52 protein-coding genes (2 of these 52 running past the window's edge) are annotated in these 115,343 nt (G+C 69.7%); 21 read left to right on the forward strand and 31 right to left on the reverse strand.

Annotated elements, in window-relative coordinates; all coding sequences use genetic code 11:
• The 8 genes in view from BHS09_RS22805 to BHS09_RS22840 are tightly spaced (at most 27 nt apart) and all read left to right on the forward strand, a layout consistent with a single transcriptional unit that may run on beyond the window.
• Positions 1-204: the 3' portion of a GPW/gp25 family protein gene (locus BHS09_RS22805; protein WP_140793188.1), read on the forward strand. 198 nt of this gene lie to the left of the window's left edge; only the last 204 of its 402 coding nucleotides appear in the window; its start codon lies off the left edge, out of view; it ends in the stop codon at positions 202-204.
• A complete protein-coding gene (locus BHS09_RS22810) occupies positions 205-2,547 on the forward strand; it encodes a putative baseplate assembly protein (protein WP_140798983.1) in 2,343 nt (780 codons plus the stop codon).
• Positions 2,547-4,967, forward strand: a complete 2,421-nt coding sequence (locus tag BHS09_RS22815; RefSeq protein ID WP_140798984.1) for a phage tail protein — start codon at positions 2,547-2,549, stop codon at positions 4,965-4,967. Before BHS09_RS22810 ends, BHS09_RS22815 begins: the two co-directional genes overlap by 1 nt.
• Positions 4,968-4,972: 5 nt before the next feature.
• Positions 4,973-5,893 carry a hypothetical protein gene (locus BHS09_RS22820; protein WP_237079777.1) on the forward strand — a complete coding sequence of 307 codons (921 nt, stop codon included), beginning with the start codon at positions 4,973-4,975 and terminating at the stop codon, positions 5,891-5,893.
• Between the two features lie 27 nt (positions 5,894-5,920).
• Positions 5,921-7,774: a hypothetical protein gene (locus tag BHS09_RS22825; RefSeq protein WP_140798986.1), complete on the forward strand. Its 1,854-nt coding sequence runs from the start codon at positions 5,921-5,923 to the stop codon at positions 7,772-7,774.
• Between the two features lie 3 nt (positions 7,775-7,777).
• Positions 7,778-12,292, forward strand: a complete 4,515-nt coding sequence (locus BHS09_RS22830; RefSeq protein ID WP_140798987.1) for a DUF8189 domain-containing protein — start codon at positions 7,778-7,780, stop codon at positions 12,290-12,292.
• 14 nt (positions 12,293-12,306) lie between these two features.
• Positions 12,307-14,073: a hypothetical protein gene (locus tag BHS09_RS22835; RefSeq protein WP_237079778.1), complete on the forward strand. Its 1,767-nt coding sequence runs from the start codon at positions 12,307-12,309 to the stop codon at positions 14,071-14,073.
• Positions 14,070-16,043: an ATP-binding protein gene (locus BHS09_RS22840; protein ID WP_140798990.1), complete on the forward strand. Its 1,974-nt coding sequence runs from the start codon at positions 14,070-14,072 to the stop codon at positions 16,041-16,043. The genes BHS09_RS22835 and BHS09_RS22840 overlap by 4 nt, the downstream gene beginning before the upstream one ends.
• Positions 16,044-16,074: 31 nt before the next feature.
• On the opposite strand, the gene BHS09_RS22845 is transcribed toward BHS09_RS22840, so the two are convergent.
• The 12 genes from BHS09_RS22845 to BHS09_RS22905 form a co-directional block, all read right to left on the reverse strand.
• A complete protein-coding gene (locus BHS09_RS22845) occupies positions 16,075-16,782 on the reverse strand; it encodes a RibD family protein (RefSeq protein WP_140798991.1) in 708 nt (235 codons plus the stop codon).
• A 232-nt stretch (positions 16,783-17,014) separates the two neighbouring features.
• Entirely contained in the window at positions 17,015-18,010 is a 996-nt protein-coding gene (locus BHS09_RS22855) for an aldo/keto reductase (protein WP_140798992.1), read from the reverse strand.
• 34 nt (positions 18,011-18,044) lie between these two features.
• On the reverse strand, positions 18,045-18,785 hold the full coding sequence (locus tag BHS09_RS22860) for an SDR family oxidoreductase (protein ID WP_140793208.1): 741 nt from the start codon (positions 18,783-18,785) through the stop codon (positions 18,045-18,047).
• Between the two features lie 37 nt (positions 18,786-18,822).
• On the reverse strand, positions 18,823-19,422 hold the full coding sequence (locus BHS09_RS22865; protein ID WP_140798993.1) for an efflux RND transporter permease subunit: 600 nt from the start codon (positions 19,420-19,422) through the stop codon (positions 18,823-18,825).
• 166 nt (positions 19,423-19,588) lie between these two features.
• Positions 19,589-20,557 (reverse strand): sulfatase-like hydrolase/transferase, encoded by a 969-nt coding sequence (locus BHS09_RS22870; protein WP_201800539.1) that lies wholly within the window; start codon positions 20,555-20,557, stop codon positions 19,589-19,591.
• Positions 20,558-20,695: 138 nt separating this feature from the next.
• Positions 20,696-21,895: an extracellular solute-binding protein gene (locus tag BHS09_RS22875; RefSeq protein WP_140798994.1), complete on the reverse strand. Its 1,200-nt coding sequence runs from the start codon at positions 21,893-21,895 to the stop codon at positions 20,696-20,698.
• Positions 21,896-22,053: 158 nt separating this feature from the next.
• Positions 22,054-26,601, reverse strand: a complete 4,548-nt coding sequence (locus BHS09_RS22880) for a non-ribosomal peptide synthetase (protein ID WP_140798996.1) — start codon at positions 26,599-26,601, stop codon at positions 22,054-22,056.
• Positions 26,598-33,032 carry a type I polyketide synthase gene (locus tag BHS09_RS22885; protein ID WP_140798997.1) on the reverse strand — a complete coding sequence of 2,145 codons (6,435 nt, stop codon included), beginning with the start codon at positions 33,030-33,032 and terminating at the stop codon, positions 26,598-26,600. The genes BHS09_RS22880 and BHS09_RS22885 overlap by 4 nt, the downstream gene beginning before the upstream one ends.
• Positions 33,029-48,571 (reverse strand): type I polyketide synthase, encoded by a 15,543-nt coding sequence (locus BHS09_RS22890; protein ID WP_140798998.1) that lies wholly within the window; start codon positions 48,569-48,571, stop codon positions 33,029-33,031. The genes BHS09_RS22885 and BHS09_RS22890 overlap by 4 nt, the downstream gene beginning before the upstream one ends.
• A 12-nt stretch (positions 48,572-48,583) precedes the next feature.
• Positions 48,584-54,157, reverse strand: a complete 5,574-nt coding sequence (locus tag BHS09_RS22895) for a type I polyketide synthase (protein ID WP_140798999.1) — start codon at positions 54,155-54,157, stop codon at positions 48,584-48,586.
• A gap of 14 nt (positions 54,158-54,171) precedes the next feature.
• On the reverse strand, positions 54,172-59,760 hold the full coding sequence (locus BHS09_RS22900) for a type I polyketide synthase (protein ID WP_140799000.1): 5,589 nt from the start codon (positions 59,758-59,760) through the stop codon (positions 54,172-54,174).
• Positions 59,757-66,770 (reverse strand): type I polyketide synthase, encoded by a 7,014-nt coding sequence (locus BHS09_RS22905; protein ID WP_140799001.1) that lies wholly within the window; start codon positions 66,768-66,770, stop codon positions 59,757-59,759. Before BHS09_RS22905 ends, BHS09_RS22900 begins: the two co-directional genes overlap by 4 nt.
• Positions 66,771-67,466: 696 nt before the next feature.
• On the opposite strand from BHS09_RS22905, the gene BHS09_RS22910 reads away from it, so the two are divergent.
• Positions 67,467-68,252: a phytanoyl-CoA dioxygenase family protein gene (locus BHS09_RS22910; RefSeq protein ID WP_140793225.1), complete on the forward strand. Its 786-nt coding sequence runs from the start codon at positions 67,467-67,469 to the stop codon at positions 68,250-68,252.
• A gap of 20 nt (positions 68,253-68,272) precedes the next feature.
• Here BHS09_RS22910 and BHS09_RS22915 read toward each other — a convergent pair whose 3' ends face one another.
• Entirely contained in the window at positions 68,273-74,737 is a 6,465-nt protein-coding gene (locus BHS09_RS22915; protein WP_140799003.1) for a MupA/Atu3671 family FMN-dependent luciferase-like monooxygenase, read from the reverse strand.
• A 356-nt stretch (positions 74,738-75,093) separates the two neighbouring features.
• Between BHS09_RS22915 and BHS09_RS22920 the strand changes: the two genes are divergently transcribed.
• The 8 genes from BHS09_RS22920 to BHS09_RS22955 all read left to right on the forward strand — a co-directional run bounded on the left by BHS09_RS22920 (position 75,094) and on the right by BHS09_RS22955 (position 84,086).
• Positions 75,094-76,461: an MFS transporter gene (locus tag BHS09_RS22920; protein ID WP_140799004.1), complete on the forward strand. Its 1,368-nt coding sequence runs from the start codon at positions 75,094-75,096 to the stop codon at positions 76,459-76,461.
• A 172-nt stretch (positions 76,462-76,633) separates the two neighbouring features.
• Positions 76,634-77,851, forward strand: coding sequence for a glycoside hydrolase family 19 protein (locus BHS09_RS22925; protein WP_140799005.1), 1,218 nt, complete (start codon positions 76,634-76,636; stop codon positions 77,849-77,851).
• Positions 77,852-78,548: 697 nt separating this feature from the next.
• Positions 78,549-79,148, forward strand: coding sequence for an RNA polymerase sigma factor (locus BHS09_RS22930; RefSeq protein ID WP_140799006.1), 600 nt, complete (start codon positions 78,549-78,551; stop codon positions 79,146-79,148).
• A gap of 43 nt (positions 79,149-79,191) precedes the next feature.
• Positions 79,192-79,512 carry a hypothetical protein gene (locus BHS09_RS22935; protein ID WP_140799007.1) on the forward strand — a complete coding sequence of 107 codons (321 nt, stop codon included), beginning with the start codon at positions 79,192-79,194 and terminating at the stop codon, positions 79,510-79,512.
• A gap of 23 nt (positions 79,513-79,535) precedes the next feature.
• Positions 79,536-80,237: an ImmA/IrrE family metallo-endopeptidase gene (locus BHS09_RS22940; protein ID WP_237079779.1), complete on the forward strand. Its 702-nt coding sequence runs from the start codon at positions 79,536-79,538 to the stop codon at positions 80,235-80,237.
• A 2-nt stretch (positions 80,238-80,239) separates the two neighbouring features.
• Positions 80,240-81,427: a hypothetical protein gene (locus BHS09_RS22945; protein WP_140793237.1), complete on the forward strand. Its 1,188-nt coding sequence runs from the start codon at positions 80,240-80,242 to the stop codon at positions 81,425-81,427.
• A gap of 12 nt (positions 81,428-81,439) precedes the next feature.
• A complete protein-coding gene (locus BHS09_RS22950) occupies positions 81,440-83,701 on the forward strand; it encodes an ATP-binding protein (protein WP_140799009.1) in 2,262 nt (753 codons plus the stop codon).
• 82 nt (positions 83,702-83,783) lie between these two features.
• Positions 83,784-84,086, forward strand: coding sequence for a hypothetical protein (locus tag BHS09_RS22955; RefSeq protein WP_140799011.1), 303 nt, complete (start codon positions 83,784-83,786; stop codon positions 84,084-84,086).
• Between the two features lie 16 nt (positions 84,087-84,102).
• On the opposite strand, the gene BHS09_RS38750 is transcribed toward BHS09_RS22955, so the two are convergent.
• Positions 84,103-84,255 carry a hypothetical protein gene (locus BHS09_RS38750; protein WP_162520984.1) on the reverse strand — a complete coding sequence of 51 codons (153 nt, stop codon included), beginning with the start codon at positions 84,253-84,255 and terminating at the stop codon, positions 84,103-84,105.
• A 180-nt stretch (positions 84,256-84,435) separates the two neighbouring features.
• Between BHS09_RS38750 and BHS09_RS22960 the strand changes: the two genes are divergently transcribed.
• Positions 84,436-85,425: an endonuclease/exonuclease/phosphatase family protein gene (locus tag BHS09_RS22960; RefSeq protein WP_140793242.1), complete on the forward strand. Its 990-nt coding sequence runs from the start codon at positions 84,436-84,438 to the stop codon at positions 85,423-85,425.
• 7 nt (positions 85,426-85,432) lie between these two features.
• On the opposite strand, the gene BHS09_RS22965 is transcribed toward BHS09_RS22960, so the two are convergent.
• Positions 85,433-85,969, reverse strand: coding sequence for a YceI family protein (locus tag BHS09_RS22965; protein ID WP_140793244.1), 537 nt, complete (start codon positions 85,967-85,969; stop codon positions 85,433-85,435).
• Positions 85,970-86,401: 432 nt separating this feature from the next.
• Between BHS09_RS22965 and BHS09_RS22970 the strand changes: the two genes are divergently transcribed.
• Positions 86,402-87,817 carry a B12-binding domain-containing radical SAM protein gene (locus BHS09_RS22970; RefSeq protein WP_174260577.1) on the forward strand — a complete coding sequence of 472 codons (1,416 nt, stop codon included), beginning with the start codon at positions 86,402-86,404 and terminating at the stop codon, positions 87,815-87,817.
• Here BHS09_RS22970 and BHS09_RS22975 read toward each other — a convergent pair.
• From BHS09_RS22975 to BHS09_RS22985, 3 genes are all read right to left on the reverse strand, one after another.
• Entirely contained in the window at positions 87,810-92,072 is a 4,263-nt protein-coding gene (locus BHS09_RS22975) for an AAA family ATPase (RefSeq protein ID WP_140799013.1), read from the reverse strand. The genes BHS09_RS22970 and BHS09_RS22975 overlap by 8 nt on opposite strands.
• Positions 92,073-92,082: 10 nt before the next feature.
• Positions 92,083-92,478 (reverse strand): hypothetical protein, encoded by a 396-nt coding sequence (locus BHS09_RS22980; RefSeq protein ID WP_140793249.1) that lies wholly within the window; start codon positions 92,476-92,478, stop codon positions 92,083-92,085.
• Positions 92,479-92,567: 89 nt separating this feature from the next.
• The gene (locus BHS09_RS22985; protein WP_140793250.1) at positions 92,568-93,119 is read right to left on the reverse strand and encodes an SLOG cluster 4 domain-containing protein; all 552 of its coding nucleotides are present in this window, start codon (positions 93,117-93,119) and stop codon (positions 92,568-92,570) included.
• Positions 93,120-93,328: 209 nt separating this feature from the next.
• On the opposite strand from BHS09_RS22985, the gene BHS09_RS22990 reads away from it, so the two are divergent.
• Positions 93,329-93,637 (forward strand): hypothetical protein, encoded by a 309-nt coding sequence (locus tag BHS09_RS22990; RefSeq protein ID WP_140793252.1) that lies wholly within the window; start codon positions 93,329-93,331, stop codon positions 93,635-93,637.
• Between the two features lie 191 nt (positions 93,638-93,828).
• Positions 93,829-95,667, forward strand: a complete 1,839-nt coding sequence (locus BHS09_RS22995) for a tetratricopeptide repeat protein (protein WP_237079780.1) — start codon at positions 93,829-93,831, stop codon at positions 95,665-95,667.
• Positions 95,668-95,757: 90 nt separating this feature from the next.
• Here BHS09_RS22995 and BHS09_RS23000 read toward each other — a convergent pair whose 3' ends face one another.
• From BHS09_RS23000 to BHS09_RS23060, 13 genes are all read right to left on the reverse strand, one after another.
• The gene (locus BHS09_RS23000; protein WP_335929614.1) at positions 95,758-96,906 is read right to left on the reverse strand and encodes an NAD(P)/FAD-dependent oxidoreductase; all 1,149 of its coding nucleotides are present in this window, start codon (positions 96,904-96,906) and stop codon (positions 95,758-95,760) included.
• On the reverse strand, positions 96,869-97,249 hold the full coding sequence (locus BHS09_RS23005; protein WP_011554546.1) for a hypothetical protein: 381 nt from the start codon (positions 97,247-97,249) through the stop codon (positions 96,869-96,871). The genes BHS09_RS23000 and BHS09_RS23005 overlap by 38 nt, the downstream gene beginning before the upstream one ends.
• A gap of 12 nt (positions 97,250-97,261) precedes the next feature.
• Positions 97,262-97,663 carry a hypothetical protein gene (locus BHS09_RS23010; RefSeq protein WP_140793257.1) on the reverse strand — a complete coding sequence of 134 codons (402 nt, stop codon included), beginning with the start codon at positions 97,661-97,663 and terminating at the stop codon, positions 97,262-97,264.
• Positions 97,664-97,866: 203 nt separating this feature from the next.
• Positions 97,867-98,328 carry a hypothetical protein gene (locus tag BHS09_RS23015; RefSeq protein ID WP_174258870.1) on the reverse strand — a complete coding sequence of 154 codons (462 nt, stop codon included), beginning with the start codon at positions 98,326-98,328 and terminating at the stop codon, positions 97,867-97,869.
• A gap of 106 nt (positions 98,329-98,434) precedes the next feature.
• A complete protein-coding gene (locus tag BHS09_RS23020; RefSeq protein WP_140799016.1) occupies positions 98,435-100,732 on the reverse strand; it encodes a lantibiotic dehydratase in 2,298 nt (765 codons plus the stop codon).
• On the reverse strand, positions 100,729-102,285 hold the full coding sequence (locus tag BHS09_RS23025) for a hypothetical protein (RefSeq protein ID WP_140799018.1): 1,557 nt from the start codon (positions 102,283-102,285) through the stop codon (positions 100,729-100,731). Before BHS09_RS23025 ends, BHS09_RS23020 begins: the two co-directional genes overlap by 4 nt.
• Entirely contained in the window at positions 102,282-104,609 is a 2,328-nt protein-coding gene (locus BHS09_RS23030; protein ID WP_140799019.1) for a lantibiotic dehydratase, read from the reverse strand. The genes BHS09_RS23025 and BHS09_RS23030 overlap by 4 nt, the downstream gene beginning before the upstream one ends.
• A gap of 52 nt (positions 104,610-104,661) precedes the next feature.
• Positions 104,662-107,808: a serine/threonine-protein kinase gene (locus BHS09_RS23035; RefSeq protein ID WP_140799020.1), complete on the reverse strand. Its 3,147-nt coding sequence runs from the start codon at positions 107,806-107,808 to the stop codon at positions 104,662-104,664.
• A gap of 11 nt (positions 107,809-107,819) precedes the next feature.
• Entirely contained in the window at positions 107,820-108,662 is an 843-nt protein-coding gene (locus BHS09_RS23040; RefSeq protein WP_140793269.1) for a hypothetical protein, read from the reverse strand.
• Positions 108,663-108,665: 3 nt separating this feature from the next.
• A complete protein-coding gene (locus tag BHS09_RS23045; protein ID WP_140799021.1) occupies positions 108,666-111,434 on the reverse strand; it encodes a TonB-dependent receptor plug domain-containing protein in 2,769 nt (922 codons plus the stop codon).
• A gap of 22 nt (positions 111,435-111,456) precedes the next feature.
• Positions 111,457-112,377 carry a PhnD/SsuA/transferrin family substrate-binding protein gene (locus BHS09_RS23050; protein ID WP_140793273.1) on the reverse strand — a complete coding sequence of 307 codons (921 nt, stop codon included), beginning with the start codon at positions 112,375-112,377 and terminating at the stop codon, positions 111,457-111,459.
• On the reverse strand, positions 112,374-114,890 hold the full coding sequence (locus tag BHS09_RS23055) for a tetratricopeptide repeat protein (RefSeq protein ID WP_140799022.1): 2,517 nt from the start codon (positions 114,888-114,890) through the stop codon (positions 112,374-112,376). The genes BHS09_RS23050 and BHS09_RS23055 overlap by 4 nt, the downstream gene beginning before the upstream one ends.
• A 23-nt stretch (positions 114,891-114,913) precedes the next feature.
• Positions 114,914-115,343, reverse strand: partial view of a PP2C family protein-serine/threonine phosphatase gene (locus BHS09_RS23060; protein WP_140799024.1) — the final stretch only. The gene runs 1,346 nt beyond the window's last position; 430 of the gene's 1,776 nt are visible here — the last part of the coding sequence; the start codon falls outside the window, past its right edge — the gene reads right to left on this strand; it ends in the stop codon at positions 114,914-114,916.

Consider the following 115,343-nt stretch of genomic DNA (forward strand, 5'->3'; position numbering starts at 1 on the left):
CCCAACACCGTATCCACCCGCCGGCGCATCCAGGAGTTGGTGCAGCGCGCGCTCACCGAGTGGGAGCCGCGCCTGGAACTCATCCGCGTGGACGTGCTGGAGCTGGCGGACCTGCCCGCCCAGGTCCGCGTGGAAATCGTCTACCGCCTGCGCCGCACGGGTGACGTGCAGCAGCTCGGGCTCGCCATGGACCTCGGAGGCTAGATGCCCATCATTCCTCCCCGACTCGACGACAGGAGCTTTCCGGACCTCGTCGAGGAGCTGCTCTCCCGCATCCCGGGCCATACCCCGGAGTGGACCCATGCCCGCGTGGGCGACCCGGGGCGCACCCTGCTGGAGCTCTTCGCCTGGCTGGCGGACTCCATCCTCTACCGCGCCAACCTGATTCCCGAGCGCCAGCGACTGGCCTTCCTTCGGCTGCTGGGCGCGAGCCTGCGTCCCGCCGAGGCCGCCAGCGGCGTGGTGAGCGTGCACTTCGACACCGAGGTGCTCCAGCCGTCCGTGTCGCTGCGGGCCTTCGCCTCGTTGCGCAAGCCCGTGCCCTTCGAAACGCTGGATGAGCTGACCGTGGTGCACCTCACCGCGGAGGCGTATCGCAAGCGCCCGCTCACGGAGACGGAGCGTCAGCAGCACGCGTCGATGCTGCCCCGGCTCGCGCAGGTCTACGGCCTGGACCCCAAGGCCCAGCACGGCTTCTACGCGACGACGCCCGTGTTCCCCCTCGGCGCCGCTGACCCGCGCGGGTTGGACCTGGTGACGGAGACGGTGGACGGAAGCCTGTGGCTCGCGCTGCTCGCCCCCAAGGCGGAACACGTGGCGGCCCTGCGCGAAGACCTGACGAAGGGGAATGGACAGGGACCTCGCGTCCTGAGCGTGGGCGTCTCCCCCGTCATGGAGGTGCCCGCCCTGTCCGAGCTGCTCGGGGCGCGTGGCCGGCTGCCGCACGTCTGGGAGGTGACGGGCACGCCCGCCGCGGACGGGTTGCCGGTCTACCACCGGATCACCGTCGTGGCGGACTCGACACAGGAGCTGTCCCGCCGGGGCGTCGTACGGCTGCTGTTGCCATCCGACCTTGGCGCGCCGGTCAATGACGTGAGGACGGACTCGCGCGCCGGCCTGGGCGACCGGCCACCCCGCCTGGACGACCCAAGGGTCGCGGCGCGCTTGGTGACCTGGCTGCGCCTGCGTCCCAGCGGAAAGCCGGAGCGCTTCGCGCTGGGCTGGGTGGACATCAACGCGGTCGAAGTGGACCAGCGCGAGACGACCGGCGGACGCCTGATTGGACAGAGCGACGGCAGCGCGGAGCAGGAGTTTCGCCTGCCCTCCGGCTCCGTGGAGCGTGCAACCTTCCAGCTCTTCATCGAAGAGCCAGGGGCGGGATACCGCGAGTGGCGGCTCATCGAAGACCTCGCGCTGGCCCGGCGCGACGAGCCCGTCTACGCCCTGGACTCCGAGGCGGGCGCCGCCCGCTGTGGTGACGGTGTGCGAGGACGCGTGCCTCCTGCGGGTGCCCAGGTGCTGGTGGCCCGGATGCGCAGCGGCGGCGGCGCCGCGGGAAATCTCCCGCCTGGCAGCCTGAAAGACATCAGCGCCTTCCGGGTCGATGGAAGCCCCGCACCGGGGCTGCGGGTGCAGCAGCCGGAGCCCACGTTGGGTGGCCGGGACGCGGAGACGCTGGCGGAGGCCGAGCGCCGCATCCCCGCGCTGCTGCGCCACGTGGACCGGGCCGTGACGGAGGAGGACTACCGGCGGCTCGCGGCGAGCACCCCCGGCGTGCAGTTGGGGCGCGTGGAGGTGCTGCCCCGCTTCGAGCCAAGGCGTCGGCGAGACGGTGTACCCGGCGTCGTCTCCGTCATGGTGTTGCCCACGGCCACGCGGCTCGAGCCGCCCTACCCGCGGGCGGACCGGCCGCTGCTGGAAGCCGTCCATGCCTACCTGGATGCGCGCCGTCCGCTCACCACCGAGCTCTACGTGATTGGCTGCGAGTACGTCCCACTGGGGCTTGGCGTGGGCATCACCGTGCGCGAGGGCTTTGGCAGGGAGACAGTGGTGCAGGCGGTGCGGCAGGCCGTGCGCCGCTTCATCTTCCCGCTGCCGGCGGGAGGCCCCACCGGAGAGGGCTGGCCGCTGGGCCGGGACGTCCAGGACCGGGAGCTCTATGTGGCGGTAGCGCAGGTCCCCGGAGTGGCCAGCATCGCCGGGGTGAGCCTCTTCGCCTGGGGAACGGTGACGCGTGTGCTGAGAGACCCTCGCCGCGCCGGAGCCACGGCCGACGTGGCGCGCTTCACGGTGGAGCCCCCTGCGCCCTCCGTCCGTCAGGCCGAGGGTCCAGTCAACCCGAGCTGGCTCCAGCTCAAGGGCAGCACCGCGACGACGCCGGTGGAGCTGTCCATCGCGGACTGGCAGCTCCCGGAGCTGCTCAAGGTGGCGGTGAATGCCGACGGGGAGGTGCCGACGATGCTCCACGGCATCGGCGATGAGGGAAGTGTTGGCATGGACTCCTCGCAGGCGGGCGTGGCGGTGCCCATGGTCCCCGAGGTCTGCTGATGGACGCCAACCGCCTCCGGTTCTACATGCTGGCGGACGCGCAGGACTGGGCCACTGAGAGCTCGGTCTCCGCGGGAGAGGTGTGCCTCTACGACGCGAAGCGCAGGACGCTCCGGCTGGGAAGTCTGGGGGAGACCCGCACCTTCGATGAAGCGCTCGACCTCGCGGTGCTCGAGCCCAGGCTCGCTCGCGTACCAGGCGCGGTGGACTCCTTCGGCACGTGGGCGTGGTGGGACGACGTGGCCGGGCAGGTGCGCGCGGCGGGCGGAGGCGCTGGCACCACCCTGCGATTCGAGCCCGCTCAGGTCGGGTTGTCCGGCGCGGTGACGGACCTGTCACCTGGAGCTGGCGGCGTCCTCTACCTCGCGGTGGCCCAGCGCGTGGTGGCGCTCCACCTGCGCAAGGTGTGGTCCGCCGTGGTGTTCCCAGCCGAGGGTATCGCCGCGCACCGCATCGCCGCGGACCCGCGGGGTGGCGCCTACGTCCTGAGCGGTCCGCCTTCCTTCGCGCCCAACGCACCTCCCGCCGTGCTCGGCCGGGTGGACGGGCAGCCGCTCCCGGACATCCTGTCCATTCCCTCAGGCGCCGGCTTGTTCCGTCCCACGGAAGAGAACCCGGACCCGCCTCGGACCCGGATGCTGGAGACGCTCGCGTGGCCTGGCGAAGTGCCGGTGGCACTCGCATGTGACACCGAGGGACGGCTGGCGGTGCTGAGCTGGGTCATGGACCCGGCGCTCGCGGGTGTCCCCGCGGACGCGGCATACGCGCGGCTGCGCTTCTACACGGGCCGCTTCTCCACGCCCGTCGCGCTGCCGGGCGTGCTGCGGCCCTTCAGTCTCGCCATCCTTCCGGACGGACGCGCCGTGGTGCTGTCGCTGCTCGACGACGGCAAGGTGGAGGCGGTGGCCTACGCGCTCCCAGCCGGTGCGTCAGAGGCGATTCCCCAGGGAGACTACTTTCCACTGCCCGGCCATGACGGGGGTCCCTTTCTCCAGGGGGCGCAGCCTCCGCACCACGCCGTCACCCCGGGGCTCGCTGACATGGCGCCTGTGCCGCTTCAAGCCCTGTCGCTGCCCCGGTGCGCCGAGCAGGGCCGCGCCACCAACCCGCCGAACCGGCCCTTCGACTCGGGCGACGGGCGCACGGTGTGGCACCGGCTGTACGTGGAGGCGCTGCTGCCCCCACGCACCGGAGTGCGCGTCTGGCTCGCCGCCACCGACGCGCCCCTCGCTCCGCCCAGCGCCTCGCCGCACTGGCACGAGCATCGCCTGGGCCTCGTCCCGGAAGCCCCTGTTCATCCAGACGTCCCGCACGGGAGCTGGGTACCGCTGCCGTCGGAGGTGCCGTTCCAACCGGGGATGCTGCCCGCGCCGCCGGCCCCGGGCGAAAGTGGCCTGTTCACCGTCCTCATCCAGCGCGCCCACACGAAGGTGCGTGCGCTCTCCGGACGGTACCTGTGGGTGCGGGTGGAGCTGTTCGGCGACGGCCGCAGGACGCCCGAAGTGGGAGCGCTGCGCGCGTATGCATCGCGCTTCTCCTACGTGGACAACTACCTGCCGTCCCTCTATCGCGAGGAGCTCTTCGGCGAGGACGCGGACACCGCCGGCCGGGCGACTCCCGCGGACTTCCTGGAGCGTTTCCTCGGCATCGTCGAGGGTGTGCTGACGCCCATCGAGGACCGCATCGCCCATGCGCACGTCCTCACCGACCCGGGGCACGTGCCTGGTGATTCGCTGGAGTGGCTCGCGAGCTGGGTAGGCCTCTCCTTCGACCCCGTCGTGGGCGAAAGCCAGCGGCGCGCGATGCTTCGGTCCGCGCCCGCGCTCGCCCGGCGGCGCGGCTGCGTCGAGGGCCTGCGCCTGGCGCTGGACCTGGTCACGGACGGCGCGGTGAACCGAGGCGCGGTGGTGGTGGTGGAGGACTTCCGGCTTCGGCGCACGCTGGCCACCATCCTCGGCGCGGACCTCGCGGACGCGGAGGACCCGTTGCTGCCGGGCCTGGCCCGGAGCGGGAACTCCTACGTGGGCGACACGCTCTTCCTCGGGGATGAGACGCGCAAGGAGTTCCTGGCCGTCTTCGGAGACGAAACGCTGCGGACCCGGGCGGAAGCGGAGGCGGTGGAGCAGCTCCTGGAGCGGCTGGCACACCGGCTCACGGTGCTGGTGCACCAGGGCACGGACACGCGGACCCTGGGCCTCATCCGGAAGGTGGCGGAGCAGGAGGCCCCCGCGCACGTGCAGGTCTCCGTCATCACCGCGAGCCGTCCGCTGCTCGTCGGAGTCGCGTCGCTGGTGGGCGTGGACACCTACGTCGGGCCCGCCCCCGCCCCCACCTCGGTGCGGGTGGGCCACAGCGTGCTGGGGCTCGCGGACGTCATCGAACGCCCGTCGAGCCTGGACCCCAGATTGGAAGGAGGTTGATGACCATGTCGCCCCCGAATGACGCCTTGCTCGACGCGGAGACGCGAGACCGGCTCCACTACGACACCGGCGTGCTCCTGGACGCGGGAGACTTCACCGCCGAGCAGACCTATCACCGAGGCCGGCTCACCCGGGCCCTGGCGTACCTCCACGGCGTCGGGACGGTGGCCGGACTCAAGGTGAGTCACCACGAGGGCACCGAGCCGGAGCATGAGGAGCTCCGGGTGTCCGCCGGGCTCGCGTTGGACCCCTTCGGCCGGTTGGTGGAAGTGCCCACGGACGCGTGTCTCAAGCTGGACCGCTGGTACTGGCAGGAGCCGCTGGAGATGGCCGACTTCGGCGTCTTCACCCCCGCCGAGTACCGGCTGAGCCCCGATGCCGCGGGCTTTCCGCCCACGGGGGTGGTGGCGGACCTCTTCCTGCGTTTCCTCCAGTGCGAGCGCGGCAAGACGCCTGCCTTCGCGGCGGGGCCCTTCGACGCCATGGACGCCGTGGTCGCCTCGCGCATTCGCGACGGCTACGAGCTGCGACTGGTGCCACGCTCCACGGCGTATCCCCCTCCGGAAGTCCCCAAGAGCCCCTTCCCGGACCCCGTGGACGAGCCAGACCCGGTGCAACGGCGCCTCAAGCTTCGGCAGGCCATCTTCAGCGCCTGGCGAGGCAGCCGCGAACAAGAGCTGGCGAAGCTGTGGAGCGACACCTTCATCCCAGCCTCGCTGCTGACGGACCCGACCCAGCCCGACCTGAAGATGAGGGATCCCGCGTGGGTCTTCCTCGCCCGCGTCGTCATCGGAGCAACGGACGTGGAGGACGTGCGCGGCACGGAGGTGCGGCCCACGCGGCAGGGGAATGTCTACGTCGACAATGACCTGAGGCCCTTCAGCCTCTCTACCGCCGCGCTCGCCCGGTGGATGGGCGTCTTCTAAGCCCGACTCTCTCGAAGGGGGATAACCGTGTTCAACCCAACCAGTGGACCCGCCCGGGAGAAGCTCACCTGGGAGACGGCACAAGCGCTGGAGACCGCCCGGGCAATGGTGCACGACGACCGGCGCGTGCGCTCTTTCTTCTTCGACGGGCGCTTCCTCACCGCGAAGGACCTCACGCGGGAGCAGAACTACTTCCTCACGCGGCAGGCAGACCTCTCACGGGCCAATGGCACCGGGGTGATGCACGGACTGACCGTCACGCCCAGCCAGGACCGAACGACGCTCACCGTCCGCCTGGGCCATGGGCTGACACCCGGCGGCGAATTGGTGGTCGTGCCTCGTGACTTGACGGGCATCCGCCTTGACGACATCCCGGAGATTCAGCGGCTGGACGCGGCCTTCGGACTCGCCCCCGTGCCGCGCGAGCTGGCGCGGAGCCGGTCTGGGTTGTACGTGCTGGTGCTGCGCCCCGTGGAGTACACGGCGAACCCGGTTGCTTCGTACCCCACGTCGCTGGGCGCCGCGCGGACCACGCAGGACGGCGACATCATCGAGGCGGTGGCGCTGACGCTCATCCCCTACCCAGACCCGGTGGGCGGCGGCACCTTCGAGACGCGCCGCGGCCGCGCGGCCCATGAAGTCTTCGCCGGTGCGGGGATGCGGAACCTCCCCGTGGACGCGCTGCCGCTGGCGATGCTGGCACTGGACCGAGGCACCCTCCGCTGGCTGGACACCTTCCTGGTGCGACGTGAGGTGGGCGCCGAACAGCGCAGCGTGGTGGGCTTCGGCGTGGCCTCGCGGGAGCTGCGTGAAGCCCACGCGCTTCAATATCAGCAGCACCTGAAGGAGGTGCTCCAGGCGCGTCGCGCAGCGGGCCAGAGCGAGCGGTTCCTCGCAAGCGAGCACTTCTTCACGCTGCCCGCCGCGGGGACCCTGCCCGCGGCGGCCATTGAGGCGGGCAGCCTCACGGAGTTCTACTTCCCGCCCGAAGTGGACGTCGAGCTGACGGTGGTGGCCGAGGACGAGCTCGGCGCCATCCTCGACGAGTCCCTTCAACTGCCCCCCATCGACCTCACGCAGACGGGCGAGGCCCTGGAGTCGGTGTCCGTCCTGGTGATGGTGCCCGTGGCGCGCCATGGCATGGCGCAGCGGCTGGAGGGCCTCCGCGAGGTGCTGCGCGCGGCGCCGCTCAAGCTGCGGGCGGCGGCGGTGGGACAGGTGGCGCGGCGGCTGCCCGCGCATGCCCTGCTGGACCTCACGCGCCGCTGGCAGGTCCAGCCCGTGCCCGAGGCGCCCGTGACAGACCTGGTGGACGCGGCGTGGAGCGAGCTGCTCTCCGGCTCGCGGACCCTCTGGTATGCCTGCCGTCGCAGCCTGCCGTACCACCACTCCGCGGCGGGCCAGCCGCTGCCCGAGCCGGAGGACCACGACGGCGAGCAGCACTTCGAGGAGCTCGTGAAGAAGCTCCGGCAGGCGGAGCTCTATGACGAGTTCTCCGCCCTGCCCCAGCGCGGCACCGCCATGGCCATTGGACAGCTCGTTCCCGTGCTCAACACGCTCGCCCACGGAACCACGCGATGGCAGTTCGCGGGCCTGGCCTCCGCCACGCTGCGGCTGGAGCGCCTCCAGCACAAGGAGTACATGGCCGCGCTCAACCGCTTCCCTGCCACCGTCAAGCAGGGCCTGGCGAGGCTCGAGGCGGCACCCAGCCTCCTGAACGTGCCGCTGGCCACCCTGGCCGCGTCCTACCGGATGCCGGACATCGGGGCCTACGTGATGACGCTCACCGCCGCGGCCTACGCCACGTTCGTGACGGAGCTGAAGAAGCTGCTGGATGAAGGCGTGTCGCTCGACGAGGCGTTCCTGGCGCTGCGGAGCTGAGAGATGATCACCAAGCCGATTGCGGATCCACTGGCCAACGAACATGTGCTCCGCGTGGAGCCACGCATGGCGCCCTTCGGCGTGGACGCCGAGTGGCGGAGGAGGGCCCACTTCTTCACGGGACGCGCCGTGTCGGCGGACGCGCTCGCGCTGGAACAGGAACATCGCGCGGGGAGGCTCGCGCTCCTGGGCCAGCACCTCACGCCGGGCATCGTCGCCGGGCTGGAGGTGCATCTGGAGCGGGTGGGCACGCAGACCTTCATTCATGTCCGGCCCGGCAACGGCATCGCCGTGACAGGCGAGGACGTCATCGTCCGCCGGCAGCTCCGCGCCCCGCTGGGAAAGATTCCCCTCTTCCCAGGAGACCGGGACCCTTCCACGTTCTCCCTGGAGGCACTCGCCAACGAGGAGCCCCCCGCGGACCCTCCGCCGTTTCCCAAAGCCGCGGTACTGGTGCTGGTCCCCACCACGTCCGTGCTGACGCCACCGGCCTCGCAGACGGGCGCCTGCGAGGTGGACCCGGAGTCCTATGCCTTCGAGGACGCGGTGCGCACGGAAGGCGCGGCGCTGGTGCTCTGGGGCTGGCCCGAGGGCTGGTACATGCCGCAGGACTACTCCCTGCGCTGGCGCAGCCGGCTGGTGTACAGCCTCTTCGAGCGGGAACGCCGTCGCCGGAGTGGACAGCTCGCCCCCTGGGAGCACGCGGGCGTTCCACTTGGACTGATGGGCTTCGGGGAGGGTCCGGACGGTCCCGAGGCGTTGTTCGTCGACCGGCATGCGGTGGCGCGGGCGGGTGGACTGCCACGCGCGCGCACGGCGTTGCTGAAATCCCGCGGCTCGCCCGTGCTGTGGCAGGCGCGCATCCTCCAGTTCAACGACCACCTGGCGGAGCTTCCCCCAGAGCGGCTCGCCCAGGACAAGGCCATCCTCTACTTCCGCCGCCTGCCGCCCGTGGGCGTGCTGCCTCCGGATGCCGTGGACTACCGCGCATGGACGCGGCGCTTCTTCCCCGACCGGTTCGAGTTGGAGGCGGTCCCCATTCCACTGGAACAGCTCGACACGGTGGCGATGGCCAGCGCGGCCCTGGAGCCGTTGGACATCACCCGAGAGGAGCGCGTTCGCATCCTCGTCCCCGTGCCTGGCGCCGTCTATGAGCCGGGGCTGCTGCATGACGCACCGCTGGACCCCGCCTTCCTCGCTGCCATCGAAGAAGGACTTCAGCGCCTGGGCGGATGGCTGAAGCGGCGCATCGTCGTGCGTGCACGGATGAGCACCCTCAAGGACAACCTGTACGGCGCCACCGGCAAGCACTTTCCCCTGGTGGACCCGGAAGCCGACCCGGACGAGGCGCGCTACATCCCCGCCGCCGACCCGACGAACCCCACCGAAGAGGATTACGGAACGTCGGGTGAGACGGTGCCCTCGGCCGAGGCCTACCTCCAGAACCACTTCGAGCCGTCCTGGGGGTTGGCCGTCGATGCGCGCTCCGATTTGCTGCCTCGGCCGCAGGGAGACCCGACGCCCCGGCAGGAGTTCGCCGGACAGCTCACCTCCGCGCCCGTGGTCATCTCCACCGAGGACCGGGCGCATGTGTTGTTCCGGGGACCGTTCTGGACGCTGGGCTACCGGACCTTCGACGGCCGGGCGTGGAGCAAGGTGACGCCCGTGCTTCAGGGCAGGGTCAGGTCACGCTCGGTGCCCGTCGCGGCGATGTGGCCGCGCGGGCGGCTGGACGTCTACTTCCGGGACGACCAGGGCAACCTGCACAACACCTACCTGGACACCCGTGTCAGCAATCAGCCCTGGAGCAGCCCTCGCGTGCTGGCGAGCGACGTCATGGGAGATGCCGCCGCGGTGTCTCCCTCCGAGGGACGCACGGACGTCTTCTACCAGGCCCTCCGAGGGCAGGTCCTCTCACTCTGGTGGATGACCGTCACTGCCTCACGCGTCATCCGGCCGAAGCCCTTTGAGACGCCGCTCGCGTTCAAGGGCGAGCCCATCTCGGCGGTGGTGTCACGGGGCCAGCTCATGGCCTTCCTCCTGGACGCCCAGCGCAACATCCAGCAGGTCACCGTCTCCCCGGACCCCACGCACGGCGCGGTGGTCTGGACCAACCACTCGCTGGGCCGGGAGATTCGCTGGCTCAAGGCCTGCGCCTCACCGGATGACGGCACCGTGGATCTGGTCGCGCTCACGGGCAGCTCCCTGCTGCACCGGCGCTTCAACGGTTTGGTGTGGAGCGAGTGGAAGGACCTGGGCGGCAGCCATTCGCTCACCGCCGCGCTGTCCGCGCCAGGCAAGGGCGTGCTGGATGTCCTGTCCCGAGCGGTCAACGGACGCATCCGGTACGCCCGGTTCGATGGCACCACCTGGACGCCCTGGAAGACGCTCGGCACCGAGGTGGCACGCTCCGCGCCCGCGGCCATCCGCCGCGGCGACCAACTGGATGTGATTGTCAGGGCGCGTGAGAACCTCCTGTGGCATCGGCCGGTGCGCTCGCCCCTCCACACCACCCAGCGAACCCTGGGCCTGCGTGGGCTGATGCGCGACCTGTCCAACCGGATCCAGCGAGTCGACGAGGCCGTGGACGCGGCCTTCCTTCAGGTCCAGTCGGAAATCCATCGCGTCCGCCAGCTCATGCTGGGCAGCACCAACTCCGCCGTGATGACGGCGTCTCCCGTCCTGACCGACGTCGCGCAGGCAGAGACGCGTGTCGCCACATTGACGGACGTGGAGAAGTTCATCGGGGTCCTGAACGCGAAGCGCAAGGTGAGCTGGTCCACGGTCCGCTACCTGGATCAATCCAACCTCCGGGACCGGCTCCTCAAGGTATCGCCCGTCATCGGCACGCTTCACTCGGCGATGGCCATCAAGCGAGAGGTGCTCGGGAAGCTGTTCACGTTGCTCTCCGGCATGGAGTTCAACCTCGAGGCCGTGCAGGTCCCCAACGTGAAGGTTCCCCCGTGGCGGAGGTCGCGCGTGCCACCGGTGACCGGAGAGCCAACGCCCCCCCCGGAGCCGCGCATCGGCATTCCGTTGAGCGAGCTGCGTGCCCTGACCGCGGAGGATTGGAACCTGGTGTTCACCGATTACGTGGCGCCCAAGGTGCCCACGCGGGCGGAAGAGGCCACCTACTTCTCCATGTCCGTGGCCCAGCTCGAAGACGTGCTGGCCGTACTGCGGAACCTCGAGGACCGCGTCATGCAATACCGGGAGGCCCTGGAGGAAGGCGGGCGCCTGGTGAGCGTGCTCCAGGCCCATGAGACACGGGGAGGCGAGCGCCTGTCGGTGATTGGCACTGAAGTCTCCGAGTCCCGCCAGGACGTCATGGTGGCGCGCGCGCTCCTGGCCGAGGAGCAGGCCCGACTGCAACGCATCAACGAACGACGCACCCAGGTGCTGCGCGAGCACGTTCGCTTCCTCGTCTACCACCGGCCGAGAGAGCAGGTCCTGGACCGCGCCACGCCCGTCCGCGCGTTGGACACCGGCATCTACGAGTCGGAGCTGCCCGCGGCGCTCGCGGAGACACGCGCCGCGCCTCCAGAACTCTGGGCCCTCATCCAGCTCCTGCGCGACGCCCCGCTAGACTGGTTCGCGCAGGGACCATTGCTGTTCCAGCGCCTGGACCGGCTGGACCTCGTCCACCGGACACTGGAAGGGGCTCGGCAGCGCGCCACGGTGCGCGTGCCGCCCGCCCTGCCCCAGATCACCCGCGCGCCCAGCCGCTCGGGTGAAGGCGTGAGCCGTGTCTTCACCGCGCAGAGCCAGATTGTCTCCCAGGCCAGGGTCGTCACCGCGACGCTGGAGCTGGCCAGCCTCGTCCACCGCGGCTGGGCGGAGCTGGTGAAGCTGGCGTTGCCCATCACCTCGTTCGGCGACCTGATGGACACCGCGCACGGGCGGCCGGACGTCGCACAAGCCGCGGCCCGCGAGTTGGAGAACACCGCCAAGGTGGCCACGTACCTCTACTTCCTCTTCGGCGAGGTGCCTCCACGCGTCCGGATGGAATGGGCGTCGATGCTCAGCGAGTATGACGCGCCGTGGGACCTGAGGGACCTGGCCCGGCTGCCCCAGTGGAACACGCTGGAAGTCACGAGCCGGCGCCAGCTTCAGGAGTTGGTGGACTGGCTCTTCGCACAGATGAACCCGTCACGCACCGAGGCCGTGGCGCTGATGAACGACCTGGTGCGCTCGGCGCTGCTGCTCGCGAGCCACGCCCCCGTGGGAGAAATCGTCGCCGGGCACCTGCCGAAGCCAGCTCCGGCCAGGGTGGGAACGGTGCTGGACCTGCAAGTGGACCCATCGCGCATCCGAGTGGGCACCCATGTGCTGCTCGCATCCGGCGTTCACACGGTCCAGGCCGTGGTGGAGGACCTGGGCACCGGCATGGCCCGCGCGCGCGTCTTCTCCACGAGCGCGGCCAGCGTGAACCTCGCGGAGAAGACGGTGGCGAAGTTCTCCGAGCCCGAGCAGCGAGGCGGCCTGCTCCCGACGCCGCGACGGACACTGCTCCGGTGACCGCGGAACGGCGAGTGCGCAAGGTGAAGCTCGCGGCGGCCAGCCCCGCGCTCGTCCGACGAGGGGCTGTCCTCCTGGAGGATGCACTGCGCACCGCATCCCTTCCGGATGCGCCCGGGGGCCGAGTGCTGGTCATCCGCCAGCTGTCGCTCGGAACGATTCACGCGGACCGCAGCCCGGCCACGCTCTCGCTCGCCGTGGAGCAACGCGTGCGCGAGCTGGCGCTGCTCGCGGTGCATGCGAGGTCGCAGTCCGCCGCCACCGCGCAGGCGGTCTACTTCCAGGATGAACTGGAACCCTTCGTGATGCTGGCCACCCGGCTTGCCCAAGGGTTGCCCCTGGACGCCTGGTTCTGGCGGTTGGCCGTTCCTGATCTGCACCCGGGGACGTCCCGAGACGAGGCGCTCCGCCTCGCGCTCGCCAGCGCCTTGCGGACGAGGCCTGGCCATGCCGCCGGGGTGACGCTCGTCTCCGAGCTGCACGCGCTCGGCGCACTGGCCCCTCTGTTGGGCGCGCTGCGATGGCAGGATGGACCCGCGCTTGCCCGAGCCTGGTGGGGGCACCTGCCGTCCCGCCCGGCGCCGCGGCTGCCCTTGGACGACGTGGGCTCGACGGAGCAGGTCTCCGAACCGCTCCGGAGTACGCTCGCTCGCTGGGCACGAGCCTGGGGAGCCGGCGACGCCCGTGCCTTGTGGCTGGCCGCGGTGGCGCTCTGCACACGCATGCCATCCCGGGTAGCCGCGCCCGATCTTCCGTCGAGGGCATGGCGGGTGCTGGGGGCGCTCCAGGCTTCCCCTACGGCACACCTGCCCACTCCACGGGAACCGCTCGAACAAGCCCCTCCGAAGCCGGACGCACGCACTGTCCCCGCCGCTACGGGCGTGGTTCCGGGCATCGCCGCGTCGTCACCTCCATCGCCGCGGGCTCTTTCCGGCGCGCCTTCTTCCGACGACGTAACGAAGCCCCTGCAAGCCACACCCGCGTCTCCGGTGGGTGCGACTGCGGCTCCGCGGCGGATGGCGCGTCCCGCGACTGAGGACACCGACGGGGCGCCCGGAGACATCGGAACCACGCCTCAGGACACGCCCCTGCGCTACGTGACGGAGGAAGCGCTCCCCACAGCCGCTGGGGGGCTGCTCTTCCTCGTGCCCATGCTGAACGCACTGGGCCTCGAGGAGTTCCTTGCGGGCCACCCGGCCCTTGCCGACCTTGGAATCCCGGAGCGCTTCCTCCGTCACGTCGCTGAGCGCCTGGGTGTTCCCTCGACGGACCCATTGTTCCGCGTGCTCCAAGAGGCCGCGGCGCCGTTGCCCGAGCCCAACCCCTTCGTCCTCCCCGGGCGCTTCCAGGCAGGCGTCGGCGCGCGAGCACCGTTCCGTCTCGTCCGCGAACCCACCGGGCGCTGCGTTGCCTTCGATGCACGAACCCGGGTACCGCTCGCCTCGACGTCTCACGCGGAAGCGCTGCCCCCACCCTTCGACCGATGCCTCACGACGCCCCTGGCGCATCGACTCCCCTGGGATGACGCCACCCTCATGCTGCGCGCGGCCCTCCTCGCGGTGGGCCGCGTCACGCGACGACTGGCACACATGGGACTGAGAGCGCTCGTCCTCCGTCCCGGACGTCTCGTCGCGACACGCACGCATCTGGACATCGTCTTCGCTTCCTCGCTGGTGGATATCCGCATCCGCCGCCCGGGGCTCGACATCAACCCGGGCTGGGTTCCCTGGCTCGCCCGCGTCATCCAGTACCACTATCAATACGACGAGACCGGAGCATGACGACGTCCTCCCTGCCCCTTCGCACCACGGTCCTCGCGGCGTTGGCCCTCACACAGGAGGACTCAGGGGATGGAGAGGCCATCGAGCTACGCTTCCTGCGACAACACCTGGATGCAACAGGGCGGGACTGGGTCGCTCGCGCTCGGGAGCGCCTCACGCGTCCGGGTTCCGAGGATGCTGGACTCGTCATGCTCGGCGAAGCGCTCGGGCTCTCCCTGGTGGAACTCCTGGCAGTGGTCCTGGTCGCTGCCGTCGAGCAGGACCCGATGGTGGGCCGGGCCGTCGCGTACCTTCAAGCGCCCGTGGGGGCCTCCCGACCAACGCTGGGACTGGTTTCCAGCGCGCTGGCGCCGGCCGCTTCCGGAAGCCAGGAGGCCCTGCTCCTTCTCACCGCCGGAGCGGCACTGGGCAGTGGGCTGCTGACACGCCTCCGGGAGGAGCTGCCACTGTGTGAACAAACGCTGGCCATGCCGCTGCCGCTCTTCCTGGCGCTGTCCGGCCACGACGTCACCTGGCCTGGGGCAACGCTCGGCTCGGCCCGCCACATGGAAGTACCGCTGCCCCCCTCCATCATGGATGGCGTGCACCGGTATGCGCGCTTTCTCGCAGACAAGCCTCGGTCGACCCTCGTGCTGCGCGGCACGTCCCTCTCTGAAACCCGCACCGTGGCGGCCGCGGTCGCAATGTCGCTCGGGCGCGCACCCCTCTTCCTCGGAGCAGAGCAACAGCCGGGATTGGGGCCCTTCCTGCTTCAGCGAGGACTGCTCCCCATCCATGTCCACGAGCTCGGGCCCGGTGAGCGGAAGGTCCTTCCCAACCTGCCGTACTACGGCGGCCCTGTGCTGGCCATCACCGGTCCAGAGGGCACGCTCGACGCTGCGGACCGCGCGGTGTTGCGCTGGTCCGTTCCACGACCTCCCAGCGATGAACGGCGAGCACTGTGGGAGTCCTCATTGGGTGCACCGGAGCTCGCGGAGGAGCTGGCCCGACGGCACCGCCAGGGAGCAGGACGGATTGCCCAACTTGGCCGGCTGGCGCGACAGAAGGCAAAGCTGGATGGGCGGCCGGAGCCCGAGCTTGAGGACGTGCTCGCAGCGGCGTGGGTGGCGGAATCCGAGGGCATGAGCACGCTCGCGGAGCCCTTGATGGACGCCATCCACGACGACGCCATCGTCCTCGTGCCCCAGGTGAAACGAGAACTGGAGCTGCTCCTGGCGCGGTGCCGCGCTCGGGACGATCTGGTCCACGGCCTGGGCCCCTCCGCGACGGTGCGCTATCGCGCGGGTGTCCGGGCACTCTTCATGGGCGCGTCGGGCACGGGCAAGACGCTCGCCGCGGGCTGGTTGGCCACGAAACTCGGACTGCCGCTCTACCGCGTGGACTTGGCCTCAGTGACCAGCAAGTACATTGGTGAGACGGAGAAGAACCTCTCGCAGCTCTTCGCGCGGGCCGAGCATGCCGACCTGGTGCTGCTCTTCGATGAGGCGGACTCGCTCTTCGCCAAGCGCACCGACGTGAAGGACTCGAACGACCGGTTCGCCAACGCACAGACGAACTACCTGCTCCAGCGAATCGAGGCGTTCGACGGCGTGGCCATCCTGACCAGCAACAGCAAGAGCCGGTTCGATTCAGCCTTTACGCGCCGCCTCGATGCCATCATCGACTTCACCCTGCCCGGACCCGCCGAGCGGCGCGCGCTCTGGACCACGCACCTGGGCATGGCGCACGAACTTCCCGCCAAGGAATTGAGCCGACTGGCGGCGACAGCTGACCTGGCCGGAGGGCAGATTCGCAACGTGGTGTTGACGGCCGCGCTCATTGCGCGTGAGGCGGGACGCTCCATCCAACCACCGGACATCATCGAGGCGCTCGTGCATGAGTACCGGAAGCAGGGCCGCGAGCCCCCATCCGAGCTCCGCACCACGCCCCAGGGTACCGCTGGCGGCGCCCGCGACACATGGCGCCGCTAGCGTGGCAGTCCACCCGGCCCCCTTCTGCTCATCACCTCTTCGATGCTGATTTGCGCACCTTGTATTTCAGCCAGAGCATGTCGCCCTTCCGCGGCTCGGCGGAGACCAGCTTCAGATGGCGGACCGGTCCCCTGCCCTCGCCCGCATCGAATAGCGAAGGCGTTCCGATGGAGCCATCCGCGATGGGAGCCATCAGCACGCTCAGCTCGTCAATCAGGTCCGCGACCAGGAAGGAGCCGTTGATCTTGCCGCCGCCCTCCAGGAGCAACCGCTTGATGCCGAAGTCCTTCCGGAGCTTTTCGAGCACCCGCTTCAGGTTCAGCTCCGTCTTTCCGCCAAACAGGTAGGAGACGCCCTTTGATTGGAGGAAGGCCAGGTAGTCGTCAGAGACCTGCTCTGTGAGAATGGTGATGACGTGCTCGTCATCGATGGAGCCCGACTTCCAGGTGAGCTTGCCCGAGGGGTCCAGCGCGATGGCGTAGGACTCCGCGTCGCGCCTCGCGATGAAGTCCGTCCTCGGAATCGGCTGCCCTGCCTTGCGTACTGGAACCTTCGCCTTCCCCGCGTAGGGCTCCATCGAAATCCGGCCAATCATCCAGGCGTCGGCGTCGAACGTCTCCGCCGTCCGCTCGTACTCAGACAGGGCGCGCGACGAGAGCTTCCAGCCCGTCGTGACGATGCGCCCATCGACGGAGGGCACCATGTGGCAAATCACGTACGGGCGCTTCGCTCTGCTCATCTGCTGTCTCCTCGGACTTTGGGCGCGGTCGTCAGGGTGACGTCTTCTGCGTCTGTCCCAGCGGGTGCGTATGCCATGCGGTCCGCGCGCACGGCTCGAACGTGACGCTCGCACCGAATCCACGCGCGGGCGCGGGTGCTTGGAACAAGGGGTCGATTCGCACGTTTCCCGTGAAGCTCTCGGCAGGACCTTTGCTCGACGGCTGGGTGCCGTTTCGTTTGATGTCCATGGCTCAGCGCCCCGTGACTTTCTCCAGCGCCTCCGGATAGCGAGCGCCCTGGACGGTGATTTTCGAAGCCGCGTCGTTGATTTCCTGGAGGTCTTGCGGCGACAGCTCGATGTCGGCCGCGCCGAGGTTCTCCTCGAGCCGACTCTGCTTCGTGGTGCCCGGGATGGGCGCAATCCAGGGCTTCTGGGCGAGCAACCACGCGATGGCAATCTGCGCAGGTGTCGCCTTCTTCTTGGCGCTGACTGTCTGCAGCAGCTCGACCAGCGTCTGATTCGCCTTCCGGGCCTCGGGCGTGAAACGTGGGACGATGTTGCGGAAGTCGTCCTTGGAGAACGAGGTCTTGTCGTCAATCTTCCCGGTCAGGAAGCCCTTGCCGAGCGGACTAAAGGGAACGAAGCCGATGCCGAGTTCCTCCAGCGTCGGCAACACCTCCTCCTCCGGCTTCCGCCACCAGAGTGAGTACTCGCTCTGCAACGCGGTCACCGGCTGAACCGCGTGCGCGCGCCGGATGGTCTGCACACCCGCTTCGGACAGCCCGAAGTGCTTGACCTTGCCTTCGCGAATCAGATCCTTCACCGCGCCCGCGACGTCCTCGATGGGCACTTCCGGGTCCACGCGGTGCTGGTAGAAGAGGTCGATGGCATCGACCTTGAGCCGCCTGAGTGAGGCCTCGGCGACGGCCTTGATGTGCTCGGGCCGGCTGTCGAAGCCGCTCCACCTCGCTTCGCCGGGGACGGCCGGCTTGAAGCCGAACTTGGTGGCGATGACCACCTTTCCTCGGAACGGCGCCAAGGCCTCGCCCACCAGTTCCTCATTCGTGAGGGGGCCATACACTTCGGCGGTGTCGAAGAAGGTGACACCGCGTTCCACCGCGGCGTGGATGAGCTTGATCATCGCCTGCCGGTCCGCGGGCGGGCCGTAGCCGAAGCTCATGCCCATGCAGCCAAGACCGATGGCGGAGACCTCGAGATTCCCTTTCCCAAGCTTGCGCTTTTTCATGATGGGCTCTCCTTGAAAGTTCGCGTGTGAGGACTCACAGCACCTGCTTCGTGGGACGCAGCAGGACCTCGTTGATGTCCACGTCGGCGGGTTGCTCGATGGCGAAGGCGATGGCCCTCGCGACGGAGTCCGCGGGAATCGCTAACTGCTGGTACATCTCCTTCACGCTGGCGGCGGTCTCCGGGTCCGAGCTCCCCATGGGCAGTTCGGACTGCACCGCGCCCGGGGAGATGATGGTCGTGCGGATGGAACCACCCACCTCCTGCCGCAGACCTTCAGAGATGGCGCGCACGGCGAACTTGGTACCAGCGTACACCGCGGCGCCCATGCTGACCTTGTGCCCCGCCACCGAGGAGATGTTGATGAAGTGGCCGCTGTTCTGCCGCTGGAACACCGGGAGCGCCGCGGCGATGCCGTAGAGGACACCCTTGATGTTGGTGTCGACCATCCGGTCCCACTCGTCCACCAGCGTCTTCGCCACCGGCGCGAGCGACATCAGGCCCGCGTTGTTCACCAGGACGTCGATGCGTCCGAACCTGTCGACCGCGGCCTGGATGAACGCCGCGACCTCGGCTCGCTTCGTGACATCCACCGCCCGGGCACTCGCCTGTCCGCCTCCCCGCTCGATGTCCGCCACCACGGCGGCGAGCTTGTCCGTTCGCCGCGCGCCGAGGAATACCTTCGCGCCTCGGGAAGCGAGGTGACGGGCGGTCTCCGCGCCCAGCCCGCTGCTGGCCCCCGTGATGACGACGACCTTCCCTTGAATGCTCGACATCTTCCTTCTCCTGGCTTCGGGACACTGCGTCCCGCGTCTACGAAGAGAAGTACGCACCGCCCTCGCCCCCGACTACACGCCGATGCGGCGATAGGCCTTGAAGGCACGCTGAAGAATCCGACGCGCTGCTCGACCGCCCCGACGCGGCGAGCAGCCGCTGTGACGTCGTGGGAAGGCACGCGTCATGAAGGCCCAAGGCGCCCGGCAATCCCAGGGGCACCGAGAGAATGACGACCAGCGGCAGGGTGAAGCTCTCGTACTGGGCGGAGAGCACGAGGAAGACGAGGAGCAGGCCGAGCCCGAAGAGGACGAGCGGCTGCCCACCACGCTCCTGCTGCTCCAGCAAGAGGCCGGACCTCGCCGTGCTCGTGCCCGGTGGCGACACCTGCGCGGCCCGTTCCTGCATGGCGGCCATGGCCCGCCCGAACGACACCCCAGGCGCCACCTGTCCGCTGAGTTCCGCCGAGCGGGAAAGGATAAGGGGATGCGGTGTGCCTTCGAGCGCAGCCAGGGCCGCGGCGCGCCCGGTGTCGCTGAGTCGTTCACGGAACGTCGGGGGCGAACTGGCAGCGGACGCGCGCGTCAGGCCTTCAGGCTCGCCATGTCGATGACGAAGCGGTAGCGGACGTTTGGCCACCTACCGCAAGCGCTGAACGGACGCGAAGCGCGTCATCCTGCTCTTGCTGGGTCGCGACAACACGGCAGGTCATGGACGGCGAGACCTCAGTCCCGCAGCGGGCCCTTTGTCGGCGCGTTCCGATTCAGGCTCTGGGGCAGCAGCCGCTTCTTCTCGCGCTGCTCCTTCAGGACATTGTCGAGCGCCTCACGGATGTCTTGCGGCAGAGGCTGCGCCGCCACCGCGCTGCACCGGTTCCGGGTCTCCAGCGGGTCCTCCGAGAGGTCGTAGCACTCGTATTCACGGGGATGAACCGCGCCGTGGCGACCTCGTCCGTGTTCCCCGCCGCACCCGCGAAGAAGCGCGGGTTGTCCGAGTAGCAGCTGTACTTCCAGAGCGTGTCTCCCGTGAGTTCGGGAAGACGGGTGACCACCGTCTCGATGTGCTTGGGCTGGATGACGCCCGCGAACTCCTGGCCGGTGAGGTTGTTGGTCATCTGGAGCCCCGACTCGACGTTGTCGTCGGTCATGAAATAGATGGGCTCATGCCGCTCGGACTCCCGTCCCAGCACCAGACCGGACAGGTCCCTGCCCACCAGCGGCTGCGCCTCCGAGTGGTCCCGCGCCAGCTCTCGCCGGGCCGCATCCGCGTCGATTCCGGCGAGTCCCAGCAGCGTCGGCACCAGGTCCACGTGCGACGTCACCAACTCCGTCCTCCGGGGCTCAGGAAACAGCCCTGGTTTGGAGATGACGCACGGCACGTGCAGCGTCTCCTGATAGGCGTTGTACCACTTCTGCATCATGCCGCCGTGAGCCCCGAGCATCTCACCATGGTCGGACGTGAGGACGACGATGGTGTTGTCGAAGAAGGAGGTCTTCTTGAGATGCTCGTAGACTCGCTGGATGTGTTTACTCACCTCCGCCATGAGGAAGTAATAGAACTGCCGGTACGACGCGGTATCGCGCTGCGGCAGGTACATGCGCGGATACGTGTAGACGTAGTCCTTCTGACAGCGCGGCTTGCTTTCGAGTGACTCGCCTGCCGTCGGCGAAGCGGCCACCTCCGGCAGCTTCCCCGCTTGCTGAAGGTTGCTGAACTCGGTGAACCAGGGCAGGCCCGAGAAGACGATGTCGTGCAGATTGACGAAGGAACTCACGACGAGCCACGGCGCCGCGTCACCCTTCGCGGCCTGGTGGTCCAGGTCGCTCAGCAGCCGTCATGTCACGACCTCCTGATGGGGAACGCAAACTGTAACTCAGAAGACCGTGACGCATGACGGCACCAGCACGTCGTTCTACTGCAGCGCGTCCATCAGCGCCGACTGGAGCGTCCTCCGGTTCTGCGGAAAGCCCTGATTGGGATAGGGCCGGGCTCCGCTCAGGAACTGCACATACTTCTGATACATCGGGTCGGAACGCGCGGGCTCCTGCTGATAGAAAGCCTGGGTGGCCTGCAGCAGATAACGCGGCGTCGTGCCCTGCGGCGCGTCCCCGCTGAAGGCGATGAGGCTGCGCACCGCCGGGTCCTTCATGAAGTCGGTGAAGGCGCGGGCGTCCTCGGCACACATCCCCGTGCACTGCGCATTGACCACCAGCGCATCCACGAACACCGCGGGCGCGGAGCCCGTGCCCAGCGGAACGGAGATGACTTCTGGAAGCGCCATGCCCGGGTTGGCCTTCCGGACGAAGAACAGGCGCTCCGTGTAGCCCATGAAGCCGTTGGCCTGCCCCAAGGCGAACGCCTCTTCCGCCTGCGAATTATCCGCATAGGTGCCGTCGAGGCATGGGTTGATGCCTGCCTCCAGCTCACAGCTCTTCACCACGTCCTCGAACGAATCCAGCACCGACGCGTCCAGCGGCAGCGACAGCGCCTGGGACAACACGCCCGTGGGATTCGTGTCGGCCCAGGCGTCCAAGTAGGACGAGGGCAGCGTCCAGCTTCCGCTGTAGTTGGCCGCCAACGGACGCATCCCCGGTGCCACGTCCGTGAGGATCTGAACCAGGGAATCGCCATCCGTGGCCGACAACAGGTGGGGGCTGTTCGAGTAGACGACGTAGCTGCACAGGTAGGTGGGCACCCCGTAGCTCTGGCCAGCGATGGAGACGGCTTGTTCCGCCGCCGGATGCGCGGCCCCGGCCTCCAGGGCGACGGGCTGCACCCACCCCTTCGACACGAGGTCACCCATGATGAGCGTGTCGATCTCCACCACCTGCGCGGCCCCTGCTCCCTGCCCGAGGAGCTGGTTCAGGGTGCCTCCTTCATCCAGGTCATAGAGGTCCAGCTTCGCGTCGAACACGATGTCCACGTCGATGTCCGAATGCTCTCGCTCGAAATCCGTTCCGAGCCGCTGCTTGAGGCTGGCGAAGCCATCCCCCGCCGAGTCCGGGATGTAGGGGAAGAGGACAACCTTCAACGGCCGTGGAGCCTCGGGTTCGGGGTCCGAGCAGGCGCCCAGGGACAGGGCGAGGACGCAGGGCAAAGCTCTCCATTGCATGGCGTGGCTCCGGCGAAATGAGGGGGACCGCCCCGCACGAATGCGGGAGCGGCATTGCTCCTCAGTCTACCGCTTCCGCCCGACGAGGCTTGGGCAGCACGCCTGCGTCTGTCTTTGGAGCCGGTGGGCACCAACCTGTCAGGTCGATGCCCAGGCCTTCACCGCCCCCCGGGCGCAGCCAGGAAGCCGCGCTGCACCAGTGAGGAGAGATACGTCGTAATCAACGTGGCATCCACGGACGGACACGACGTCCCTGTTCCTCCCAGCGCCTTCAGCGTGTGACCACTGTCACAGACCACCATGCGCGGTCCACCCACGCTCCGGTCCTCGGGTGGCACCTGCTGAAGGAACAGAAGCAGGTCTCCCAGCTCACGGTCGGACGGCGCCGCGAGGCCGAGCTCCGCGAGCCACTCGTCATAGGGGAGCACGCGCAGCCCGTAGCCAAAGGCTCGCATGTGGCTCCACATCTCGTCCGCTCGCACGAACTGCGGGTTGACCAGGTGGAAGGTCTGACCAAGGGACTCGGGACGCAGGGAAAGGTCCACGATGGCGCTGCTCACGTAGTCCACCGGCGTCACATCCAGCAGCGCGTCCACGCTGGGCGCACTCCCCAGTTGGACGCAGCCCTTGAGGGTCCTGCACACCAGGTCATCCGTGTTCCACGCCCCCGTCTGGCTGTGCCCCGTCACCCGACCCGGCCGGTGAATCGTCACTGGGAGTCCTCGCTGCGAGGCCTCACGCACGAGCTTCTCCGCCACCCACTTGCTCTGGGCATAACCGCCCACCAGGCTCGCGGCGGCTTCCAGCGGCTCATCTTCGCGGAAGGGAAGCTGGCGCCCCACGGGCAGCACCGACACCGTGGAGACATAGTGCAGCGGCTTGATGCGCGTGCGCATGCACAGGCGGAGAATCTCCCGCGTGCCGAGCACATTCGCGGCGCGCATCGACTCGTAGGGGTAGATGAAATTGACGAGCGCACCGTTGTGGTAGACGGCGTCCACGTCCTCCGACAGCCGCTGGAACTCTGCTTCCGACAGGCCCAGCAGGGGCTGGCCGATGTCCCCTCGGACCGGGACGATTCGCGACGCCAGGTCGTCGCGCCACAGCGAGTAGCTCTCCAGGTTCTTGCGAATCCGCTGCATCCCCTCCTGCTCCGACTTGGAGCGGACCAGGCAATGGATGCGCGCCTGCGTCTTCCGGCAGAGCTCCTCCAGCAGGAATGCGCCGAGGAAGCCCGTGGCGCCCGTCAGCAGCACGGCGCGCGCGGGCCCGGAGGTGGGCGGAAGCGCCGTTCCCGGCAGCAGCCCGGCCTCCATCACGGCGTCCGCCTCCAGCTCCGCCACCACGTCGTGGACTGGCAGCGAGCCCGTCTTCGCGGCCTCGATGGTGCGCGCCATCTCTTCCAGCGTCGGCGACTGCAACAGGGCCCTCAGCGGGATGTCCGCTCCCGACGCGGCCCGCGCGAGGACCAGCACCCGGTAGAGCAGCAGCGAGTGGCCTCCGAGCTCGAAGAAGTGGTCGTGCACGCCCACCTGCTCCACCCCGAGCACCTGACGCCAGATGTCCGCCAGCGTGGCTTCCCCAGGCGTTCTCGGCGCGACGTGGGCCTTCGCCGTCCCGGAGCCCACACGCTCCGGAGCGGGGAGCGCGGCGCGGTCCACCTTCCCGTTCGGCGTGAGCGGCAAGGCCTCCAGGCTCACGAACACGAAGGGCACCATGTACTCGGGCAACCGGGACTTGAGGTGGTCGCGCAGCGCACCCGGCTCCGGGGCCTTCCCGTCGCGGCCCACCACATACGCCACCAACTGCTTGTCCGCGCCCGAACCTTCTCGCACGACGACGACCGCATCGCGGAGGCCTGGGTGCTCCTGCAGCGCCGCGCCAATCTCACCCAGCTCGATGCGGAAGCCGCGGAGCTTCACCTGGTGGTCCATCCGGCCCAGGTATTCGAGTTGCCCGTCCGGCAGCCACCGCGCCAGGTCCCCTGTCCGGTACAGGTGCGCGCCCGCGTCTCCGGCGAATGGAGATGTGACGAACCGCTCCGCCGTCAGCTCCGTCCGGCCCAGGTAGCCCCGCGCGACACCATGCCCGCCGATGTAGACCTCGCCCGGCACACCCACGGGCATGGGTTCCCGGTTCGCATCCAGCACGTAGACCTGGGTGTTTCCAACGGGCCGGCCGATGGTCGGCGTCTCGCCCCGGTTCACACGGGTGAACGTGGAATAGGTCGTCGTCTCGCTCGGGCCGTAGAGGTTGAAGACATCTCTCACGTGGCCCAGGGCGTAGATGGAGTCGACCAGTGCTCCCGCCAGCGCCTCGCCCGCCAGGTTGACGATGGTGACCGACGCCGGCACCCCGCCCCCTCGCAGCAGCGCGCCCATCGCCGAGGGCACGGTGTTGATGAGCGTCACCTCCTTCGCCGCGGGCAGCTCGGGCAGCTCCAGCGCGTTCTTCGCGACGATGACCTTCGCCCCACAGCACAGGGGCGTGAAGATCTCGAAGACGGACAGGTCGAAGCAGATGGACGTCGACGCCAGCGTCCCCGCCAACGACTCCGGCGAGAAGACGCTCTGGGCCCACTGCAAGAAGGCCACGGCGTTCCGGTGGTCAATCATCACGCCCTTGGGCTTGCCGGTGGAGCCCGAGGTGTAGATGAGATACGCGAGCGAATCGGGCGTCGTGACACGCCCGGGGTTCATCTCCGGCTCGGCGCCGAGGGCGGCGGCATCCGCGTCCAGGCACACCACGCGTGCCTCGGTGGCGGGAAGCTCCGGGAGCAGCCGCTGCTGCGTGAGCAGCACGGGCACCTGCGCGTCCTCGAGGATGAGCGCCAGCCGCTCCTTCGGGTAGGCGGGGTCCAGTGGCACATAGGCGCCGCCGGCCTTGAGGATGGCCAGCAGGCCGATGACGAGGTCCTCCGTCCGCTCGACGCAGAGCCCCACGCGCGCCTCGGGCCGCACGCCCAGCCGCCGCAGGTGATGGGCCAATTGGTTCGCCCGGCGGCTGAGCTCGGCGTAGGTCAGCGTCCGCGTTCCACTCACCACGGCCACGGCGTTCGGCGTCCGCTCCACCTGGGCCTGGATGAGTTCGTGCATGCACAGCGCCGGGACGCCGAGCACCGGGCCGTTCCACGCCGTGAGCAGCCGCGTCCGCTCTTCCGCCGACAGCACGGGCAGCTTTGACAGTGGCGCCTCCGGTTTCGCGACGACGGCCTCCAGCAGCACCTGGAGGTGGCCCACCATCCGCTCCGCCGTCGAGGCGTCGAAGACCTCTCGCGAGTATTCGAGCATGCCAGCCAGGCCCTTTTCGCCGGAGGCCAGGATGAGCGACAGCTCGAACTTGGCGACGCCCTCCACGCTGCCGTCGGGTGCTCCGCCCAGGAATGACCAGCGCGTCCCGGGCAGGTCCAGCGTGGGCGCTGGGATGTTCTCCAGCGTGAAGCACGCACGCACCAGCGGGTTGAGCCCGCCCTCACGCGATGCGCCGACCGCCTTCACCACTTCACTGAAGGGCAGCGCCTGATGGTCCTGGGCGTCGAGCACCGTCTTGCGCGCCCGGGCCAGCCACTGCGAGAAGGTCGGGTCCCCGGACACGTCACTCCGGAGCACCAGCGTGTTGGCGATGAAGCCGATGAGGTCCGGAGGCACGCTCCCGCGGTTCGCGGTCACCGTCCCCACGCCGAAGTCGAGCTGCCCCGAGTAGCGGTGCAGGAGCGCGGCGAACGCGGCGTAGAGCACCATGAAGAGGCTGCACCCCTCACGTTGGCCGAGTTCCCGCAGCGCCTCGCTCAGCGCGGGCGAGAAGGCCACGGGCACGGTCGCGCCGCGGTGGCTCGTAGCGCTGGAGACACCCCGGTCCACGGGGAGCTGAAGCGGCGGCAGCCCCTGGAGCTGCTCCTTCCAGAAGGCCCGTTCCCGGACACCTGAGGCTCCCGCCAGCCATGCCTGCTCACGCAGGGCCGACTCGGCGAACTGCATGGACACGGGCGGCAGGGCCGCGGCCTGTCCCCCCACGAAGGACGCGTAGAGCGCCGACAGCTCCCGGACGAAGACTCCGAGCGACCAGCCATCCGTGATGATGTGGTGCTTCGTCACGAAGAGCGCGGAGTCCTGGTCGTCAAGGGACACCAGCGTCACGCGAAACAGGGGCCCCTGGGCCAGGTCGAAAGGCTGCTGGGCCAGTTCCTCCGAGCGCCGGTGGACCTCCTCGTCACGCTGCGCCTCCGTCAGCCCCCGCACCTCCACGACGCTCAGCGCCGCGCCCACGTCGGGCGATGCGATGACCTGCCTTGGACTTCCGTCCACCTCCGGGAAGGACGTCCGGAGGACCTCGTGCCGGCGGACCAGCTCGTCCAGGCTCCGGCGCAGCGCCACCGTGTCCAGCGCGCCGCGTACCCGCAGCCCCAGGTGGACGTTGTACTGCGCGGTCCCCGGTGACAGCCGGTCCAGGAACCAGAGCCGCTCCTGGCCGCTGGACAGTGGGATGACCTGGGGCCTCGCGACGGGCTGCTCAGGGCCGCTGCCCGCCTCGTCGCGCGCGGTGTGCTTGCGCAGGAACGTAAGGATATCGGCCTTGTTCGCCGCCAGCTCGGTCCGCAGCTCCGGCGTGAGGATGGCCTTGCCCGCCTCCACCACCAGTTTGTCACCGTCGACACGCAGGCGAACGCCCCTGGCCGCGAGGGTGCCCAACAGTTCCCGTACACTCATAGGACGAAGACCTCGTTGTCGTTGGTTGCGGCCGCCTCTGCCTGGATTGCGAGCGTCTCGGCCAGGGCGCGATCCATGACTTCACTCTGGAGATGCGCACAGAGCGCATCCAGCGTCGGGTGCTTCCAAATCAGTGACGCCGGGAGCGACAGCCCCAGTCCCGACGCCAACCTGTTGCGCAGCTCGAGCCCCATCAGCGAGTCGAGTCCGAAGCCTTGGAGCGGCGCTTCTGCGTCGATGCGCGCGGAGTCGAGCCGGAGCACCCGGCCCAGCTGCTCGCGAACGAATTTCTCCAGCGCCACCCGCGCGTCCCGAGGTGTCGCCGTCCGCAAGGCTTCAAGCAGCGCAACCTCCCTGGCGGCCTGCACGCCCTCCCCCGCGCTGGCCGGGACGAGCTCCGACAGCCATGGCGAGGACTTCGCTCGCGGATAGAACTCCACCCACTTGCGGAGGTCGAGCGGCATGACCGCCATCTGCGTCACGTCGCCATCCAACAGCCGGCCCAGGATGGCGTTGCCTTCCGCGGGCGTCAGGCTGTCGGAGCCCCGCTGCGCCAGGCGCTCTCCCCGGTTCGACTGCGCGGCGGCCAGACCGACCTCGGAGAAGGGTCCCCAGTTGATGCTCAGGCCCGGCAGCCCCAGCACCCGGCGGTGATGGGCCAGCGCGTCGAGGAAGGCATTGGCCGCCACGTAGTTCCCCTGCCCTGGTGCGCCGAACAGGGAGGCCGCCGACGAGTACAGCACGAAGAAGTCGAGCGGCAGGTCGCGCGTCAGGACATGCAGGTTCCAACCACCGAGGACCTTGGGCGCCATCACCCGACGGAAGCGCTCCACTGTCTGCTGCAACAGGACGCCGTCATCCAGCACACCCGCCGCGTGGATGACGCCTCGCAGCGGGGTGCCGCCCTCGGCAATCTCCGCGAGCACCCGAGCCAGCTGAGCCCTTTCGGACACATCCGCCCCCATCACCCGCACACGCGCCCCCGCCGCTTCGAGCGCGGCCACGTCCGCCTGCTGCGCTGGCGTCAACGTGGTGTCACGGCCCAGGAGCGCGAGGTGACGCGCGCCCTGCTCCACCATCCACTTCGCCACCGCGAAGCCCAGTCCTCCCAGGCCGCCCGTCACCAGGTACGTCCCATCCGCACGGAGTCGCCGAGCCCCCGTGGCCGGCACCACCACGCGTGCCCCGGGATGATTCAGGGTGAGCGTGCTCACCTCCTCCACGGCGGAAGGCAGGCCCCCGGCTTCGAAGGCGTCCTTCACCTCGCGCCACAGCCGGGCGAACCGGTCGGGCTTGCGTCGCGCGAAGGTGTGCACGTCGACCATGCACCACGCGACGTTCGCATCCCCGGCCGAGGGCGCTTCGGACGTCCCTCGCAGGTCGATGACGCGAGCCCCCTCCGCCAGCACGGCGAGGCTCGGCTCGAGGCCGACAGCGCCCGGCGCGATGACGGCCAGGTCCACCCCACGGCCCCCCGTCATGTCCAACAGCCCCGTGGCGAATGAGGCGTCCTTGGGGTCCACGACGTGGGCAGCGCCGAGCTCCCGCAAAGAGGCCCGCTGGTCGCCCGTCGCGGCTTCGGCGAAGACCTCCGCCCCCATGCGCCGAGCAAGCTGGATGGCCGTTCGCCCAAGTCCGCTCGAGGCACCGAGGACCAACACACGGTCTCGCTTCTCCACGCGTCCCAGGTGGAACAGGCCGTACCAGACAGGCAACACGGTCGCGGCCAGCGCCGCGGCCTCTTCGTGCGACGACGAGGGCGGACGCAGCGCGGTGTTCCCAGCGGGCACGCACAGATGCGACCCGAGGCCCGACGTCACCAGCGCGATGCGCTCCTCGCCCACGGTGACGTCGTTCACGCCCTCGCCCACGGCCACGATGCGCCCACTGCATGCGGTGGCACCTGCTTCGTCCCAGCGCTCCGGGTTCGACGGCCCGCCCAGCTCCGGACGCGCCGCCACATCGACTTCGAGCTCAACCTCTCCAGGCCCAGGCGGACGGCGGACCGCGGACCGGTACTCCTGGCGTCCTTGAGCATCACGCTCGACCCGGAAGGACTGGCCCTCGGCGGGGACGATGGCCTCATGGGAGGCCCTGCCGGGTACGCCACGGACAATGCGGCCGACATGTCGCCCATCAGGGCGGAGGGAGATTTCCTCCTCCGCGTCCGCCACGAGCAGCTCGCGCACCAGCGCGCCGGTGGCGTCCTCGGTGCTCATGACCGCGGACACATCCACCCGAGTGCACTTCAGCTCGGCGTGCTCCTGCGCGAGCGTGCGCCCCAGGCCCCACAACGGGGCCTGCACGACGTCCGAAGCGGAACGGCTGTCCGAACCGTGGTGGACCCCCTTCGTCACCATCCACAGACGGGGCGGAGTCGACAGGCCCATTCGGGAGAGCCCCTGCACGAGGTGCAGGACGCCGCCGCAGCCCATCAACGGGTCCACGTCGCCCGAGTCGAGGCCCGTCAGGTGAATCACGCCGCGCGCAGCGGCCCCCTTGCCGAACGTCTCCGCCAGCACCTCATCGAAGGCCATCGGCGACGACACGTCCACGGTGCGGCGGCCCGGCCTGGAGCCACCCAGGTCGATACGGGTGACTTCGCCCTGGCGGGCGCGGAGCTGTGACTCCACCGTGTCCGCCAGCTCGCCGCCATCCGCGATGAGCAACCAGCGTCCGCCCGCCTCGGTTCCCTGTGCAGGGGGTTGCTCGACGGAGGAGGCATGACGCCACTCCGGAGCGAAGTAGAGGTCCCTGCCCTCCGCATCCGCCACGGGAGCGTCCAGTTGCTGAACCCGCAGCCCCAGCGCCTCCAGCAGCAGCGTGCCGGACGCATCGCGCAGTACGAGGTCGAACTCGTAGACGCCTCGGCGCGTGCCCTCGGGTGTCCGCATCCGGACGTGGCAGAAAGCCTCCGTCGCGGGCTGTGCGTGAAGCCGCAGGTTCTCGAGCGCCACCGGGACGGCGGGCCCCGCATCCTGTGGCACGTCCTCCGAAGGCACCGCGGCGGACACCAGCTGGAAGCAGGCGTCGAGCAACGCGGGATGGATTCGATACGCCGGGGCCCGCGTGGCCAATGACTCCGGCAGGCGGAGGTGGCCGAGCGCCTCCCCTCGCCCCCGCCAGACCTGCTGCACGCCCTGGAACGCGGGCCCGTAGGCCACGCCGTTGCGTGCCAGCGTCTCGTAATGCGCCGCCTGGGTCAGGATGTCGGGGCATCGCTCGCGGATGGCCTCCAATGACTCGGACGCCTGCCCCGCGTGCCCTGCTTCCAAGAGGCGGAGCCGGCCCACGACGTGCGTCATCCACCCCGTCGCTTCCGCCTTCTGGCTCGAAAGCTGGAACGTCAGGGTGCGGCCCTGCTCGCCATGCAGCGCCAGTTGGACGGTGCGCTCCTGGCCCTCGGGCAGGAGCAGGCCCTCCTTGAAGGAGGTGTCGACCAGTTCGTGCGCGGTGCCTCCCGACATCGCGTGCGCCGCGGACAGCGCCATCTCCAGATAGGCCGCTCCCGGCACCACCACCGAGCCCGCCACGCGATGGTCCGCGAGGAACGCGGGCTCACTCGCGCTCAGTGTGGACTCCCAGAAGCGAGTCTCCTGCTGCACGGAGGTCGTGAACGAAGTGCCCAGGAGCGGATGCCCCCCCGAGCGCACGAAGCGGCCTCGCGCTGCACGCGTGGGCCCCAGCTCCAGCCAGTGCCGTTCCCGCTGCCAGGGATACGCGGGCAGTGCGATGCGCCGCCGCTTGTCCGGATGCAGCCGGAGCCAATCCACGCGGTCCACTCGGGTGGCCAGCGCGCCCAGGGATGCGAGCAGCGACGGCCACTCCTCCTGTTCCCGAAGGAGGCTCGGGACGACCAGGCCTCGGCCAGAGGCGTCGCCTTCCCGCAGCATCGCGTCCACGAAGGGCACCAGGATGGGATGCGGGCTCAACTCGATGAACAGGACGTTCCCATCCTGGATGAGACGCTGCACCGCGTCCGCGAACAGCACGGGCTGCCGCAGGTTGCGCACCCAATACGCGGCGCTCAGCTCCCGGCCGTCGATGGGGGCCCCCGTCACCGTCGAGTAGAGCGGCACCGTGCTTCCCGTGGGACGGATACCAGCCATCCGCTCCAGCAAGTCCTGCCGAAGCGGGTCCATCTGTGGGCTGTGGGACGCCACGTCCACCTTCACCCAACGGCAGAAGACCTCGCGCTTCTCCAGGCGCTCCAGCACATCCTTCAGCGCCGCCGGGTCTCCCGAGAGCACCGTGGCCTTCGGGCCGTTGCTGACGGCGATGGCAATCCGGTCCTCCGCGCCCCGAATCTCCGCCTCGGCCTGTTCGCGCGAGAGGTCCACCACCGCCATGGCGCCCTTGCCGCTGACCCGCCGGAGCAGCTTGCTGCGCTCACAGATGATGCGCGCGGCGTCGTCCAGCGACAGCGCCCCCGCGACATGGGCCGCGGCGACCTCACCCATGCTGTGCCCGACCACCGCGTGCGGCTCCAGGCCCAGTGAACGCCACACCGCCGCGAGCGATATCTGCAAGGCGAACAGCGTCGGTTGGATGACGTCGATGTCATTCCAACGCGGCTGCTGCCCGGGGCTCGTCAACAGCTCGCGCAGCGACCAGTCCGTGTAGCGGCCCAGCGCCTCGTGGCACCGGTCGATGGCCTCACGGAAGGTCGTGTCCTGGGCGTACAGCTGCCGTCCCATACCGAGCCACTGTGAGCCCTGGCCGGGGAACACGAAGACCACCTTCTGGCTGTTGCTCCGGCGCCCGACGGACAAGCCGGGGTGGCTCTCTCCGGCGGCGAACGCGTCGAGCTGCGCGGCCAGCTCCCGCGGGGACTTCGCCGCGAGCGCGAGCCGATGGTCATGGTGCGTGCGGCACAGGGCCGCCGTGTAGCTGAGGTCCGCGAGCGCCCCCACGTCCTCGCTCTTCAGGAACGTGCTCCACGTCCGGGCCAGGTCGGCCAGCGCTGGCTCCGTCTTGGCGGACAGGACGACGAGCTCCGCGGTATCGGCCTCGGAAGCGGCGGGCGTGGCCGCGGGCGCAGGGGCCTCCTCCAGCACCACGTGCGCGTTGATGCCGCTCAGTCCGAAGGAGCTCACGCCCGCGATACGCCGCCCCTCGTGGGCCGGCCAGGGGACGCGCTCGACGGGGACACGCGCTGGGATGCGGTCCCATTCCACGTGGGGATTGGGCGTGTGGAAGTGCAGGTGCGGTGGAATCTCCCGGTGCTGGAGCGACAGAATCGTCTTGATGACGCCGGCGATTCCGGCGGCCGGCTCCAGGTGGCCGATGTTCGTCTTCACCGAGCCGATGAAGAAGGGCCGGTCCTCCGGACGTCCCTTGCCCAGCACGGCCCCCAGGGCCCGCAGTTCAATGGGGTCGCCCAGCGGCGTCCCCGTGCCGTGGGCTTCGATGTAGCCCACGAGGGCCGGCGGCACGCGCGCGTTCTCCAGCGCCTTCGACACGACGGCTTGCTGCGACGGTCCGTTGGGCACCGTCAGTCCGCCGCTGGCCCCGTCATGATTGACGGCGGAGCCACGAATCAGCGCGAGGATGTCGTCGCCATCGCGCTGTGCGTCCGACAGCCGCTTGAGCACGAGGATGCCGCAGCCCTCCCCGCGCACGTACCCGTCAGCCGCCGCGTCGAAGGTCTTGCAGCGGCCGTCGCTCGCGAGCGCCTGCATGCTGCAAAGGCAGACGGTCGTCTCAGGGGACAGGATGAGATTGACGCCGCCCGCGAGCGCGAGATTCGACTCGCCGCGCCGGAGGCTCTCGCAAGCCAGGTGGAGCGACACCAGCGAGGACGAGCACGCCGTGTCGACCGGCATGCACGGCCCCTGCAGGCCCAGCACGTAGGAAATCCGGCCCGGGACGAAGCTGTAGCCGTTGCCCGTCGCCATGTACCCGTCGAAGCGGGTCGCGTCGTTCTCCTTGAGCAGGCGCGCCATGTAGTCGCTGGACATCACGCCCATGAAGACGCCCGTCTTGCTGCCCATGAGCTGACCGGGCGCCACACCCGCGTTCTCCAGGGCCTCCCACGCCACTTCCAGCGCGATGCGCTGCTGCGGGTCCAGGCTCGCCGCTTCCCGGGGCGCGATGCCGAAGAACTCTGCGTCGAAGTGCTCCACGTCATCGAGGAATCCACCGCGGGTGCCGTACATCTTCCCCGGCATCCCGCGCGTCGCGTCGAAGTAGCCCTGTACGTCCCAGCGGGACTCGGGCACCTCGCGGAGCGCGTCGACGCCGTCTCGAAGGATTCGCCAGTACGACGGTCCATCGACGGCGCCACCGGGGAAACGGCACCCCATGCCGATGACGGCGATGGGCTCGGTCCGGGCGCGTTCCACCGCATCGAGGCGGGCCTGCATCTTCTCCACGAGCAATGCGGCGCGCTGCAACGCGGAGGGTTCAGCTGACTTTGGCGGGTTGCTCATGTTCCTTCTTCCATCAGTGCGGCGAGCTTCGCTTCGAGCGAGGCGGCAAGCTCATCCGGCGACAGCTCCATGATTCGATCGAGAAGCACCGTGTCCTGAGCCGCGCCCTGTCCTTCCGCGGCCGGCTGCGGTTCCTGGCCGAAGACTTCGCCCAGCAGGTAGGCCGCGATGGCCTCCGCCGTCGGGTAGTCGAAGACGAGCGTCGAAGGCAGCGACGCACCGACCGTCTTCTGCAGCCGGTTGCGCAGCTCCAGCGCCATCAACGAATCCATGCCCACTTCGAACAGCCGCTGCCGGGGCTCCAGCGGCGTGGAGGCATCCAGGCCGAGCACCCGCACCGCCGCGTCCAGGACGTGCTCCAGCAGCAGCGCCATGCGCTGGCGGGGTTCCGCGGTGTCGAGCCGGCGCCGCAGCTCGGAAGCCGACGGGCCGTCCGCCTCGGGCTCGGCACGCACCTGTCCCGCGACATCGGCGAGCAGCGTGGGCGCCGCCCCCCGAGAGAACTGCGCCAGGTAGCGAGACCACTGCACCTGCAACAGGGTGAGCTGCGGCTGCGCGCGGCTGAAGGCCTTGCCGAAGGCCTCCAGCGCCTCGGCCGGGGTGAAGGCCTCTACACCCTGTGCCTGGTAGCGGGACGCGAGCTCCGCGGCCATGCCCACCTCGGCCCAGGGCCCCCAGTTGATGCTCAGCGCCGGAAGCCCCAGGGCACGCCGGTGGTGCGCCAGCGCGTCCAGGAAGGCATTGGCCGCCGCGTAGCTTCCCTGCCCCGGCGCCCCCAGCAGCGACGACGCCGACGAGTACAGGACGAAGAAGTCGAGCGGCTTGCCCTGCGTCAACATGTGCAGGTGCCACGCCCCATCCACCTTGGGCGCGAGCACCCGGGTGAACCGCTTCCAGTCCTGTTGCAGGAGGACGCCGTCATCCAGCACACCCGCCGCGTGGACCACGCCCCGCAGAGGCGCCAGCTTCTCCGCTTCGTCCAAGGTGCGACGGACGTCCTCTTGCTTCGACACGTCCGCCTGGAGCACGAGGACCTTCGCGCCCGCCGTCTCCAGCGCGCGAATGGCCTCTTGCGCGTCGGGACTGGGGCAGCTGCGTCCGATGAGCACCAGGTTCCTGGCGCCCTGATCCACCATCCACCCGGCCAGCGCGAGGCCCAGGCCGCCAAGCCCGCCCGTGAGCAGGTAGCTCGCCTCCGGGTTCAGGCGGGGCAGCTCCGCCTGAGCCACATCCCGCGAAGCGCGAAGGCGGGCCACGTGACGTTGCCCTTCGCGAATCACCACCTGCCGCTCACCGTCGGTGGCGCCCAGCTCGCGCCAGATGGCGGCAGCCGCGTCACCCGGGGCGGAGGGGTCCAGGTCGATGAGCGCGCCACACAGCTCGGGGTGCTCCTGAGAGAAGACGGCGCCCAGGCCCCAGAGAGGGACCTGCTCCATCGCCAGGGGCGTGGGACGCGTGTCGAGCGCTCGGGCGCCCCGCGTCACCCACCAGATGCGCGCGGTGAAGGCGGAGTTCGCCAGCGCCTGGGCCAGGGACAGCGCGCTGCCCGCCCCCAACTGGTGCGCCTCTCGCAGGACCTCCACATGCTCGCCACCGGGTCCACGCAGCGCCCAGAGGTGGACGATGCCGCCCAGGGACTCGCCGGGAAGCACCGCCTCCTGGAGCAGCCGCGCGTAATCCTCCGGCCGCTGGGCATCCAGCGTGAAGCGCCCTTCACCATGACGGACGAACGCCGCTCCCGAGTGGACCAGCACCGGGCGGCCGCCCTGCCTCAGGATGCGCTCGGCGAGCGCCTCCGCGGTGCCCGAGGTGTCAGCGAACACAATCCAGCGACCGGCTTCGGGCGCCGCCTCGGGCACGGGCTGCGGCTTCCAGCCGAGTTCGTAGAGTGAATCCCGCTGGCCGTGGCGCAGCACCGCCATCAGGGCCTCGCGCGGTGCTCGCTTGTGCTTCAGCCCCTCAATCTCGATGAGCACCTGTCCATCCGCGTCGACCACGAGGACGTCGCCGGTGATGACCTCTCCCACCGCCTCCTCCGCGTCCCGTCGCACGGCGTAGGCCCAGACGGGGCCGGTCGGCTGCGCATGGAAGCGGAAGCGCTCCACGGAGATGGGGACGTAGACGGTGCTCAGCATCGCGTCCTCGCGGATGAGGTCCGTTCCCATCGCCTGCAGGAACGAGTCGACCAGACCCGGGTGGACGTACAGGCTCCGGTCATCCTGCTCCGTGGGCAGGCGCATCTGGCACAGCGCCTCGCGGCCCCCACTATGGATGCGCTCAATCCAGCGGAACGCGTGCCCCAGATTGAAGCCGATGTCCCAGTTGCGCTCGTAGAGCCCTCCGTCGAGCTGACGTGAGCAGCGTGCCTCGATGTCCTGTCGAGAAAGCGGCGCGGGACGCGCGAGCCCGTCTCCCACCGACAGCGTTCCCGTGCCGTTCAGCAGCCATCCCTCGGTCTCCTCGTCGGCGGTGGCGGAGAGGCTGTAGAGCTCGAAGTCGTACCGGCCCTTTCCCTTGGGCGCGAGCACGAGCTGGACGAGCTGCTCCTCGTCGTCCGCGAGCACGATGGGCTGCGAGAAGACGCACTTCTCGATGGTGTACGGCCCCGCACCGAATGACTGCGCCGCCGTCGCGATGATGCGCGCGATGTGGCACGAGCCGGGCACGACGATGGTGCCGTAGAGCCGGTGGTCCTCCAGGAACGGCAGCGACTGCGCGCTGTAGCGTCCCTCGAAGACCAGCGACTTGCTCAAGGGCGAGCGCACCCGCTGACCGACGAGCGACTGCGCGGTGGTGAGCGTCGAGACCGTTCGGGACGTCTTGGAGACATCCAGCCAGTGCCGCTGGTGCTGCCACGGGTAGACGGGCAGCGCGACACGGGTGCGGTGGCGATCGCCGTTCAGCGCACCCCAGTCCACGTCCACGCCCTGGGTGTAGAGCGTGGCCAGGCTGGAGAGAATCTGCGCCTGCTCGGGCTGTCCCTTGCGCAGTGATGGCAGCCAGGTGCCCGCGTCGTCCCCAAGGCTCTTGAGCGCCATGCCCGTGAGCGTCGGATGGGGGCCGACCTCCACGAAGACGGTTCCTCCCAATGCCCGCAGCGCCTTGAGTCCGTCATGGAAACGCACGGCCTCTCGGACGTGGCGGCGGAAGTACCCGGCGTCGAGCACCGTGCCCTCCCCTAGCACCTGCCCCGTGACGTTGGACGCCAGGTGGATGCGCGGCGCCCGGAAGGTGAGGTGTCCCGCCGCCTTCTCGAAGGCATCCAACATCGGATCCATCAGTGGCGAGTGGAACGCGTGGGACACGGTGAGCCGCCGGGCCTTGAGGCCCTGCGCCTGGAACGCGGCGGAGAGGGCCTCCACTGCCTCACGCTCGCCCGCGATGACGGTGTCCGCGGGTCCGTTGACCGCGGCAATCGACACCCGGTCCTCGTACGGGGTCAGCGCTTGCGCGACGACCGCCTCGCTCGCGGTGATGGACACCATCTCCCCGTTGCGAGGCAGCGCCTGCATGAGCCGCGCGCGCCTGGTGATGAGCCGGAGCGCGTCCTCGAGTTCCAGCACACCCGCCACACACGCGGCCACGTACTCGCCCACGCTGTGCCCCAGCACCGCCCAGGGCTCGACACCCCAGGAACGCCACAGCTCCGCCAGGGAGTACTCCAGCGCGAAGAGCGCCGGCTGCGTGTACCCCGTGTCGTCGATGCGCGCGTCCGTTCCGTGCATCACAGAGAGGAGTGAGTCGCTCCACTCGCCCTCGAGCAGGGCATTGCACCGGTCCAGGGCCGCGCGGAAGACAGGCTCCGATTCGTACAACTCACGACCCATGCCCGCGTACTGCGCGCCCTGTCCCGTGAAGACGAAGACGACCTTGGGCTCCTCACCCTCGAAGCGGTGCTGGGCCAGCCGGGGGACTTCATCCCCCCGCGCGAAGGCCTGCAGTCGCTCCCGGGCCTGCTCCGCCGTCTCCACCACGAGCGCCATGCGGTGGAAGAACGACGTGCGTTGGGTGTTCGCCGCGTGGGCGATATCCGCGAGCGACAGCTCCGGGCGCTGGGCGATGTGCTCCCCGACTCGGACCGCGAGCTGCGCGAGCGCCCCCTTCGACTTCGCCGAGAGCGCGAGCACCTGCGCACCGCGCTCGGCCTGCGCCTTGACGGGCTCCGGCCGAGGCGCCTCCTCCACGAGGATGTGCGCGTTGGTGCCGCTCAAGCCGAAGGCGCTGATGCCGGCGATTCGTGGACGCGCCCGCTCCGGCCAGGCGGTGACTTGCGTCGGGATGTCCAGCGGGAAGCCGTTCAGCTCGATGTGCGAGTTGAGCTTCTTGAGGTGCAGGTGCGGAGGAATCACGCCGTGCCGGTGCGCCAGGACGACCTTGATGAGCCCGGCGATGCCCGCCGCGGCCTCCAGGTGGCCAATGCTGGTCTTCACCGAGCCCATCAGCAGCCGCTTCTCAGGCGTGCGTCCCTCGCCGAGCACGTTGGCCACGGCGCGGACCTCGATGGGGTCGCCGAGCGACGTGCCCGTGCCGTGCGCCTCGATGTAGTCCACGTCCGAGGGCGCGACGTTCGCGTTGGCCAGGGCGGCGCGCAGGACCTGCTGCTGGGCATCCCCGTTCGGAACGGTGAGCGCGCTGCTCGGACCATCGTGATTGACGGCCGAGCCACGGATGACGGCGAGGATGTCATCACCATCCCGCTTCGCGTCCGACAGGCGTTTGAGGACGACCATGCCGCAGCCTTCGCTGCGCACGTAGCCGTCAGCGGATTCGTCGAACGTCTTGCACCGGCCGTCCGCGGACAAGGCCCGGAGTTGCGCCAGGTAGATGGTGGAGTGCGGCGCGAGCGTCATGTTGACGCCCCCCGCCAGCGCCAGGTTGGCCTCTCCACCACGCAGGGCCTGGCAGGCAAGGTGCACGGCCACCAGTGACGACGAGCACGCCGTGTTGAGGCTCATCGCCGGCCCCTGGAAGCGGAGCAGATAGGCCAGCCGGCCCGCGGCGAAGCTCGCGTCATTGCCGGTGGCGATATAGGCGTCACCCGCCGCCGATGCGCTCCCCACGCCGTTGAGCATCGCGTACTCGTTGCTGCCGATGCCGACGAACACCCCCGTCTTGGTGTTGGCCAGCCGCGCGGGCGCGAGTCCCGCGTGCTCCAACGACTCCCAGGCGACCTCCAGCAACAGACGCTGCTGGGGGTCCATGTTCGAGGCCTCGCGAGGCGCAATCCCGAAGAACTGCGCGTCGAACTGGTCAGCGTCGTCCAGGAAGCCGCCCCAGCGCGTGTACGTCTTGCCAGGGACGCCCGGCCGCGCGTCGTAGTAGTCGTCCACCTTCCAGCGCGAGGCGGGGACCTCGCGGATGGCATCCACGCCGCCCTCCAGCAGCTTCCAGAAGGCGTCCGGGCCGGAGGCCTGCGGGACGCGGCAGCCGATGCCGATGATGGCAATGGGCTCCGTCGCGTTGCTGACGACGCGGCTTGCCTCCTCCTTCGCCTCCACATCCAGCTGGAGCACGTCCTTCAGCAGGTATGTGGAGAGGGCCAGGACGGTCGGACGGTCGAAGGCGATGGTGGACGGGAGCTGGACACCGAAGCGCGCCACCAGCCGGCGCCGCAGCTCCACGGCGGTGATGGAGTCCATGCCCGTGTCGAAGAAGCCCTGCTCCAGCTTCACCGCCGCGCTGGAGGCGAAGCCCAGCACTCGGGACACCTCCTCACGCACCCACGACGTCACCAACTCCTTGCGCCGCGCTGGCGTGGCGTTACGCAACTGCGCCAGCGTCTCGCTGCCGTCCACCGGTGCCACCGGCGTGGGCACGGAGGGCGCACCGAGCACCTCCAGGAGCGGCCGAGGCGCCCGCGACTCGTACACGGACTTGAAGAGGCTCCAGTCAATCTGCGCGACGCTCCGTTGCGTCACATCCATGGCGAGCAGCGCTCCGAGCAACTGGAGCCCGCCCTCCACGGTGACACCGCGCACGCCGATGCGCTCGAACCAGCGCAGTCCTTCCTCGGCGACCATGCCTTCGGCCGCCCACGGTCCCCAGTTGATGCTCAGCGCGTGCTGGCCCCGGGCGCGGCGGTGGTGTGCCAGCGCGTCGAGGAACTGGTTGCCCGCGGCGTAATGCGCCATCTGCGCCGAGCCCCACACGGCCGAGCCCGACGAGAAGTAGACGGTGAAGTCCAGGTCCAGCCCCTGTGTGAGCTGGTGCAACACCCAGCCACCCGTCACCTTCGGGCGCAGGATGGAGGCGAGCGCCGCCTCGTCCATGGCCTCCAACGATACCTGCGAGGAGACTCCCGCGGCGTGGATGACGCCCTTCAGCGGAGCCGGTCCCCGCTGGACGGCGTCGATGACCTCCGACATGCGCGCCGCATCCGCCACATCCGCGCTGAGGGCGTGGACGACGGCGCCCTCCGCTTCCATGGCCTCGATGGCGGAGACCTGCCGGCCCACATCATTGTCGCGGGGAATGGCGGCCCACGCATCGCGGCTCGGCAGTCCCTTCCGGCTCAGCAGCACGAGGTGCCGCGCGCCCTGGGAGACGAGCCAGCGTGCCACGTGGAGTCCCAATCCGCCCAGGCCACCCGTGACGAGGTACGTCGCATCCGCGCGAAGCGAGAGGCGGGCATCTCCGACGGCAGGCGCCGAGGGAACCAGCCGAGCCACGTAACGGGTGCCATCGCGGAAAGCCGCCTGGTCCTCGCCATCCGCTCCGGACAGCTCGCGCCACAGCGCTTCCACCTCGCCCTCCGGCGCGGCGGGGTCCAGGTCTAGCAGACCGCCCCAGACCTCCGGGTGCTCCAGCGCCAGGACACGGCCCAGGCCCCACAGCGGCGCCTGCACGGGCGAGCCGCTCGTGACGTTGCCCACCGGCTGGGTCCCCCGCGTGCACAGCCACAACCGGGCGCCGCTCGCGGACGGTGACTTCACCAGGGCCTGCACCAGCCGCAGCGCCGCGTGGACGCCTCGTTTCTGCGCGGACTCCACCTCCGCGAGCGTGGGCTCCGCGCCGGAAACGGTGTCCGCGCCCCACAGGTGAATCACGGCCTTCACCGGGCCCACGTCGTGGAGCAACTGCGCGTAGTGCTCCGCGCTGTCCGGGTGGATGGACCGCACCTTCTGGTCTTCGACGGCCGCGACCTCCCCGGGGACGACCAGCCAGCACGGTTCGCCCTGGGCTTCCAGATGGGCCGCCAGCGAGGCACCGACACCCTCACGGTTCCCGAAGACGAGCCAGGTTCCCTGGCCCCTGGGCACATGCGGCGCAGGCGCCCCCCGCTCACGCACATGCCAGGTGATGTCGTAGACCCAGCCATCCGGGCGCTGGACGCTCGACGTGTCCGCGCTCCGGGCCACGGAGGCCCGGGTCAGCGTCTTCACGGGGGCATCGTCAATCCAGTACCGCGAGCGCTGCCACGGGTAGAGCGGCAGAGGCGCGACACGGCCTCCGTCCGGGAAGAGCCGGCTCCACTCCACGGGGTAGCCCTTCACGTGGAGCCCACCCAGCGCGCCCAGCATCACCGTCTGGCCGTCCCGCCCCTTGCGCAGCGACGGCACCGCCGCGCCTTCCAGCTCACGGCGTCCCAGCGCCTGCGTCACGTATCGGCCGAGCGCGGGCTGTGGCCCCAACTCGACGAAGAGCCGGTGCCCTTCCTCCAGCAGCTCTTCCACCGCCACTGAGAACCGCACGGTCTCTCGGACATTGCTCGCCCAGTAGGCCGCGTCGAGTGCCGTGCCGTCGATGGCCTTGCCACTCACGGTGGAGAACATCGGGACGGACGTCGGCCGCGTTTCGATGTGACCCAGGACCTGGGTCAGCTCGGCCTGGAGCGGTTCCATCTGGTGGCTGTGGAAGGCGTAGTTGACGCCCAGGTCCCTCGTGGCGACACCTCGCGCACGCAGGCTTTCGAGCAGTGCTCCGAGCGCCGCCGGTTCACCCGACAGGACGACGCTCCGGGCGTCGTTGATGGCACCTACCGACAGCCGGTCCGCGGAGGGCGCCAGCTCGCGCTGAGCCTCTTCGGGCGACAGTTCCACGGAGGCCATGCGCCCCTGTCCTGTCGCCTTCTGCATGATGCGGCTGCGCTGCGCCACCAACCGAGCGGCCTCGGACAGGCTCAGCGCCCCGGCCACGTGCGCGGCGGCCACTTCACCCACGCTGTGCCCCACGACCGCGGCCGGGACGACGCCCAGCGCACTCCATGCGGCCGCGAGCGCGACCTGGATGGCGAAGATGGCGGGCTGTGCCACCTCTGTCTCATCCAGACGGGACTCGGGCCCGTCCGCCATCAGCGCGTCGATGATGGAGTTCCGAGTGTGCGGAGCCAGCGCCGCGTCCACGTCACGCAACGCGGCGGCGAAGGCTTCGTTGCTCGCGAAGAGGTCACGCCCCATGCCCTGCCACTGCGAGCCCTGGCCTCCGAAGACGAAGACGACCTGTTCCCGGCGACCCTCCGCGACGCCCGTCGACAAGTACGGCGGCGCCCCGCCTTCGAGGAACGCCTGGAGTTGCGCGTCCCACTCCGCCGCCGTACGACCGGCCACCGCGAGCCGGTGTTCGTGGGGGTTGCGCCGCAGCGCCGCGGTGTAGGCCAGGTCTTCGAGCCGCGGCGCCGCGTCCCGAGGTTGAGCCAGGAGCGCGTGGTACGAGCGAACCAGTGCTCGCAGCGCGCCCTCGCTCCTCGCGGACAGCGTGAGCAGCCGCGCGGCGGACTGGCTGGCCTCGGACACGGGCGAAGACGCGGGCGCCTCTTCGACAATCACGTGCGCGTTCGTTCCGCTGATGCCGAAGGAGCTCACCGCCGCGTAACGGCGCCGCGGTGAGGCTGGCCACGGCTGTTGCTGCGTCGGAATGGCGAAGGGCGTGTCCTCGATGGAGATGCGAGGGTTGAGCGCCTTGAAGTGCAGGTGCTTCGGAATGGCCTCGTGCCGGAGCGCGAGGAGCACCTTGATGAGGCCCGCCATCCCGGCCGCCGCCTCTAGATGACCGATGTTCGTCTTCGCGGAGCCGAGGAAGCAGCGCGAGTCATCCTCGCGCCGGTGGCCATACGTCTCCCGAAGGGCCTCCACCTCTATCGGGTCGCCGAGCGGCGTGCCGGTGCCGTGGGCTTCGATGTAGCCAATGTCCTTGGGCGACACCTGGGCCGCGGTCAGGGCCTCGCGAATCAGGGCCTGCTGCGACAGCACGTTGGGCGTCGTCAGGCCGGTGGAGCCACCGTCCTGGTTCACCGCCGAGGCGCGAATCACGCCCAGGACGTTGTCCCCGCTGGCCAGCGCATCGGTGAGCCGCTTCAGCACCACGACGCCGCAGCCTTCACCCCGGACGAAGCCATTCGCCCGTGAGTCGAAGGTCCGGCATCGGCCGTCCGGAGACAGCGCGGTCAGCTTGGAGAGCCAGGAACTGGGACGCTGGGACAGGAGCAGATTGACGCCGCCCACGAGCGCCGCGTCGCACTCGCGGTTGCGCAGACTCTGGCCAGCCAGGTGCAGTGCCACCAGCGAGGACGAGCAGGCCGTGTCCACCGACATGGCCGGCCCCCGCAGGTCCAGCAGGTACGAGAGCCGTCCGGCAATCACGCTGTTGGAGCAGCCGATGACGGAGTAGACGTCGCCCTCCACGTCGCGCTCCGCCTGGAGCATCGCGTAGTCATTGCCGCAGACGCCGACGAAGACGCCCGTCCGCGTGCCCGACAAGCGCGCCTTCGGCAGGCCCGCGTCCTCCAGCGCCTCCCACGCGACCTCGAGCAGCAAGCGCTGCTGCGGGTCCATCGCCACGGCCTCGCGTGGCGCAATCCCGAAGAACTCCGGGTCGAAGCCATCCACGCGCTCCAGGAAGCCGCCCCAGCGCGTGCCCTTGTGCTCCGCCGCGTCCGTGCTGCTCTTCCAGCGGTCGGCGGGCACCTCGCGGACTGCGTCTACGCCTTCACTCAGCAGCCGCCAGTACGCCTCCGGGTCGTTGGCGCCGCCCGGGAAGCGGCAACCCATGCCGACGATGGCGAGCAACTCGGGGCCCTGCGCCGTCGCGCCCACCGCGGGAGCGGCCTGCACCTCCTTCACCACCGGACGCGCTGTGACGCGCGACTCGGCGTCAAGGACGGGCTCCAGCTTGCCGAACAGGTGCGCCGTCAGCGTCTGCACCGTGGGATAGGCATAGGCCAGCGTCGCGGACAGCGTGAGCTTCAGCCCGGACTCGAGCCGGTTGCGCAGCTCCAGTCCCGTCAGGCTGTCCATTCCGAGGTCGCCAAACGGCTGCTCGGGGTCGATGCGCGCCGGTTCCATTCGGAGGATGCGCCCGAGCTGCTCGCGCAGGTAGCCCTCCAGCAATCCCCGCCGCTGGGAAGGCTCCGCCGCCGCGAGCATCTCCCGCGCGGTGCCCTTGCGCGAAGCCGGCGTGCGCACCCGTTCCTGTATCAGCACGGAGAGGAAGGGCGACTGCGCCGCGCTCAGGTAGAACTCACGCCACTGCCGCAGGTCGAGCGGCACCACGGCCACCTGCGCGGCCTCCTTCGCCAGCAGGCGCCCCAGCGCGTCCAGGGCTTGCGCTGGCGGCATGTTGCCCACGCCGCGCAAGGCCAGGCGGTCGCCCCGGTTCGTCGCCTCCGCGGCCAGGCCCACCTCGGCCCAAGGGCCCCAGTTGACGCTCAACGCGGGGAGTCCCGCCGCACGCCGGTGGTGCGCGAGCACATCCATGAAGGCGTTGGCCGCCGCGTAGTTGCCCTGCCCCGGCGAGCCGAGCATCGACGCCGCGGAAGAGAACATCACGAAGAAGTCCAACGGACGGCCCAGCGTCTGGGCATGCAGATTCCAGGCGCCCTGGACCTTCGGAGCCAGCACTGTACGAAGCCGTTCGGCGTCGAGCTGCGCCAGCACACCATCGGCGATGACACCGGCCGCGTGGACGATGCCGCGCAGCGGCGGCAGCTCCGCCCCCAGCGAAGCCAGCAGGCGCGTCACGTCGTCGGCGCGGATGACGTCCGCCGCGTAGACGCGCACGTCGGCGCCGTTCGCCCGGAGTTCGCCCAGCGCCCGGTTCGCCTCGTCGGTGGGCGCGCTCCGGCCAGTGAGCGCCAGGTGCCGGGCGCCCCGCTGGATGAGCCACTTCGCCACTTCCAGCCCGAGCCCGCCCAGGCCGCCGGTGATGAGGTACGTGCCCTCCGCCGAGAGTTCACGGGGCTCCGTCGCCTTCCCAGCAGCAACACCCCGCCCCAACCGGGCGACATGGCGCTGACTTCCGCGCAGCGCAATCCGGTCCTCCGCGCTGTCCTCCAGGAGTTCCGCGGCCAGCGACGTGACTTCCTCGGGGGACGGCTGCGCGCTCAGGTCCACATGGGCGCAGCGCAGCTCCGGGTGCTCATGGGTGATGACGGCCGCGAGGCCCGCGAGAGGCGCGGCCCCCGGAGCACCCGGCGCCGAATCCTGGGCGAGGACGTGCAAGCCCGACGTCACCAGCCACAGGCGCGGTGCGTCTCGCCAGCCCCGCTGGGCCCACGCCTGGAGCAGGGACACCACGCTGGTTGCGCTCAGCGTCACGGCCTGCTCGAAGGCCTCTGGCTCCGCCACGTTGGACGCCACGTCGAGCCCGTACAGGTACACCATGCCCTTGCACGGCGACTGCTCGCTGAAGGCGTCTCTGAGGAGCGCCTGGAAGTCCTCCAGGCGCGATGGGTTGACGCAGTAGTGGTCTTCGGAGAGCCGCGCGTAGGCAGGCCCCGCCTCCACCACGACGCTGGTCTCGGCGTGCTCCGAGAGCGTCCGGGCCAGGGACTGGCCGACACCACGCGCGTCCGCGAAGACAAGCCACCGGCCCGCACCGCGCGCGGTTCCAGCGTCCTCCCGAACCACGCGCTGCTGCGACTGCCACTGAACGGAGTACATCCAGCGGTCCACTTCATCGACGGGCTTGCTGGCCGCGGAGGCCTTCTTGCAGACCAGCCGATGCACCTCCGCCACCACCCGTCCCTCGTCATCCAGGAGGGTGACATCGCACTCGATGGCGCTTGCCCCCGAAGCGGCCCCATTGACGATGCGAACGTGGCTCCAGAGTGCTGGCTCCGCCGGAGCCAGGGCGCGCAGCCGGGAGAAGGACGACGGGACATACACGCCGCCTTCGCCGTCCACACCGCCCAGCGCCGCCGCCAGGACCTGGAAGCAACCGTCGAGCAACGCGGGGTGCAGGCTGTACCGGGCGTCCTCTCCCGTCCGCTCGCCCGCGAGCCGCACGCGGCCCAGCGCCTCACCGTCCGCGCGGTAGAGCTCCGTGACGACACGGTAGCTGGGGCCATAGTCCAGGCCGATGTCGCGAAGGCCCTGGTAGTGCGCCTCCACCGACACCGGGGTACTCAGCCGCGCACGCAACGCCGCCAGTCCAGTCGGCTCCGCGATCGCCGAGTCGCCCTGACGCAGGGTGCCTTCCGCGTGCAGCGTCCAGTTCAACTCATCCGACGGCGTCTCCCGCAGCACGGGCGCGCTGAAGAGCCGGAACGCGTGCGTCCCTGAACGCTCCGTGGAGAGCCACAGCTGGAGCACCCGTTCCTCGTCCTCCGGGAACGCCATGAGCGCGCTGAAGCTCACCTCCTCCAGGGAGACGGGCGCCCCCAACGTCTGTCTGGCCGCGCTCAGCGCCATGTCGGCCATGGCCGCCGCGGGCAGGGCGGGCACTCCCTGGACACGATGCTCCGACAACAGCGGGAAGTGCTTCGGGCCCAGCTGCACCTGCCACAGCCGGGAGACATCCCCGTGCGCGGACAGGTCGATGCGCTCACCGATGAGTGGATGCCCGGAGGTGGACCTCGACGTCCGCGCCGCACGGGACACTGACTCCATCCAGAAGCGCTCGCGCTGCCAGGGGTACGTGGGCAGCGGCACGAGCTGGCCCTTGCCCGGGTACAGCCGGTTCCACGCAACGCGGTGGCCCGTCGTGTAGAGGGCGCCCAGCGAGGACAGCATCGTGTGCCGCTCGTCCTCTCCACGCCGCAGGGACGCCAGCACCACGCCCTCCGCGTCCGCGGCGCCCAGGGTCTGCTCGACGGCCGGGAGCAGCACTGGGTGCGGGCTCACCTCGATGAACACCGTGTGCTCGCTCGCCAGCAACCGCCGCGTAGCGGCCTCGAAGCGCACCGGGAGACGGAGGTTGTTGCCCCAGTGGGCGGCGTCCAGTCTGGCCCCGTCCAGGAACTCACCAGTCACGGTGGAGCAGACGGGCACCTGCGCGGCGCGCGGAGAGATGCGCGACACGCGGCCCTCCAGCTCGCGGCTGATGACCTCCACCAACGGCGTATGCGACGGCACGTCCATCTTCACCCAGCGAGTGAAGACGCCGCGCTGCCCCAGCGTGGCGATTGCCTCCTGGACCGCTTCCGGCTCGCCCGACAGCACCTGCGACCGGGGGCCATTCAGACCGCCCAGCCAGAGCTTGCCGCTCCAGGGACGGATGGCCTCCTCTGCCTCCTCCGCCGACAGCTCGACCAGCGCCATGGTCGTGCCTCGGCCGCCCAGGCTCCGCATCAGCTTGCTGCGGTGGCAGATGATGAGGCAGGCATCCTCCAGGCTCAGCGCGTCGGCGACGTGCGCGGCGACGACCTCGCCCATGCTGTGCCCCATCACCGCGTCGGGCTCGATGCCCCACGAACGCCACAGGGCTGTCAGCGCCACCTCGACGGCGAAGAGGACCGGCTGGTTGATGTCGATCTCCGCCAGGCGCGAGCGCTGCTCGTCCGCGGCGATTTCGTCGAGCACGCTCCAGCCCAGATGAGGCCGCAGCGCCTGGTCCACCTGGACGAGCGCGTCCCGGAACACCGGCTCCTGCTCCATCAGTGCCCGGCCCATGCCTGCGCGCTGCGCGCCCTGCCCCGGGTAGACGAAGACGACCTTCCGGCGCGCGCCGAACGCCTTGCGGCCGGTCCAGGTGCCCTCGGGCAGCTCGCCTCGCGCGAAGGCCCGGAGCCGCTCCGCCGTGCGCTCGGGAGCGTCCGCCAGCACCGCGAGCCGGTGAGAGTGATGCGTGCGGTGGGACGACGCCGTGTAGCAGACGTCAGAGAGGCTCGCCGCCCCACCGCGGCCCAGGCGCTCCGCATGACGCTCCGCGAGGGACTGGAGGGCTTCACGGCTGCGCGCGGACAGGGGCAACAGCTCCGGCCGCGGTGGCAGCGCCTCCTTCGCCGCCGGAGCGGGTGCCTCTTCGAGGATGACGTGGGCGTTGGTGCCGCTGATGCCGAACGAGCTGACGCCCGCGCGGCGGGGCTGTCCGGACGTCTCCCACGGCGTGAGGCGCGTGGGGATGGTGAGCGCGCTGCCCTCCATCTGGATACGGGGGTTCACCTGCTTGAGATGCAGGTGTGCCGGGATGCGCCGGTGACGCATCGCGAGGACGACCTTCATGATGCCCGCCACGCCCGCCGCGGACTCCAGGTGTCCCAGGTTCGTCTTCACCGAACCGATGCCACACACGCCACCATCCGCGCGAGGCGCTCCGTACGTCTCGCGCAGCGCCTCCACCTCGATGGGGTCACCGATGGGCGTCCCAGTGCCGTGCGCCTCCACATAGCTTACCTGCTCCGGCTTCAGCCCCGCGCTGTCCAACGCCTGGCGGATGAGGGCCTGCTGCGAGAGCACGTTGGGCGTGGTGAGCCCGGTCGACTTGCCGTCCTGGTTGATGGCCGAGCCGCGAATCGTCGCCAGGATGTGGTCGCCGTCCGCGAGCGCATCCGACAGACGCTTCAGGACGACGATGCCGCAGCCCTCGCCACGGGTGAAGCCGTTGGCGGAGGCGTCGAACGCCTTGCTCCGGCCATCTGGTGCGAGCGCCTGGAGCTTGGCCACGAGCTGCACCGACTGCGGCGAGAGAATCAGGTTCACGCCACCGGCGAGCGCCATGTTGCACTCGCGCGCCCGCAGGCTCTGGCAGGCCAGGTGGATCGACACGAGCGAGGATGAGCACGCCGTGTCCACCACCAGGCTCGGTCCCTGGAAATTGAAGAGATAGGACAGGCGGCCGGAGAGGACACTGGCGGCAACGCCCGTGGCGCTGAACGCGTCACCCGTCTCCGGCTGCTCCACCTGCATGCAGTGGTAGTCGTCATTGCAGGCGCCGATGAAGACGCCGCTGCGGCTTCCCGACAGCTTGTCGACGTCCAGGCCCGCGTCCTCCAGCGCCTCCCACGCCACCTCCAGCAGCAGGCGCTGCTGGGGGTCCATCCGCACGGCCTCGCGGGGGGAGATGCCGAAGAAGCCCGGGTCGAAGCCATCCACCGCGTCCAGGTAGCCACCCCAGCGCATCGCGCCTTCCCCAAGGCCGGAGACGTCCTCCCGAGGCCACCGCTCGATCGGAATCTCCCGCACGGCATCCACGCCCCCTTCGAGCAGACGCCAGTAGGCCTCCACGTCATCCGCCTTCGGGAAGCGGCACGCCATGCCCACGATGGCAATGGGCTCCTTCGCGGCTCCCTCCACGGCATTCAGCCGCGACTGCATCTTCTCCAGCGCCACCAGCATGCGCTTGGCGGGAGACAGCTCGTTCGAATCGTCAGTGCGATTTGCCATGTCGGAATCTCTTCAATCAGCCAGCGCGGCGAGCTTCTCCGCGAGGAGCGCCTCGGCTTCGTCGTCCGAGAGTTGCTTGACGTTGTTGACGATCGCGGCTTCGAGCGCGGCGGCTTCATCCCGCGGCTGCTCGGCCTGGGTCGTGATGGGAAGTTGCAGTTGTTCAGCCAGGTGCACGACGAGCGCCGCCACCGTCGGGTGCCGCCAGACCAGCGTCGCGGGAAGCCTCAGGCCCAGGCTGGCTTCGAGCCGGTTGCGAATCTCCAGCCCCATCAGGGAGTCCAACCCCATGCTGCCCAGGGGCTCCTGCGGATCGATTCGCGAAGGCACCAGCCGGAGCACATGGCCGGCCTGCTCGCACAGGTGCGCTTCCAGCAACGACGCTCGCTTCAGCACCTCCGCGGCCCGGAGCGTCTCCACGAAAGCACCGCGAACAGCGGGAGTATTCGCGGCGCTGGCCTGCTCACGCGCCAGACGTGACAGGAAGGGCGAGCGCGCCGCCGTCAGGTAGAACTCGCTCCACTGCCGCAGGTCGAAACGCATCACCACCACACGCGACAGAGGGCTGCTCAGGATGCGGCTCAACGCCTCCAGCGCTTGCGACGGTGGCATGGTGTCCACGCCGCGCTGGGTGATGCGTTCCCCGCGCGCCTCGGCCGCCGCGGCCAGGCCCACGCCGGCCCAAGCCCCCCAGTCAACGCTCAGCGCCGGCAGGCCGAGCCCACGCCGGTACGCAGCCAGCGCATCGAGGAAGACGTTGGCCGCCGCGTAGTTCCCTTGCCCCGGCGAGCCCAGCAGCGAACCCGCCGCGGCGAACAACACGAAGTGCTCCAACGGCGCCGATGCCGTCAGCGTGTGCAGATGCCAGGCGCCGTGGACCTTGGGCTCCATCACCGTGCGCAGACGCTCGGCGGTGAGGTTCACCAGCACGCCGTCATCAAGGACCGCCGCCGCGTGGAAGACACCCCGGAGTGGAGGCATCTCCGCCGCCACTTCCCCCAGCACCCGCTCCAGGTCCGGGCGCGCCGCCACGTCCGCCTTGAACACCCGGACTTCGACGCCGCCGGCACGCAGTGCCTCCAGCACCGGCTGCGCCTCCGCAGACGCGCCCTTGCGCCCCAGCAAGGCCAGGTGGCGGGCACCCCGGTCGACCAGCCACTCCGCGAGCTTCAGGCCCAGGCCACCCAGGCCGCCGGAAATCAGGTACGTGGCATCGGCTCGCAACTCCGCCGGCGCCGCCGTGCCGCGCTCCATGCGCGACAGCCGCGCCACGAACCGCGCGGAGCCCCGGAGCGCGACCTGCTCCTCCAGGCTCGACGCGAGGAGCTCATCGGCCAGCACCCGAGCCTGGACCTCATCGCGAGCCCCCAGGTCCACGCTGCAGCACCGGAGTTCGGGATGCTCCAATGTGAGCACGCGTCCCAAACCCCAGAGTGGCGCCTGCTCGACATGGGCCACCTGCTCACCCGGCTTGACGGCCTGGACACCTTCCGTCACCAACCACACCCGAGGCATGTCCCGGAAGCCCGACGCGACCAGGGCCTGCGTGAGGTGGAGCGCGCTTGCCGCGCCAAGCGTGCGCGCCTTCACCAGCGCATCCGTGCCAGCCTCAAGACCGGGCACATCCAGGCTGAAGAGGTGCACGACACCACGGCACGCGGGACGCCCGGCGCCGAACTCCGCGTCGAGAATCCGCGTGAATCCCTCCGCTCGTGACGGGTCCACCACGTAGTGGCCGGGCTCGACGAGGCGGGGCTCCTCACCGTGGGAGACGAGGATGCAACGTTCCCCGCGCTCGCTCAGCACGGCACGCAGCTTCGCGCCGAAACCAGCACGGTCCGCGAGCACCAGCCAGGTGCCGGGCGTGGACTCCGAGACGGCCGTGGGCGTCTCACGCGGCTCTTCCTGCCAGTCCACCCGGTACATCCACCGGTCGATTTCATCCGCGGACCGGCGCCGCACCGCATCCAGGCGGCGCGCCATCAGGCCGCGGGCCTCCATCAGGACGTTGCCCTCCGCGTCCACCAACGTCACATCGGCTTCAATCGAGCCTGGGCCACTGCCCGTGCCCGGCCGGACACGAGCGTGACTCCACAGCGCACGTCCGGGCCGCCCGTGCATGCGCAGCGAGTCCACCGCCACCGGGACGAACGTCTCTCCCCTGCGGTCCCCCAGCCCCGCGCCGTTGATGGCTTGCAAGCAGGCATCCAGCAGCGCCGGATGGAGCTGATGCGCCGTCATCTCCGCCGCGACGGAAGGTGACAACTCCAGGCGCGCCACCGCCTCGCCCTCCCCCTTCCACATCTCCTTCACCAGGCGGAAGCTGGGACCGAAGTCGACGCCCCGCTCCAGCATGAGCTGGTAGTGCGTCTCGCCCTCCAGGAGCTCGGGGCACCGCGCCCGCGCCTCGTCGAGCGCGAAGGGCTCCGCTCCCGTACTCTCACTCAGTCGCCCTTCGGCGTGCAGTGTCCAGGCTCCGGCGCCTTCCACCGGACGGCTGAAGACCTGGAAGCGACGGGTGCCATCCGCCTCCGGGATGACGCGCATCTGAACCGACAGCGCCTCTTCCCGAGGGAGCACCATCATCTCCTGGAAGATGACGTCCTCCAGCGCGAGCCGTGCCGGCCCGAAGGCCTCGGCGGCCCCAGCGAGCGCCATCTCCAGGTACCCGGTGCCGGGGAGCACGACCTCCCCGTGGACGACGTGGTCCGCCAGATACGAAGGGCTGTCCGCGTACAGCTCCGTCTGCCACAGGTGCGCGCCGTCCTGTCCCGCCAGGGACAGGTGCGTGCCCAGTAGCGGGTGGTGGCCCGCGTCCCGGGCACGACGGGTCCGCGTGGACGACTCAATCCAGAAGCGCTCGTGCCGCCACGGGTACGTGGGCAGCGCCGCGAGCCGGCCCCGCACGGGGTGCTGGCGCTTGAGGTCCACCTCGTGCCCCACGGCGTAGAGCGCGCCCAGGGACGACAACATCGCCCCGCGCTCGTCTTCGTCACGGCGGAGCGAGGGCAGCACCGTCCCCTCTCGCCCGAGGTGCCGCAGGTGTTGCTCCACGGCGGGCAGGAGGATGGGATGCGGGCTCAGCTCGATGAAGAGGTCATGGCCGTCGACCGCGAGCTTCTCGATGGCCTTCGAGAACAGCACCGGCTCGCGCAGGTTGTCCGCCCAGTAGCCGGCACGGAACTCCGCGCCATCCGTCATCCGTCCCGTCACCGTCGAGCAGATGGGCACACGGGACGCGCGCGGCGCGAGGTCCTGGAGCGCCGCGAGCAGGTCGGGCCGCAGCGGGTCCATCTGCGGACTGTGCGAGGCCACATCCACCTTCACGAAGCGGCAGAAGACGTCCCTTTGCTTGAGGCGCTGGGCGATGTCCTCCAAGGCCCCAGGAGCACCCGACAGCACCGTGGAGCGCACGCTGTTGCTCACCGCGACGGAGACCTGCGACTCCCAGCCGTGAAGGGCCTGCTTCGCCTCTTCCAAAGTCAGGTCCACCAGCAGCATGGAGCCCTGCCCGCTCACGCCTCGAAGCAGCCGGCTGCGGCGGCAGATGACCTTCGCCGCGTCCTCCAGGCTCAGCGCTCCGGCCACATGCGCCGCGGCCACCTCGCCCATGCTGTGCCCCACCACGGCGTCGGGCTCGATGCCCCAGGCGCGCCACAACTCCGCCAGCGCCACTTCCATGGCGAAGAGAACGGGTTGGATGACGTCGATTTCATGGAGGCGGCCCTTGCCCTCTTCGGCGGCCAACTCACCCAGGACGCTGAAGCCCGCGCACGCATGGATGGCCGCGTCGCAGCGCTCCATGGCCTCGCGGAACGCCGTCTCCTCTGCCAGCAGCTTCCGGCCCATGCCCAGCCACTGCGAGCCCTGTCCCGGGAACACGAAGACGACCCGGCGCCGGGTCTGCCCCAATGCACGCCCCGTGGACGCGCCCGGCACGGGCTCACCACGCGCGAAGGCGCCCAGCTTCTCCTCGAGTTCAGCGTGTGTGTGTCCCGAAAGCGCGAGGCGGTGCTCATGGCGGGAGCGCGACAGGGCCGCCGTGGCGCAGACGTCGCGGAGTGACACCTCCGGATGCGCGGCGAGCCAGTGCGCGTGGCTCCCTGCCATGACCTGGAGCGCCTCCGGGCTGCGCGCCGACAGCACGAGCAACTCCGCGCCCCGAGCGGGGACGGCGGGCCGTGATGACGGCACCGGCGGCTCCTGCAAGATGACGTGGGCGTTGGTGCCGCTGATGCCAAACGCGCTCACGCCGGCGAGGCGAGGCTGCTCGGAGCGGGGCCACGGCTGGAGCGCCGTGGGAACGACTACGGGCGCCCCGTCCAGGACGATGTCCGGGTTGAGGCGGTGGAAGTGCAGGTTCGGAGGAATCGCCTCGTGGCGCAGCGATAGGGCCGTCTTCAGGATGCCCGTGAGGCCCGCCGTCGCTTCGAGGTGCCCGACGTTCGTCTTCACCGAGCCCACGTAGAGTGGCGTATCCGCCCGCCGTCCCGCGCCCAGCACCCGCGCCAGCGCTTGCAGCTCGATGGGGTCGCCCAGCGATGTGCCCGTCCCGTGCGCCTCGACAAAGGAGACCTGCGAGGGCTTCAGCCCCGCGCTCGCCAGCGCCTGCTCGATGACCCGCTCCTGCGCCGGCCCGTTGGGCACCATCAGCCCACTGCTGGCGCCGTCCTGGTTCACCGCCGAGCCCGCGACGAGCGACAGAATCTCATCACCATTGGCCAGCGCATCCGAGAGCCGCTTGAGCACCAGGACGACGCAGCCCTCCGCGCGCACGAAGCCATTGGCGGCGGCATCGAAGCTCTTGCACCGTCCGTCCGGCGCCAGCCCTCGGCTGCTGGAGAGGGCAACTGTCGGGTCCGGCATCAGCATGAGGTTGACGCCAGCGGAGAGCGCCAGGTCGCACTCGCGGTTGCGCAGGCTCTGGCAGGCCACGTGGAGCCCCACCAGCGACGACGAGCACGCCGTGTCGATGGACATGCACGGCCCCTGGAGGCCCAGCGTGTACGCCAGTCGGCCCGCCGCCGCGTTCAGCGAGGTCCCCGTCAGGTGATAGATGTCAGGCGCATCGCCGAGCTGCCGCGCCTGGAGCTGCGCGTAGTCGCTGCCGATGATGCCCAGGAAGACACCGGACTTGCTTCCCGCGAGCTGGTCCGGTGGTTGACCCGCGCGCTCCAGCGCCTCCCACGCGACCTCCAGCAGCATTCGCTGCTGCGGGTCCATGCGCGAGGCTTCCCGGGGCGAGACGCCGAAGAAGGCGGCGTCGAACTGGTCCACGCCGTCAATGAAGCCGCCCCAACGCGCATAGGTGCGGCCCCGCTTGCTCGGGTCAGGGTCGAAGAGCGCCTCCGCGTCCCACCGCTCACGCGGCACCTCGGTGATGGCGTCCACGCCCTGGCTCAGCAGGCGCCAAAAGGCCTCGGGTGTCCGCACGCCGCCGGGAACGCGGCAGGACGCACCGACGATGGCGATGGGCTCCGAGCGCGCGCGCTTGAGGGCTTCGCTCTCCGCGTGCAGGTCGAGCGCCAGCAACGCGAGCCTCTTGGGAGAGAGGCTCGAAATCTTCTCGTAGAATTCCTTGCTCATCGCAGTCGTCCGATTCAGCTCAGCTTCTGGGCAATCAACCGCTCGACTTCGTCGTCCGACAGCTCGGTGACCTGCGCCAGCCGCTCCGACAGGTCACCGATGTCCGAAGGCACCGGGGATGACTTCTGCACGGGAGCCGCCGCCACCGTGGGCAGCGGGATGTCCACCGCGGTGACGCTCCCCGCCAGACGCTTCGCCAGCGCCAGGACGGTGGGATGGTCGAACGCGAGACTCGCCGGCAGCTCCTTCTCGAGTCCGCGCTGCAACACGTTGCGCAGCTCCACGGACATCTGGGACGTCATCCCCATCTGGAAGAAGCCACGGTCCGCGGGGGGCAGGTCGCTGGGAGCGAAGCCGAGAATGCGCCCCACCTCGCCCTGGATGCGCTGCACGAGCGTGTCGAACCGGCGATCGGCAGGGAGCGCCTTCAACTCCGAGAGCAACCGTGCGCGCGCGGTGGCCCCACCACCTGTGGCCGGCGACGCCGCGCCCATGTTCAGCAGGAAGGGCCGGCGACGCCGAGCCTCCCAGATGGGCTTGAGCACGGACCAGTCCACGGAGGCGACCGTCTTGTGGCTCACGCCCGACCGCAGCACCTGTCCCATCGCATCAAGCGCGCGCTCCGAGGCCATGGGGTTCAACCCGAAGCGTGCGTAGCCCCGTGCGTTGTCGGCGCGCTCGCCGCCAATCTCGTCCCACGTCCCCCAATGAATGGTGGTCGCGGGCAGCCCTTCGGCCCGGCGGTGGTGAGCCAGCGCTTCCAGGAACTGGTTTCCCGCCGCGTAGTGCGCCAGGCCGGAGGCGCCCCACAGCGTGGACGTCGACGAGAACATCACGAAGAAGTCGAGTTCGAGCCCGCGCGTCAGCTCGTGCAGCACCCAGCTTCCGAGCACCTTCGGACGCATCATCGCCGTCGCGGCGGCGACATCCAGGTCCTCCAGCCGGCACTCCGTGATGAGCGCGGCGGCATGAATCACACCGCGCAGCGGAGGCAGCGTCGCCGCCGTGTCGCGTAGGAGTGCCACCATCCGCTCGCGGTCCGCCACGTCCGCGGCCATGGGCGTGACAGTCGCCCCGAGCGCCCGGAGCGACTCGAGCTCCTCGCGGCGCCGCACCGACGCCGCATCGCTCGCTCCGGAGACCCCACTGCGGCCCAGCAGCACCAGGTGCCGCGCGCCCCGCTCCACCAGCCACCGCGCCACCTTCAGCCCCAGCCCGCCCAGGCCTCCCGAGACGAGGTACGTCGCGTCCGAGCGCAGGCGCAGGGCCTCCTCGGCCGTCCCCGCTCGTCCACGTGTGAGCCGGGGAACCAGCGAGCGCCCATCGCGGAAGGCGAGCTGGTCCTCTCCATCCGTTCCGAACGCGGAGACTTCCCGCAGCACCGAGGTGACTTCTTCTGGCGACCGCGTCGGCGGCAGGTCGATGAGGCCGCCCCACACGCCCGGCTGTTCCAGCGAGACGCTCCGGCCCATGCCCCACAGAGGCGCCTGGGCCAGCGACACACGTTCGGTCCCCACGCCCGTGACCTGCGCACCCCGCGTCACGACCCAGAGCCGCGCACGCCCTGGCACCTCCATGAGGGCCTTCACCAGGTGCAGCGCCGCCACCGTGGACGCGGGTACTGCCGTCTGCCCATCCAACGTTTCGTCGAGGCCCCACAGGAAGAGCGCCCGGCCTTCGTGTCCTGCCGAGAGCGCTGGAAGCTCTCGCAGCAAGCGCGCCATGTCCTCCGGCCGCTGCGGGTCCACCACGAAGCTTCGCGTACCCTGGCGCTGGAAGGCGTCCCCCGCGGTCACCGTGACAAAAGGGCTGCCCTGACGCCGCAGTTCCTCGGCGAAGGCCGCGCCCCAACCACCCCGGTCCGCGAACACAAGCCAATCCGTGGGAGCCGCCTGGGGTGTCCCCGCCGGCCGCGCCTCCCACGTCACGTCGAGGAACCAGTCCTGCGCGCGGACCTCCCCCAACACCTCGAGCAGCCGATCCGCCGCCACGTGCCGCAACCGGACACCGCGCGCCACCGCGACCGGGCGACCATCCGCGTCCAGCAGGGACAGTGTGCCCAGCCGCTCCTCAGGACGAGACGCGGACGAAATGGATACGTGAGCCCACCGGACGTCCACGCTGCCAGGGACGCACTCGAAGGATTCGAGCCCCAGGGGCATGAAGAGCGCCGCCTGCCCTGGCTCGGCCGCCAGCGCAATCGCCAGCGTCTGGAGCCCGGCGTCCAGCAACGCGGGATGAAGCTGATACTGGGACGCTTCCTGAAGTCGCTCCGCGCCCAGTACCACCCGGCCCAGCGCCTCCCCCGGCCGCCGCCACGCCTCGCCCAGTGTCCGCAGCGGCTCGTCGTACTGGACGTTGCAGCGCTCCAGCTCGCCGTAGACCGCCGCGCCCGGGACATGCTCCACACAGCGCGCACGGACCGCGTCGATGGACGCCAACGCGCCCAGGGAAGCACTGAGCACCTGGACATGGCCCCGGCAATGGCGCACCCATCCCGTCTCGGACGAGGCCCCGCCCACCGCGCGGCTGTGGATGTGGAACTCGTGCTTGCCTCCTGCCTCCGAAGAGAGGTGGACCTGCACGAGCCGCCGCGGGGTCTCCGTCAGCACCAGCGCCCGCTCGAACTCGACGCCGGACAGCACCCGGTCCCCAGTGCCCAACGCATCGGCGGCGGCGCTCAGCCCGAGCTCCACCAGCGCCGAGGCTGGAACGACCGCGACGCCACCCAACCGGTGCGCACCGAGCCACGGCAGCGAGTTGCTCCCCAGTTCCAGCTCGAAGACCTGGCCATCGACGCCGTGAGCCACGCTCACCGGCCGGCCCTTGAGAGACGTCACCGGCTCGACCATCGCGGCCACGGGCGTGGCCACCGCATCCAGCCAGTACCGCTTGTGCTGCCAGGGATAGGTGGGCAGCGGGAGCGGCGTCCCACCCTCCGGGAAGAAGCGCTTCCACTGCACGGGGAATCTCGCGCGGTACAACGCGCCCACGGACTCCAGCAGCACCGTCCGCTCGGCCTCCTCGCGGCGCAGGGACGGAAGCGTCACGCCCTCGCGCCCCACGTGCTGCAGACACCGCTCCACGGAGGGAAGCAGAATCGGGTGCGGGCTCATCTCCAGGAAGACGGAGTGCCCCGCCTCGGCGAGTTGCAGCACCGACGAGGAGAAGAGCACCGGGTCGCGCAGATTGCGGACCCAGTAGGCGGCATCAAAGCCGGAGCCGTCGCAGGAGGCGCCGGTCACCGTGGAGAGAATGGGCACGCTGGAGCGTCCGGGCCGCACCGTCGAGAGCACGGAGAGCAGCTCGTCACGCAGCGGGTCCACCTGCGGACTGTGCGAAGCCACGTCGACCTTCACCCAGCGGCAGAAGACGTTGCGCGACTCCAGCTCGGCGCGAATTGATTCGAGCGCGGCATTCTCCCCCGACAGCACCGTGGAGGTCGGACTGTTGCTGACCGCGATGGCCACGCGGTCCTCGCGGCCCGCCAGCGTCTTGCGCGCGTCCTCCAGGGTCAGCTCCGTCGCGAGCATGGCCCCCTGGCCGCTGATGCGCCGCAGGAGCTTGCTGCGCAGGCAGATGATGGCCGCCGCGTCCTCCAGGGAGAGCGCGCCCGCGACGTGCGCCGCGGCCACCTCGCCCATGCTGTGCCCCACTACCGCGTCCGGCGCGACGCCCCAGGAGCGCCACAGCGCGGACAGCGCCACCGCCATGGCGAACAACACCGGCTGCACGACGTCGATGTCCTGAAGCCGGGAGTCCTCGGCGGGTGCGCGCAGCACGTCGGCCAGACGCCACGTGACGTGGGGCCGCATGGCCGTGTCGATGCGCTCCACGGCCTCACGGAAGACAGGCTCCTGTTCGAGGAGCTGCCGCCCCATGCCGGCCCACTGCGAGCCCTGCCCCGGGAACACGAAGACCGCCTTGCGCCGGGTATCCGTGTCCGTCGCCGCCGGAGCAGGTCCCTCCAAGGCGAACTCCCGAAGCTGCCGCGCCACCGCCCCCGCCGAGTCCCCCGCGACAGCTATCCGGTACTCGTGGTGGGTCCGCCGCAGCGCCGCGGTGAAGCAGACATCCCGGAGCGACACCTCCGGGGACGACGTAAGGACGTCCGCGTACTTCCGGGCCAACGCTTGAAGCGCGGCGGGTGAGCGCGCGGACAGAGGCAGCAGATACGCCCCTTGAGAAGGCGCAGCGGGCGCCGCCGAAGCCACGGGGGCCTCTTCGAGAATCACATGGGCATTCGTTCCGCTGATGCCAAACGAGCTGACCGCGCCCCGGCGCCTGCGCGTCTCCTGCGCGGGCCAGGGGTACAGCTTCGTGGGAACGGTGAGGGCCTCACCGCCGAAGTCGATGCGGGGGTTGAGCCGCTGGAAGTGCGCGAGCGGCGGGACGGCCCCGTGCTGCATCGACAGGACCATCTTGATGATGCCCGCGATGCCCGCGGCCGACTCGAGGTGGCCGATGTTCGTCTTCGCCGCGCCCACCACCAGCGACCGCTCCGCGGTGCGCCCCTGGGCATACACCTCGTGGAGCGCCTCCATCTCGATGGGGTCACCCAACGAAGTCCCGGTGCCGTGGGCCTCGACGCAGTCGATGTCGGCGGGTTCCAGGTTCGCGCTCTGGAGCGCCTGCCGGATGAGCGCCTTCTGCGCGAGCACGTTGGGCGCCGTCAACCCCGCCGACTTGCCGTCCTGGTTGACGGCGGAGCCCCGAATGAGCGCGAGGACGGTGTCCCCCGCCGCCAGCGCATCTGACAGCCGCTTGAGGACGACCACGCCGCAGCCCTCGCCCCGCACGAAGCCGTTGGCGCGGGCATCGAAGGTCTTGCAGCGTCCATCCGGCGCGAGCGCCTGGGCGCGGGACACACGGCTCGACGACAGCGGCGACAGGATGAGGTTGACGCCGCACGCCAGCGCCATGGAGCACTCCTGCTGGCGGAGACTCTGCGCGGCCAGATGTAATGCCACCAGGGATGACGAACACGCGGTGTCCACGGACAGGCTGGGCCCCTGGAAGTCCAGGAGGTACGACAGCCGCCCCGGCACCACGCAGTTGATGGCGCCCGTCACGCTGCTGGAGTCACGGGCGGACGGGTTGCCCACCTGCAACAGCGCGTAGTCGTCGCTGTACACGCCCACGAACACGCCCGTGCGGCTCCCCGCCAGCCGAGACATGTCCTGGCCCGCGTTCTCCAGCGCCTCCCACGCCACTTCCAGGAGGATGCGCTGCTGAGGGTCCATCCGATGCGCTTCGTGCGGAGAGATGCCGAAGAAGTCCGCGTCGAACTGGTCCACCGCGTTGATGAAGGCGCCCCACTTCGCGCCCAGCTTCTCCTGGGCCTCGGGGTCCATCCGCGCCATGTCCTCACGCATCCACCGCGAGGATGGCACCTCGGTGACGGCGTCCACGCCGCTGCACAGGAGGTTCCAGTACGACGCCGGGTCGTTCCCTCCGCCTGGGAAGCGGCAGCCCATGCCGATGATGGCCACGGGCTCCGACCGGCTGCCCTCCACCGCGTCGAGCCGCGACTTGAGGTCCATCGCCAGCAGCGCGAGCCGCTTGGGGGAGTACTGCGCAATCTTCTCCGCGAACGTCGTCATGAGCCTTGCGCCATCCTCTGAGCGAACAGCCGCTCGACTTCTTCTTCCGACAGGTCGTCAATCTCGCTGGCCGTCACATCCGCCTGGGGGGCCTTCGCCGGTGCCACCTCCGGCGCGGACTCGGGGCGCGAGTCCTCCAGCGGGAGCGCCAGCTTCTCCGCCAGGAACGGCGCCAGCGCGGCCACCGTCGGGTAGGTCCACACCACCGTCGCGCTGAGCTTCAGCCCGAGCGCCGCCTCCAGGCGGTTGCGAATCTCCATGCTCATCAGCGAGTCGAGCCCGAAGGTCACGAGCGGTGTCCGTGGCTCGATGCGCGCGGGCGCCATCCGCAGCACCCCGCCAATCAGCTCGCGCAGGTGCGTATCCAGCAAGCCGCGACGCTCGGACGCACGGGCCGCTTCGAGTTGCTCTCGAATCCGGCTCTTGCCCGCGCTCACAGCGGGCCGGCTGGACGGCTCCTGCGCCAGCTTCGTGAAGTACGGCGACTGCGCCGCGGCCAGATAGAAGCCCAACCACTGGCGCGGCTCGAAGGCCATGACGCTGAGCTGCGGCCGCGCCTGTCCCAGCAGCATGCCAAGCGCCGTCAGCGCCTTGTCCGGCGCCATGCCTCCCAGGCCACGTGCCTCCAGGCGCTCACCGCGGATGGACTGCGCCGCCGCGAGTCCCACCTGCGTCCAGGTGCCCCAGTTGATGCTCAGCGCGGGCAACCCCTCCGCCCGGCGGGCCTGGGCCAGCGCGTCCATGAAGGCATTCGCCGACGCGTAGTTCGACTGTCCCGGCGTGCCCAGCGAAGCGGCCACGCTGGAGAACAGCACGAAGTGCTCCAGCGGCAGGTGTCGCGTCTGCGCGTGCAGGTTCCAACTGCCCAGAACCTTCGGTGCAGACACCGAGGCGAAGCGCGCCTCGGTGAGGTTGAGCAACAGTCCGTCCTCGAGGAGTCCCGCGGCATGGAACACTCCACGCAGCGGGGGCATCGCTTCCTCCACCCGAGCCAACGCGCCCGTCACGTCCTCGAGCCGCGCGACGTCGCCCTGGAAGGACTCCACCCGAGCGCCGGCCTCACGAAGCGCCGCAAGCGCCTGCTCCGCCTCCGCGGAGGGAGCGCGGCGGCCCATCAGCAGCAGGTGACGTGCGCCCTGAGAAACGAGCCAGCGCGCGAGTTCCAGCCCCAGGCCACCGAAGCCCCCCGTGATGAGGTAGGTGCCATCCTCGCGCAGCAGCGTCGCCGGTTCACGGGCGGACAGCGCATCCGCCGCCCGAGACAGCCGCGCCACCAGTCGCGTGCCCCCCCGCCACGCGGTCTGGTCCTCGAACGAGGTTGATGACAGCTCCCGCAGGAGCGCATCCGCCGCGACGTCCGCGCCGCCTTCCAGGTCCACACGGGTGCAGCGCAGCTCCGGTTGCTCCACCGCCAGCACCTGCCCCAACCCCAGGAGCGGAGCCTGCGCCACCGCGACACGTTCCGCCGCCTTGCCCGCGGAACGTGCCCCACGTGTGGCCAGCCAGAGCCGGGGCGCATCCCGCCAGCCCGCCCCCGAAAGCGCCTGCACCAGGTGCAGCACGCTGGTGGTCCCCAGCCGCCGCGAGTCCTCCAGCGACTGTGGCGTCAGCGCATCCGTTGAGGCCATGTCCAGGCTCCACAGGTGCACCACGCCGCGGCAAGGCGGAACGCCAGCGCCCAACAGGTCCGTGAGCAACCGGCGCCAGTGCTCCGGATTCCGGGGGTCCACCTCGGCACTCCGCGGTCCGGTCACCCGGTACGCCTCACCCGGCGCGACGAGCACGCACGTCTCGCCTCGCGTCCGGAGCTGCGCGGACAGCCGCTGCCCCACCCCGCCGCCGTCCTGGAGAATCAGCCAGCTTCCCGGCGTGTGCTCGGGCCACGCCAGCTCCGCCGGCAGCGGCCGCTCCTCCCAGTCCACCTGGTAGAGCCACGCGCCAAGCTCCTTGCGGGCGGAGGCGCCCGCATCCAGGCGGTACAGGCGCAGCGCTTCGAGCTCCAGCAGCACCTGGCCCTGCTCATCCAGCAACCAGAAGTCGAAGGTGCGCTCACGCGCGCTCTCGTCCCCTTCCCCACGGACCTTCACTCGCGCCCAGGCCGCGCGCCCGGGACGCTGGAAGAAACGAATCCGCCCGATGCCCACCGGCACATGCGTCGCTGGAGCGGACGTCGCGGTCAGCGGAGCAAGGAGCTCCACCGCCACCTGCAGTCCCGCATCCAGCAGCGCGGGGTGGAGCCGGTACGCACCCGCCTCCAAGGCCACCGTGTCGGAGACCTCCAGGCGTCCCAGTGCCTCCTGCTCACTGCGCCAGATGTCCCGCAGACCCTGGAACGTCGGGCCATACATGAGGCCTTGCGCCTGCCGGCGCTGGTAGTGCGCTTCAGCGGAGACCGCCACCGTGACGCGCGCCCGGAGCGCCTCGGGTGATTCAACAGCCGCGCCCGCACGTGCCTCCCGCCGAACCGTCCCCGCCGCGTGCTTGCGCCAGGCCGTCTCGCCCTCCGCGCGGCTGGCAATCTGGAAGGTGGCGCGGCCCGGCTCCTCCTCGGACAGCACCACCTGCACGCGCCTCGACTGGCCCGGCTCCAGCGCGAGCATCTCACTGAAGGAGACGTCCTCCAGCACGAGCCCCGTCTCGCCCAGCACCTCCGCGCCGGCGCTCAGCGCCATCTCCACGTAACCAGCGCCCGGGAAGACAACGTCCCCCCACACGCAGTGGTCGGCCAGATAGGGGAACGCCGCCGTGCTCACGGTCCGCTCCCAGAAGTGAGTCCCGGGTTGGACGGACGAAGAGAGTGAACCACCGATGAGGGGATGTCCCTTCCGGTCCTCGAGGACCACTCCCCCCGGCTGCGCATCCACCTCCACCTCGTCCGGGAGCCAGAAGCGCTCCCGCTGCCACGGGTACCGAGGGAGCGCGACGACACGGCCCTTCACCGGGTGCAGCGCCTTCCAGTCCACCGCGCAACCCCAGGCGTACAGCGCCGCGAGGGACTCCAGCAGGCCGCGCCGCTCGGGCGTCTGTCGCCGCAAGGACGCAAGCGCGATAGCGCCCTGTTTCGACTCGCGCAGCGTCTCCTCGATGGGCGCGAGCAACACCGGGTGTGGGCTCACCTCGACCAGCACCGTGAAGCCATCCGCCAGGAGTTGCTCGACAGCACCGTGGAACAGCACCGGCTCGCGCAGGTTGCTGACCCAGTAGGCCGGGTGGAAGTCCGCACCGTCGCTCGTCTGGCCCGTCACCGTGGAGTAGATGGGCACGGGCGCCCCTTGAGGCGCGACACCATCGAGCACCCGCAGGAGGTCATCCTTCAGCGAGTCCATCTGCGGACTGTGAGAGGCGACGTTGACCTTCACCCGGCGGCAGAAGACGCCCTGGCTTTCGAGCTGCGGCAGCAGCGACTCCAATGCGTCGGTGTCACCCGAGAGCACCGTGGAGCGCGCGCTGTTGCTGACCGCGACGGAGAGCCGCGTCTCGTGGCCGGCCAGCGCCTCGCGGGCCTGCTCCAGCCCCAGTTCTACTACCGCCATGGCCCCCTGCCCGCTCTTGCGGCGCAGGAGCTGGCTGCGCAGGCAGATGATGCGCGCCGCGTCCTCCAGGCTCAGCGCGCCCGCGACGTGCGCCGCGGCCACCTCGCCCATGCTGTGCCCCACCACCGCGTCCGGCGCGATGCCCCACGAGCGCCACAGTGCCGCCAACGCCACCTGCATGGCGAAAAGCACCGGCTGCACCACGTCGATGTCCTGCAGACGCGAATGCTGCTCGTCCGCCAGCAGTTCCGCCGAGAGCGACCAGTCCACGTGCGGCCGCATGGCCTGCTCGCACGCCTCGATGGCGGACCGGAACACCGGCTCCTCACGCAGGAGCTGACGCCCCATGCCCAGCCACTGGGAGCCCTGTCCCGGGAAGACGAAGGCCACCTTGGCCCGTCCCTCGGGACTCACCCGTCCCTCACTCACACCCGGCGGGAGCTCCCCCCGCGTGACGGCGTCCAGCGCCTCCGCCAGCTCCCGTCGCGAGCCGCCCACCACCGACAAGCGGTGGGACAAGTGGCCGCGGCGCACGCTCGCGGTGTAGGTGACGTCATCGAGCGGCGCGCCCGGCTCCCCACCCAGGAAGTCGCGCCAGTCCGCGGCCAGCGCCTTGAGTGCCTCCGGGCTCCGCGCCGACAGGGGCAGCAGGTGCACGGCCTCCCCGTCATGGTCCACCCCACGCGTGGCGAGTGCATCCCACCGGACCGGCTGTCCCGACGCGTAGAGCATGCCCAACGAATCGAACAGCGTGGCGCGCTCGTCCTCCTGCCGCCGCAGGGAGGGCACCACGCGGCCCTGCCGCCCCAGGTGCTTCAGCGTCGCGTCGATGGGGTGCCGCAGAATCGCATGCGGACTGACCTCCAGGAACGTGTCGTAGCCCTCCTGGATGGTGTGGGAGAGCGCGCCGGTGAAGAGCGTGGGCCACGCGATGTTCCGCACCCAGTGGGAGGCGTCCGCGCTCGTGCCGTCGATCTCCGCGCCGGTGATGGACGAAATCAGGGGAACGCGCGACGGGCGGGGCCGGATGTCCCAAAGCTCCTCGGTCAACGCGTCCGCCAGCACGTCCATGCGGGGGCTGTGCACCGGAACGTCGATGTCCACCTGCCGGCAGAAGACTCCGCGCTGTTGCAGCGACGCGAGCACCTCGACCAGTGCGTCCACATCCCCCGACAACACCGTCGAACCCGCGCCCGAGTCGATGGCGCGGAACAACCGCCCCTCGTAGCCCACGAGCAGTTCGGCGGCCTCCGCCCATGGGACGCCCACGACCGCCAGGCTGCCCTTGCCCGCCTGGGTGTGCATCAGCCGGCTCTCGGCGCAGACGACGCGGAGGGTGTCCTCGATGTCCAGGACTCCCGCCGCATACGCCGCCGACACCTCGCCGATGCTGTGCCCCACCACGGCGCCGGGCTCGATGCCCCACGAGCGCCAGAGGTCCGTCAGGGCCATCTCCACCGACACAATCGCGGGCAGCCCGATGTCGAGCCGGCCCAGCCGCGCCGCCGCGTCGTCAGCGGCCAGCACTTCCAGCAGCGACCAACCTTCGTACTCCCGGATGAGCGCATCGCAGCGCAGCAGCGTCGCCCGGAACACGGGCTCGGCGTCCAGCAACGGCAGGCCCATGCGGGGCCACTGGCAGCCGTGTCCCGAATAGACGAATACCGGCTTGCGGACCGCGACCTCCGCCACCGTCCCCACGGACACACCTGGGCGCGGCACTCCCGCCAGGAAGCTCTCCAGGCCCGCACGAAGGTCCTTCCGGGTCCGGACCGTCACCGTCAGGCGGTGCGCATGCGTGCCCGCGTCCAGCTCGGCCGCGCGGAGCAGCTCGGCCAGCGGCAGGTGCTCCCGGGCCGTCACGCGGCCCAGCAGACCCTGCGCGGCGCCACGCAGCGCCTCCGCCGTCTCACCCGACAGGTGGAGGAGCCGTGCCTCGGGGAGGCTCGCCTCTTCCATCACGATGTGGCAGTTCGCGCCCCCGAAGCCGAAGGAACTGACGCCCGCGATGAGCTTCCGGTCGGGCTCCGGCCAGTCGCCCAGGGTGTGGTGGACCGACAGGCCCATCGCCTCGAAGGGAATGAGCGGATTGGGCTTCTCGTAGTGGAGGCTGGCTGGAAGCGCGCGGTGCTTGATGCACAGCGCGGTCTTGATGAGCCCGGTGATGCCCGCCGCGGCCTCCAGGTGCCCGATGTTCGTCTTGCAGGAGCCAATGAGCAGGGGCTTGCCCTCGGGCCGTCCCGCGCCGAGCACCTCGCCCAGGGCCTGTGCCTCCAGCGGGTCTCCCAGCTGCGTGCCGGTGCCATGCGCCTCGACGTACTGCACCTCCGCCGGCTCGACACCCGCGCTGGCGCATGCCTGACGGATGACCTCCGCCTGCGCCTTGGGGTTGGGCGCGGTGAGGCCGTTGCTGCCACCATTGTTGTTGATGGCACTGCCGCGGATGACGCAGTAGATGGCGTCGCCGTCCGCGAGCGCCAGGGAGAGCGGCTTGAGCACCGCCACACCCGCCCCCTCGCCGCGCACGAAGCCGTTGGCGCGGGCATCGAACGTGTAGCAGCGCCCGTCTGGAGAGAGGGCCCCCAGCTTGGACAGGGACACCGTGCTCTCGGGGGCGATGGTGAGATTCACACCGCCCACCAGGGCCAGCGTCGACTCGCCCCTGCGCAGGCTCTCACAGGCCAGGTGCACCGCCGTGAGCGAGGACGAGCAGGCCGAGTCGATGGAGAAGCTCGGCCCTCGCAGCCCCAGGACGTAGGAGACCCGGTTGGCCAGGACGCTGTGGTGATAGCCCGTGGACGTGTACGAGGAGATGCGCTTCATGCCGAAGCGCTGCAGCGTCATCTCGTAGTCCATCCACGCGGCGCCGAAGCAGACCGCCGTGGGTGAGCCCTGTAGCCGGTCCGCGGCGATGCCCGCGTCCTCCAGCGCCTCCCAGCTCAGCTCCAGCATGAGCCGCTGCTGCGGGTCCATGTGGAGCGCCTCCTTCGGCGAGATGCCGAAGAAGAGCGGGTCAAAGCCATCCACGCGATCCAGGTAGCCGCCCCAGCGGGAAATCACCTTGCCGGGCGCCGCGGGGTCTCGATCATAGAGGCGGTTGACGTCCCACCGGTCCGGCGGCACTTCCGTGATGGCATCCGTCCCACCCACGAGCAGGCGCCAGAAGGCCTCCGGATCCGGCGCCTGGGGATAACGACAGGCCAATCCAATAATGGCGATGGGCTCATGGGCCCGGGCAATACGTGCCAGGGAGTGCGAAGACGCCCCATCCTGCTCACCCGCGAGGTATCGGGCCAACGCATCCAGCGTGGGATACTCCCAGGCAAGCGTGGGAGACAATGAACGCCCCAGCATCGCCCCCACCTCCGCGATGAAACCGGTGGCCTTCAGCGAATCAAGCCCATACAGACTGAAGCGCTCCCGGACATCCAGAGTGTGAGCCTCGATTCCCAATCGCTGAGCAAGGACCGCGCTCAAACGAGCCCGCACTTCGGCCAAACCCGCCTTCGACAACCCATTTTGTGGCGACACTCGGACCTCTAACTGGCACGCTCGAAAGCCGGGCTTTGCCTCGGCGAACGAGATGACGACGGACGCAGTCCGCCTCCCCCCCGCGATAGACCCGATACAAGGAAGAGCGGATCAATGCCAAATCCATAACGTTGGCGCAAGCCAATCAGCACGAAACCGTTTCGTGCACTCTCACGAGAACCGGACACTCCAAACGGAGCAACCCATGTCTCTCAATTACCAAGACTCCGACTGACGCATGTTTGATCTGAAAATCAAACATGAGTGACCCCAGTAAAACTAATTAAGAACAGAACGTTCCCAGACCTGGCACGTCAGCCGGGCAGAGTACGCGCCACCGCCATTCCGGGGAAATCTCAGAACCCATACACATAAAACCTATCAGTCGCCCAGCGTCCCCCGGGGCCGATGCCCAGGGGGTTCCACCAGCAAACGCAATGGCCTGGATGTGTCCTCCACACGCCAGCCGGCTCCACCTGATGGGCAGCCCGAGTTCCGCGCCGCGAAGCAATCATCGGGCGCATGAATTCTTATGATAAATCAATACAGCACCGCACTGCAGGCGGCCGGCCCCGCACGGCGCACTGTCAGGAAATTCGATGCCGAACGTCCGCGGCCCCGGACCGCGAGGAGGCAACCCGAATGGAACTTTCCCCAGGCGAAGTGGAGCAGTTCATCGAGCGTGGATTCGTGCGGCTGGACCAGGCGTTTCCCCGCGAGCTGGCGGACACGTGCCGCGAGCTGCTCTGGCGCGACACGGGCTGTGCTCCGGACAATCCGGCCACCTGGAAGCAGCCGGTCATCCGGCTCGGGGACTATGCGCAGGAGCCATTCCGGCTGGCGGCGAACACGCCCCGGCTGCGAGGCGCGTTCGACCAGTTGGTGGGGCCCGGACGCTGGCTCCCCCGAGGCAGCCTGGGCACATTCCCCGTGCGCTTTCCCAGCCCGGACGCGCCCGGAGACGACGGCTGGCATGTCGATGCCAGCTTCCCAGGTGAAGACCCGAGCTCGTTTTTCTCCTGGCGAGTGAATGTGGCGTCGAAAGGCCGCGCCCTACTGATGCTCTTCCTCTTCTCCGACGTGGGAGAGGACGACGCCCCCACCCGCATCCGCGCGGGCTCCCACCGGGACATCGCCCGCGTGCTCGCCCCCGAGGGAGACGCGGGACTGACGTTCATGGAGCTCGCCGGGAAGTTGGACGTGTCGGCCCACCGGCCGCTCGCGCTCGCCACGGGAGAGGCCGGCACCGTGTACCTGTGCCATCCCTTCCTGGTCCATGCCGCCCAGCCGCACCAGGGAACCCGGCCGCGCTTCATGGCCCAGCCGCCGCTCCTGTCCCGCGCCCCCTTCGCGGTTCAGGGCCCGGAGGACGACGCCTCGCCGGTGGCACGCGCCATCCGGCAGGCGCTGAACGAAACGCGCGCGTAGCCCGAGCGTTCCCCGCGTCGCTACTTCCTGGCGCGCTGACGCTGACGCTTGAGGCTCTCCAGTTGCCGCTTGGCCCGGTCCTGCGCGGCTTCCACCTGGGACTGCGCCGCCGCGGGCCCCTGCCGCGCGAAACGCGCCAGGGTGCTGATGGTGGGGTGCTCCAGCAGCTTCAGCAGGGGCAGGTCCTGTCCCAGCACCGACTTGAGCTGTGTGTGCACCTGCACCATCAGGAGCGAGTGGCCGCCCAGGTCGAAGAAGTTGTCGTGCACGCCCACCTGCTCCACGCGGAGGACGCTGCGCCACACCTGGGCAATCTGCTCCTCCAGCTGCCCCTGCGGCGCGACGAAGGCCGCCTTCGCGGAGCGCACCACGTTCGGCGCGGGCAGGGCCTTGCGGTCCACCTTGCCATTGGGCGTCAGCGGGAGCGCCGGCAGCTCCATGACGAGCGACGGAACCATGTGTTCCGGCAACCGCTGCGCCAGGGCGTCGCGCAGCGCGGACGCCTCCACCGTGGCGCCCTGCGCGGGCACCACGTAGGCCACGAGCCGCACGTCGCCGGGCACATCCTCGCGCGCCACCACCACCGCCTCGCGCACCGAGGGCTGGGCGGTGAGCGCCGCCTCGATTTCCCCTGCCTCGATGCGGAAGCCACGCACCTTGAGCTGGTGGTCCACGCGGCCGAGGAACTCCATGGTGCCGTCGGGCCGCCACCGTGCGCGGTCACCCGTGCGGTACAGCCGGGCCCCGGGCTCACGGGCCCAGGCATCCGGAATGAAGCGCTCCGCCGTCAGCTCGGGCCGGCCCAGGTAGCCACGCACCACGCCCGCGCCGCCGATGTACAGCTCACCCGCCACGCCCACCGGTGCCGGCTGCAGCCGTGCATCGAGGACGTACAAGCACGTGCGCAGCAGCGGCGTGCCGATGGAGACGACCGCCGCCGTCTCCTCCGCGGCCACGCGCGCCGTGGAGGACCAGATGGTCGTCTCCGTGGGGCCGTACATGTTGAGCAGCTCGGCGGACTCCGGCAGCGCCTTGCGCAGGGACGCGGCCAACGCGCCCGGAAGGGCCTCGCCGCCCACCATCAGCCGGTGCAGGCCGCCCAGCGCCTCGACGGACTCGGGCTCGGACAGCAGCGCGCGCGCCAGGGATGGCGTGCACTGCAGGTGCGTCACGCCGTGCTCGCGGAGCTGCTCGGGAATCGTCTTCGCCGTGCCCGCGCGGCGGCTGTCCCGCACGCAGCGCTGCCGCACCTCGTCCAGCAGCGGCAGGCTGGCCAGCACCGTGTCGGCGGGAATGCCGAAGTCGATGAGGCAGCCCACCTCGTCCACGCCCAGGGCCTGGAGCTGCCCGACGCGCTCGCGCACCGAACGCGGCGTGCCGAACAGGCCGCTCGTCTCGAAGTAGCGGTCGAAGGCATGGCCGGCGAGCCGGTCCAGGTCCGCCTCCGTGGCCGAATCCATGTCGATGCCCAGCGTGCTCCCCAGGCCTCGCATCAGGTCGGCCGAGCTCTTGAGGTAGTTGCGGAAGGGCTGCTCCACCACCTCGCGCACCTTCGCCATGTCCTCGCCGATGAAGGTGTGCAGCATGAGGGTGACGTGGCCCTCGCCCGCGTGGCCCGCGTCGCGCCAGGCCTGACGGTAGAGGGACAGCTTCTTCTCCAGGTCCTCCCACGTCTGCCCCAGCAGGTGCGTGAGGATGTTGCACCCCAGCCGGCCCGCGGAGATGAACGTCTCCGGGTTTCCCGCGGCGGTGAGCCACACGGGCAGCTCCGCCTGCACGGGACGGGGGCGCAGCTTCACATCCACCTGCGCGCCGCCACCGCCCGGGAAGCGCACCGTCTCCCCACGCCACAGCCGGCGCACGGTGTCGATGCCTTCCATCATCAGCTCGCGGCGCTTCTCGTACTTCTCCGGCGCGAAGACGAAGTCATTGGCGTGCCAGCCGGAAGCGACGGAGATGCCCACGCGCCCGCCGGACAGGTTGTCCACCAGGGACCACTCCTCCGCCACGCGCACGGGATGGTGGAGTGGCAGCACCACGCTGCCCGCGCGGATGGCCACGCGCTTCGTCACGGTGGCGACAGCCGCGCCCACCACGGAGGGATTGGGGTACAGGCCGCCGAAGGCGTGGAAGTGGCGCTCCGGCGTCCACACCGCCGCGAAGCCGTGGGTGTCCGCGAACTTCGCGCCCTCCAGCAACAGCCGGTAGCTGCTCTCCCCGCGCGACACCTCCGCGTCATCCGCGAAGTAGAACAGGCTGAAGTCCATGGGGCGCTTCCGGGCCCCCACGGCGCGAGCGGGCGCCTTGAGTGAGGCCCCCTCCCCTTGCACCACCACCTTGAAGCCGCGGGTGAGCGTCCACAGCAACTCCAGGACGGAGATGTCGAAGGAGATGCTGGTGACGGCCAACCAGGCGCCCGCGGGCGAGTGGCCCACGCGCACGTCCATGGCGGCGAAGAAGTTGGCCACGCCCCCGTGCGGCACCACCACGCCCTTGGGCCGCCCCGTGGAGCCCGACGTGTAGATGACATACGCCGCGTTGTCGGGCGTGGTCCCCAGGGCCAGCGGTGACGCCGGCGTCGCCGCGTAGGGCTCCGCGGTATCCAGCAGCACGGTGTGCAGGCCGGCCACGGGCAGCGTCCCCGCCAGGTGGGACTGCGTGACGAGCACGCGCGCGCCCGAGTCCTCCAGCATGTACGTGAGCCGCTCCCGGGGATAGTCCGGGTCCAGGGGCACGTAGGCGCCGCCCGCCTCGAGGATGCCGAGCATCCCCGCCACCATCTCCGCCGAGCGCTCGGCGCACAGGCCCACGCGCACCTCGGGGCCCACGCCCAGGCCTCTCAGGTGCAAGGCCAGCGCGGACGCACGGCGCGCCAGCTCCGCGTAGGTGAGCGTCCCATCCTCGGCGACCACCGCCACCGCGTCGGGCGTGCGGGCGGCCTGCTCACGGAACTGCGCGTAGATGCAGTGCGAAGGGTCCTGGGAGAGCGGCGCCGTGAAGTCGTTCCAGCGCTCCAGCAGCGAGCGGCGCTCCGCGTCGTCGAGCAGCGGCAGGTCCTCCACACGCGCGTCCGGAGCAGCGACGATGCCCCGCAGCAACGCCTCCAGGTGTCCCGCGAGCCGCGCCATCGTCTCGGCCGAGAAGAGATCCGAGCGGTACTCCAGCGCGCCCTCCAGCCCTCGCGGCGTCTCCACGACGGCGAGCTGCAGGTCGAACTTCGCCGTGCCCTCCACGGCGCCGTCCGGCACGGGCAGCACCGGGCGCCACTGCATGCCCGGCACGTCCATGTCCACCGGCGGCAGGCTCTCCAACACCAGGTTCGCCTGGAACAGCGGGTTGTCGCCGCCACGGACCGCGCGCGACGCGCCCACCACTTCTTCGAAGGGCAGGTCCGCGTGGGCCAGGGCCTCGTGGAACGTCTGGCGCATGCGACCCAGCAGCTCCCGGAAACGGGGCGCGCCCGACACGTCCGCGCGGAGCACCAGCGTGCTGGCGAAGAACCCCACCACGTCACGCAGTTCGGCCCGGTCCCGCTGCGCGAAGATGGTGCCCAGGCCGAAGTCGTCCTGACCGCTGTAGCGGTGCAGCAGCGCCGCCCAGGCCGCCGCGAGCGTGACGAAGAAGGTACAGCCCTCGCTCCGGCCCACCGCCTTGAGCGAATCCACCAGCTCGGCCGGCAGCGCGAAGCGGTGGAGCGCGCCGCGGAAGCCCGGCTCCCGGGGACGCGGGAAGTCCGTGGGCAACTCCAGGCGCGGCAGGTTCTCCAGCTTCCGCGCCCAGTAGGCACGCTGCCCGTCCAGCGCGCCGCCCAGCCCGTGCTGCCAACGTGCGTAGTCCACGTACTGCAAGGCGGGCGCGCCCAGCGACGCGGCGGCGCCAGCCACCTCCGCGCGGTACAGCGCGGCCAGCTCCCGGGCCAGCACACCAATGGACCAGCCATCCGTGACGATGTGGTGCTGGGTCATCAGGAGCACGTGCTCCTGGTCCTCCAGCGCCACCAGCGCCGCACGCACCAGCAGGCCCTCTGACAGATTGAAGGGCGCCTCGCCCTGGGCCCGGGCCAGCTGATTCAGCCGCGCGTCACGCTCGGCGGGCGACAGCGCCCGCAGGTCCTCGCGGGCCACGTCCAGCGGACGCAGGGGCGGCAGGAACTGGCGCGGCTGGCCCTCCACTTCGGGGAAGGCCGCGCGCAGCACCGCGTGACGCGACAGGAGCCCTTGCAGCGCACGCTCCAGCGCGGGCACGTCCAGCGCACCGGAGAGCCGGAGCTGGAAGTGGACGTTGTACAGCGCGCTCTCGGGCACCAGCCGGTCCAGGAACCACAGGCGCTGCTGACCGGGCGACAGCGGCAGCTCTCCCTCCAGCGAGCCGGCCTTCAGCGGCGGCACGGCGGGCGCGGCGGAGCCCTTCCACGCGTCCACCAGATGCGCGGCGGCGGCCCCCAGCGTCGGGTGCTGCCAGAGGAAGGCCACGGGCAGCGACACACCGAGTTCCTCTTCCAGCCGGCCGTGCAGCTCCAGCGCCATCAGCGAGTCGAGCCCCAGGCTGGCCAGCGACGTCTCCGGCGCCAGGGACGCGGGCGCCGCGCGCAGCACCCGCGCGGCCTCCACGCGGAGGAAGTCCACCAGCAGCGCCGGACGGGCCTCCTCGGACGCCAGGGCCAGGCGCTCGCGCAGGGGCGCGGACGGCGTGGAAGGCACGGCCTCCGCCACCGGAGCGGCCTCCTCGCCCGACACCTCCACCACCTCCAGCGAGCCCGCCAGGAAGCCATCACGACAGGCGCGGCGCTGAATCTTCCCGCTCGACGTCTTCGGAATGCTCCGGGCCTGGAGCAGCACCACCGTGTGCGCATGCACCTGGTGCTCATCGGCGAGCGCGCGGCGCAGGGCGCCCACCACCGCCGCGCCGTCGAAGCCCTCTCGCACGTCGACCTCGGAGACCACCACCAGCCGCTCCTCCCCCTCCACGTCCACGGAGAAGGCGGCGCTGCAGCCGGGACGCACCGCGCGGTGCGCGCGCTCCGCGGTCATCTCCAGGTCCTGCGGATACAGGTTCCGGCCCCGGACGATGAGTAGATCCTTGAGACGGCCGGTGATGAAGAGCTCGCCCTCCGGCGACAGGAAGGCCAGGTCACCGGTGCGGAGGAAGGGCCCCTCGCCGTTGGCGAGCCGCGCGCCGAAGGCATGCGCCGTCTCCTCCGGACGATCCCAATACCCACCCGCCACGCTGGGGCCAGCGACCCAGACCTCACCCACCTCGTTCGAGGCCCGAGGCACCCGCGTCTCCGGGTCCACGATGAGCAGCCGCTGGTCCGGCGCACCCTGACCGGAGGACACCAGCGTGCGCGCCGTGGGCCCCTCCGCCGCGCCAGACGCGGGCTTCGCGCGCCCCAGCTCCAGCGAGCCGGTGTCGTAGCGCTCCTGTACACACGGCGTTCCCTTCACGCCGCCGCTGACGATGAGCGTCGCCTCGGCCAGGCCGTAGCAGGGATAGAAGGCCTCGCGCCGGAAGCCAGCGGGCGCGAACGTCTCCGCGAAGCGCTCCATCGTCTCGCGCCGCACGGGCTCCGCGCCGTTGAAGGCCAGGTCCCAGTGGCTCAAATCCAGACGGGCCACGTCTTCGGCGCGGGCCTTTCGCGCGCACAGGTCGTAAGCGAAATTGGGTCCACCACTGACCGTCCCCTTGAAGTGGGAGACGGCCTCCAGCCAGCGCAAGGGCCGCTGAAGGAACGCGATGGGCGACATCAACACGCACGGGAAGCCCAGGTAGAGCGGCTGCAACACCTTTCCGATGAGCCCCATGTCATGGAACATGGGCAACCAGCCCACGCCCACCGAGCGCTCCGCCTGCAACCCGAAGTCACGCGTAATCAACGACTCGTTGTGGAGGATGTTGGCGTGGCTGACCTTGACGCCCTTCGGGTTGCCCGTGGAACCCGACGTGTATTGCAAGAAGGCCAGCGACTCGGACGTCAGGTCCGGGCGCTTCCAGTCCGCGGCCTCGGCTTCCGGCACCGCGTCACTGGCAATCCACTGCAGCTCACCCAGCTCAGGAGCCTGCGGCGTGAGGAACTCCGCCATCTCCTGGATGGTGCTCGTCGTCAGCACGTAGCGCGCGCCACAGTCCCGGGCGATGGCGCGAAGGCGCGGCAGCGTGCGATCCAACCGCGTGGGGTCCGGCGGGTAACACGGCACGGCGATGACGCCGCCATACAGACAGCCCATGAAGCCCGCGACGAACTCCAGGCCGGGCGGGTAGAGCAGCAGCGCCCGCTCCCCCTGCGCGCCCAGGGCACGCAGCCGAGCCCCCAGCGACCGCGCCCGTGAATCCAGCCGCCGGTAGGTCCACTCCTCCACCGGGCCGTCCACGTCTCCTGTCTCCAGGAAGCGATACAACAGCGCGTCGCCTTGAGACTCGGCGCGTTGACACAACACGTCCACCAGGGTGGGGAAACAGTGAGCTCGCGGCTCGATGTGCTCGGTCATGTCTTCTCCAGCGCTGGACACGGCCCGGGTTGACACGCGGCCACGACCCTTGACTGAGCACGGAGAACCCCCGGCAGACATCTTCCGGCCAAGGCTCCCCGAGACAGCATGCCGCTTCGCCCGGAAGAGGAAGCACGCTCGTACCGCGCTTGAGCCCGCCCCCTCGATACAGCGCAGCTTGTGCCACCGCCGTTGCCTGCTTGTCCATATAAACGATAAGATCTATTATTACAGCGATAGCGGTTCCTGATAAAAAGAACGCGGTATCCGGTTGGACGTCCCGGCCGCGCTCACGAAGACTCTAGCCATGCATCTGACACCGAGCGGCGCACGTCCGCGGAAGGCCCGCTGACGGCATGGCATTTTCAAGCAGGCACGTCGTCACACACCCTGCCCGGGTCTTCAGTCTCATCTGGCTGGGTCAGCTCATCTCGTCGCTGGGGACGGGGCTCACCCAGTTCTCGGTGGGTGTCTTCGTCTACCAGAACAGTGACTCCGTCACGGAGTACTCGCTGGCGTCCTTCTTCGGGTTCCTCCCGATGGTGCTGCTCGCCCCCGTCGCCGGCTCCATGGTGGACCGCAGCAACCGCCAGCGGGTGATGTTGCTGGCGGACCTGGGCGCGATGATGGCGATTGGTTTGATGTGGTGCCTTGTCGCGGCGGACCGCGCCGGGCTGTGGGCCCTTCAAAACTGGCACTTCTATCCGCCCCTGGCGCTGAGCGCCGCCTTCAGCACCTTCCGCATCCTGGCCTTCTCCACGACCACGCCCCTGCTGGTCTCCAAGCAGAACCTGGGCCGGGCCAACGGCATGGTGGAACTGGCCATGAGCGCGGGCCAGCTTCTGGGCCCCGCGATGGCGGGCGTGCTGGTGGTGAGCATTGGCTTGCAAGGCGTGTTGCTCATCGACCTGGCGACCTTCCTCTTCGCGGTGGCCACGCTGCTGAGCGTGCGCATCCCCCAGCCCGAACTGACTGCCGAGCAGGCCGAGGCCAGGAAGTCGCTGTGGACGGACATCGCGCTGGGCTGGCGCTTCATCCGCGAGCGCCCCGGCCTCCTGGGCCTGCTGGCCTTCAGCTCCGCCGTCAACCTGTTCTCCGTGCTGGTGACGGTGCTCATCACCCCGCTGGTGTTGAGCTTCACGGACCCGACGACGCTGGGGCTGGTCGTCTCCTGCTCCGGCGTCGGCATGGTGGCGGGCGGAATCACCATGGGCGTCTGGGGAGGCCCGAAGCGGCGCATCCGGGGCGTGTTGGGCGCGGAGCTCGTCGCGGGCCTGGCCTTGTTGGCGGCGGCGCTCCCCGCCAGCGTATTCCTCGTCGCGTGCGCCGCCTTCGTGTTCATGTTCACCGCCCCCGTGGCCATGGGCTGCTCACAGGCCATCTGGCAGAGCAAGGTGCCCCCCGCCATCCAGGGACGGGTGTTCGCCACGCGCCGGATGCTCGCCCTGATTGCCCCGCCCATCGCGGCGCTGCTCGCGGGTCCGTTGACGGACAAGCTCTTCGACCCCTGGATGGCGCAGGGCGGCGCCCTGGCCAGCACCTTCGGCCAGGTGCTGGGCACCGGGCCGGGCCGCGGCATTGCCCTGCTCTACGTCTTCCTGGGCTTGATGCTGGCGGGCAGCGTCCTGCTGACCTGGTCCTCTCCGCGCGTGCGGGGCGTGGAAGACGAGCTCCCGGACGCGCTGCTGCCCCAGGCCGTCCCCGCCGCTCAACAGCAAGCCTGAGCCGCCGCGGCGCGTCCGCTGGTCAACGCTCCGCGCCCGGCGAGCCTATCCTGTTATTCCTGCTTTACTGATTGCCGTACAGTCCTTGCAGCTCCGGCTCCCCGGAGCCAAGGCCTCCGCCCGCCCCAGGCGTGGAGCGCCCGAGAAACCCTCGACCGCAAGGAGCACAAGCATGTCCGGCAAGTTCGTGTCACGCAGTCTGGCCCTGCTGGGAATCTGTGGGGGCCTGAGCGCCCTGGGAGGCTGTGGCGACGCCGAGCCAGCGCCCACCGCCCTCGAACCGGTGGGCCAGGTGGAAGGCGCCGCCATTGTCGACACCATCACCGAAGGCTCCTACGTCATCCGCTCGGTGATGACGAACAAGTGCATCGACGTCGCCTCGTCGAGCACGGCGGACGGCGCCAAGGTGCAGCAATGGGATTGCAACGGCACCAATGCGCAGCGCTTCCGCGTCACGCCCACGTCCGGGGGCTACTTCAGCATCATCAACGTGAACAGCAACAAGGCGCTCGACATCAAGGAGGCGAGCACCGCGGCGAACGCGCTGGTCCACCAGTGGGGCTATGGCGGCGGAGCGAACCAGCAGTTCCGCTTCGTGAAGGAAGTGGGCAGCGAGTTCAGCATCCGCGCGCGTCACACCGACATGGCCATTGACGTGTACTGGGGCAACACGGCCAACGGCACGGAGCTGGTGCAGTACCCCTACGAGCAGCGCACGAACCAGCGCTGGACGTTCGACCGCATCGACGGGGGCGGTGGCAACCCCGGCACGGGGCTGGCCGCCATCCTGAGCGAGTCCACGTTCAACGCCATGTTCCCGAACCGGAACCCCTTCTACACGTACAGCAGCCTCATCGCCGCCGCGAGCACCTTCCCGGCCTTCGCCAACACGGGCTCGCTGGAGACGCGCAAGCGCGAGGTGGCGGCCTTCTTCGCCAACACGGCCCATGAGACGGGCAACTACGTGTACGTGGAGGAGATCAATCGCGGTGACTACTGCGGCGCATGGGGTCCGCCGGGCTGCTACTGCGTCGCGGGCAAGAAGTACTACGGACGCGGGCCCATCCAGCTGTCCTGGAACGGCAACTACTGCGCCGCCGGCACCGCGCTGGGGCTGCCGCTGCACACCAACCCGGACCTGTTGGCCCAGGACGCCAACGCCGCGTGGCGCTCCGCGTTCTGGTTCTGGACCACGCAGGCCGGCGCCGGAACCATGTCCGCGCACCGCGCCATGGTCGACGGCCGCGGCTTCGGTGAGACCATCCGCACCATCAATGGCTCGCTGGAGTGCAATGGTGGCAACCCCGGCCAGGTGCAGAGCCGCATCAACAACTATCAGCGCTTCACCGGCATGCTGGGCGTGAGCCCTGGCGACAACCTGGGCTGCTGAGACGCGTCACCGAGGTGGGGATGGATCGCACCTCCACCTCACGCCTCACGCCGAACGCCGGGCGGCCTCATGCTCCAAGCCGCCCGGCTCCAGCACCTCGCCCTGGCAGCACCCGCGTCCGGAACCGGGCAGCCCCCTGCCCCGTCTCCCGAAGGAACGCGCTGCCGCGCCTGACGGCGCTCCCCGCCTCAGCCGCACTCCCGGAACGTCCCCCCCCCGAGCCGCCCTGGGGTGCACCGGACAACGCCAGCATCCGCCCTGAAGAGTGCATTGGAGGGATGGGTCTGTCTTTACCACCCGGGTGGTATGGGCAACGCGCGCCAGAACTCCTGAACAGTCCGTGTCTCGCGAAGCCCCCGCTCCGCGCCGCCCGGAATAGCAGGAGACCACGCAGTGCATCACGACATCAGACGCTGAAGCAGGGTGCCTTGGCAGACGCCGAGTCCGCGACGACCTGCGCCGTTGGCAAATCTGACTCACCCAAGCCAGCGAACGGAGCCCAGGTGCATTGGCTCCACTGTCTGCATTACCGTCCATGAACATACCACCCGGGAGGTACAGACACGCGGCGCGCCTGCCAGGAACCATTTGGGTGGTGCAGGTGCATGTTTTCGTCGAACTCGCCAGTGCGGCTCCGAAGGAGCACATGCGCGCACGTATTGAGCGCGTCCACGGAAACTTCCGATGAGGAGTCAGGATGGGAATTCCAACACGAGACGAGGACGTCGCGTTGCATGCGCGCATCCTCCAGCGAGAGTCGGTGGCGAACGTGGACGCGTTTGCGGTCTTCGTCGACCCCATCATCGCAGCCGTGAAGTACGCCCGAGGATGCACCTACGAAATGGCCCGTGACGCCGCCATCGACGTGTTGCTCGACTACCTCGAGGCACCCGAGCGCTTTGATCCGCAGAGAGGTCGCCTGTTCTCCTACCTGGCGCAATCCGCGAAGAACACGGTCACTGACTGGCAGCGCTCGGCGACGAGGCGCCAGGTGCGTGAAGAAAAGTTCGGCATCCTTTTCGAACTTCTAGGGAGGTCTCCGAAAGACTGTTTGGAGCAATCCGCGGAGGTGAAGCGCGTCGTGGAACGCATCGAACAATCCGACCTCTCTCAGGTGGACCGCGCGTTCCTCGGACTCATGCTCCAGGGAGAACGGTCGACCCAGCGGTTTGCCGAGGTACTCGGCCTGGGCTCACTCCCCGCAGTCGACATCCAGCGCGAAGTGAAGCGCAACCGTGACCGCATCATGAAGTGGCTGGTGCGCTTTGGAAGGGAGGTTTTCGGTGACGAATCCTGATTGGCTTGAGAGTGCGGCCAGGCGGAGCACAGAGAAAGCCTGGATGCTTGGCCATGTGTTCGAGCGCTACCTCGCGATTGAAGGCATCACCACCACTGACCTCGCGAACCAGCTGGGTTGCTCGCTGGAAGAGCTCCACTGGATGTCCCTCTGCCGACGTCCCGTTGGTGCTTCTTTCGCAACGCAGACCATCGCGGTCGCTCACCGCTTCGCGGTCAACGAGCGGGCCCTGGTCCGAGTGCTTCGACACGTCGAGGTCATCGACGCGCTGACATCCGATACCGAAGGCGAGGCGGTGACCGGCGCCAGTCGCATCCAAATCGCGGCCAGAGACCGCTTTCATGACGATGAGGACACCCCATGATGGGTCGTTGGCTGGATGAGGCCATGGTCATCAGCGGGCTCCAGGCATGCACTTCCTATCCGCGCGACCTGGCCGTAGAAGCCCCATACCAGCTGTCCGTGGAGACGGTGCCCATCCCCAAGCTCACGACAGCGCACGTGGCGGAGTGGACATCGAAGCGGAAGGTTCCGCATCCCATCTCCGACACCGACCGGGAAATATACGGGTGCATGGTCGCCTGGAAAGGGAGTGCCCTGCTCTTCCACGATACGGGTGACTCGGAGGATGAACAGCGATTCACCGTGGCACATGAGGTCGCGCACTTCGTGCTCGACCACGTGATTCCCCGCGAGCGAGCCCTGCGCCACTTTGGAGAAGGAATCCTCCCCGTCCTCGACGGAAAGCGAGACGCAAGCCTGGAGGAAAAACTGTCCTCGGTTTTCGGACAGGTCCCGCTGGGTGTCCAGGTCAAGCTCATGGATAGGAACCCGTCCGGGCACCTTGCCTCTGGAGCCATTGCGGAAGCCGAACGGCGAGCCGACCGGCTGGCGCTCGAGTTCCTCGCGCCAGCAGAGCTCGTGCGGCGGATGCTCCGTATCACCCCAGGAGAAGACGGCGTACCGCGGGTGGCCAGCCGCTTCGGTCTCCCTGAAGACAAGGCCAGGGGCTATGCCCGCGCGCTCATGCGACAGGAGCGCGCCCAGCGATTCTCCATCATCGAATTTCTTGGCGAAGACAGGAGCTAGGCATGGCGGGTGGTTTTCACGCCGAAGACGGAGCAGACCTCGTCGGTGACGACGACTTCTTCGACGCGTTTGGAGAGGATCTGCTGACGACGCTCAACCTCGACACATGGTCGCAGGGGCTCGACCTGGAGAGCGTCATGGCACGGTTCCGAAAGGAAATCGCCAATGCCGTGGACAAGGAGGGCGTCGTGAAGAAGATCATCCGGCAACAAGTCCTCCCGAAAATCTCCGCGAACTCTCGCGGTGGTGCCAAAGAGGCTGGAGTCTACAGGGCCACACCCGAAGAATTGGCCACGGTCCATCAGAGCCTGCTCTTCTCTGGGAAGGTGGAGGCCGTCAACAGCATCTCGACGAGCCACGAGAGCCTGCCAATTGGAATCACCCAGATTGGAATCGCCGCTGTGGGTTACGGAGGGACGAGCGGAACATTTTCTCAGCGACTGTTCCGGAAGGAGATGTCGGACCAGCGTTCGAATCCAGTTCAAGAGGCACTCGCGTGCATCGACCAGCGGATGGACAGGTCGGCCAGTCCTCGCGAGAAGTCGCTTTCCAAACTGGCTCGCCGCGGCATCAAGACCTACGCCGAACGGGCCGTGCTCGTGGACAAGTCCGAGGCGGAGTGGCGTATCGGGCATGGCAATCCATGCTCTTACGAACTCATCACGGGTTCGGGCTACATGAGCCTCCTGCGCGCATCCATCACTGTGCTCAGGCGCCTCATTCTCCAGCAGAAGAAGTTCGTGTTCGTGCCAAGCACGCTCGAGGAGCGGGGCATTCTGACCATTGGTCATGCGCTCCAGGCTGGCGAGTACGTCATCTTCGAAACGCTCGAACGCTATGGGAGGCGGGTCATCGAGCAATGGAAGTACGGGGACCGCAGCCAGAACCTCGCGGCGAAGTTCGTGCAGGAATGCTGCCCCGAAGTCATCTCCGGTGTGTTTCGCGCATCTGAGCGAACCCCTCCCCGCTCATTCTATGCGCATCGCGACCACGTCCACCTCGCGGCGCGAGTCGCCATGGCGGACAGCATCCTCCGACCCGATCGGGGATTCCCCATGCTGCTCGATGTCGCGGAAGCATCGTGCCGGAGCGCCTTCGGTGAGGATGGATTCATGGGCCTCGTGCATGACGCCTATGCCCAGGCAGGCGCCAACCTCGAGTTCTTCAACGAGCACACCAAGCGCCATTAGGCCAGGGGGACCATGAACATGGCTGACGACGGCAGGGGGCAGCGCGCGCCGGGTGCCGGGACTTTCCGGGGGCAATCCGCCGCTTCAGGACAGGCTGGGACCCGGTCTGGTGACGTGTCGGAGGATCCAGGCAATTGGGGCGATCCACCGCCCGGCCACCCCGCGGCAGGAATTGGACCGTTCAGGCCAGGGGCGAGGCCCACCAACGGGCCCACACGCCCCGCCCCCATGCCGGGCCTGGGCGTTGGCCGGCCGCCGCCCGAGAAGAATGGTCAGCACCGCGCTGTCCCCGCGGCGGCAGCACCTGTCATGAATGGCAAGGCCCCTGGGCCCGTGTCCCCGCGGGAGCCTGACGGTGAGGTCGTTCGACCGACCCCAACGAAGACGCTGAACGAGCTCGACGAACTCAGGAACCAGGCCCATACCGGTCCCCAGGTGGATCCAGAGCTGGCGGCGGCGGTGGGTTTCACCCACTTCGACGTCACATCCAGCCAGGACAACCTCATCACCGTGCTGCTCACGCGTGAGGATTTGCACCTGCTCGCGTCCCAGACGCTGGTCCGGGTGAGGTCGAGGGAGGACAACCGCGCCTACCTGGGCGTCGTCGTGCGGGGCCCCTTCGCGGAACCGAACGCGGTGCCCGCCAACTCCACCATGGCCATTGGCGTGGTCACCCACGGCAAGAAGCTGGCGTACACATTCGACTATCACGGGCGTGCGGAGATTGAGATTGTCGGAGAGGAGGTCGAAGGCACGCTGAAGCCTCCCCGCTTCCGGCCCCGGCCGCAGAGCCCCGTCTTCCTGCTCGACGAGGCGGAGAGCGCTCGCGTGCTGGGCGTCGGCGGCGACATGTGCCTGGGGCTGGTGGTCGGGTACGAAAAGATGGAGGCCCGGCTCAATCCCCGGGACAAATCCATCCTTCCACGCCACACGGGCATCATCGGAACGACGGGCGGCGGCAAGTCCACCACGGTGGCCACGCTCATCCACCGAGCCCAGGCGGATGGCATCGCGACCATCGTCTTCGACGTGGAGGGTGAATACACGCACGTGGACCAGCCCACGGACCATGCCGCCATGCTCGAGGCGCTCAAGCGGCGAGGCCAGCGTCCGCAGGGCGTCAAGGACTTGCACATCCACCACCTCACCGGGCGCGACAGCCTCAATCCGCGACACCGGAACAAGCACTCGTTCTCGCTCAAGTTCTCCAGCCTGTCTCCGTACGCGCTCGCCGAGATTCTCGACATGTCGGACGCACAGCAGGAGCGGTTCCTCAAGGCCTACGACGTCACCAAGCTCTTGCTCGAAGACTTCAACATCTACCCGCAGACGGAAGAAGAGCGCCGCCAGGTCCTCGACGTGGACGAGTTGTCCACGGGCTTTCCCCACATGACCATCGACCACGTGCTGGACGTGGTCAGCGCGTACATCTACAGCCTCAGTGACGAAGGCAAATCGGAGACGCGCGGTAAATCACGTGCCACCCCTCGGAAGCAGGCGTCCCTTCTCGAAGAGAACGACGACGCGGAGGCCGACCCGGACGTCACCGCCAAGGCGCCATCGCGCGGACTGATGCTGCGCACCGAGTTCAAGAGCAACTTCGGCCGGGTCATGGCGCGCGTCATGGCCCAGAGCAGCCGGCACGAAATCAGCTGGAAGGCCCTGGCCAGCAAACTCCACCGACTGCGGCGCCTGGGCATCTTCGACGTGGGTAGCGAGCAAGGCGTGGCCTATGAGTCCATGCTCACGCCCGGGCGCGTTTCCGTCATCGACCTGTCGGACACGGACTCACCGCAGCTCAACAACCTGGTCATCGCAGACATCCTGCGAGGCCTCCAGGAAGCGCAGGAGCGACGCTACGAGCGGGCCAACGCGAAGGACCAATCGGTCACGCCGGTCCTCATCATCATCGAAGAGGCCCACGAGTTCCTCTCCGCGAACCGCATTGCCCAGATGCCCGTGCTCTTCGAGCAGGTGGCGAAGATTGCCAAGCGGGGCCGCAAGCGCTGGATGGGGCTCGTCTTCGTCACCCAGCTTCCGCAGCACCTGCCCAACGAGGTGCTGGGCCTCATCAACAACTTCGTCATCCACAAGATCGCCGACAGCTCTGTCATCTCGCGCATGCAGAAAACCGCGGGCAGCATCGACGAGAGCCTCTGGAACCGGGTGTCGCGGTTGGCCCCCGGTCAGGCGCTGGTGTCGTTCAGCAACTTCACCCGGCCGCTGATGGTCGCGGTGGACCCCGCACCGGTGAAGCGGCTGCTGGTGGAGTGACACGCGCCCCGCGTTTCATCCCCCTGACACCTTGGGTGCGGGGGGACTGGACGCGAGGGCCAGCCCTGGCCAGATAGCGGACATGAACCGACGCATGAAGGCCGCGCTCGCGGTCGTGGCCCCGCTGCTCCTCCCGGCATGCAGCGGAACCTCCGACGATGACGGCGATGCCTGCGCACAGGTGCGGGTGTTCGCTCGGCCTGCATCGGGCGACGCCGAGTGCCGGAGCTTCGCGACGCCGTGCGACGTGCCGCAGGGGTACGTCGAATGCTGCGGTGGGTTCCATGGCGATTGCGTGTCGACGGGGACACGATGCGTGGATGACCCGCTGGATGCCTGCTCGCCTGGTTCGGGAGCCAAGGACTGCCCCGGCATCTGCCAGTGACGCCGGGCGAGGGAGACTACGCCTTCTTGTTCTTCTCGCCGGAGGACCTCGACGCGTCCTGCCCCTCCCTCTTCCGGTAGCCCCAGGTGGAGCTCCACATGCCGGGCCCAGTGAAAATCACGGTGATGAGCGTCATCACCGCTGCGCCAATCAGAATCTCGATCACCATGCCGCGCACTCCCCTCCGCACAAACTGTCCGTACGGTAATCTCGAAACCCACCGCCGTGCGTTGTCATGTCGTAACGCTCAGCAGGAAGCAATGCGCGTGAGATAAGGACGCCTCCTAGCGACGCTGCGCCCCGCCTGCCTGCCCGCGCCAGGGCCGCGATGGGGTAGTCTCACGGCCCCATGTCACGCCCCCTTCCTCCTGCGTCGCGGGACCGCAATCGCCTCCGCGCCGCTGCCCTGCTGGCCGCCCTCTTGTCGCTGTCCGCCTGCGAGGGGCGTGGAACACCACCGGGGCCGGATGAACCGTGTGTCGGGGCTGCCTGTGTACCGCAGCAACCGCCCGACACCGCGCTCGAAGGCAGCGTGCGCATCGCGGCCTTCAACGTGCAGCGGCTCTTTGACACGGTGTGCGACTCCAGTGAGTGCGGCGGCAGCAACTACGAGGCGCTGCCCACCCCCTCCGAGTTCGGCCTCCAGGCGGACCGGCTCGCGTCCGCCATCTCGCGACTGAACGCCGACGTGGTGCTGTTGGCAGAGGTGGAAACCCAGGCCTCGCTCGACGCGCTCACGTCACGGCTCCCCCGCTTCGGCTATTCAGAACTGGGCGAGACGGGCGCACCGGCGTCCGTGGACGTGGCCGTCCTCTCCGTTCACCCCATCACCGACGTCCGCGGGCATCGGGAACGCACGCTGTGGCGCCCGGATGGCTCCGCCACCCGGTTCTCCCGCGAGTTGCTGGAGGTCCACCTGGACGTGGACGGGAAGAAGGTCATCGTCTTCTCCGCGCACTTCCGCTCCAAGTCCAACGACGACGCCGGGCGCCGCTTCGCCGAGGCCGTGGCGACGCGGGACGTCGTCGCGGGCGCGGCCCAGGCGGCTCCAGACGCGCTGGTCATCCTTGGGGGAGACCTCAACGACGTACCGGGCTCGGAGCCCATCACCGCGCTGGAGCGCGACGGCGCGCTGCTGCGCGTCTCCAGCGACCGGCCGGACAGCGAGACGTGGACGTATGCCTACCGCGGCGACCTCCAGGCCATCGACCACCTGTACCTGGCGCGCGGCGGGGGCTCGTATGTGCCCGGCTCGTTCCGCACGGCGAGGGACCCACGGGGCGGCTATGGCGGGTCAGACCACGCCGCCGTGTACGCGGACTTCCTGCCCGTGCCCTGAGGCCGGCTCAGGCCGTCGCGGGAATGGCCTGGATGTCGAGCTCGAGATCGATCTTCTCGCTGACGAGCCAGCCGCCATTGTCGAGCGTCTTGTTCCAGCGGATGCCGTAGTCGGTGCGGTTGATGGTGGTGCGCGCAGAGTAGATGAGCCGCGAGTTGCCCCACGGGTCCCTCGACGTGCCGATGTGCCGGGCGTCGAAGGCCACGGGCTGCGTCACGTTGCGGATGGTGAGGTCACCCAGGAGACGGAAGCTGGCGCCGCCCGCGGGTTCGACCTTGGTGCCGCGGAAGGTGAGCCGGGGCGCGGCCTCGGCATCCAGGAAGTCTGGAGAACGCAGGTGCGCGTCCCGGTCTGTCGAGCCGGTGTAGATGCTCGCCGTTTCCACGGTCATCTCGACTTCACCCTGAGTGGGCTGCTCGGGATTCACACGGAGGATTCCGGAGAAGCGCTCGAAGCGACCGTGGACCCGCGCCACCACCATGTGGCGCGCGACGAAGAGGATGGACGAGTGAGAAGCGTCGATGTTCCAGGTGCTGACAGACATGGGAGGGCGCTCGGCGGATGAGGGGGCGGGGAAAAACCGGTGCGCGCCGGGGGGCGCAAGCTGACCCTGCCTAGATAATGACCCACTCATTGAAACTCCATGCACACGGTGTGACGAAGCCGGATGCACGAGGAGCCGCGCGCGAAACACGACAGTCTGGAACTTGCGATGGTTCCGTCTCACCCTTCCGCTTGAGCGCGTGTTGCGGGGAGTGGAGTGGACGTTCCTGCATCGCTCGCGTCGGCGGCCCTCGACCCAGCCCAGCCCCACCGGAACCCGCGTACCCCCGACTTCAAGTCGCTGTCATTTTGCGTGAAGCCTGAAACGGGGGGATTCTGCTTTCACGGTCAGGCCGGGGGGAGCCGTACCATGTGACAAGTGCTCCTTGCCGCACCGTGGCCACGCCGCCTCGTCTTGGAGCCACGTCATCGCATGCGGATCGCTGTCATCGCCACGTACACGCACCCCACCCGGCTGCGCCTCAAAGAGCCCTCCATCATGCAGTCCTCCGTGCCGGAGCTCATCGCCGGCCTGTGCCCCCCGCACGCGGAGGTGGAGATCTTCAACGAGAAGGAGTGCGACATCCCGATGGACCGCCACTGGGACCTCGTCTTCTTCTCCTATCTGCACTCCTTCTACGAGCACACCAAGGTGCTCTCCACCCTCTTCCGACAGCGCGGCATGACGACGGTCGCCGGCGGCCGTCACGCCAGCTACTTCCCGGACGACGCCCAGCAGTACTTCGACGCCGTCATCACCGGCGAGCCCGAGGCCAACGTGCCCGCGCTCATCGAGGACTTCGAGAAGGACAAGCTCCAGCCGCGCTACCAGCGCCCGCCACTGGGCCCCGCCGCCATCCGGCCCTACCGCTACGACCTCATCGACTTCACCCACAACAAGCTGCGCCTGCCCGGCATCGAGGCCTCACGCGGCTGCCCCTTCTCCTGCAACTTCTGCGTCCTCACCGGCAACGAGCGCTACCGCTATCGCCCCGTCGCCCACGTCATCGACGAAATCCAGCAGCACATGCACTGGAACCCCAACTTCATGGGGCTGATGGATGACGCCTTCGTATTCCTCGACAACAACCTCGGTGGCTCACCGAAATACCTGCGCGAGCTGTGCGAGGCCCTCATCCCGCTCAAGAAGACGTGGGGCTGCGCCCTCACCTTCAACGTCCTCAAGGACGAGTCGCTGGTGAAGCTGATGGCCAAGGCGGGCTGCCGCTACGTCTACACCGGCCTGGAGTCCCTCAACCCCGACTCCATCAAGGCCATGAACAAGGGCCAGAACAAGCTGAGCGAAGTGGACGCCGTCATCCGCCGCGTCTTCTCCGCCGGCATCCTGTTGTCCTTCGGCCTCATCGTGGGCTCGGACGGAGACACCAACGCGTACCTGGAGAAGCTCCCCGAGTACCTCTCCGACCTCCAGTACTTCTCCGTCACCTTCCTGGGCATCGTCTGTCCCTACCCGGAGACGCCCTTCTTCCGTGAGCTCCAGGCGGAGAACCGCCTGCTGCCGGGCACCTTGAGCCGCGACTACGACGGCTACACGCTCTGCCACCGTCCCAAGAACCTGGACACATCGGAGGTGGTGGAGCACTTCCACCGGCTCTGCGCGCAGCTCGGCAGCCTGCCGAACATCGCCCGCCACTACTGGTCCAAGCTCACGATGAGCGACATGCCCCGGTACAAGCAGACCATCCTCTTCTCCGGGCCCGAAATCGTGAGCATCCGAAACCCGGTGAGGAACACGGCACGGCGCTACATCGCCGGGCAGGACGCCTTGGAGTACTGGGACACGCAGCAGATGGCCCAGCTTGGCCTTCAGCCGCAGCGGCTCACGTGAGCGCCGCCGCCAGCATCGGCGCCGTATCCTGAGGACCGGACTCCAGTCGCTCCACCCGCCGCAGCTCCGCCTGCGCATCGATGGCGGTGAAGATGTCACGCGCGCGGGCGAGCAACGCCGTGCGCCGGTGAGGCAACGCCGCCGCCGCGTCCAGGTAGCCCACGCCCGTCTCCCAGCGGTTGGGCGTGGCCTCCAGCACCTTGAGCGCGCGGTCGAACAACGGCTCCGCGGCCTTCGCGCCCCGCTCGAGCGCCTTCGCACGCGCCATCACCCGCATGGCCGGGCCGCGCAGGTACGGATAGAGCGCCCCCAACGCTCGCGCCTTGAGCGCGCAGCGGCGGTAGAGGGCCCACAGCTGCTCGCGCGGCACGGAGACGGCCCCCTGCTCCAGCGCGAAGAGCGCGCCCTCCGCCGCGTCCACGAGTCCAATCTGGAGGAAGGGCACCAGCACGTGGTAGCGCCACAGCGCCTCGTCGGCGCGCACCGCCATCAGCGCCGCTTCCTCCACCTGGTGCTCGCGCACCGCCACGTTGACCAGGTGATTCAGGCTGGCGCACTGGTTGGCCAGGTCCTGTACGTCGATGCTGATGCGCAGGCCTTCCTCCAGCTCCGCGCACAGCTCGCCCACGTCCCCGTCGCCACGCAGGTAGCGGCACATGGGGACCCACGCGTGCGACCACCCCTGATGCATCAACGCGTTGAGTTCCACGCCCACGCGGCCCATCTCGAGGTACGCACGCTCCGCATCCTCGAAGCGCGAGGCCATGAACTGGCTGGTGGCCAGCATCATCAGGCCCGTCTGCACCTCCCACATGTCCCCCACCTGCCGCAGCAGCGCCACCGCCTGCTCGCCGTACTCCGTGGCGCGGGCCTGCGCGTTGGTGAAGATGGACTGCGTGGCCAGCCGGCTCAGCGCCACGCCCTCCGCCGCCGTATCCCGTGAGCGCCGCGCATGCTCCAGCGCGCGCTGGCACCAGTACCCCGATCGCCCCACCATCCCCGAGCCGAACAGCAGCGAGCCGTAGTAGCTGGTCGCCAGGCTCAGGCCGTACTCACTGCGCGAGCGCTCCGCCATTGTCGTGGCCACCAGCGTGGCCCAGGTGAGCTTCCCGATGTCCGCGAAGTAGTAGATCTTGATGAGCGAGATGAGCGTGGACAGCTGCTTCAAGTACAGCGGCAGCCGCGCGCCCAGTGGCCGCACCAGCCAGGGGAACAGGCCGTAGAGCAGGTGCAGCCCCATGGCCAGCACCGAGCGCAGCACCAGCGCCGCCATGCTCCGCGGCATCGTGCGCCCCATGAGCTCCAGCGCCGTCTCCAGCTCCTGGATGGCGCGCTTCGACTCGCCCTTCTCCTGGTGGGCCCGGCCCAGGCCCAGGTGAATCTCCGCGCGGCGCGGCACCTGCTCCTCGTCCGCCAGGCACTGCTCGAACATGAGGATGGCGCCCGCGTAGTTGCCCGCGTTGAGCAGCGTCTCCGCCAACTCCTTCATCACGACGTGCGTCTTGCGCAGGACCTCCTCCGGGTCCAACGCCACGGTGCCACCCAGAATCTCCATGGCCCGGTTGTAGTGGTGGACGGCGTCGTCGTTGGCGTACTGCTCGCGCGCGCTGCGCGCCGCCATCAGCGTGTACTCCAGGCCCTTCACCTCGTCGTTTCCCGCCAGCGAGTGGTAGGCCAGGATTCCCGCCGACTTGACGGGGTTGTCCCCGGCGCGGGCCTCGATGAAGCGCGCCATGCGCCGGTGCAGGTCCTCGCGCGCGGACACCAGCAGCGTGGTGTACGCCACGTCGCGGATGACGATGTGCTTGAAGATGCAGGTGAAGGGCTCCTCCAGTTCCAGGAGGATGAGCCCCAGCCGCGTCAGCGTGTCGATGGCCTCGCGAATCCGCTCCGGGGACACCGAGCCGGGCGCCAGCGCGGCCACCGCCTCCAGCGTGAAGATGCGGCCCACCACGGAGGCCACGCGCACCACCAGCTTCTCCGTCTCCGTGAGCAGGTCGATGCGCGCCAGCACCACATCCTGGATGGAGTCCGGCAGCTCCAGCCCCTGCAGGCTGCGCTTGAGTTCCAACCGCTCCGCGCCCGGCGCCACCGGTCCCAGGTAGCCCTTCTCCACCATGCCCTGGACGATGGACTCGGTGAAGAACGGGTTGCCCTGCACCTTGGCCAGCAGCAGGTCCTCCAGCGCCGTGTCCGGCGTCTCCATGCGCAGGTGCAGCCGCAGCAGCGCCCGCGTGTCCTCGTCATCCAGGCTGGACAAGTCCAACCATCGCAGCCCGGGCAACCCCTTGAGGCTCTTGAGGTGCACGCCCGGCCGCATCGTCACCAGCAGCGTCACCCGCAGCGGGGACAGCCGCGCGGCGACGTACTCGATGAGGTCGACGGAGATGTTGTCGGCCCAGTGCAGATCCTCGAAGAAGAGCAGCACCGGCGCCTGGCGCGACAGCTTCTCCAGGAGCTGGAGGATGATCTGGAAGAGCTTCTGATTCTTCCGCCGGGCATCCAGGTCGCGCGTGAGGGACGACTCCTCCACGTGCAGCCCCAGGATGCCCGCGAGCACGGGTATCCATTCCGGTCCCGTGTCCTCCAGGCCCGCGAAGCCCTGGCGCAGCCGGGACAGCTGCGTCTCCACGTCGTCGCCTTCGTGCAGGCCGAAGAGCTGGACCAGCACCTCCTTCCACGGGAAGAAGGGCGTGAACATCTCGTACGAGTAGCAGATGCCGTAGAGGCTGTGGGCCCCCCGCGCCTCCGCCACCTCCACCACCTTCGCGCCCAGCCGCGACTTGCCGATGCCCGCTTCGCCCGACACCACGCAGATGCGGCCGTGGCCCTCCAGCGATTCGTCGACGGCCTGGCGCAGCGCCTCCACCTCGCGCTGCCGGCCGACGATGTCTCCCTTGCCCTTGAGGAACAGGCTGCGGCGCACCTCCGCCGACAGTCGGTAGACAGGCACCGCGCGTGACACGCCCTTGAGCCGCGCATCCTCCACGAACTCGGTGTCGAAGCCGCCCTGGTGCAGCTTGCGCTCCGTCTGCGCGTCGATGTGGATGCCGCTGCCCTGCCCGTGTGTCATCAGGCGGGCGGCCATGTTCACGACTTCGCCGAGCGCGGAGTACCCCTTGCGCCAGGGCGACCCCATGTCGCCGAAGTAGGCCGGACCGGTGGCGATGCCAATCTGCAGCGATGAGACGAAGGGGAAGGACTCCCGCTCCCGCATCAGCTTGCACGCGAGCCGGCAGGCCAGCACCTCCTTGCTCTGCAAGGCCGTGGGCGCGCCGAAGATGACGTAGAGGACGTTCCCCTTGTCGGTGAAGTCCGTCATCAGCAACACGCCGCCGTGGTGTGCGCTCTCCCGCTGGACGTATTCGTAGAAGGCGTTCAGCTCGCGGGTGAAGTCCTCCGGCCGTGCGGACGCACGTTGGCTGTCGAAGCGGAGGAAGAAACAGGTGACATCGCGGAAGTCGCCGCTGAACTCCTGGTGCGCCGTCGTGATTTTCGTGAAGAGCACCGGGTGCAGCAGCAGCGAGCACCGGGCCACCATCTCCGGCCCCGAGGGCAACACGAAGCCGGGCGCTGGAGGCACGCGCAACGGCACGGTGGGCGCCAGGCGGTACGCGTTGCCGCGGGCCTCGCCTTGACGGGCCGGCTCCGGCAGCAGGGCCCACGCCTCCGGGCTGAGCAGCACCTCCCCCACCGTGGCCCGCTTCTCAGCCGCCACCGCCTGCGCCAGCGGCTGGCCGATGAGCGCGGGGTGCATCCACATGCCCGTGGCGCCCAGCACCACCCGGTGGGCTTCGCCGAACCCGATGCCGATGCGCGACGACACGCTGAAGCGCTGGCCCAGCAGCTCCAGCTGCGCGAAGCGGGACAGCCGCTGCTGGACGTCCAGCGCACACCGGGCCGCGCGCTGCACCGCGCCGCTGGCGTCCACGCCCGGCTCCACCTCGAAGCAGGCCAGGATGGAGTCACCGGCGAACTGGTAGATGTCGCCGCCGTGGTCCTTCACGACGTCGATCATCTCCGTGTAGTAGCTCGTCAGGAGCCGCTGGAGCGCATCGATGCCCCGGGGCCCGGCGCCGCTCAGGCTGACGACGATGGGCGTGAAGCCCGCGATGTCCAGGAGCAGGATGGCGCCTCGCACCGGCTCCACGAGCGGCAGCGCGTGCGCCTCCGTGCGCTCCAGACGCCGGAGCACGGCGCCGGGGATGTAGGGCGCCAACGTCGCGAGGATGGGGTCGATGTCCACCGGAGACATGGCCGTGCGCTCAGCTCAGGGCGTTGAAGCGGATCCACATGGCCAGCACGCCTACCACCGCATAGAAGCCAATCTCCACCGTCTCCGACACCGGCTGCGCCTTCTTCAGCGCGCCCCAGGTATGGACGACCACCATTCCCGCACACACCCAGCCGATGAGGTCGAAGATGGCGGGGCCTGGCCGTGACACGAAACGGGCCGCCGTGAGGATGATGGCCAGCGCCACCGCGCCCAGGCAGCGCCCGAAGTACACCGTGAGGTGATTGTTCCCCTCCGGCAGCCGCCACCCGAACCAGCGCGCCCACGTCAGGGGCATCAGCAGCAGGGGAATCGCGAAGACGACCAGGAAGAGCGTCCCGGCGATGACGAGGAACCAGCTGGCGAGCGGATGGTCGGGACTGATCATGATGGCGCACTCGAGACGACGCGGCCCGCCCTGCCTGGGTGGCCCCCGCCCGTTCCCCCGAGTGCATCATCCTAGACGTTTTCCAGCGGCTACGGCACGGCCAGGCGGAGCGGATCACGCACCGCGGCCCGGAGGAACTCGGCCACCCGCTCCAGGGAGTCCGTCCGCTCCAGCTCCGCTGGGAAGCGCCGGAACGACTCCGGCGGTCCGTAGAGGATGACCGGCTTGCCATAACGCAGGGCCAGGGCCGCCTCGGCCACCGTGCCCGCGCCCCCGGGCAGTGACACCAGGGCGTGCGGCGTGAGCACGTTGATGTGATTGCGGCTGAGCGGATCCGTCCCCTGCTCTCCGCTGAGCGGCAGATGCGTGTAGATGGGCAGCTCCACGTTGGGATTGGGGTAGCCCGAGCGGGGCCGGTACTCGCCGCCCTCCACCGTGCCTGGGACGATGCCAATGGAGATGCCGTGCCGGTACTCCACCTGGACGAAGGCATCCGCCGCCGTCCGCATCACCCCGCTGCCCGCGCCCGTGAGCAGGTCGAAGCCCGCCTCGGCGATCCACCGGACCAGCGGGATGACCCGCTCCGCGTGGTCCTCCTTGCCAGAACCGAAGACACCGATGATCCGCCGTGGCCTGCGCATGGGCTCTGCTCCTTCCCCCGGTATGACGGGCCCGTCCTCCAGCTTGTTCCAACCGCGCGCCGTATTCCTCTCACGACGGTTCATTGCCCCACATTCCCCCCGCCGGGCGTTCACCGATGGAAGCCTTCACACGTGGAGCGTGACGGATCGGACGCTTCACCTGTCAGACCCCCTCTCTACCTTCATCGGCATGCGACTGGAGGTCGTCCATGTTCGACAGTTGTGGAGGATGTGAGCGCCGCGGAAGCGCTGGTGAAGTGTTCGACTGGTGCGCCCACTGCGAGCTGTCCCTGTGCCCCCGCTGCATGGAGCGCGGCTGCTGCGACAATGAGCCCGCCGAGTCCGGCCGCTCGGCGCCCCGGTGCCTGCCAGAGCCTCCCGAGGACGACGAGGCCACGGCCCTTCCTGAGCACTTCGGCGGCCGGTGCTGCACCCGCGCCCGCGCCGTGGCGTGCTCCTGCGCCTTCCACTGGGTTTGCGCTCACCACGGCGATCAGCACATCGGCACGCATGACTGACGTTCCCGTTGTCCGCTGGGAACGGATCTCCAGGTGCTGGGCTCGACACATCCGGCCATGCCCGGAAAGTGACGTTTCACCTGGTATTTTCCGGGCAGGCACGATTGCTCAGTTCCTGAGAGGATGTGAGTATGCGTGTGAGACAGATTCTGTGTCTCACCCCCACCTTGCGCCCCTCCGAGGAGCCTCCCGTGAGTCCCCCCTTCGCGCGTCCCCGCGAGCTGGCTGTCACCGTGGAGACGTCGCGACCCGCCGCGCTGCCCTCGCACGCCATCGAAGTCGACGTGGGGGTGGCCCTGCCTGTCGCGTTCGGTGGGCTGAGAAAGGTCCTTCGCGCGTGTGAAGCCGCCGCGCCCCAGGTCGTGCACACCCTGTCCCGCGCCCATCCCTCCGAATGGAACCGGTTGTTTCCCGGCGCCATCGACGGCGTGCCGGACCTCGGCGACCTGGCGCTGACGCCCTCCGAGCGCCGCCTCCACCGCGAGTCGGAGCAGATGTTCTGGGTCCTCAACGTGGCCGCGAAGGCCATCGTGGAGACGATGCGCGTCAGCGGCCGGCCCCTGGTGCTCCATGGCGCGGGTGAATGTGACCTGGTGAGCCTGCGCGCGGTGATGCGGGCGGCCGAGTGGAGCCGCTTGGAAGGGCTGGAGGGCACCCTGTTGTTCACCGGGTGGAACGTGCGCCGGCCCCATGGCGCGGAGTGCTTCGAGTCCCGGCGGCAGGCCTACCTGGATGCGCTGTGCGACCGGATGCGTGCGCCCCGCGTGCCGACGCCCGGTCCGGTGTCATCGCGCGCGCTGGAGGCGCCGGTGGACCTGGAGGGGCGTTATCTCCAGGTCGCCGTGGACGCGGCCCAGGCGCCCGAGACACGGGTGGCCGCCGCCATCCTCGCCATCCGGAGCTGCTTCTTCACCACCAACTACGAAGGCGCCATGCTGGCCGCCGAACAGGGGCTGGCGGTGCTGGAGGCGAACGCGGACGCGGCGTTGGCGTCTCGCGTGGTCCAGGCCTGGGAGACGCTGGACACGGGCTTCGCCACGCCCGCCATCGAGATTGACCGAGCCAGCCTGGGTGACGTCGAGGAGCTGAAGGCCCTGTTCGCTCGCAGCATGGGCGTGGTCCATGTCTACACCGGCGCGCACGACGCGGCGATGGAGGCATTTGGGCGAGGGCTGGCATGCCGGATTCCTCCCGAGCTGGTGGCCCGGCTGCACATGTTCCGCGCGCTCACCCTGACGAAGCGCTTCGGACAGCTTCCCAACGCGCGGACGGAGGTGGCCGCGGGGCTGGCCGCGCTAGAGCGCAGCACATCGCCGGACCGGGCGCTCCAGGAGGGCTGGCTGCGCAATGTCTGCGCGCTGACGTGGTTTCAGGAGCGCAAGCTGGACAAGGCGCTGGTGGAGGAGAAGCAGGCCATGCGCTGCGTGGGGGACTTGCACGACGCGAGCGCCACGCACCTGAAAATCAACCTCATCTCCAACGCCAGCTATCTGCAGGAGACGGCGCGGCAGTTCGGTGATGCCATCTCCACATGGCGCCGGTTCGAGAAGATCAGCGAGAGCTGGGGCGTGAACTTCGCCAAGCACCACCGCTACCGGTTGGCGGGGCTGGAGCTGGCCGCTGGCGAGCGTGACGCGGCGGTGGCCCACTTCACCGAGGCGTTCACCAACGCCGATGCGCTGGGTGACTCGTTCCACCGGCAGGTGATTGCCGCGGAGCTGGGACGCTTGTTCCTGGACGAGCAGCAGCCCGCTGTCGCCGTGGACTGGTTCGCTCGCGCGGAGGAGCATGCGCGCGCCATTGGGGACCCGCTGAAGACGGCGGAGAGCCTGGCCGGGCAGGCCGTGGCGGCTGGACGCACGGACTGGTCGGAGGCGGTGCGGTGCGCGGGGGTGAGCACGACGTGGCCGAAGCAGACCGAGGCGCTGAAGGCCGCGCTCGCACAGGGTGATGCGAAGGCAGTGCACGAGGTGCTGCCTCGCGCCCGGACGAAGCTCAACCGCCCGTTCGACCCGGTGAACCTGTACTGACGTCCCGCTGGGGCGCGGCGGCAAGGCGCCTTGGCTCGGACGTGTGCCCGCCGGCGCGAATCAGCGCATCCGTGAGCGCCGAAAACCTGCTCAGCGCGTTGTGAGCAGCGGACCGCCGGTGATACGCGCGAGCGCGAACGGCTCGGCGGCGGCGCAATGGCCGTGCGCCACGAGCTCCGCGAGCAAGGCACCGGTATACGCACCGGTCAGGATGCCCTGGCCGCCCAGCCCCGTGGCGACGTAGGTGCGCCGGGTGCCGGGATGACGGCCGATGTACGGGTGGCCATCCGGCGTCGCGGCACGCAGCCCCGCCCATGCGCGGACGAACCGGGCGTCACGCAGTCGCGGGGCCAGCTTCGCGACGGTGGCACTGAGGTGCAGCAGGCCCGCGGGCGTCACCTGCTCCACGAAGCCCGCGTCCTCCTCCGTCGCGCCCACGACGATTTCGCCCGAGCGCCACGGCGCCAGGTACGAGGGCCCCGAGACGACGCGCGTCAGGTGCAATCCCGGCTGGTGCACCACCAGCATCTGCCCACGCACGGGCTTCAACGGCAACGAAGGCAACCCCTCCACGCCTGCCGACCAGGGCCCCGCGCACACGAGCAACCGGTCCGCCCGGAGCGTCTCCCCTTCCGTCTGGACCTCGATTCCCGTGGAGGATTCGGAAACGGAGCGCGCGGCCACGCCCAGCCGCAACCGCACGCCCACGTGGGCAGCGGCCTTCAGGAGCGCGTCGACGTAACCATCCGTGTCCACGAGGTGGCCCTGGTCCGTCTCGAAGGCACCGAACAGCGGCGTGCCTTCCAGCGCGGGCTCGAGCGACACCAGGCTCGCGGCGTCCCGCCAGGTGCCCAGTCCTTCCGCGTCCGCCACCGCTTTCGCCGCCAGCGCATCGCGCGCCTTCGCGTCCGCGACGACGCGGAGGATGCCGTTGCCTCGGCGAAGCTGGTCGCCTCCCGGAAGCGAGGACAGGTCCTCCGCCAGCGTGCCGCGGCCTGCCCGGGCGAACGCCAGCATCACCGGGTCATCGAACAACCGCACGGACGGAATGGCGACTCCGGCGGCGGCGCGCGAGCCCCGGCCTCCCGGATCCACGGCGTCCAGCACCGTGACGCTCGCGCCCAAAGCAGAAAGCCGGCGCGCGGCCGAAAGGCCCACGACACCGGCTCCGAGAATCAAGATGTCGGCGCCAGGCGTCATTTCACCTGAGACGCTTGGCGATGACGTGAAAGCCACCATCCACGTAGATGAAGCCGTGCCGCTCGGCGCGCTTCACCACCGCGTCCAACTGGGTGTAGCCCACCAGCACTTGGAACCCGAGCCTCGTGGACTCCTCACTGATGGCGGCCACCACGAGGTCAACGGCGGCGCTTCGCTCTTCCTTGGACAGCCCCGGCGCGGCCACCAGGGTTTCAATCATGGCCAGCGAGCTGTCGGTCCGGTAGAGAAACCCCGCCGCCTTGCCAGGAATGATGAAGCCCGTCTGAGGAAGCGTCTCTGGCGTGACGGCATCGTTCCAGAACTGCAGCCACTCTTGCACTTGAGCGAAGTGCAGCTCTGGAACGTAGAGGATGGGCGTCATCCGGCGATGCTATTACGAAACCAGGAACTGCGACATGCGCTGCGCGGACAGCTCGGCCGCGTTCTTCATGCCCAGCTGGCTCAGGCCCGTCTTCGCCGTGTTCTTCAGCAGGTCGCCCACCACGTCGGTGACCTTGCTCTTGCCCGTGGCCAGATTCAGCGCGCTGCTCACCAGGCTGTTGCCGCCCGCGCCGTCCATGAGGAACTTGCTGGCGAACTTGCCCACTGTGTTCTTCAAGGCGCCGCCACCCGGAATCAGGTCCGTCGCCGCGCCCATGAGCGCCTGGAGCGGGTTCTTGCCCTGGATGAGGCCGCTGGCGAAGCCCATCGCCGCGCCCAGCAGCGGGTTGACCGCGGAGACGAACGGCTTGACGACGTTCAGCACCTTGCCAACGATTCCCTTGAGACCGCCCATGGTAGTTCCCCTTGAGAGGATGGCTGCGGTGCAGCCATCAAGTGCGTCTGATGTGAGAATTGTCGGGGGACGGGCATATTTGTTTCCCTGTTACCCGAAAAAACCGGACGCCACTCAAAAGCCCATTTGAATTCAGGGACTTAGCGCAGGGACAAGGCACCGAGGATTCCGGGAAATGCTCCCCGGGCCGGGTCCACCGCCGATCAATTCTTGTCGGTGGAGGGCTTCTTGCCCTCCGCGGCGTGCAGATCGCTGGCGGACGTCCCCTTGCGGCTCTCGGGAGCGCCCGTCTGCGCCGCGTCGGATGCGAGCGCCGACTTGTAGCGAGCGTCCGCGTCCTGGTCGCTGAAGCCGTCCCGCTGATGCGCCCGGCTGATGACGACGCGGCCGTCGACGATGTCCTGCAGGTGCCCCTGAAGCTCCTCGATGGTGGGCACGTTGGGGTCCTTGGCCTTCAGCTCCTCGTCGGGGACGATCTCGATCTGGGGCGGCTTCTCCGGGTTGAGGGCATAGTCGATGATTTTCTCGACGTACTCCTCGACGGGCACCTTGAGCAGACGGGCCTGCTCCTTCACGTCCGCGTCGGCCAGCAGCTCCGCGCGAACCTCCTCCACCGGCCGCTTCAGCTTCTTGACGGGGGGAGCGACGACGTTTTCACCGGACATTGACTGTCTCCTCAAAAGGACCCGAAATCCTGGCAAGGCGGGAAGCACCTCCAGGCCGGGGAAGGGACCATTCTGGTAACCGATGCGCCCCGGTTGTCAAAGGGCGTCAGGCCGGTGCTTCGCTCCAGCGGGTGAACTGCATCCGCAGTTCGCAGGTGTAACGGCCCCGCTCGTCCTTCAGCCAGAGCTGCTCCGGTGCCGGGTACATCTCCTCCACGGACAGGCGCTCCGCGTCCCGAGCCAGGTGTGACAGCAGGTCCACGGCGAAGGGGCTCGCGGTGTCGATGAGGTACGGCTTGCGCTCCTTCGAGCTGCGCATGAACACGAAGCGAGGCCACCCACCCGCGCGCCGCTCCCGCTGCACGGCGAGGAAGAGTTCGAAGCCCGCGGGCTTTCCCAGCCGCTCCGCCGCCAGGTTCCAGCGCTCGCGCTGGTACACCGCGCCGCCCACGCTGAGCCGCGGCAGGTGACTGCCCTGCGTCCGCAGCGGCGCGTGCAGCACCTGGGGATGCGCCAGCGCCGCGAACGGTGGATAGGACGAGAAATCATCGAGCGGCAGGTACAGGCTCAGCCGCTCCCCCTTCCCGTCCACCAACACCGGACCTTCAGGCGTGGGAAGGACCTTCACGCTCCCCGGCGTCAGGGCCCCCTCGTCCACATCCAGCACGTCCGACACCGAGTACACCAACCGCCGTCCCGGATAGACGTAGAAGCCCTTGTTGCGCCTGCGGATGGCCAGCCCCACGAGCCCCCGCGCCGCGGCGTCCTGTTCCAGCCAACGCGAAGCCACCGAGGCATACCGCTCCCGCTCGGGCTGGAACGCGCTCAGCCAGCTCCACAGCAGCAGGTGGTGGTGGACCCGCGCCAGCATCACCTCGAAGCCGCTTCCGTCCGGCTTCGCGGCGAGGCACACGTCCGGCAAGGCGTAGCGCCCGCCCGGCGTGGACGTGCCCAGGAAGTCCACGGGCAGCGCACGCGCGCGGCCCTCCTCGGACTCCAGCATCACCGGCGGCACGGGCGAGAAGCGGCTGCCCGTTACGCCATCGGGCCGCAGCCGCACGGCGTAGTCCAGCAGGTCCATGGGGCCCGCGTCCGGGCCCAGTGCGTCGCGGACCTGCTCCCGGAAGCCCTGTTGCACCTTCTCGCCGTAGGCGGCCGACAGCTCCAGCGCGCCTGTCAGCGCCGCCTCCAGCTCCGCGGTGAAGGTCGCGCCGAAGCGCAGCCGGAAAGGCGAGCTCGCCTCCTCGTAGAGGATGAGCCGGTCCGCGTAGACCTGTCCGTCACCTCGGCGCGCGGGCTTGCCCGTGACCTCCGTGAAGGCAGCCTCCAGGCGCGGCAGCAGCTCGCGCCGCTGGGCCAGGTCTCCTGTTTCGAAGTCCGCCTTGAGACGCGCCAGGGCCTCCAACCGCTCCAGCCAGCGTGTGCGTGCCTCCAGGTCGGGGAGCGCTGCCACCGCGTCGCGCACGCTCTCGAAAGTGCAGAAGTCGTTCGGCCGGAACGGCAGGCCCCAGAGCAACAACGCGGTCTTCACCAGCGGCAGCGCCTGGCGCTCGACGTCCACGACCGGCAGGCCAAGCACCGTGGCCGCCTCGGCGGGTGTGGGATGCTCGCGCAGCACGGACAGCAGGCGCTCCGCCTCGGGCGACAAGGCGACGTCCAGCTTCAGCGGCTCGCAGAGTGCGCGGCCCGGTGTCACCGTGAAGAGCGGATTGAGGCGCAGCGGCAGGTACGGGCGCAGCGTGCGCTCCCGCCCCACCGCGCGAGCCAGCTCCGTCACCGCCCAGAAGGAGAAGAACGTGCGGCGGCGCGTGTTTCCGCTGGGCACCGTGCGCACGTCGTAGCCGTCATCGGTGGTGCGCTCGCCGTAGGAAATGGGGCCGAAGAAGCTGGTTGTCTCGTTCTTCGCGCAGAAGCGCTGGAGGTATGTGTAGACCTGCCGCTCCACCCGGCGCGCATCGGACGTGTCCGGCCGCTCCCCGCCGCGCAGGTAGCGCACCCAGACGTTGTCGAACATCGCCGGGCTGGAGAGGAACACGGCCTCCTGGATGGCGGGGTCCGCCGCTCGCTCTCGCAGTCGCCGTCGCAGCGTCTTTCGTTCCGATGTGTAACTCGCCTGAACGGACTCGCGACGCTCCTGGTAGCGAGCCCATGCGTCCTGACACGACGGTCCCAGCCGTGCGTCGATTCGGGGCTCACGGCCCTGGGACAGCGCATCGAGGAGAGCCGTCGCGGCGGACGCGCCCTTCTCCGCGCGCACGGCATCCACGAGCGCATCCTCGGCCTCGAGCAAGCGGGCGACGTCGTCCAGCACCGCCTGAGGCATCCCCAGCGACTCCAGCCAGTCGAAGGGAAAACCCGCGTGCCGCAGCACGAATACCTCGCCCAACGTCCAGGGCTCGCTCATCCGTTCACCCTCGTCAGCACCGACCTGGCCACCAGTGTGTCCACCAGCTTCTCCCGCTGCGCCTGGGGAACGGCCCCCAGTACGCTGGCCACTTCCATGGGCCGGACGAGGCCGGCGAGCTTCGGCGCCAGCCGCGCGTCCATCGCGAGCACCGAGCCCGTGCGGAGGTTCGCCGCGAACCACGACGGCTTCGGCGCACCATCCAGGCCCGCCGGGAGCTGGACCCACGCACAGTCCGCATCGAGCTGGATGGCCGCTGCGCTCACGTCCGTTGCACGGGGCCGAGACACCTCGGGAAGACACGCGGCGGCGACCCGGCCCGGGCTCAGCGGTCCTCGCGCGATCAGCCGCGTCGCGAGTCCAGCAAGCACCTGCGGAACACTGGCACCGGAAATGGAACGGGCGTGCTCGAAGGGCCGGCTCCTCGCGAGGTCCCGGTCGTCGGGAGGCGCGCCGACTTTCACGTCCTGCCACAGCAGCGGGCGGCCACTTTCGGGAGGCGTCCGAGGCCAGTGGAAGGGACGCACTCCCGCGAGCTTGTCGAACACCGGTTCCGCGTCCAGCACAGCGAGCGTCGCGTCGAGGTCCGCTTCGTCGACGCCGGGCGCGCCGACCCACCACTCCGCCACGAGGTGAACCCCCGCGTCCCGAAGTCGGCGAGTGCCCTGAGCCAGCGCCGCTCGGGAGACGCGCGCACCCAACGGGTCGCTCCAGGCGTCGTTGTCCACGGCGCAGAACCCCACGACGGCCACCTTGCAGCCGCTCTCCACCAGCGCGTCCGGACGCAGGAGCGAATCGAGCGACACATGCCCCGCCCACCCCTCCGCGCCTCCCGTGAGGGCACGCACCGTGTCCGGAGTGGCAGCCCTCACTTCCAGCGCCTCGGAAAGCCAGACGAGTGACGTGGGGGCCGTCTCATCCAATCCGGGCGACACGCGCCAGCGCAGTGGGGCCGCGTCCACGAAGGTGGCGCGCTGGAACACGGACAGTTGAGCCAGGACGGCCCTGTGCGCCCAGGCGAACGGCCCCGCGACTTCGAGCGGCACCTGCTCCGGACAGGCCCGCGCCAGCCAGGCCGCGGCAGGCAGTTGCAGGTCGCGTTCGAGCCAAAGCCGCACGCGCTCGGCACCGGCGAAGCGAGCAGCGGCGAGGGTCAGGTCATCCCGATAGGACGCGGGCTGGTCCAAGGAGCGCAAGACGTCCGCGCTCCGCTCGGTGGTGCCGCCTTCCAGCTCCACATCGTCCAGCCGGAGGTGCACTCCGTCGGGCGGCCCCGAGATGGCGGAGAGCACCGCCCCCAACGCGCGCAGGCGGGTGCTCACACTCGAGTCCTCGCGCGCATGCAGCGACTGGGCGGCGCGCAACAGCAGCAGCTCTCGCATCGTCTGTGCGGTAGCGGGGGCCTGCTCGCGTGCGGCGGCGGCGGCCTCCACCGCGTCGCGGGCGAAGACGCGCCGGCAGAAGTCGCGCGCCACGTCGAGGCACTGCCACCCTTCGGGCGCCTCCGGGACGAGCGTCACGTCGCGGTGGGGTGGCAGGACAAGCAGCTTCATTCCCGCGCCCCGGCAGCGGACGGCGCGCCCCACATCAACGTGCAACGCAGCTCCACGGTGTGGCGCCCGCCCGCGGGGCTCCGCAGCCAGAGCTGGTCCGGCGAGGGCAGCATCTCCGACAGGATGACCTCTTCCTTCTGCTCCAGCAGGTTGAGGAAGACGCGGAGCAGCGGCGGGCTGCGCACGTCCACCAGCACCGGCTTTCGCTCGTCCTTGAACTTCGCGAAGACGCAGTCCGGCATCCCGCGCTCGCTCCACACGCTCACCGCCGCGCGAAGTCTCGCCGAGTCTTCGCGGCCCGCGAGCAGCGCCTCCCGCTCCGCCTGAGACAGCCGCCACTGCTCGCGCTGCACCACCACACCGCCCAGGGTCAACCGAGGCGTGTGCTCGCCCAGCGACACGCGCAGCGGACGGATGCGCGGCAGGGAGAAGGCGGTGTGCACCAGACTGTCCAGCTCACCGTTGTAGAGACACACCTCGGAGCCCAGCCGCTTCGACACCAGCCGCGCCCGCGTTCCATCACTCTCCACGAACAGGTCATCCAGCGGCAGCCGCCACGCGGAGGCGCGGGCACTGACACCGCCCAGCTCCACCACGGGCCCCGGGAACTCCGACGGCAGCAGGCCCGTGCGCCGCGACGCCAACACCGTCACCAGGGGCACCGGCCTGCTCAAGGCCCCGAGCGCCCGCACCATGGCGCTCTCCACCCGGCCGCGCGCCTCGTGGAACTGGAGCGCCCAGCCCCACACCAGCGCCGTGTCGTGCACGTCGCCCATCACCAGTTCGTACTCGCCTCGGCTCCAGGCCTCCACGTCCCGGGCCCCCACGAGCAGGTCGATGGACGTAACGAGTGGTAGCGCCTTCGCGTCTCCATCCAGCGACGGCGGCGTCACCGAGCCCAGGTCCGCGCAGCGCGCGGACGCGTCCCCCACTGCGCCAGCCAGCGCCTCCGCCACCGAGCCATCCAACGGCACCGGCCGGTCCGAGTACGCGGCCGCCACCTTCCAGAACGGCACCGTGCGCGCGCCCACCAGCTCCGCCACGGTGGTGCGAGCGGCCTCCCGGGTCCGCCGTGCCGCCGCTCCCATCCACGCCAGCGCGGGCTCCAGGCGCGTCACCAGCTCACGCGCCCGCTCACCTCCAGCCTCCAGCCGCAGGTCACCGCCGCACTCCTCCCGGAGCGCCAACCGGTCCTGGTAGAAGTTGTGCGACTCCGACGCGGGCCCTCGCTCGGATGGCGGCGCCACGCCCCACTGCTCATTCGCGCGCTTCGCGAAGGCGGCCTGGAGCGCCATCTTCCCCGCGGCATCCGCGGCGCCATACCCGGCCATCAACGCCAGCAGCGCGCTCAAGCCCTCCACGTGCCGCCGGGCCGCGGAACACGGCAAGCCCGCAACGCGCTCAGCCAGGTCGTCCACGGGGTGATGCGTGGCGGCGGGTACCTCGAGCTGATGCGTCAGCAGGCCCTTTTCGCAGCCCATCCGCGCCGCCTCGCGCGCCAGGCCCGGGGCCACGCCCAGCGATGATGCGAGCCCCGCGAGCGTGCGCGTTCCATCCACCGCCTCCACCAACCGGGGCAGCAACGCCTCCGCGCTCTCCGGCGCGGGCAGCGTCTTGCGCGAAGGCACCTCCGCGAAGGCCTTGCGGCGCAGCACCAGCCACGCGGCGACCTCGGGGTCGAAGGCAATGGCGCGAACCAGCCCCTGCACCAGCCACGACGCCGCGAAGGTGTTCCGCCCCGTGAGCACCTCCGGCCCGGACCAACGCAGCGTCACACCCGTCGGCGCCTCCGCGTCCGCGCGGCCGTAGTTGATGGGACCGAAGAAGCCCATCGTCTCGTTCTTCGCGCACATGCGTTGCAGGTAGCTGGCCACCTGCCGCCGTAACCGCGCGCCGTCTCGCCCCTCCAGCAGGTCTCTCGCCACGGGTGGGCTGGAGCTGGCCACCGCCTCCAGGAAGCGCGGCTCCTGCCGCAGGGCCCTCAGCGCGTCCTCCACCGCCAGGGACTCCTGCTTCATCGCCGCATGAAAGGTGGCCTCCGCCTCCTGCGCGGCCCGGGCACGGTCGTTCCATTCAGCGAACAGCTCGGGTGACTCCATTCCCTCGATGTCCACCGGGCGCCCGGCCTTCAAGGCCGACAGCACCGCGCGCGATGGCCGCTTCACCCGAGGGCCCTGGGCTCTCAGCGCCTCCAACTCCCGCCGCGCCGAAGCCAGCTGGCGCGCGGCCCGTGCGGCCTCCGGGCACCCCAGCCGCTCCAGCCAATCGAAGGGAAAACCCGTGGTGCGAACCACCAGGTGAGGGAAGAGGGTCCAGCCCTTCATGCGTTTCGCACCCTTCGTCCGGGACGCCGCTCGGCGCCCGGCAGCGCGCCGCTCAGTTACGCGGTTGCGACTTCACTTCGATTTGCTGTCCGGGCACGGCCATCACCCACAGCTTGCTGACGCCGCTGGGGCAGCGCACCAGGACTTCCAGCTCCCGGCCCGCTTCGATTCGTGCCTTCAACAGCGGCGTTCCACCCGGCAGCAACGCGCCACCGACGTGGACTTCACAGCCAGGGGCCGCGCCCGTCACGCTCAGCAGGCCCGTGGTGCCAGGCTCCGGCGAGGCGTCCGCCAGCGTGCGCACGTCGATGCCCTCGCGCTGCTGCGTGGTTCCGAACCGCCGCAGCTTCCCCTCCATCGCCGTGGAGATGAGCAGCGGGCCGCCCGACGGGTCATGCACCTCCGTCCCCGGCTCGTGGCGCAGGCCGCCGACATAGACGTGCTCCCCGGGCCCCACGTTGACGAAGTTCGAGCCTCCATCGCGCGTCATCACCACCGCCACCACGGCCAGCACCAAGGCGCCGCCACCGGTGATGCCCAGAAATTTCCATAGGGGCATCTTGCCCGCCGACGTTTCCGCGGGCGCGGGAGCGCGGCTCGCGGGCGCAACGGGCCGCGGTGGAGGCGGCTGGGCGGGACGGGCCGTGCTCGCGTGAGTCCCCTGCCCCAGCCCTGGCACCGGCCCGGATGGACGCGGCGGCGCCGGCATGGCGGGCTGCGGCTGAGAGGCACGCGGCGCGGGAGCGGGCCGAGGCGGCGCTTCCGTCCGAGGCGGCGGCGCGCCCAGGTTGAGCGGCACCACCTCGGTGCGGTCGTTCGCGTCGTCCTCGGACACGGAGATGCCGGGGAAGGAGTCGTCCGCCGGAGGCGGCGCAGGAGGCCGCACAGCCGCGCTAGCGACGCCCACGGACCGTGTCGGGGGCGGCGGGGGAACCGGTGGGCCAGGGCGAGGAATGCCGCCACTGCCGCCCATCCCAGGACGGCTTCCGGCCACGGGCACACTGCCCCGGCTGGGCGTCCGTCCATCCGTGGGCGCGGCCATCTCCCCACTGCCGATGTTGCCGCTGCCACTGCCCGAAGGCACCGGACGCGGGTGGCTGCCCGTCCCGCCGACGGCGGACGGCGCGAACTCCACCAGCCGGTCGCCCAGCGTGTCCCGGAAGAACTGGGCCACCGCCGCGGGCGACGAGTTGAGCCGGTGATGCGCCATCACCGCTTCGATCTCCTCGCGCAACGCGGCGGCGGACGGCGTGCGTCGCGCCGGGTCCTTCACCAGTGCGCGGAGGATGAGGTCGGAGACGTCCTGGGGGATGTTCGGCTTGAGCTGCGAAGGGACTGGCGCGGGGTCCCGGACGATGGCTTGCAGCGTCGCCGCGTCGTGGTCCCTGCGGAACGGGAGCGTGCCGGTGAGCAGCTCGAAGAGCACCACGCCCAGCGCGAACACGTCGTTGCGCGCGTCCAGCGTGCGCCCGGACGCCGCCTCCGGGGAGATGTACGAAATCTTCCCCTTCAGCACGCCCGCCTGCGTGTGCTCCTCGCCCGCCACCTTGGCGATGCCGAAGTCACTCAGCTTGATGGCGCCGTCCAGCGAGATGAGGACGTTGTGCGGGCTGACGTCCCGGTGCACCACCGGGTGCGGCGTGCCCGCCGGGTCCACGTAGGCGTGGGCGTAGTGAAGGCCCGCGGCCACCTCCGCGACGATGCGCAGCGCATGCTCCAGCGGGAGCGCCAGGCCCTTGCGCCGCAGCTCGATGACCAGCTTCTTCAGGTCCGGCCCGCGCACGTACTCCATGAGGATGTACGCGACGCCGTCGGACACGCCCACGTCGAACGTCTGCACGACGTTCGGGTGCGTCAGCCGCGCGTTGGCGCGGGCCTCCGCGAAGAGCATGTCGACGAACTCGGGGTTCTCCGCGAACTGTGGGAGAATCTTCTTCATCACCACGAACTTCTCGAAGCCCTTCACGCCCACCTGCTTGGCGAGGAAGACCTCCGCCATGCCGCCCTGCCCCAGCCGCCGGATGATGTTCAGCTTGGTGCTGCCCAGCGAGTTGGAGATGTCCGTGGACGCGCCCTGGCGGGCCGCCGGGTCGATGTTCGTGGCGCCGAAGAGATACTGACTGAGGGCGCGAGTCTCCAGCGCCTCCATGTCCTCCAGCGGTCGGTCCGTCAGCTGCACCCGCGCCAGCAGCCCCTGGAGCTGGGGCATGTGGGGGACGCGCGCGTTGCCGCCGCAGATGGGGCACGGCACTTCCACGCCGGATGCCTGCGCCCGCAGCTTCGCCAGGTAGTCCGCGGCCTGGAGGCGCTGGTGGCTCACCTGCCCGCAGTTGCGGCAATCACACGGCAGCCACAGCGTGGCCAGCCGCACCGGCAACACCTTGGCCGAGCGCGCCAGCACCGCCAGCGCGGGCGGCGGCACCCGGCACAACGCCACATGCGCGCCCTGCGCTGCCGTCTCCAGCACCTGCTCCAGCTTCGGCAGGGCCTCCGGCTCCACCTTGCTGACGTGGCTGAAGTCGAAGCCGACGCGGCCCTCCAGACCCGACGCCAGCCGGCGCACGTTGAGGTCACCCTTCAGCGCGCTGGCCAGGGTGATGTACGTGATGTCGTCCTGGATGATCTTCAGGTGCTGCGACAGCTCCGGCTGCTCCGCCGGCATGCTGGCGCGCAGGTAGCGCATGACGACCGGGTCCACCTGGCCGAACTGCTGCCGCCGCGCGTAGTCGAAGAACTCCCCCGGCAGGTCCGCGAACTCCAGCGCCCCCTGACACACGGGGCAGGAATGGTCGGGCGCACGTTCCTCGGAGATGACCTGCGCCTCATCCAGCAGGTTCACCAGCCGCAGCCGGTCCTCGTTGCAGGCGCGGCAGGAGTAGGGCGCCAACACGGAGAGGACGCGGGCGACGCCGGCGAAGCCCTCCACCATGTTGAGCTGGTCCACGATGACGGGCGGCGCGTGGACCACGTAGAGGCCCAGCGCCCCCTGCGGCAACTTGGCGGCGAACTCAATCCACCGCCGCACGCCGAAGGAGCTGATGCGCTCCACCTGCCCCAGGTCCACCACCAGCAGCCCGTTCATCTCCGGGCTGGCGGACGTCAGTGGGAATGTTTCGTCGATGACGCCGGAAATCCGGACGTGGGTAATCGTCCCCACGCGGAGCCGGCTGATGATGGCGTTGGAAACCTGGCTATCCACCGGCCCTGACCTCATTGAAGACAGAACAGCAGCGACTTGGGTTGTGTGGCGCGGCGGCGGGCCTCCCCCAGGTCCACCACGCACAGGACTCGTGACTCACGGCCAGCGGCCACACGGACGGCCACCACATCGCTGTGCTCCAGGATGCGCCGCAGTCCCAGCCCCGCCCCTCCTCCGGACGCATCCACCTGGACGCGCCCTCCCCACCCTCCCAGCGCCCGGGCGAAGGGCCCCGGACGCAGACCACCGAAGCGGTCCACGACTTCCAACCACATGCGGCCCTCTTCCACCACGTAGGACAGCTCGCACGCGTCCTCCGGCGCCACCTCTCGGACCTCGGAGCGGCGGTGCGCGTACCGGTGCTGGCCCTGCGCGTCCACCGGCGCGTCCCACATCGCGTTGGCCGCCAGCTCATGCACCACGTCGCCCACCAGCGCCGCCGCCGTGCGCGAACCCCGCGCCTGCGTGACGGCCCGCGCGGCGGCCTCACCGGTGGCGTTGATGTCCGCCACCGACTGGAGCCGGTGCCGCGATGCCCCCGCGGGCAGCAGCGGCGCGCCGCGAAGCAGGTCCCCCAACAAGCGCGCCTCCCACGTGGAGGGACGTCCGTCGGAGGCCCGTGTCGCCAGCAGCAGCGAGGGCGGCTCGCCGCGCAGCGCCTCCGCGTGCGCGGGCGTCAGCTTCCCGTCGAAGAGCACCAGACGCCGGGGCCCGGAAGGCGACCCTGGCCCCTGGCACAGCGCCATGCCGCCCTGTGCGAGGACGGGAGCCGCCTGCTCCACCAGCGCCGGAGAAAGCGACTCGTCTGCAATCAACAGGAGGCCGCCGGCCTCCAGGTGGGGGGCGGTACTCAAGGGCTAGTATCGAACCTTGACTTCGCTGAAGAACGACTGGGGCGGTGCTGGGAAACCGTGGGATTCCTCGTACTGCGCATTGAAGAGGTTGGAGCCGAGGAACGACACGGAGATGCCGTCGTAGACGTTGAAGCCCACGCGCGCGCTGGCCGTGACGTAGCTGGGCAGCTGCACACGGGTGGTGGGCAGGCCCGTCGTCTCGTCCACCTCGAAGCCCGGGTCATAACGTGAGCCCACCAGCAGCGCGTACAGCTCCACGAAGGCGACCTTGCCGATGTTGGTACGGCCACGCGCGTAGATGCGATGGGCCGGCGCGTAGTCCAGCGGAGACTGCGGACCGTCGTCGTACGGCAGCGCCTTGGCGTTGAGGAACTGGTACGCGATGTCGAAGGACGAGTTGATGGACGGAATCTGCGCGGCCGCTTCCAGTTCGAAGCCCGCCACCCGCGCGTCGCCCAGGTTCTGGAACTGCGACACGGAGCCGAAGACGAGCTGCTGGTTGATGAAGTTCTTCGCCAGATTGTAGAAGCCCGTACCCGTCAGGCGCACCCTCCGATCGAAGGGCCAGAAATCCACCGATGCCTCGATGGTGTCCAGCGTCTCCGCGCGCAGATTGGAGTTGCCCACCAGTGTGGCCGCGTACATCTGCTGGTTGATGGCCAGCTCAGCCAACGTGGGCGCGCGGAAGGCGCGGCCGTAGTTGGTGCGCAGGGTCAGCAACTCCGGCACCGCGTGGAACACGACGCTGGCGCGCGGCGAAACCTGGTCCGTGCGGTTCTGCCAGACGCGCTCCGGAATCTGGTAGCGGTCGTAACGGGCACCCGCGCCGAACACCAGCCGGTTGAAGAGGCGGTACTCCGCGTCCACGAAGCCGCCCAGGATGGTCTGCCGCGTGTCGTCCATGCTCAGCTCGGGCAGGACGTTGGGCACGTTGACGGCGTCCGCCTTCAAGTCACCACCGAAGGTGACGTTGAGGTCGCCCATCGTCCACAGCGCGCGCGCCTCGCCGCCCAGCCGGCGCCGCTTGCCCAGCGCGCGGGTGGGGTCGCCGCCGAAGGCGTTCTCCATCAGCACGTCGCGGCGCTTGAAGAAGCCGTACGCCTGGCCGAAGAGGCGCAGGTTGTCGGTGACTTGCTGGTCCACCTGCGCGGACGCGTTGAAGTTCTGCACCGACTCGGAGTCGTTCGGCGTGTAGTGGCAGCGGCCGCAGTTGCCCACGGTGGAGATGTGCGTGCCACCCGGGCGGCCAATCTCCGCGTCCGTGAAGTCCGCGTCCAGCGCCAGGGGCCCGATGCGCACCTTGCCGTTGACCTGGTGCACCAGCGAGTCCTGGTTGGTGTCCACCCGGCCCACGCGCGGGTCGTTGAAGAGCTGCGGGCCGTCCGAGCCGAAGCCGTAGTAGCCCAGCAGCGCCTCCACCGGACCGCCACGGCCCGCCACGGTGCCATGCAAACGCCACGTCTGGTCCTGGCCCGCCAGCACCCGCGCCTCGGCGCCCACGTTCTTGCCCTTCTCGATGAGGTCCGACGGCTGGCGCTGGATGACGTTGATGACGCCGCTGAAGGCGTTGGAGCCGTACAGCGAGGACCCCGGGCCGCGGATGACCTCCACCTGCTTGAGGTTGGTGAGCGGCGTGGTCTCGTCCGCGTAGAACTGACCCGTCCACGGGTCCGTCAGCGGACGGCCGTCCTGGAGCAGCAGCAGTCGGTTGGACAGGTAGTTGGAGCCCAGGCCGCGCGCGCTCACCGCCGCCTTGCGCATGGAGCCCCGGCGGCACTCCATGCCGGGGAAGTACTGGATGGCCTCGCACAGCGTGAACTGGCCGGTGCCTTCCAGCTCGTCGGCCGGAATCCAGGACACAGTGAGGGGCACGTCGGAGATGCGCTGGTTGCGCTTGCCGGCGGTGGTCACCACCGCCTCGCTCAGCACGCGGTTGACGGACTCCTCCAGCGCGTCGGCGCCGTCCAGCGGGTCCACACCCAGGCCCGCGAGCCCGGACTGCGGCGGCAAGGGGCGATCCAGGGTCGGCTCCGCGAAGGGCGCGCTGATGGGAATGTTCGACGAGGGCGCGGGCTGGTGCGCGGGCAGCGTCGCAGTGGCCGGCGGGAGATTCGTCGGCGCGTCCGGCGGGTTGAAGTCCGCGCCGACCGGCGGCAGCGCCCGCGGGGAGGCAGGCTCGGCCGTCAGGGGCGTGGCCGGCGTCAGGGGCGCGGCGGTGGGCGGCGTGGGCACGGGTGCCGGCGGGCTCGCGGGCGACGCATCATCCGTGGAAGGCCCGCCACCCAGGACGGGAATCTCCGGCTCGGCCGTCGGGTCGTCCGCGTCCTCGACGGGCGGCGGCTTCACGGGCTTCTTCGACTTCTTCGCCGTCTTCGCGGCGGGACGCGCGGAGGCCGCGGGCTTCACCACCCGCTTCCGGCGCTTCACCTTGGCGGGAGCCTCCGCCTCCGCGGCCTCCTGCGCTGCCGCGCTCGAAGGGACGACGAGGGACAGCACGCACAGCATGATGGAAAGAGGCAGGCCGGCGCGCAGGGCGCGGCGCCCGGCAACCGCCTTCGCCGCGCCCTGCCGCGGCTCACCGAACACAGTCGAGTGCATCGTTCTCACATCCAAGGGTGGAGCATGGACACCCGAGGTCCTGTACGTACGATCCGGAGACGGGCTCGGCGCCAGCGCTTGCGTCCGGGGGAACGCGGTTTCACGACTGGACACCAACGCCATCATTTTCAAGCTACCCCAGAGACCACGCCGGGCCAAGTCGCTGGCTCTCATTCTCTAGAAACTCGGGAAAGCATCAGTCGTCCGGCTGTTCCGCGGAGACGGAGAGGTCTCCGACGAAGGACGGAAGCGCGGGGCCCAGTTCCTCCGAGCGCACCAGCACCTCGGCCTCCACGTGAAGGTCGGCCCCTTCCGCCAGCACGGGCTGACGCCGCGGCGGGCCGCGCGTGACGAGCTTGCTGAACTCGTCGAAGTCCTTGTCCTGGAGCCGCGCGAAGGCATCGAAGGGCGCCACCGCGCCCACCTTCCCCAGCGCGCCGGTGAGCGCGGCCTCGTGGTTGCGCAGGTCCACCAGCACGGCCCCCGGCACCCGGCCACTGCGGAAGAGCACGCGCACATCCTTGCCCTTGGGCACGTGCGCCAGAGGGACGAGCGCCGCCTCCGCGCCCTTGGCCTCCAGCATCTTCAGCGCGGACTCCACGTTCGGCACGGGGGCCAGCTTGAAGTGCTTCTGGGCGTCCAGGTCGCCACCGAGCACGACGTGGGTGACGAACTTCGGGTCCGCCGGGCCCGCGCCCTTCACGTGCGCCAGGCGCTTGCCGGCGAGGTCCTTCACCACGCCGCGCTGCAACGCGACAATGGCCCAGCGCTGCTGCGTGTCACCCGCGCGTGAGGCCCAGGCCACCGGCTTCGCCTTCGCGCCCAGTTGCACCGCGGCCCACGCATCCACCACCGCGAAGTCCACCATCCCGCCCGCCACCGCGCGGGAGAAGTCCTCGTAGCGGCCGAAGCTCTTGGCGGCCACGGGCGTGTCCAGGGTCTCCGACAGCCGGGCGGCCAGGGCCTCCGCGTACTCGAAGCGCTCCTGGCCATCCGCGAGCGTGGTGGCGAGGAACACCCCCAACGTGGCCTTCTTCGGCGCCGCGAGCGCGGTGCTGGCCGTCAGGGTGCAGGCCAGCACGAGGCCAGCCAGGAGGAAGCGAGGTGACGTCTTCATGGGGTCTCCTCCACGGTGGCGTCCGCGGGCGCGCCCGAGGCGGGCTCGGCCAGGCCGTGCAGACTCTGCAGGCGTTCCTTCCACTCACGCACCTGCGCCATGCGCGGGCCGCTGCCGCCGGCCAGGTAGCGGCGCCAGGCCTCCACGGCCTCTCCCGCGTCCTTGCGGCGCTCCTGCGCGTCGATGCCCAGGTTGAGCGCGGCGACCGGCACGCTCGACTCCAGCCGACGCCACGTCTCCACGGCGTCCGTCGTGCGGCCCTTGCGCCAGTCGACGCAGGCCAGGTTGTGCTGCACCTGCGTGTCGTCCGGGCTGCCGGCGAGCGCGGCCTTGAAGGCCTTCTCCGCCACCTTCATGTTGCCGGCGTTGTACGCCTGGGACGCCTCGCGCCGGTGGAGCGCGCCCGTCATCGCCGTCAGCCACTTGGGCTGTCCGGGCATCGGCTTCTTCGCCGCCGCGGTCAGCTGCTTGCGCGCGGCGGGCACCTGCCCCTTCTTGTAGAGCACGAAGGCGGTGGCCAGCGCGCGAGTGTTGGGCCAGGCCCAGGGCTGCGTGGACGCGAGGGCCTTGGCGATGGCCGCGCTCGCCTCCGCGTGGCGCCCGGACTCCGCGCGCGCCAGGCCGCGGACGAACTGGGCCAGCCGCACCAGCTCCTTGCGGTTGCCCGTGCCCAGCTTGTCCACCAGGTCCAAATCCCGCTCGGCGGCGTCGGCGTCTCCGGCCTCCAGGCGAACCAGCGCCCGGCGCACCAGCACGCGCGGAAGGTTGGCGCCCGCCACCTGCGCCGCGGCGCGCGACGGGCCCACCGCGGTGAGGCGCTGCACCGCCGCGTCCACCTGCCCCAGCTCCACCTCGGCCAGCGCGGCGCCGACGGAGGCCTCCGCCTGTTCGTCGGGCTCCTCCGTCTGGGTGGCCGCGCGGTTGAAGGCCTCCAGCGCCGCCTGGGCGTCGTTCGTGGCCAGCCGCGCGTACCCCAGCAGCAGGCTGTCACGCCACGCGGCGCCGGGCAGCATCACGCCCTGCTCCATCACCTTGCGCGCGTCCGCGTAGGCGCGCGTCTCCAGCAGCGCGGCGCCCAGCCGGCGGGCCATGGGCGCGCCCCGGTCCAAGTCATACGCGCGGCGCAAGTCCCGGACGGCGTCCTCCAGCCGTCCCGTGCCCGCCCTGTCCCGCGCCCGGTGCGCCAGGGCCCGGGCCAGCCACTGCTTCGCCCCGGCGTGTTCCGGCTCCACCTGCAGCGCGTTGGCGTAGTCCTCGATGGCCTGGTCCCACTGGCCGGTGGCGAAGTGGTCCGCGCCCAGCAGCACGTAGCCCAGGGCCTGACGCGGCGCCATCTCCACCACGCGCCGGTGCACCTCCACCGCGCGCTGGAAGCGGCCCGCGCGCCGGTTCACCGAGCCCAGGTTGGCCCACAGCTCCAGGCTGTTGGCGCCCGAGCGCACCGCGCCCTCCAGGAACTGGATGGCCTCCTCGTGCCGGCCCTGTGCCTGGAGCGCCTTGCCCACCGCCATCTGCCCCAGCACCAGGCCCGGCTGGAGTTGGAGCACCTTGCGGTACTCCGCCTCCGCGGCGGCCGCGTTCTTCTGGGCGAAGCGCACGTCACCCAGCAGCAGGTGCGCGGCGGGCGAGCTGCCCAGCTTCACCACCGCCTGGGCCTGCGCGTCCGCCTTCGCGACGTCCCCCGCGCCCAGGTACAGGCGGGCCAGCTTCTCGCGCGCATCGCCCGCCTGCGGGAAGCGCGTGGTGACGCCCTCCAGCAGCGTGCGCGCCTCCACCACCCGGCCCTCCAGCTCCAGCACCTGCGCCAGGCCCAGTTGCACCGACGGCGACTCTGGCCGGCCCGCCTGCGCCTGCTGGAAGGACGCGCGCGCCGCCGCGGCATCCCCGCGCAGCACGTGGGCGCGGCCCAGCAGCTCGTGAATCTGGAAGTCGTTGGGCGCCAGGGCCTGCGGACGCAGCGCCAGGTAGCGCTTCAGCCGCGTGGCCGCCGCGTCTCCCTGCTGGACGTAGAGGTAGTAGCTGGCCAGGTAGTAATGGACGATGAGGTGTTCGGCCTTGTCGGCCGTGGCCACCTGCTCCATCAGCGGCACGGCCTCCGGGAAGCGGCGCAGCTTGAAGTACGCCACGCTCACCGGATAGGCCAGGGGCAGCTCGGAGGGGTTCGCCGTCAGCACCGGCTGCACCCGGTCCACGGTGCGCTGCCAGTCGTTGAGCGCGTTGGCGCTGGCGCCCAGGCCGGCGGCGGCGGCCACGGAGCCAGGCTCGGCGGTCAGCGCTTGTTCGAAGAGGGCCAGGGCCTTGCGGTACTTCTCCTCGGCCTCCTTCTTGTCACCCGAGGCGCTGGCGGCGCTGGCGGCCACCTGCGCCGCCTCGCCGTCCCGCACCAGCCGCTGGGATTCGGACATGGGCGGCGGGCGGTACTGCGCCAGCGCGGGCGGGCCGCACAGGGTGGTCAGCAGCGCGAGGGCCGGCGTGAGACGGCGCGACCGAGGGTGTCGTGGGGAGCGTCGCATGCGTGTGGAGTCCCGGAAGGAAGTCAGGCGGCGGGGCTGAACTCGGCCACGACGACGGTGATGTCGTCCCGCTGCGGCTGGCCGGCGCTGAAGGCTCGAGCGTCCGCCAGCACCGCGTCACGCAGCGCCTCCGCGGACAGGTGGGCGTGCGCTTGGACCGCGGCGGCCAGACGCTGGGTGCCGTAGAGCTTGCCCGCGTTGTCGCGCGCCTCGGTGAGGCCGTCCGTGTACCAGACCACCACGTCCCCTGGCCGCAGCTGGGCCTGGCGCGAGGTGAACTGCGATTCGACGGAGGCGCCCAGCAGCGGGCCGCGCGCGGGCAGCGATGCAATCTGACCGCTGCGCTTGTTGAACACCAGCGGGCTGGGGTGCGCGCCCGCCGCGTAGTCGATGTAGCCGTTGGACACGTCGATGACGGCCAGCGCGCTGGACATCTGGTGCTCACCGCGGCCC

Origin of the sequence: Myxococcus xanthus, from assembly GCF_006402735.1 — a bacterium.
Taxonomy (GTDB): domain Bacteria; phylum Myxococcota; class Myxococcia; order Myxococcales; family Myxococcaceae; genus Myxococcus; species Myxococcus xanthus_A.

Excerpts from the sequence above, each read along its gene's own strand:
- BHS09_RS22810 (WP_140798983.1), top strand. The coding sequence starts at position 205 with ATGCCCATCATTCCTCCCCGACTCGACGACAGGAGCTTTCCGGACCTC.
- BHS09_RS22815 (WP_140798984.1), top strand. The coding sequence starts at position 2,547 with ATGGACGCCAACCGCCTCCGGTTCTACATGCTGGCGGACGCGCAGGAC.
- BHS09_RS22820 (WP_237079777.1), top strand. The coding sequence starts at position 4,973 with ATGTCGCCCCCGAATGACGCCTTGCTCGACGCGGAGACGCGAGACCGG.
- BHS09_RS22830 (WP_140798987.1), top strand. The coding sequence starts at position 7,778 with ATGATCACCAAGCCGATTGCGGATCCACTGGCCAACGAACATGTGCTC.
- BHS09_RS22840 (WP_140798990.1), top strand. The coding sequence starts at position 14,070 with ATGACGACGTCCTCCCTGCCCCTTCGCACCACGGTCCTCGCGGCGTTG.
- BHS09_RS22845 (WP_140798991.1), bottom strand. The coding sequence starts at position 16,782 with ATGAGCAGAGCGAAGCGCCCGTACGTGATTTGCCACATGGTGCCCTCC.
- BHS09_RS22855 (WP_140798992.1), bottom strand. The coding sequence starts at position 18,010 with ATGAAAAAGCGCAAGCTTGGGAAAGGGAATCTCGAGGTCTCCGCCATC.
- BHS09_RS22860 (WP_140793208.1), bottom strand. The coding sequence starts at position 18,785 with ATGTCGAGCATTCAAGGGAAGGTCGTCGTCATCACGGGGGCCAGCAGC.
- BHS09_RS22875 (WP_140798994.1), bottom strand. The coding sequence starts at position 21,895 with ATGCAATGGAGAGCTTTGCCCTGCGTCCTCGCCCTGTCCCTGGGCGCC.
- BHS09_RS22880 (WP_140798996.1), bottom strand. The coding sequence starts at position 26,601 with ATGAGTGTACGGGAACTGTTGGGCACCCTCGCGGCCAGGGGCGTTCGC.
- BHS09_RS22885 (WP_140798997.1), bottom strand. The coding sequence starts at position 33,032 with ATGAGCAACCCGCCAAAGTCAGCTGAACCCTCCGCGTTGCAGCGCGCC.
- BHS09_RS22890 (WP_140798998.1), bottom strand. The coding sequence starts at position 48,571 with ATGGCAAATCGCACTGACGATTCGAACGAGCTGTCTCCCGCCAAGCGC.
- BHS09_RS22895 (WP_140798999.1), bottom strand. The coding sequence starts at position 54,157 with ATGAGCAAGGAATTCTACGAGAAGATTTCGAGCCTCTCTCCCAAGAGG.
- BHS09_RS22900 (WP_140799000.1), bottom strand. The coding sequence starts at position 59,760 with ATGACGACGTTCGCGGAGAAGATTGCGCAGTACTCCCCCAAGCGGCTC.
- BHS09_RS22910 (WP_140793225.1), top strand. The coding sequence starts at position 67,467 with ATGGAACTTTCCCCAGGCGAAGTGGAGCAGTTCATCGAGCGTGGATTC.
- BHS09_RS22915 (WP_140799003.1), bottom strand. The coding sequence starts at position 74,737 with ATGACCGAGCACATCGAGCCGCGAGCTCACTGTTTCCCCACCCTGGTG.
- BHS09_RS22920 (WP_140799004.1), top strand. The coding sequence starts at position 75,094 with ATGGCATTTTCAAGCAGGCACGTCGTCACACACCCTGCCCGGGTCTTC.
- BHS09_RS22925 (WP_140799005.1), top strand. The coding sequence starts at position 76,634 with ATGTCCGGCAAGTTCGTGTCACGCAGTCTGGCCCTGCTGGGAATCTGT.
- BHS09_RS22930 (WP_140799006.1), top strand. The coding sequence starts at position 78,549 with ATGGGAATTCCAACACGAGACGAGGACGTCGCGTTGCATGCGCGCATC.
- BHS09_RS22935 (WP_140799007.1), top strand. The coding sequence starts at position 79,192 with ATGCTTGGCCATGTGTTCGAGCGCTACCTCGCGATTGAAGGCATCACC.
- BHS09_RS22940 (WP_237079779.1), top strand. The coding sequence starts at position 79,536 with ATGGTCATCAGCGGGCTCCAGGCATGCACTTCCTATCCGCGCGACCTG.
- BHS09_RS22945 (WP_140793237.1), top strand. The coding sequence starts at position 80,240 with ATGGCGGGTGGTTTTCACGCCGAAGACGGAGCAGACCTCGTCGGTGAC.
- BHS09_RS22950 (WP_140799009.1), top strand. The coding sequence starts at position 81,440 with ATGAACATGGCTGACGACGGCAGGGGGCAGCGCGCGCCGGGTGCCGGG.
- BHS09_RS22955 (WP_140799011.1), top strand. The coding sequence starts at position 83,784 with ATGAACCGACGCATGAAGGCCGCGCTCGCGGTCGTGGCCCCGCTGCTC.
- BHS09_RS38750 (WP_162520984.1), bottom strand. The coding sequence starts at position 84,255 with ATGGTGATCGAGATTCTGATTGGCGCAGCGGTGATGACGCTCATCACC.
- BHS09_RS22960 (WP_140793242.1), top strand. The coding sequence starts at position 84,436 with ATGTCACGCCCCCTTCCTCCTGCGTCGCGGGACCGCAATCGCCTCCGC.
- BHS09_RS22965 (WP_140793244.1), bottom strand. The coding sequence starts at position 85,969 with ATGTCTGTCAGCACCTGGAACATCGACGCTTCTCACTCGTCCATCCTC.
- BHS09_RS22970 (WP_174260577.1), top strand. The coding sequence starts at position 86,402 with ATGCGGATCGCTGTCATCGCCACGTACACGCACCCCACCCGGCTGCGC.
- BHS09_RS22975 (WP_140799013.1), bottom strand. The coding sequence starts at position 92,072 with ATGTCTCCGGTGGACATCGACCCCATCCTCGCGACGTTGGCGCCCTAC.
- BHS09_RS22980 (WP_140793249.1), bottom strand. The coding sequence starts at position 92,478 with ATGATCAGTCCCGACCATCCGCTCGCCAGCTGGTTCCTCGTCATCGCC.
- BHS09_RS22985 (WP_140793250.1), bottom strand. The coding sequence starts at position 93,119 with ATGCGCAGGCCACGGCGGATCATCGGTGTCTTCGGTTCTGGCAAGGAG.
- BHS09_RS22990 (WP_140793252.1), top strand. The coding sequence starts at position 93,329 with ATGTTCGACAGTTGTGGAGGATGTGAGCGCCGCGGAAGCGCTGGTGAA.
- BHS09_RS23000 (WP_335929614.1), bottom strand. The coding sequence starts at position 96,906 with ATGGTGGCTTTCACGTCATCGCCAAGCGTCTCAGGTGAAATGACGCCT.
- BHS09_RS23005 (WP_011554546.1), bottom strand. The coding sequence starts at position 97,249 with ATGACGCCCATCCTCTACGTTCCAGAGCTGCACTTCGCTCAAGTGCAA.
- BHS09_RS23010 (WP_140793257.1), bottom strand. The coding sequence starts at position 97,663 with ATGGGCGGTCTCAAGGGAATCGTTGGCAAGGTGCTGAACGTCGTCAAG.
- BHS09_RS23015 (WP_174258870.1), bottom strand. The coding sequence starts at position 98,328 with ATGTCCGGTGAAAACGTCGTCGCTCCCCCCGTCAAGAAGCTGAAGCGG.
- BHS09_RS23020 (WP_140799016.1), bottom strand. The coding sequence starts at position 100,732 with ATGAGCGAGCCCTGGACGTTGGGCGAGGTATTCGTGCTGCGGCACGCG.
- BHS09_RS23025 (WP_140799018.1), bottom strand. The coding sequence starts at position 102,285 with ATGAAGCTGCTTGTCCTGCCACCCCACCGCGACGTGACGCTCGTCCCG.
- BHS09_RS23030 (WP_140799019.1), bottom strand. The coding sequence starts at position 104,609 with ATGAAGGGCTGGACCCTCTTCCCTCACCTGGTGGTTCGCACCACGGGT.
- BHS09_RS23045 (WP_140799021.1), bottom strand. The coding sequence starts at position 111,434 with ATGAGAGCCAGCGACTTGGCCCGGCGTGGTCTCTGGGGTAGCTTGAAA.
- BHS09_RS23050 (WP_140793273.1), bottom strand. The coding sequence starts at position 112,377 with ATGAAGACGTCACCTCGCTTCCTCCTGGCTGGCCTCGTGCTGGCCTGC.
- BHS09_RS23055 (WP_140799022.1), bottom strand. The coding sequence starts at position 114,890 with ATGCGACGCTCCCCACGACACCCTCGGTCGCGCCGTCTCACGCCGGCC.